Origin of the sequence: Flavobacterium sp. (genome assembly GCF_027484205.1) — a bacterium.
Classification (GTDB): domain Bacteria; phylum Bacteroidota; class Bacteroidia; order Flavobacteriales; family Flavobacteriaceae; genus Flavobacterium.
On the sequence record NZ_JAIXUB010000030.1, the window covers coordinates 1 to 115,258 of the forward strand.

119 protein-coding genes and 1 rRNA gene are annotated in these 115,258 nt (G+C 30.5%); 48 read left to right on the plus strand and 72 right to left on the minus strand.

Features of this window, described 5'->3' with window-relative positions; translation table 11 throughout:
• Nucleotides 1-100 (plus strand): 5S ribosomal RNA (gene rrf, locus Q0049_RS16015); the annotation flags it as partial.
• Between the two features lie 213 nt (nt 101-313).
• Here the strand turns inward: rrf and Q0049_RS16020 are convergent.
• Complete coding sequence (locus tag Q0049_RS16020; RefSeq protein WP_298122052.1) at nt 314-757, minus strand: DUF4268 domain-containing protein; 444 nt, start codon at nt 755-757, stop codon at nt 314-316.
• 66 nt (nt 758-823) lie between these two features.
• Between Q0049_RS16020 and Q0049_RS16025 the strand changes: the two genes are divergently transcribed.
• Complete coding sequence (locus tag Q0049_RS16025) at nt 824-1,462, plus strand: CoA pyrophosphatase (RefSeq protein WP_298122054.1); 639 nt, start codon at nt 824-826, stop codon at nt 1,460-1,462.
• 45 nt (nt 1,463-1,507) lie between these two features.
• Entirely contained in the window at nt 1,508-2,317 is an 810-nt protein-coding gene (locus Q0049_RS16030) for a 1-acyl-sn-glycerol-3-phosphate acyltransferase (RefSeq protein ID WP_298122056.1), read from the plus strand.
• A 32-nt stretch (nt 2,318-2,349) separates the two neighbouring features.
• Here the strand turns inward: Q0049_RS16030 and Q0049_RS16035 are convergent, their stop codons facing one another.
• Complete coding sequence (locus tag Q0049_RS16035; protein WP_298122061.1) at nt 2,350-2,973, minus strand: hypothetical protein; 624 nt, start codon at nt 2,971-2,973, stop codon at nt 2,350-2,352.
• Between the two features lie 4 nt (nt 2,974-2,977).
• The gene (locus tag Q0049_RS16040; RefSeq protein WP_298122063.1) at nt 2,978-3,472 is read right to left on the minus strand and encodes a sigma-70 family RNA polymerase sigma factor; all 495 of its coding nucleotides are present in this window, start codon (nt 3,470-3,472) and stop codon (nt 2,978-2,980) included.
• 466 nt (nt 3,473-3,938) lie between these two features.
• On the opposite strand from Q0049_RS16040, the gene Q0049_RS16045 reads away from it, so the two are divergent.
• Nucleotides 3,939-5,243 (plus strand): NAD(P)/FAD-dependent oxidoreductase, encoded by a 1,305-nt coding sequence (locus Q0049_RS16045; protein ID WP_298122066.1) that lies wholly within the window; start codon nt 3,939-3,941, stop codon nt 5,241-5,243.
• Nucleotides 5,244-5,349: 106 nt separating this feature from the next.
• Here Q0049_RS16045 and Q0049_RS16050 read toward each other — a convergent pair whose 3' ends face one another.
• On the minus strand, nt 5,350-6,411 hold the full coding sequence (locus Q0049_RS16050) for a DUF3810 domain-containing protein (protein ID WP_298122068.1): 1,062 nt from the start codon (nt 6,409-6,411) through the stop codon (nt 5,350-5,352).
• 84 nt (nt 6,412-6,495) lie between these two features.
• On the opposite strand from Q0049_RS16050, the gene Q0049_RS16055 reads away from it, so the two are divergent.
• From Q0049_RS16055 to Q0049_RS16065, 3 genes are all read left to right on the plus strand, one after another.
• The gene (locus tag Q0049_RS16055) at nt 6,496-6,705 is read left to right on the plus strand and encodes a hypothetical protein (protein ID WP_298122070.1); all 210 of its coding nucleotides are present in this window, start codon (nt 6,496-6,498) and stop codon (nt 6,703-6,705) included.
• On the plus strand, nt 6,705-6,998 hold the full coding sequence (locus Q0049_RS16060; protein WP_298122072.1) for a type II toxin-antitoxin system RelE/ParE family toxin: 294 nt from the start codon (nt 6,705-6,707) through the stop codon (nt 6,996-6,998). Before Q0049_RS16055 ends, Q0049_RS16060 begins: the two co-directional genes overlap by 1 nt.
• A gap of 148 nt (nt 6,999-7,146) precedes the next feature.
• Nucleotides 7,147-8,610 (plus strand): aminoacyl-histidine dipeptidase, encoded by a 1,464-nt coding sequence (locus Q0049_RS16065; protein ID WP_298122074.1) that lies wholly within the window; start codon nt 7,147-7,149, stop codon nt 8,608-8,610.
• A gap of 56 nt (nt 8,611-8,666) precedes the next feature.
• On the opposite strand, the gene Q0049_RS16070 is transcribed toward Q0049_RS16065, so the two are convergent.
• Complete coding sequence (locus tag Q0049_RS16070) at nt 8,667-9,533, minus strand: AraC family transcriptional regulator (RefSeq protein WP_298122077.1); 867 nt, start codon at nt 9,531-9,533, stop codon at nt 8,667-8,669.
• A 91-nt stretch (nt 9,534-9,624) separates the two neighbouring features.
• Between Q0049_RS16070 and Q0049_RS16075 the strand changes: the two genes are divergently transcribed.
• A complete protein-coding gene (locus Q0049_RS16075; protein ID WP_298122079.1) occupies nt 9,625-9,987 on the plus strand; it encodes a DUF983 domain-containing protein in 363 nt (120 codons plus the stop codon).
• Between the two features lie 90 nt (nt 9,988-10,077).
• The gene (locus tag Q0049_RS16080) at nt 10,078-12,345 is read left to right on the plus strand and encodes a tetratricopeptide repeat protein (protein ID WP_298122082.1); all 2,268 of its coding nucleotides are present in this window, start codon (nt 10,078-10,080) and stop codon (nt 12,343-12,345) included.
• Nucleotides 12,346-12,413: 68 nt separating this feature from the next.
• Here Q0049_RS16080 and Q0049_RS16085 read toward each other — a convergent pair whose 3' ends face one another.
• The 6 genes from Q0049_RS16085 to Q0049_RS16110 all read right to left on the minus strand — a co-directional run bounded on the left by Q0049_RS16085 (nt 12,414) and on the right by Q0049_RS16110 (nt 17,537).
• Entirely contained in the window at nt 12,414-12,704 is a 291-nt protein-coding gene (locus Q0049_RS16085; RefSeq protein WP_298122085.1) for a hypothetical protein, read from the minus strand.
• A gap of 38 nt (nt 12,705-12,742) precedes the next feature.
• The gene (locus tag Q0049_RS16090; protein WP_298122088.1) at nt 12,743-13,438 is read right to left on the minus strand and encodes a nuclease-related domain-containing protein; all 696 of its coding nucleotides are present in this window, start codon (nt 13,436-13,438) and stop codon (nt 12,743-12,745) included.
• A 122-nt stretch (nt 13,439-13,560) separates the two neighbouring features.
• The gene (locus tag Q0049_RS16095) at nt 13,561-14,109 is read right to left on the minus strand and encodes a PepSY-associated TM helix domain-containing protein (RefSeq protein WP_298122089.1); all 549 of its coding nucleotides are present in this window, start codon (nt 14,107-14,109) and stop codon (nt 13,561-13,563) included.
• Between the two features lie 4 nt (nt 14,110-14,113).
• Complete coding sequence (locus Q0049_RS16100) at nt 14,114-16,321, minus strand: TonB-dependent siderophore receptor (protein WP_298122091.1); 2,208 nt, start codon at nt 16,319-16,321, stop codon at nt 14,114-14,116.
• Between the two features lie 194 nt (nt 16,322-16,515).
• Nucleotides 16,516-17,019 (minus strand): DUF6265 family protein, encoded by a 504-nt coding sequence (locus Q0049_RS16105; protein ID WP_298122094.1) that lies wholly within the window; start codon nt 17,017-17,019, stop codon nt 16,516-16,518.
• Between the two features lie 8 nt (nt 17,020-17,027).
• Complete coding sequence (locus Q0049_RS16110) at nt 17,028-17,537, minus strand: DUF6265 family protein (RefSeq protein ID WP_298122097.1); 510 nt, start codon at nt 17,535-17,537, stop codon at nt 17,028-17,030.
• 101 nt (nt 17,538-17,638) lie between these two features.
• Here Q0049_RS16110 and prfA point away from each other — a divergent pair, with 101 nt between their 5' ends.
• Nucleotides 17,639-18,712, plus strand: coding sequence for a peptide chain release factor 1 (prfA, locus tag Q0049_RS16115; protein ID WP_298122100.1), 1,074 nt, complete (start codon nt 17,639-17,641; stop codon nt 18,710-18,712).
• 83 nt (nt 18,713-18,795) lie between these two features.
• On the opposite strand, the gene Q0049_RS16120 is transcribed toward prfA, so the two are convergent.
• The 12 genes from Q0049_RS16120 to Q0049_RS16175 form a co-directional block, all read right to left on the minus strand.
• Nucleotides 18,796-19,458 (minus strand): DUF6565 domain-containing protein, encoded by a 663-nt coding sequence (locus tag Q0049_RS16120; protein WP_298122103.1) that lies wholly within the window; start codon nt 19,456-19,458, stop codon nt 18,796-18,798.
• Between the two features lie 12 nt (nt 19,459-19,470).
• Complete coding sequence (locus Q0049_RS16125; protein WP_298122106.1) at nt 19,471-20,007, minus strand: hypothetical protein; 537 nt, start codon at nt 20,005-20,007, stop codon at nt 19,471-19,473.
• 17 nt (nt 20,008-20,024) lie between these two features.
• Complete coding sequence (locus Q0049_RS16130; RefSeq protein ID WP_298122109.1) at nt 20,025-20,348, minus strand: hypothetical protein; 324 nt, start codon at nt 20,346-20,348, stop codon at nt 20,025-20,027.
• Entirely contained in the window at nt 20,317-20,733 is a 417-nt protein-coding gene (locus Q0049_RS16135; protein ID WP_298122111.1) for a hypothetical protein, read from the minus strand. Before Q0049_RS16135 ends, Q0049_RS16130 begins: the two co-directional genes overlap by 32 nt.
• Before the next feature lie 10 nt (nt 20,734-20,743).
• Complete coding sequence (locus Q0049_RS16140; protein ID WP_298122113.1) at nt 20,744-21,040, minus strand: YtxH domain-containing protein; 297 nt, start codon at nt 21,038-21,040, stop codon at nt 20,744-20,746.
• Nucleotides 21,041-21,058: 18 nt separating this feature from the next.
• Complete coding sequence (locus Q0049_RS16145; protein ID WP_169523226.1) at nt 21,059-21,211, minus strand: lmo0937 family membrane protein; 153 nt, start codon at nt 21,209-21,211, stop codon at nt 21,059-21,061.
• Nucleotides 21,212-21,250: 39 nt separating this feature from the next.
• Nucleotides 21,251-21,907, minus strand: coding sequence for a porin family protein (locus Q0049_RS16150; protein ID WP_298122117.1), 657 nt, complete (start codon nt 21,905-21,907; stop codon nt 21,251-21,253).
• A 65-nt stretch (nt 21,908-21,972) separates the two neighbouring features.
• Complete coding sequence (locus Q0049_RS16155; protein ID WP_298122119.1) at nt 21,973-22,251, minus strand: hypothetical protein; 279 nt, start codon at nt 22,249-22,251, stop codon at nt 21,973-21,975.
• A gap of 297 nt (nt 22,252-22,548) precedes the next feature.
• Nucleotides 22,549-24,321: a CHASE3 domain-containing protein gene (locus Q0049_RS16160; protein WP_298122121.1), complete on the minus strand. Its 1,773-nt coding sequence runs from the start codon at nt 24,319-24,321 to the stop codon at nt 22,549-22,551.
• 11 nt (nt 24,322-24,332) lie between these two features.
• Nucleotides 24,333-24,779 carry a response regulator gene (locus Q0049_RS16165; protein ID WP_298122123.1) on the minus strand — a complete coding sequence of 149 codons (447 nt, stop codon included), beginning with the start codon at nt 24,777-24,779 and terminating at the stop codon, nt 24,333-24,335.
• Nucleotides 24,780-24,800: 21 nt separating this feature from the next.
• Entirely contained in the window at nt 24,801-25,352 is a 552-nt protein-coding gene (locus tag Q0049_RS16170) for an AraC family transcriptional regulator (RefSeq protein WP_298122126.1), read from the minus strand.
• Between the two features lie 19 nt (nt 25,353-25,371).
• Nucleotides 25,372-26,487 (minus strand): AI-2E family transporter, encoded by a 1,116-nt coding sequence (locus Q0049_RS16175; RefSeq protein WP_298122130.1) that lies wholly within the window; start codon nt 26,485-26,487, stop codon nt 25,372-25,374.
• 143 nt (nt 26,488-26,630) lie between these two features.
• Between Q0049_RS16175 and pyrF the strand changes: the two genes are divergently transcribed.
• Genes pyrF through Q0049_RS16190 form a run of 3 tightly spaced genes read left to right on the plus strand, consistent with a single transcriptional unit; the run spans nt 26,631 to nt 28,736 of the window.
• Nucleotides 26,631-27,449, plus strand: coding sequence for an orotidine-5'-phosphate decarboxylase (gene pyrF, locus Q0049_RS16180; RefSeq protein WP_298122133.1), 819 nt, complete (start codon nt 26,631-26,633; stop codon nt 27,447-27,449).
• A 1-nt stretch (nt 27,450) separates the two neighbouring features.
• The gene (locus Q0049_RS16185) at nt 27,451-27,957 is read left to right on the plus strand and encodes a hypothetical protein (RefSeq protein ID WP_298122136.1); all 507 of its coding nucleotides are present in this window, start codon (nt 27,451-27,453) and stop codon (nt 27,955-27,957) included.
• Nucleotides 27,954-28,736 (plus strand): alpha/beta hydrolase, encoded by a 783-nt coding sequence (locus Q0049_RS16190; protein ID WP_298122139.1) that lies wholly within the window; start codon nt 27,954-27,956, stop codon nt 28,734-28,736. Before Q0049_RS16185 ends, Q0049_RS16190 begins: the two co-directional genes overlap by 4 nt.
• A gap of 158 nt (nt 28,737-28,894) precedes the next feature.
• On the opposite strand, the gene Q0049_RS16195 is transcribed toward Q0049_RS16190, so the two are convergent.
• Nucleotides 28,895-29,611 carry a DUF4197 domain-containing protein gene (locus Q0049_RS16195; RefSeq protein WP_298122142.1) on the minus strand — a complete coding sequence of 239 codons (717 nt, stop codon included), beginning with the start codon at nt 29,609-29,611 and terminating at the stop codon, nt 28,895-28,897.
• 232 nt (nt 29,612-29,843) lie between these two features.
• On the opposite strand from Q0049_RS16195, the gene Q0049_RS16200 reads away from it, so the two are divergent.
• The 4 genes from Q0049_RS16200 to Q0049_RS16215 all read left to right on the plus strand — a co-directional run bounded on the left by Q0049_RS16200 (nt 29,844) and on the right by Q0049_RS16215 (nt 34,608).
• Nucleotides 29,844-33,272, plus strand: coding sequence for a methylmalonyl-CoA mutase family protein (locus Q0049_RS16200; RefSeq protein ID WP_298122144.1), 3,429 nt, complete (start codon nt 29,844-29,846; stop codon nt 33,270-33,272).
• A gap of 53 nt (nt 33,273-33,325) precedes the next feature.
• The gene (locus tag Q0049_RS16205; RefSeq protein ID WP_298122146.1) at nt 33,326-33,805 is read left to right on the plus strand and encodes a GyrI-like domain-containing protein; all 480 of its coding nucleotides are present in this window, start codon (nt 33,326-33,328) and stop codon (nt 33,803-33,805) included.
• Nucleotides 33,806-33,824: 19 nt separating this feature from the next.
• The gene (locus tag Q0049_RS16210; RefSeq protein ID WP_298122149.1) at nt 33,825-34,316 is read left to right on the plus strand and encodes a hypothetical protein; all 492 of its coding nucleotides are present in this window, start codon (nt 33,825-33,827) and stop codon (nt 34,314-34,316) included.
• A gap of 61 nt (nt 34,317-34,377) precedes the next feature.
• Nucleotides 34,378-34,608, plus strand: coding sequence for a hypothetical protein (locus tag Q0049_RS16215; protein WP_298122151.1), 231 nt, complete (start codon nt 34,378-34,380; stop codon nt 34,606-34,608).
• Nucleotides 34,609-34,639: 31 nt separating this feature from the next.
• On the opposite strand, the gene Q0049_RS16220 is transcribed toward Q0049_RS16215, so the two are convergent.
• The 3 genes from Q0049_RS16220 to Q0049_RS16230 are packed head-to-tail and all read right to left on the minus strand — an operon-like array spanning nt 34,640 to nt 35,720.
• Nucleotides 34,640-35,014 (minus strand): YchJ family metal-binding protein, encoded by a 375-nt coding sequence (locus Q0049_RS16220; RefSeq protein ID WP_298122152.1) that lies wholly within the window; start codon nt 35,012-35,014, stop codon nt 34,640-34,642.
• Nucleotides 35,007-35,150, minus strand: a complete 144-nt coding sequence (locus tag Q0049_RS16225) for a hypothetical protein (protein WP_298122154.1) — start codon at nt 35,148-35,150, stop codon at nt 35,007-35,009. The genes Q0049_RS16220 and Q0049_RS16225 overlap by 8 nt, the downstream gene beginning before the upstream one ends.
• Nucleotides 35,151-35,153: 3 nt before the next feature.
• Complete coding sequence (locus Q0049_RS16230; protein ID WP_298122156.1) at nt 35,154-35,720, minus strand: DUF1543 domain-containing protein; 567 nt, start codon at nt 35,718-35,720, stop codon at nt 35,154-35,156.
• Between the two features lie 90 nt (nt 35,721-35,810).
• Between Q0049_RS16230 and Q0049_RS16235 the strand changes: the two genes are divergently transcribed.
• Nucleotides 35,811-36,326 (plus strand): hypothetical protein, encoded by a 516-nt coding sequence (locus Q0049_RS16235; RefSeq protein ID WP_298122159.1) that lies wholly within the window; start codon nt 35,811-35,813, stop codon nt 36,324-36,326.
• A gap of 67 nt (nt 36,327-36,393) precedes the next feature.
• Here the strand turns inward: Q0049_RS16235 and Q0049_RS16240 are convergent, their stop codons facing one another.
• Complete coding sequence (locus tag Q0049_RS16240) at nt 36,394-37,368, minus strand: TerC family protein (protein ID WP_298122162.1); 975 nt, start codon at nt 37,366-37,368, stop codon at nt 36,394-36,396.
• A 219-nt stretch (nt 37,369-37,587) separates the two neighbouring features.
• Here Q0049_RS16240 and Q0049_RS16245 point away from each other — a divergent pair, with 219 nt between their 5' ends.
• The 7 genes from Q0049_RS16245 (at nt 37,588) to Q0049_RS16275 (ending at nt 46,980) form a co-directional block, all read left to right on the plus strand.
• Nucleotides 37,588-39,777: a glutamine synthetase III gene (locus Q0049_RS16245; RefSeq protein ID WP_298122165.1), complete on the plus strand. Its 2,190-nt coding sequence runs from the start codon at nt 37,588-37,590 to the stop codon at nt 39,775-39,777.
• A gap of 114 nt (nt 39,778-39,891) precedes the next feature.
• Nucleotides 39,892-40,767, plus strand: a complete 876-nt coding sequence (locus tag Q0049_RS16250) for an OmpA family protein (RefSeq protein WP_298122167.1) — start codon at nt 39,892-39,894, stop codon at nt 40,765-40,767.
• Nucleotides 40,768-40,770: 3 nt separating this feature from the next.
• Nucleotides 40,771-41,517 (plus strand): OmpA family protein, encoded by a 747-nt coding sequence (locus Q0049_RS16255; protein WP_298122168.1) that lies wholly within the window; start codon nt 40,771-40,773, stop codon nt 41,515-41,517.
• A gap of 144 nt (nt 41,518-41,661) precedes the next feature.
• The gene (locus tag Q0049_RS16260; protein WP_298122170.1) at nt 41,662-42,840 is read left to right on the plus strand and encodes an AIR synthase related protein; all 1,179 of its coding nucleotides are present in this window, start codon (nt 41,662-41,664) and stop codon (nt 42,838-42,840) included.
• Between the two features lie 486 nt (nt 42,841-43,326).
• Complete coding sequence (locus tag Q0049_RS16265; RefSeq protein WP_298122172.1) at nt 43,327-44,979, plus strand: hypothetical protein; 1,653 nt, start codon at nt 43,327-43,329, stop codon at nt 44,977-44,979.
• A gap of 927 nt (nt 44,980-45,906) precedes the next feature.
• Entirely contained in the window at nt 45,907-46,263 is a 357-nt protein-coding gene (locus Q0049_RS16270; protein ID WP_298122175.1) for a hypothetical protein, read from the plus strand.
• 558 nt (nt 46,264-46,821) lie between these two features.
• Complete coding sequence (locus Q0049_RS16275) at nt 46,822-46,980, plus strand: hypothetical protein (RefSeq protein WP_298122178.1); 159 nt, start codon at nt 46,822-46,824, stop codon at nt 46,978-46,980.
• Nucleotides 46,981-47,454: 474 nt separating this feature from the next.
• Here Q0049_RS16275 and rluF read toward each other — a convergent pair whose 3' ends face one another.
• The 5 genes from rluF to Q0049_RS16300 all read right to left on the minus strand — a co-directional run bounded on the left by rluF (nt 47,455) and on the right by Q0049_RS16300 (nt 51,804).
• The gene (gene rluF / locus Q0049_RS16280) at nt 47,455-48,240 is read right to left on the minus strand and encodes a 23S rRNA pseudouridine(2604) synthase RluF (protein ID WP_298122181.1); all 786 of its coding nucleotides are present in this window, start codon (nt 48,238-48,240) and stop codon (nt 47,455-47,457) included.
• A 134-nt stretch (nt 48,241-48,374) separates the two neighbouring features.
• Nucleotides 48,375-49,211 carry an alpha/beta fold hydrolase gene (locus tag Q0049_RS16285; RefSeq protein WP_298122185.1) on the minus strand — a complete coding sequence of 279 codons (837 nt, stop codon included), beginning with the start codon at nt 49,209-49,211 and terminating at the stop codon, nt 48,375-48,377.
• A 132-nt stretch (nt 49,212-49,343) separates the two neighbouring features.
• Nucleotides 49,344-50,123, minus strand: coding sequence for a C4-type zinc ribbon domain-containing protein (locus Q0049_RS16290; protein ID WP_298122188.1), 780 nt, complete (start codon nt 50,121-50,123; stop codon nt 49,344-49,346).
• Nucleotides 50,124-50,126: 3 nt separating this feature from the next.
• Complete coding sequence (locus Q0049_RS16295; RefSeq protein WP_298122191.1) at nt 50,127-51,221, minus strand: Nif3-like dinuclear metal center hexameric protein; 1,095 nt, start codon at nt 51,219-51,221, stop codon at nt 50,127-50,129.
• 19 nt (nt 51,222-51,240) lie between these two features.
• Complete coding sequence (locus Q0049_RS16300; RefSeq protein WP_298122194.1) at nt 51,241-51,804, minus strand: hypothetical protein; 564 nt, start codon at nt 51,802-51,804, stop codon at nt 51,241-51,243.
• 49 nt (nt 51,805-51,853) lie between these two features.
• Between Q0049_RS16300 and lpxK the strand changes: the two genes are divergently transcribed.
• From lpxK to Q0049_RS16315, 3 genes are all read left to right on the plus strand, one after another.
• Nucleotides 51,854-52,861, plus strand: a complete 1,008-nt coding sequence (gene lpxK, locus Q0049_RS16305; protein WP_298122196.1) for a tetraacyldisaccharide 4'-kinase — start codon at nt 51,854-51,856, stop codon at nt 52,859-52,861.
• Nucleotides 52,862-52,960: 99 nt separating this feature from the next.
• Nucleotides 52,961-56,653: a T9SS type A sorting domain-containing protein gene (locus Q0049_RS16310; protein ID WP_298122198.1), complete on the plus strand. Its 3,693-nt coding sequence runs from the start codon at nt 52,961-52,963 to the stop codon at nt 56,651-56,653.
• A 153-nt stretch (nt 56,654-56,806) separates the two neighbouring features.
• Complete coding sequence (locus Q0049_RS16315; RefSeq protein WP_298122201.1) at nt 56,807-57,619, plus strand: purine-nucleoside phosphorylase; 813 nt, start codon at nt 56,807-56,809, stop codon at nt 57,617-57,619.
• 26 nt (nt 57,620-57,645) lie between these two features.
• Here Q0049_RS16315 and Q0049_RS16320 read toward each other — a convergent pair whose 3' ends face one another.
• The 13 genes from Q0049_RS16320 to Q0049_RS16380 form a co-directional block, all read right to left on the minus strand.
• Complete coding sequence (locus Q0049_RS16320; RefSeq protein WP_298122203.1) at nt 57,646-59,814, minus strand: ATP-binding protein; 2,169 nt, start codon at nt 59,812-59,814, stop codon at nt 57,646-57,648.
• Between the two features lie 40 nt (nt 59,815-59,854).
• Entirely contained in the window at nt 59,855-60,847 is a 993-nt protein-coding gene (gap, locus tag Q0049_RS16325) for a type I glyceraldehyde-3-phosphate dehydrogenase (RefSeq protein WP_298122205.1), read from the minus strand.
• Nucleotides 60,840-61,721, minus strand: a complete 882-nt coding sequence (locus Q0049_RS16330) for a cation diffusion facilitator family transporter (protein ID WP_298122207.1) — start codon at nt 61,719-61,721, stop codon at nt 60,840-60,842. The genes gap and Q0049_RS16330 overlap by 8 nt, the downstream gene beginning before the upstream one ends.
• Nucleotide 61,722: 1 nt before the next feature.
• Nucleotides 61,723-62,592 carry a lipoyl synthase gene (gene lipA, locus Q0049_RS16335; RefSeq protein WP_298122210.1) on the minus strand — a complete coding sequence of 290 codons (870 nt, stop codon included), beginning with the start codon at nt 62,590-62,592 and terminating at the stop codon, nt 61,723-61,725.
• Between the two features lie 153 nt (nt 62,593-62,745).
• Nucleotides 62,746-63,564, minus strand: coding sequence for an energy transducer TonB (locus tag Q0049_RS16340; protein ID WP_298122213.1), 819 nt, complete (start codon nt 63,562-63,564; stop codon nt 62,746-62,748).
• Nucleotides 63,565-63,959: 395 nt separating this feature from the next.
• Nucleotides 63,960-64,511 (minus strand): sigma-70 family RNA polymerase sigma factor, encoded by a 552-nt coding sequence (locus Q0049_RS16345; protein ID WP_298122216.1) that lies wholly within the window; start codon nt 64,509-64,511, stop codon nt 63,960-63,962.
• Nucleotides 64,502-65,608, minus strand: a complete 1,107-nt coding sequence (locus Q0049_RS16350) for a glycosyltransferase (RefSeq protein ID WP_298122220.1) — start codon at nt 65,606-65,608, stop codon at nt 64,502-64,504. Before Q0049_RS16350 ends, Q0049_RS16345 begins: the two co-directional genes overlap by 10 nt.
• Nucleotides 65,609-65,665: 57 nt before the next feature.
• Entirely contained in the window at nt 65,666-66,397 is a 732-nt protein-coding gene (locus tag Q0049_RS16355; RefSeq protein WP_298122223.1) for a phytanoyl-CoA dioxygenase family protein, read from the minus strand.
• A complete protein-coding gene (locus Q0049_RS16360; protein ID WP_298122226.1) occupies nt 66,384-66,884 on the minus strand; it encodes a hypothetical protein in 501 nt (166 codons plus the stop codon). The genes Q0049_RS16355 and Q0049_RS16360 overlap by 14 nt, the downstream gene beginning before the upstream one ends.
• 2 nt (nt 66,885-66,886) lie before the next feature.
• Complete coding sequence (gene murB, locus Q0049_RS16365) at nt 66,887-67,900, minus strand: UDP-N-acetylmuramate dehydrogenase (protein ID WP_298122229.1); 1,014 nt, start codon at nt 67,898-67,900, stop codon at nt 66,887-66,889.
• An 89-nt stretch (nt 67,901-67,989) separates the two neighbouring features.
• Nucleotides 67,990-68,664 (minus strand): DUF2461 domain-containing protein, encoded by a 675-nt coding sequence (locus Q0049_RS16370; RefSeq protein WP_298122232.1) that lies wholly within the window; start codon nt 68,662-68,664, stop codon nt 67,990-67,992.
• An 86-nt stretch (nt 68,665-68,750) separates the two neighbouring features.
• Nucleotides 68,751-69,470: a rhodanese-like domain-containing protein gene (locus Q0049_RS16375; protein WP_298122235.1), complete on the minus strand. Its 720-nt coding sequence runs from the start codon at nt 69,468-69,470 to the stop codon at nt 68,751-68,753.
• Nucleotides 69,471-69,525: 55 nt separating this feature from the next.
• On the minus strand, nt 69,526-70,605 hold the full coding sequence (locus tag Q0049_RS16380; RefSeq protein ID WP_298122238.1) for a DNA replication/repair protein RecF: 1,080 nt from the start codon (nt 70,603-70,605) through the stop codon (nt 69,526-69,528).
• Nucleotides 70,606-70,749: 144 nt separating this feature from the next.
• On the opposite strand from Q0049_RS16380, the gene Q0049_RS16385 reads away from it, so the two are divergent.
• From Q0049_RS16385 to Q0049_RS16410, 6 genes are all read left to right on the plus strand, one after another.
• Nucleotides 70,750-71,544: a tetratricopeptide repeat protein gene (locus tag Q0049_RS16385; RefSeq protein ID WP_298122240.1), complete on the plus strand. Its 795-nt coding sequence runs from the start codon at nt 70,750-70,752 to the stop codon at nt 71,542-71,544.
• Nucleotides 71,545-71,619: 75 nt separating this feature from the next.
• Nucleotides 71,620-72,117 (plus strand): 6,7-dimethyl-8-ribityllumazine synthase, encoded by a 498-nt coding sequence (ribH, locus tag Q0049_RS16390; RefSeq protein ID WP_298122242.1) that lies wholly within the window; start codon nt 71,620-71,622, stop codon nt 72,115-72,117.
• Nucleotides 72,118-72,282: 165 nt separating this feature from the next.
• Nucleotides 72,283-74,160 carry a DNA mismatch repair endonuclease MutL gene (gene mutL, locus Q0049_RS16395; protein WP_298122245.1) on the plus strand — a complete coding sequence of 626 codons (1,878 nt, stop codon included), beginning with the start codon at nt 72,283-72,285 and terminating at the stop codon, nt 74,158-74,160.
• The gene (locus Q0049_RS16400) at nt 74,157-74,960 is read left to right on the plus strand and encodes a rhomboid family intramembrane serine protease (RefSeq protein WP_298122248.1); all 804 of its coding nucleotides are present in this window, start codon (nt 74,157-74,159) and stop codon (nt 74,958-74,960) included. Before mutL ends, Q0049_RS16400 begins: the two co-directional genes overlap by 4 nt.
• Nucleotides 74,961-75,827, plus strand: a complete 867-nt coding sequence (locus tag Q0049_RS16405) for a rhomboid family intramembrane serine protease (RefSeq protein ID WP_298122251.1) — start codon at nt 74,961-74,963, stop codon at nt 75,825-75,827.
• An 86-nt stretch (nt 75,828-75,913) separates the two neighbouring features.
• Nucleotides 75,914-76,960 carry an endonuclease/exonuclease/phosphatase family protein gene (locus Q0049_RS16410; RefSeq protein ID WP_298122254.1) on the plus strand — a complete coding sequence of 349 codons (1,047 nt, stop codon included), beginning with the start codon at nt 75,914-75,916 and terminating at the stop codon, nt 76,958-76,960.
• A gap of 3 nt (nt 76,961-76,963) precedes the next feature.
• Here the strand turns inward: Q0049_RS16410 and Q0049_RS16415 are convergent, their stop codons facing one another.
• The 7 genes from Q0049_RS16415 to Q0049_RS16445 form a co-directional block, all read right to left on the minus strand.
• The gene (locus Q0049_RS16415) at nt 76,964-77,578 is read right to left on the minus strand and encodes a WbqC family protein (RefSeq protein WP_298122256.1); all 615 of its coding nucleotides are present in this window, start codon (nt 77,576-77,578) and stop codon (nt 76,964-76,966) included.
• Nucleotides 77,579-77,651: 73 nt separating this feature from the next.
• A complete protein-coding gene (gene lepB / locus Q0049_RS16420; RefSeq protein ID WP_298122259.1) occupies nt 77,652-79,229 on the minus strand; it encodes a signal peptidase I in 1,578 nt (525 codons plus the stop codon).
• A 68-nt stretch (nt 79,230-79,297) separates the two neighbouring features.
• The gene (dapB, locus tag Q0049_RS16425; protein ID WP_298122262.1) at nt 79,298-80,008 is read right to left on the minus strand and encodes a 4-hydroxy-tetrahydrodipicolinate reductase; all 711 of its coding nucleotides are present in this window, start codon (nt 80,006-80,008) and stop codon (nt 79,298-79,300) included.
• A gap of 55 nt (nt 80,009-80,063) precedes the next feature.
• A complete protein-coding gene (locus tag Q0049_RS16430) occupies nt 80,064-80,630 on the minus strand; it encodes a DUF5683 domain-containing protein (RefSeq protein WP_298122265.1) in 567 nt (188 codons plus the stop codon).
• Nucleotides 80,630-81,529 carry a ParB/RepB/Spo0J family partition protein gene (locus tag Q0049_RS16435; RefSeq protein WP_298122269.1) on the minus strand — a complete coding sequence of 300 codons (900 nt, stop codon included), beginning with the start codon at nt 81,527-81,529 and terminating at the stop codon, nt 80,630-80,632. Before Q0049_RS16435 ends, Q0049_RS16430 begins: the two co-directional genes overlap by 1 nt.
• A 3-nt stretch (nt 81,530-81,532) precedes the next feature.
• Nucleotides 81,533-82,300, minus strand: coding sequence for an AAA family ATPase (locus Q0049_RS16440; protein WP_298122272.1), 768 nt, complete (start codon nt 82,298-82,300; stop codon nt 81,533-81,535).
• 204 nt (nt 82,301-82,504) lie between these two features.
• The gene (locus tag Q0049_RS16445) at nt 82,505-83,386 is read right to left on the minus strand and encodes an SDR family oxidoreductase (protein ID WP_298122274.1); all 882 of its coding nucleotides are present in this window, start codon (nt 83,384-83,386) and stop codon (nt 82,505-82,507) included.
• Nucleotides 83,387-83,535: 149 nt separating this feature from the next.
• On the opposite strand from Q0049_RS16445, the gene Q0049_RS16450 reads away from it, so the two are divergent.
• On the plus strand, nt 83,536-83,904 hold the full coding sequence (locus Q0049_RS16450) for a zinc-ribbon domain-containing protein (RefSeq protein ID WP_298122277.1): 369 nt from the start codon (nt 83,536-83,538) through the stop codon (nt 83,902-83,904).
• Between the two features lie 11 nt (nt 83,905-83,915).
• Nucleotides 83,916-84,242, plus strand: a complete 327-nt coding sequence (locus Q0049_RS16455; RefSeq protein ID WP_298122278.1) for a hypothetical protein — start codon at nt 83,916-83,918, stop codon at nt 84,240-84,242.
• A 16-nt stretch (nt 84,243-84,258) separates the two neighbouring features.
• On the opposite strand, the gene Q0049_RS16460 is transcribed toward Q0049_RS16455, so the two are convergent.
• Nucleotides 84,259-85,314, minus strand: a complete 1,056-nt coding sequence (locus Q0049_RS16460) for a hypothetical protein (protein ID WP_298122281.1) — start codon at nt 85,312-85,314, stop codon at nt 84,259-84,261.
• Nucleotides 85,315-85,815: 501 nt separating this feature from the next.
• Between Q0049_RS16460 and Q0049_RS16465 the strand changes: the two genes are divergently transcribed.
• The 3 genes from Q0049_RS16465 (at nt 85,816) to Q0049_RS16475 (ending at nt 88,641) form a co-directional block, all read left to right on the plus strand.
• Nucleotides 85,816-87,207 carry an RtcB family protein gene (locus Q0049_RS16465; protein WP_298122284.1) on the plus strand — a complete coding sequence of 464 codons (1,392 nt, stop codon included), beginning with the start codon at nt 85,816-85,818 and terminating at the stop codon, nt 87,205-87,207.
• Nucleotides 87,208-87,367: 160 nt separating this feature from the next.
• Nucleotides 87,368-88,069, plus strand: a complete 702-nt coding sequence (gene prfH / locus Q0049_RS16470; protein ID WP_298122287.1) for a peptide chain release factor H — start codon at nt 87,368-87,370, stop codon at nt 88,067-88,069.
• A gap of 32 nt (nt 88,070-88,101) precedes the next feature.
• Nucleotides 88,102-88,641 (plus strand): hypothetical protein, encoded by a 540-nt coding sequence (locus Q0049_RS16475; protein WP_298122292.1) that lies wholly within the window; start codon nt 88,102-88,104, stop codon nt 88,639-88,641.
• Between the two features lie 48 nt (nt 88,642-88,689).
• Here Q0049_RS16475 and scpA read toward each other — a convergent pair whose 3' ends face one another.
• The 9 genes from scpA to Q0049_RS16520 form a co-directional block, all read right to left on the minus strand.
• Nucleotides 88,690-90,816 (minus strand): methylmalonyl-CoA mutase, encoded by a 2,127-nt coding sequence (scpA, locus tag Q0049_RS16480; protein ID WP_298122294.1) that lies wholly within the window; start codon nt 90,814-90,816, stop codon nt 88,690-88,692.
• Between the two features lie 11 nt (nt 90,817-90,827).
• Nucleotides 90,828-91,121, minus strand: coding sequence for a type II toxin-antitoxin system RelE/ParE family toxin (locus Q0049_RS16485; protein ID WP_298122297.1), 294 nt, complete (start codon nt 91,119-91,121; stop codon nt 90,828-90,830).
• The gene (locus tag Q0049_RS16490) at nt 91,111-91,344 is read right to left on the minus strand and encodes a hypothetical protein (protein WP_298122300.1); all 234 of its coding nucleotides are present in this window, start codon (nt 91,342-91,344) and stop codon (nt 91,111-91,113) included. The genes Q0049_RS16485 and Q0049_RS16490 overlap by 11 nt, the downstream gene beginning before the upstream one ends.
• 26 nt (nt 91,345-91,370) lie before the next feature.
• Nucleotides 91,371-92,744: a methylmalonyl-CoA mutase subunit beta gene (locus Q0049_RS16495; RefSeq protein ID WP_298122302.1), complete on the minus strand. Its 1,374-nt coding sequence runs from the start codon at nt 92,742-92,744 to the stop codon at nt 91,371-91,373.
• A gap of 313 nt (nt 92,745-93,057) precedes the next feature.
• Nucleotides 93,058-93,411, minus strand: coding sequence for a septum formation initiator family protein (locus Q0049_RS16500; RefSeq protein ID WP_298122308.1), 354 nt, complete (start codon nt 93,409-93,411; stop codon nt 93,058-93,060).
• 17 nt (nt 93,412-93,428) lie between these two features.
• Entirely contained in the window at nt 93,429-94,037 is a 609-nt protein-coding gene (gene udk / locus Q0049_RS16505; RefSeq protein WP_298122310.1) for a uridine kinase, read from the minus strand.
• A gap of 121 nt (nt 94,038-94,158) precedes the next feature.
• Nucleotides 94,159-94,923, minus strand: coding sequence for a TIGR02757 family protein (locus Q0049_RS16510; RefSeq protein WP_298122313.1), 765 nt, complete (start codon nt 94,921-94,923; stop codon nt 94,159-94,161).
• The gene (locus Q0049_RS16515; protein ID WP_298122315.1) at nt 94,916-96,616 is read right to left on the minus strand and encodes a hypothetical protein; all 1,701 of its coding nucleotides are present in this window, start codon (nt 96,614-96,616) and stop codon (nt 94,916-94,918) included. The genes Q0049_RS16510 and Q0049_RS16515 overlap by 8 nt, the downstream gene beginning before the upstream one ends.
• 86 nt (nt 96,617-96,702) lie before the next feature.
• Nucleotides 96,703-97,365, minus strand: a complete 663-nt coding sequence (locus Q0049_RS16520; protein WP_298122318.1) for an ABC transporter ATP-binding protein — start codon at nt 97,363-97,365, stop codon at nt 96,703-96,705.
• Nucleotides 97,366-97,522: 157 nt separating this feature from the next.
• Between Q0049_RS16520 and folE the strand changes: the two genes are divergently transcribed.
• Nucleotides 97,523-98,194, plus strand: a complete 672-nt coding sequence (gene folE, locus Q0049_RS16525) for a GTP cyclohydrolase I FolE (protein WP_298122320.1) — start codon at nt 97,523-97,525, stop codon at nt 98,192-98,194.
• Nucleotides 98,195-98,244: 50 nt separating this feature from the next.
• Entirely contained in the window at nt 98,245-98,568 is a 324-nt protein-coding gene (locus Q0049_RS16530; protein WP_298122323.1) for a hypothetical protein, read from the plus strand.
• Between the two features lie 9 nt (nt 98,569-98,577).
• On the opposite strand, the gene Q0049_RS16535 is transcribed toward Q0049_RS16530, so the two are convergent.
• The 7 genes from Q0049_RS16535 to Q0049_RS16565 all read right to left on the minus strand — a co-directional run bounded on the left by Q0049_RS16535 (nt 98,578) and on the right by Q0049_RS16565 (nt 104,038).
• Nucleotides 98,578-98,892 (minus strand): DUF6787 family protein, encoded by a 315-nt coding sequence (locus Q0049_RS16535; protein ID WP_298122326.1) that lies wholly within the window; start codon nt 98,890-98,892, stop codon nt 98,578-98,580.
• 30 nt (nt 98,893-98,922) lie between these two features.
• The gene (locus Q0049_RS16540; RefSeq protein WP_298122327.1) at nt 98,923-99,351 is read right to left on the minus strand and encodes a DUF6146 family protein; all 429 of its coding nucleotides are present in this window, start codon (nt 99,349-99,351) and stop codon (nt 98,923-98,925) included.
• Nucleotides 99,352-99,470: 119 nt separating this feature from the next.
• Entirely contained in the window at nt 99,471-100,031 is a 561-nt protein-coding gene (locus tag Q0049_RS16545) for a DUF937 domain-containing protein (protein ID WP_298122330.1), read from the minus strand.
• Nucleotides 100,032-100,159: 128 nt separating this feature from the next.
• Nucleotides 100,160-101,113 carry a D-2-hydroxyacid dehydrogenase gene (locus Q0049_RS16550; RefSeq protein ID WP_298122333.1) on the minus strand — a complete coding sequence of 318 codons (954 nt, stop codon included), beginning with the start codon at nt 101,111-101,113 and terminating at the stop codon, nt 100,160-100,162.
• 57 nt (nt 101,114-101,170) lie between these two features.
• Complete coding sequence (locus Q0049_RS16555) at nt 101,171-101,764, minus strand: GNAT family protein (protein ID WP_298122335.1); 594 nt, start codon at nt 101,762-101,764, stop codon at nt 101,171-101,173.
• A 10-nt stretch (nt 101,765-101,774) separates the two neighbouring features.
• The gene (serC, locus tag Q0049_RS16560; protein WP_298122338.1) at nt 101,775-102,845 is read right to left on the minus strand and encodes a 3-phosphoserine/phosphohydroxythreonine transaminase; all 1,071 of its coding nucleotides are present in this window, start codon (nt 102,843-102,845) and stop codon (nt 101,775-101,777) included.
• 134 nt (nt 102,846-102,979) lie between these two features.
• Complete coding sequence (locus Q0049_RS16565; protein ID WP_298122341.1) at nt 102,980-104,038, minus strand: acyl-CoA reductase; 1,059 nt, start codon at nt 104,036-104,038, stop codon at nt 102,980-102,982.
• 115 nt (nt 104,039-104,153) lie between these two features.
• Here Q0049_RS16565 and Q0049_RS16570 point away from each other — a divergent pair, with 115 nt between their 5' ends.
• Both Q0049_RS16570 and Q0049_RS16575 read left to right on the plus strand, forming a co-directional pair.
• The gene (locus Q0049_RS16570) at nt 104,154-104,504 is read left to right on the plus strand and encodes a 4Fe-4S dicluster domain-containing protein (protein WP_298122343.1); all 351 of its coding nucleotides are present in this window, start codon (nt 104,154-104,156) and stop codon (nt 104,502-104,504) included.
• 100 nt (nt 104,505-104,604) lie between these two features.
• Nucleotides 104,605-105,777 (plus strand): hypothetical protein, encoded by a 1,173-nt coding sequence (locus Q0049_RS16575; RefSeq protein ID WP_298122346.1) that lies wholly within the window; start codon nt 104,605-104,607, stop codon nt 105,775-105,777.
• Nucleotides 105,778-105,806: 29 nt separating this feature from the next.
• Here Q0049_RS16575 and Q0049_RS16580 read toward each other — a convergent pair whose 3' ends face one another.
• A complete protein-coding gene (locus Q0049_RS16580) occupies nt 105,807-106,346 on the minus strand; it encodes a hypothetical protein (protein WP_298122348.1) in 540 nt (179 codons plus the stop codon).
• Nucleotides 106,347-106,570: 224 nt separating this feature from the next.
• Between Q0049_RS16580 and ychF the strand changes: the two genes are divergently transcribed.
• From ychF to Q0049_RS16605, 5 genes are all read left to right on the plus strand, one after another.
• Nucleotides 106,571-107,665 (plus strand): redox-regulated ATPase YchF, encoded by a 1,095-nt coding sequence (gene ychF, locus Q0049_RS16585; protein WP_298122351.1) that lies wholly within the window; start codon nt 106,571-106,573, stop codon nt 107,663-107,665.
• Between the two features lie 118 nt (nt 107,666-107,783).
• The gene (locus Q0049_RS16590; protein ID WP_298122354.1) at nt 107,784-108,458 is read left to right on the plus strand and encodes a TIGR02117 family protein; all 675 of its coding nucleotides are present in this window, start codon (nt 107,784-107,786) and stop codon (nt 108,456-108,458) included.
• 163 nt (nt 108,459-108,621) lie between these two features.
• Nucleotides 108,622-110,481, plus strand: a complete 1,860-nt coding sequence (locus Q0049_RS16595) for a DNA topoisomerase IV subunit B (protein WP_298122356.1) — start codon at nt 108,622-108,624, stop codon at nt 110,479-110,481.
• An 87-nt stretch (nt 110,482-110,568) separates the two neighbouring features.
• Complete coding sequence (locus Q0049_RS16600) at nt 110,569-113,283, plus strand: DNA gyrase/topoisomerase IV subunit A (RefSeq protein ID WP_298122359.1); 2,715 nt, start codon at nt 110,569-110,571, stop codon at nt 113,281-113,283.
• 111 nt (nt 113,284-113,394) lie between these two features.
• Nucleotides 113,395-115,068, plus strand: coding sequence for a formate--tetrahydrofolate ligase (locus tag Q0049_RS16605; RefSeq protein ID WP_298122362.1), 1,674 nt, complete (start codon nt 113,395-113,397; stop codon nt 115,066-115,068).
• Between the two features lie 105 nt (nt 115,069-115,173).
• Here Q0049_RS16605 and Q0049_RS16675 read toward each other — a convergent pair whose 3' ends face one another.
• Complete coding sequence (locus tag Q0049_RS16675) at nt 115,174-115,257, minus strand: IS3 family transposase (RefSeq protein ID WP_367178933.1); 84 nt, start codon at nt 115,255-115,257, stop codon at nt 115,174-115,176.
• Between the last annotated feature and the right edge of the window lies 1 nt (nt 115,258).

Sequence of the window (115,258 nt, forward strand, 5' to 3'; positions counted from 1 at the left end):
ATTGCGTCGGGGCTCACCTCTTCCCATTCCGAACAGAGAAGTTAAGCCCGATTGCGCAGATGGTACTGCATAACTGTGGGAGAGTATGTCGCCGCCTTCTTTTTTAAAAACCCTATCCACATGGATAGGGTTTTTTGTTTAAATTATCTTTTGTAAAGTAAAAGAATGAATATAATTTAAGTAAGAAAAAAACTTAAAGTTTATATTATACTAAACGTGTGTGAGTGATAGTATCGGAATCCTTTTCTTTTTTTTTAAAGAAAAGATAATATCAGATAGAACGGCCATTGAGGCACGCATAATAACAAATAGACTAAGTATTTGTTTCTAAATCTTTTATATAATCTTCATATTCAAAAAAGAATGTTTCGAATTGGGTCATTGTTTCACTAAAAAAATCGAATATTTCATTCCAAGTATTTTTATTGTTTAAGCTAACATTTAGTTTTTCAATCCATATTCTACTTATTATCTTACCATTTTCTAAATAATAGTTTCGTTCAAGGATCGCATCGGGCAAATATTCTTCTAATAAAATGGTTTTAAGAGATTCAATTTTTTCAAAATAAATTTTTCTTTTTTCTTCTTCTTTTGGTTCAATATCTAATATAACTTGAGTTTTTTTGTTATCTACATAGAATTTGAATGTTACATCTTTTATCTTTGTATCGTATAAAAGCCATTTTCTTGGATATGCTTCTGCAAATTGTACCCAAAATTCTTTCTTAATTTTTAAACTTTCTTCTTTACTGTACATGTAGGATTAAATTTTGGGTTTGTTATATTTTTTTGGTAAATTTATAAATAATTAGAAGTATTAGCTATGGATTTTGATTTGTTTTTTAAGGCTATTCCAAATGTTGTAAGTTTAGATTTACCTTCAACTATTTCACATATTAAAATGGCACCTTCTGAAAGAGTTAAATTGATTGAGGAAAATGGTTATGATATTAACTCAGTAAGGAAAGCTGCTGTAATGATGTTGTTTTATCCTAAAAATGATATTACTCATTTACTGCTAATAATAAGAAATTCTTATCCAGGCGTTCATTCATCGCAAATAGCATTTCCAGGTGGAAAAGTGGAAGATATTGATTTTGATTTAAAACAAACAGCTTTACGAGAAACTCATGAAGAAATAGGAGTTCATCCTAATGATATTCATGTTATTAGAGATTTTTCATCTATATACATTCCACCAAGTAATTTTTTGGTGTATCCTTTTTTAGGAGTATCTCAAACAGAATTAACGTTTTCACTTCAAGAAGAAGAAGTTGCTGGTATTATTGAATTACCATTATCAACGCTTTTAGACGATTCAATTATTAATATTAAAAATTTGGAAACCTCCTACTCTAAATTAATTGAAGTTCCAGTTTTTCAAATTCAAGAGCATACCGTTTGGGGTGCAACTGCAATGATGTTGAGTGAGTTAAAAGATGTATTGAAAATGGTTTTATAAATTTTAATTTTTGTATGTTTGTCTTTCAATTTTCTACTGAATATTATGGGATTATTTAAACGAAATCCTTTTGGACATATACTTTTTGTCAAGAAATGGCTTATCCGAATTTTCGGTCTGATAACACATAGACGTTATCGAGGTTTTAATGAATTACAAATAGATGGTTCTGAAATTATTAGAAGTTTACCAGACAAAAATGTACTTTTTATATCTAATCACCAAACCTATTTTGCGGATGTAGTAGCTATGTTTCACGTTTTTAATGCAAGCCTTTCGGGCAGAGAAGATAACATCAAAAATGTGGGTTATTTGTGGCAACCAAAGATGAATGTGTATTACGTTGCAGCCAGCGAAACAATGAAAGCGGGATTACTTCCTAGAATTTTAGCTTATGTTGGAGCAATCACAGTCGAAAGAACTTGGAGAGCAGGAGGAAAAGATGTTACCGAAAAAAGAGAAGTAAACCCAAACGATACCGAAAATATCAAGATCGCTCTTGCCGATGGTTGGGTTATTACCTTTCCACAAGGAACTACAAAATCTTTTAAACCCGTAAGAAAAGGAACCGCTCACATCATCAAACAACACAAACCAATTGTTGTACCTATAGTTATTGACGGTTTTCGTCGTTCTTTTGATAAAAAAGGATTACGACTTAAAAAGAAAAATATCCTTCAATCATTTACAATAAAAGAGCCACTCGAAATTGACTATGAAAATGAAACTATCGAGCAAATAGTTGAAAAAGTTGAATACGCTATAGAGCAACATCCTTCATTTTTAAAGGTTATTCCTGCCGAAGAAATTGAAGAACAAGAAAAACTAAATCGCCTACGTCAGTGGGAGTATTAATAAAAAAGTCTCGCTATTAACGAGACTTTTTTTTATAAATCAAATTTCTTTAATTCATTGTAGTTTCTAAATAACTTACGAAGCAAAATTCCATAAATCAATCTGTAGAACAGCCAGAATAAACCAACGAAGATTATAATACAAATAGTACAAAATACAATCATAAAAATCATCGCATTTCCTTTTGAAGTTAATTCATGTAATTTTGGGTCTACTGTAAAAACAAGAATAAAACCAATAATCATACTCACTACCATCATTCCAAGATTATACCAAACATAATATTGAACTGTTTTTCTTGTTTTCAGGATATCCTTCATCAATTGTTTCGTTGATGTTATGGTAGAAATAGCTCTATAATTTTTATAAAACATATAGATAAACACTGCTACAACAGCATAATTAAAAATTGTCAAATATTTAAAATACTCAATTAAATATTCACTATGTGTTTTAATAAAATACTCATCAGAGTTATACATTAAACTAATTCCTGTCCAAAGTAATACTTCTAAAATGCTAATAATCAATATCCACTTCACAATCGAAGACGACTTCTTATGCAACATTTTATAAATATCCACTTCAGATACCTGCTCAAAAGAATTTTCGTTCTTTTTCCAGTCTTTTTTTAATAAATCCAACTCTTCCATCATAACCTTACGGATTTAATATTTTTTTCAATTTTCCCTTGATTCTATTCATTTTAACTCTAGCATTAACCTCACTAATACCCAATGTTTCGGCAATTTCTGTATAATCTTTATCTTCTAAATACATAAAAACCAAAGCCTTTTCAATATCATTCAACTGATGTACCGCTTGATACATCAACTTAATTTGTTCTTCTTCTTCGCTATTATATTCGTCTTGACTAATAAAAAAACTATGCTTTTCATACTCCACAGTAGAAACACTTCGCGTACTCTTTCGGTACAAAGTAATGGCAGTATTTAAAGCAACTCGGTAAGCCCATGTCGAGAATTTGGCATCACCACGAAACTTCGGAAATGCCTTCCATAATTGAATCGTAATCTCCTGAAATAAATCCTTATGCGAATCACTATCAGACGTATACAACCTACAAATCTTGTGGATTATATTCTGATTTTCACGCAATTGCTGCACAAACGTTTGTTCCAAATTCTCGCTCATATATACGTTAGTAAACCTTTACCAGATTTTGTTACAAGATACGTAAATCAATTTCAATTTCAAAAGTCAAGTTTTAATTTCTAAATACTTTCAATCGCAATAAAAACTAATTGTCAATTTTAAAATGTGGCTTATTTTAGATTTCTTTTGAGATTGATTTTTATAGTTGCATTTTGAAATTGTTTTTTGAAGGAGCGAATCACTTGCGCATTTCTACAAACCCTTTTCCTGCTTTCCATTCCAAGTTTTTCTTATGTTGCCTGAGGTCACTCGAAGGCAACATAAGAAAAAGCTTTCCATTGCAATCAGGGCTAAACAGTAATCGTCTTACATGAAATCAGATTTTCAAAGAACTATTTTCAAAATATAAAAATTCGTGTAATTTTCAATCAAAAATAATTCGTGTAAATTAGTGAAATTCGTGTAAAAAGCGTCAAATTTGTATTCAAGAAAAAAGCATTCTACAATGAACATTCCACATTCAGATAAAAAAAGAGTAGTCATCATTGGTGGCGGATTTGCAGGTTTATCTATAGCTAAAAAGCTTAGAAATAAAAACCTACAAGTGGTATTACTCGACAAACATAATTACCACACCTTCCAACCACTTCTATATCAAGTAGCCACAGGCGGATTAGAAGCTGGTTCAATTGCCTATCCAATTCGAAAAGTAATTCAAGAATATAAAGATTTCTATTTTAGACTAACTTCTGTAAAAGAAATCGACACCCAAAATCAAAAAGTAATTTCAGAAATTGGCGATTTAAACTACGATTATTTAGTAATTGCAACCGGTTCTAAAACCAATTATTTTGGAAATAAAGAAATCGAACGCAATTCCATGTCAATGAAAACCATTCCGCAATCATTGAACATCCGTAGTTTGATTCTTGAAAATTTTGAGCAAGCGGTTCTTACAACAAACGAAGCCGATAAAAACGCTCTAATAAATTTCGTTTTAGTAGGCGCAGGACCAACAGGAGTTGAGCTTGCAGGCGCACTAGCCGAAATGAAAAGAGCCATTCTCCAAAAAGATTATCCTGATTTAGATATTTCTAAAATGGAAATCAACCTTATTCAAAGTGGCGATCGAGTTTTAAACACCATGTCTGAAAAATCTTCTGAAGCAGCTGAAAAATTCTTGGTTGATTTAGGTGTAATTGTGCACAAAAATGTTCGAGTAACCAATTACGACGGAAGAACCATCACAACCAACTCCGATTTAACTTTTGAAACGGCAACCGTTATCTGGACTGCAGGAGTTCAAGGTGCTGCGATTCATGGATTGAATTCAAAATCTCTTGTAGAACGTGTAGAACGAATTCGTGTGAACCAATTCAATCAAGTAGTTGGTTACGATAATATTTTTGCCATTGGTGACATTGCTTCTATGGAAAGCGAAAAATATCCGCAAGGTCATCCAATGATGGCACAACCAGCTTTACAACAAGGTGCTTTATTGGGAGAAAATTTGGTAAAATTACTAGCAAACAAACCTATGAAACCCTTCGAATACAACGATAAAGGTTCCATGGCAACTATAGGTAGAAATCTGGCTGTTGTAGATTTACCAAAATACCATTTCAACGGACTTTTCGCTTGGTTTGTTTGGATGTTTGTACACCTTTTTTCACTAATCGGATTCAAAAATAAAGCGGTAGTTTTCTTAAATTGGGTTTACAACTACATTCGTTTTGACCGTGAAGGAAGACTAATAGTAAGACCTTTTAAAAAGAGAAGTTTTGTTACTTTTACTAGCGATGAAGTTTAAATTATATTCCTGCAAGGTTTCCAAAACCTTGTGGGTTTTTATTTTTCACAATTATTTTTAGAATCAGTGTAAATCTGTAAAATCCGTTAAATCTGTGGCTAAATAATTAAAGAGTTTCAGTTTTATAATAGTTAATCAACAAATCCACATATTTACTATAACTTTCCAAGCCATCTTTTTGCTGATTCATTTTTAAAAATTGATCGTAAAAAGCATGAAATCCTTTGTCAATTATGGTGTCATAACTTTTCCAAAATGCTTCACTTTCTTTATAGTTTTCTATAATTCCAGGATTAATTTTGTTCTTATAATAGTCAAATTTAGATTCGTTTTTTATGCCAATGTTATTCAAGCAATAACGTAACGCATATTGATAAGCCGAATATTGAAAATACAAATCGTCGTTTTTTACACTTGCTAAAAATCCTATAAAGTTGCATTCACTTTCACTAGCAAAACCCATTTGATGTGCCATTTCGTGATTAATCGTCATCGGAAAACCAACCATCGGAATTCTATCATTCACTTGAGCTTCATTTGTAAACGGATTTAAATAACCACCAAAACCCATATAAGTCAACAGCAAACTAAACAACGATTTTTTTCTACTCGGAATTTCATATTTGAAAAAAGCATATTGATTTCCCAAATTAGCATAGCCATTTTGAGTCATCATAAAAATCGAATCTTGCGAATACGGAATACTAACTTTCAGATTTTTATCATTCGTAATTTTAAAATGAACTTCATTGGTTTTAGCAATTAATTTCTCAGTAAAACGAAACAAATCTTCATCAGAATATTCACGTTGAATACGCATCTTTTCAAATAACGGAACGCGATAATAATTGAAACCCCAAAGAAAATGAAACAGAAAATAGGCAACCGACAAGACATTAATAACTTTCAATAAATTAGTTTTCCATTGCAATCGCCATGATTTTCTCGTTTTCCAAAGTTGAATCAGTAAGTAAATAATCAATATTCCATAAATAATATCTCCAACAGAAAAAGGAATTTTGCCTAAAAGAGTTCTTGATAATTTAGAAATATATACATACAAACCATTACTGTAAATGTGTTCAACAGCTTCAGGAAAAAAGGCAATGATCTTCAGAAATAAAATCTGAAATAGTAAAAATATTGAAAGTAGATATTTGCTTTTCAAACTATTAAATTTGCCATAAAAATACTTATAAATAAAGAACTCCTAATTCTTTTTTTGTAAATTTGTGAATCAATTTTAATATTTATGACACAAATCACTTTAAATATTCCTGATAACGAGTTGGGTTTCTTTTTGAAACTAATAGAAAAATTTAATTATGAACCTTTAATTAATGACTTTTCTGTTAATCAAGAAATGAAAGATTTGTTAGACGAAAGAAGAAACTCTTCTGAAAAAGAGGATTATCTTGCTTGGGAAGAAGTCAAAAGTCAAATTAGATTTAAATCTAAATAATGAATTATAAAATTGTTATTGAACCGAGAGCATTAAGTGATATTCAAGATGCTGTCGATTACTATGATTATAAGCAAATTGGTTTAGGAGTATATTTTTACACTACTTTAGAGGAACATATCGATGTTTTAAAAATAAATCCTTTGTTTCAAGTTCGATATAAAGATTATCATGGTTATCCAATAAAAAAGTTTCCTTTTATAATTTTCTATTTTGTCGATGAGGAAATCAAGACTGTTTATATAATATCAGTTTTTAATACTTTTTTAAACCCAAATAAATATCCAAAATAACAAGCTAAAATACAACGATCAAAGTAATTAAACTTTGTAACTTTGTGTTTTTAAAAATAAATAATGCAATCCGTAATTTCGTGAAATTTCCGCATTAAATTAATTCGTGAAAATTCGTGCAATTCGTGTCTAAACAAACTAAAATATAATGAGTCAAGAAATTAGAAACCTTGAACCAAAAGCACTTTGGAACAAGTTTGCCGATTTAAACGCTGTGCCACGTCCATCAAAAAAAGAAGAGCGTGTTATTGAGTTTATGAAAAACTTCGGAACCAGTTTAGGATTAGAAACTTTTGAAGATGAAATCCGTAATGTAATCATCCGTAAACCAGCGACTCCAGGAATGGAAAACCGCAAAACCATTGTTCTACAAGGACATTTGGATATGGTACACCAAAAAAATAACGATACTAATTTCGATTTCTTAACGCAAGGAATTGATATGTTCGTTGATGGTGACTGGGTAAAAGCAAAAGGAACAACACTTGGTGCTGATAACGGACTTGGAGTTGCCGCAATTATGGCAATTTTAGAAAGTAAAGACATTCCGCATCCTGCTATTGACGCACTTTTTACTATCGATGAAGAAACAGGAATGACTGGAGCTTTAAACTTAAAAGGTGGCATTTTAAAAGGAGAAATTCTTTTAAATCTTGATACAGAAGAAGACGACGAAATTGATATTGGTTGCGCTGGTGGCGTTGATGTTACCGCAACTAGAAAATATAATGAAGAAGAAACCCCAGAAGGTTCTGTAGGTTACACAATCACTGTAAAAGGTTTGAATGGCGGACATTCAGGAATGGATATTCACAAAGGTTTAGGAAATGCAAATAAAATCATGAACCGACTTTTATTTGATGGTTTTGAGAATTTCGGACTTCAAATTAGTGAAATTTCTGGAGGAAGTTTGCGTAATGCTATTCCAAGAGAAAGTGTTGCTAAAGTGATTGTTGCGGCTATGTATGACGAAGCTTTTGTGTTTGATATGCAAGAAGTTATTGGTGATATTAAAGCCGAATTCAAAACAATGGAACCTAATTTGACTATCGAAATTGTAAAGTCAGATTTGCCTTCAAAAGTGATGGATTTAGGAGTTCAAGAAGGTTTACTTCGTGGAATTTACGCTGCTCACAATGGCGTTTACCGAATGAGTCCAGATATGGAAGATTTGGTAGAAACTTCTAATAATATTGCAAGAGTTATCGTAAAAGATGGCGAAATTTCGATTCAAAATTTAACACGTTCTTCAGTTGAAAGCTCTAAATTTGATTTAGCAAATGCCTTGCGTTCGGCATACGAATTGTTTGGTTGCGAAGTAGAATTTGGCGGAAGCTATCCTGGTTGGACACCAAATGTAAATTCAGAAATATTAGATGTTCTAACTTCTATTTACGAAAAACAAAACGGAGATAAACCAAAAGTTGTAGCTTGCCACGCAGGTTTAGAATGCGGAATTCTCGGAACTAATTATCCAGGAATGGACATGATTTCTTTTGGTCCAACGATTCACGGAGCGCATTCTCCAGATGAAAGAGCAAGTATTTCGTCTTCACAAAAGTTTTGGAAATTCTTGTTGGAGATTTTAGCGAATATTCCAGAGAAAAAGTAATTAGTGAATAGTAATTAGTAAATAGCAAACCTCGTTTAGAAATAGGCGAGGTTTTTTTATAAACTCAAATTCCTTCTAAATTCACTCGGAGAATATTCAGTTTCTTTTTTGAAAAGTTTGGCAAAATAGGAGTAGTTGTCATAATTTAATTCGTCTGCAATTTGACTTATAGATTTATTTTGATTGATTAAAAGTCGTTTAGCTTCAAGAATTACACGTTCGGTAATTAGTTCGGTTGCTGTTTTATTCAAAATTGTTTTGCAAATTCTATTCAAATGTTTCAAAGTAATACTCATTTTAGAAGCATAAAACGATGGCGATTTTTCAGATTTAAAATGCAGATCAATTAATTTTCCAAACTGATTAATTTTATGATTGTAAATGGGCGTTTTGTGATTGTCCTCAGGTAAATATTTTCTAGAAATTTCAATATTGATGATGTCTAATAAATTTAGAATAGCTTCTTTTTGTTTGGATTTATTCGATTCACTTTCCTTTTTCATCAAGTTAAAATAAATCTCTATATCCTGAAGTTCTTTCTCGTTGTAAAACAATTCTGGACTTGATTTCACCGATTGAAAAAAAGAATAATCTTCAATTTTCTTATTTCCAAAATGTAAATTATAGGTTTCTTGCGAATAAAAAACAATGTATCCATCAATATCATCAGATAATTTCCAGTTGTGAATTTGTCCAGGTTGTAATAAAAACAAACTTCCTCGTTTTATATCATATCGATCAAAATCTATTTCATGAATTCCAGTTCCATGAGTAAATAATACCATTAAATAAAAATTATGACGGTGCGGTTTCTCTATGAAACTGTGATTTATTAAATGATTTTTAAAAGTGTTTACATACAATTCACTATTTACAATATTGTAATTAAAATTAGAAATACCATATATTGGAAGTTTATCCATTTTATAAAATGTCTTTTTTGTAGTAGTAATAGCGAATTTACAAAATGTTTTTCAAACAAATATCACTTAGCTTTGTAGAAAATTTCAAAACATGTTATCTACTATATCGCATATCTTCAAAAATCAATGTCCAAATTGTTATAAAGGAAAAGTTTTTGCCGATAAAAGCTTCTTTTTTAGTGTAGGATTTCCAAAAATGAATACGCATTGCAGTCATTGTAATTATAAATTCGAAAAAGAACCTGGTTATTTTTTTGGAGCTATGTTCGTTAATTATGCCATTACTGTTGGACAAGCTTTGATCACTTTTTTTATCTGCTCATTATTTTTCGATAAAATTTTCGATTTCAGAATTCTGCTTATCATTGGATTTGTAATTTTTGCACTTAGTTTTTTTAACATCAGGTTATCACGAATGATTTGGATTTATGCTTTTAAAAATTATTCTAATTAATGACATAGTGAAACTCGCTTAGATTGTGTCTTTACTTTCTTTTTCAGATAGTTGTTTTACTTTATTATATTTGTTAAAATTTAAAGTAAAATGAAGAAAGAATCCAGTAAAGAAGAAGTTTTGAAAAATGATAAATTGTCGTTTTTTCAAAAATACAAATGGGCTTTTATTCCCATGTTTTTTGCAATAGCGCTTTATTTCAATACCTTAAATCATGGTTTTGTTTTAGATGATAATATAATTTTTCAAAGCAAATCAATTACTTCAGGATTCAAGGAACTTCCAACTTTATTAACTGAAAAAACACTTCCTGAAGCTGAAAATATAAAACCATATCGACCTGTTACAAGTTTAAGTTTTGCTTTTGATTATCAGTTTTTTAAAAATGATAATGATCAAAAAATGGCTTCTAACTTACATAAAATGAATGTTTTGTATTATGGACTTGCGTTATTTTTTACATTTATTTTAGTACTTAAATTATTTAAAAATAAAATAACCGCTCTTGCAATTTCACTTCTTTTTGCAGCACATCCAATTCATACTGAAGTTATTGCAAACATAAAATCAAGAGATGAAATTTTAGCCTATCTTTTTGGAACTATAATGTTGATATTGTACATAAAATTCAAAGAGTTACACCTTAAAAAGTATTTGTATTACAGTTTAGCTTTCTACTTTCTTGCAATTTTATCTAAAGAAAGCGCTATTTTGTTATTAGCTATTTTACCAGCAATTGATTACTTTCTAAATTCTGAAAAAGGATTTAAAATGGCTTATTTTTCTAACTTAAAATGGTTTATTTTTCCTGCCATTTTATATTTAGTGCTACAACGAATTATTATTGGAATCAATTTAATGCCTAAAATGTCGGAAATCGATAATATGTTGGTTGGAATTCCAAATTTCTCTGAAAATCTTGCTACTAGAATTTACATAGTAGGATTGTATTTGTATAAAATGCTTGTGCCTCATCCACTTTTTTATGATTATTCATTAAATTATATCAGTAAAAAGACTTTTGCTTCTTTTGAAGTTTGGATCAGTTTAGTAGCAATAACTTCATTAGTTTATTTAATTTTTAAGGGAATTATACAAAAAAATAAAACTGCTTTTGGGTTGTTTTTTATGTTCATCACTTTTGCACTTACGTGTAACTTGTTCATAGCTATTGGAGCTACTTTTGCCGAACGTTTTGCTTTTACACCAAGTTTAGGTTTTGTGATAGCTTTAGTGTTTTTGTTGTATGCATTGATTGATAAATTTAAAATGAAACAAGTTTATCTGTTGTTATTTATTGTTCCAATTTTATCGTTATACAGTTTTAAAACCATTGCTAGAAACGCAAATTGGAAAGACAACGAAACGTTATTTACACATGATTATTTGCAATCTTCAAAAAGTTTAAAAATTCAAAATAATTACGGTGTCATTTTATATTACAAAGCAAAAGCCTCTACTGATTCCATCGAAAGAAAGAAATTGTTTTTAAAATCTATTGAAGTTTTAGATAAAGTTACCAATACTTATGATACTTACATTGAAGCTTACATTCAAAAAGGAGTTTCCTATTTAGAAATTAAAAATTGTGAAAAAGCCTTAATCAATTTTGAAAAAGCTAAAAGTATTGCAGTTTATAATCCTGTGGTTGAAGCCAATTTAGGAATTGGTTACATCAATTGTGGTAAACCTCAAGAAGCTGTAACTATTTTTTCAAAATTATTAAATTACGATAAGTCAAAAGAAAGTTATTACTTGAAGCACATTGGTGTTGCTCATTTTAATATTAAAAATTTAGATTCGGCGGAATATTATTTTAGTCGTTTAAAGAATGATTATCCGAATGATGCTGAAGTTGATGGTTATATTAAACTCGTTTCTGATTATAAAAATGGAGCTAATTCGAGTCCAACGCAATCAACTGCAACAACTCAAAATGTCGATGCAACTCAAAATGCACAGTTTGATGCAGCTTATAAATTATTCATGAATGGTGATAAAAATGGAGCCGAAAAAGCATTGCTAGAATTCATAAAATCCAATCCAAGTCACGCCATGGCTCAAGCAGTTTTAGGTTTGATTGCCGATGAACAACAGAATTTTCCAAAAGCAATACGTTATTACAAAAAATCAATTGCAATAAATCCGAACGACTACAGAATTCATTACAACTTAGGAAATTCGTATTTAAAAAATAAAAATGACGCTGAAGCCATCAAGCAATTTGAAAAATGTATTGCAATTGAACCAAAGTATATCAATTCCTATAAGTCATTAGAATTGTATTACAAGAGTGTGAACAACGCTCAAAAGCAAAATTATTACGCTCAAAAAATTAAAGAATTAGAAGGAAAATAGATTTTTTCAAATGCAAAAGCCACAAAAGGTTTTTTATAATCTTTTGTGGCTTTTTTGTTTTTATTTTTTTAATTCCCAGCGATTGAACTACCAAAAATGCCAACAGCAAGTTCAGCCCAAAGCAAGAAAAGTAGAAGTAAAATAATTCCAGAAATAAGTATTCGATGTAGGGTACTTTTTACTTTTCGTAATATCAATTCAATTACCAAACTCGTTCCAAAAAGCAAAATCCCAGCCATCACAAAATCCATAACCGACCAATTGACTTCATTGGTGAATTGCATCGCTATTAATGGAATTAGTAATAGTAGTAATACAATGGAAAGTAGGATGAGAAAGGTTTTTGGTTTTGGTAACATATTAATATTTCTTGAAATGTCAGTATTAGCAAGTTTAATTAATAAAATCTATTTCTTGTCTTTAGGTTTTGTATATTTTCAATGTGTTTTTCAATTAGTAAAGTGTTTTCACCATTTCTAACTGCTTGTTTGAGTAAATTAGCAATATCCCATTTATTATTATACTTTGCGGGTTGATTATTTTGTAATATTTCATTAAATATATCCATAACATTGGAAGGTTTTGTTATGAATGTGTTAGTAGGTAATTCAATAATATTTTTAAATTGGCAATCGCCGAAAAAAACTATCACTGAAAAAAAAGGTATACCGTCAAAATGATAAAATTTTTTCAAATCTTCAACGTGTTTTTTATTCTGAAATATTGGGTTATAGAATTTATACTTTCGTTTGCCAAATGCTAATGTTTGCGTCCAATTTTTTTGATTTTCAGTTCCAAAAATCCAACCACTATATTCTTTTATTTCAAAAACCACAATTCCAACTTTCGTAGCAACTACTAAATCTATTTGGCTATATTTTTCATTCCCATTGTTCAAATATAAGTCGTGGAAAATCGCTGTTGATTTAATTCCTGATTTTAGAATTTTTAAAACCATTCTTCGTTCAGATTTTGTTCCTCTGTTTTGATTAGTAACTGTTTTTAATAATTCTCTATCTTTAAATTCGAAGTAGACAAAAATACAAACTACTGAAAGCAGAATAAAAACAAGAATTATGAAGTATAAATTCATCTTATCAAGGTTTGGATTCGGTCGAAGTATTGAAAGCTAGCTACAGACTTGTATATTGTAATAATAAATATATACAAATATACCAAAAAAAAAGCTCCAATCTAAATTGGAGCTCTTCAACCTTAAACAAAAATCAATATCAGTAACGGTACTATTAATCCGGCTAATGCTAGTTTCCAGCCACGTTTTTTGAACGTAAATTTTCCTGCGGGAATCATGATGGCACCAGTTAGTGCAATAGTTATTAATGATAATCCAAAAATATCGCTATAATAAATCCACCAATTAGAAGTGCTTTTATGTAATTTCATGGTTTGGCTAATGATAGGTGTTTTCATGAATGTTACAATTTCACCTTTGCCCGTTTTTAAATCAATTTCAACATCATTTTTTTCAAATGATATTTTCAATTCGTCCTCTTTTACTTTATGACGTCTAATTTTATCATCAATACCTAATTTTTTACCCAATTCTTCAGCATATTTTTCGGTGATATCAGTATCTTTTGGAATCGTTACCGAAATAGCTTTTGTTTGAACCGTATATTTTTCAGGATGCCAATGTTCTCTGTGGTTCATCAATATTCCTGAAAAGGCAAAGGAAATAATCAATCCTATGTAAAAATAGCCTAAATCGCGGTGTAAGTTTCTTGCTTTTAATGGTGAAATCATGGTTTTAAAATTTGTATCGTAATGATGTTAGTATTTGTCGTGGCGCAATTGGATTAACGCTATAATTTTCGTGAACAACGTAATTCAATTCGTTTGTAATATTTGATAATTTGCACAATAATGATAATTTTTTCCAAGTATAACCTACAGATAAATCTACAGTTGTATAATCTGAAAGCGGAATTTCTCTGTCATTAATAGTTGTTTCAAACGTAGTAGGATCAACCACAACTTGATTGTTCCAACCTCCAACACGTTTTCCAATATAGTTTCCAATAGCTCCAAAAGAAACACCTTTTAATTTACTAGATTGTAACGTATAGAAAAAACTCAAATTAGCTGTATTTGCAGGTGTTCTTACCAATCTATCTCCAACAATGAAACTTCCATTTGTTCCAGATGTTTTGGTGTATCTCATGTCGTTATAACTGTAACCAGCGATAATGTTTAAACCTTCAATTGGTCTAGCCGTGATGTCAACTTCAATTCCTTTACTTTTAGTTTCTCCACTTAAAACTTTTATTTGTGTATCAGTATTTACAGAACCATCAGCTTTAAACTCGGCAGTTTGTGCTAAATTATCATTGGTTATTTGGTATAAAGCTACGTTGGTGCTAAGCAAACCATTCCAAAATTCATTTTTAATTCCTACTTCATATTGTGCAATAATCGATGGATCTAAAACATCGCCAGAAACGGTTGTTCCTGTATTTGGTGTAAACGAATCAGAGTAACTTGCAAATAATGAAGTGTTTTTTGTAGGTTGAAAAACTAAACCAATTTTTGGAGAGAAAGCGATATCTTTTTGTTTTACACCATCAGTTGTGGTATTTGGCGTTACAGCTAAATTTTTAGTTACTGGTTGTGATTCTTGCCAAGACCAACGTAATCCTGCCAAAACTTTAAACTTATCAGTAATTGAAATTAAATCTTGTGCATAAACTCCAAATCTATTGGTTGTTGTTTCTACAATTCTTGTGTTTTCTGAAGGTGGAATTAAAGCTTCATTTTGACCATTAAAATCATCTGGGTTATAAATATTAACAGTGTCATAAGTTGTAGGACTGAAAGTGTAAGTAAAAGCTTTTGCAAAAGCGTTTTCAAAATCTGCACCTGTAAAAACTTGGTGTTTTATTTTTCCTGTAAAGAAAATTCCTTGTAAACTCAATTGTTGTGATGCAATGGCTTCTTCATTTCTGTATTTTCCAAGTGGACGATTCCAATCGCCATTTGCTGCAGGTTGAATACGTTCAGTGCCTTCCCAACTTCTGTTGTAATCTTGGTAAGAAGCATTAAAACTCAATTTCCAATTTGAATTAAACTCATGTTTCAATAACGCTGAAACAGTTGCTTGTTTGGTTAGTCCATTTGACCAATGTGCGCCCATGAATAAGTCACGAGGTAAATCAATAATTTTTTTACCAATTATTGCAGTTCCAAAATCAGGAGTCCAATCATCGTGCAAATAATCACCTTGTAAAAGTAAATTTGTTTTTTTACTAATTTCAAACAAAACCGATGGATTAAAGTAATAACGTTCTCTTTTTACAACATCTCTAAAACTTTCTGAATTTTCATAAGTTCCGTTAAAACGATAGGCAATTGTTTTACTCAATGGTCCATAAAAATCAACAGCTGGTTTGTAAAAATTATAACTTCCTGCTTGCATAGATATTTCGCCACCTTTTGTAAATGAAGGTGCTTTTGTAACCATATTTAAAATTCCTCCAGGAGCAACATTTCCAAACAATAAAGCCGAACCACCTTTTAATAGTTCTACTTTTTCTAAAGAAGAAACTTCAGGAAATGAACCACTACTTGCTCTAAATCCATTTTTAAAAATATTATTGGCAGACATATCATAACCTCTTGAGAAAAATGACTCTTGTGCGCCACCACGAGCAGAACTAACATAAACACCATTAGCGTTTTTGATTACATCACTCAATCGGATGGATTGTTGTTGTTCAATAATTGTATTTCCAATAACTTGAAAATTTTGAGGTAAATCCATCGGTTTAATTCCGGAACGAATGATGGAAGGATTCTTTTGTTGGATATTAGTAACAATTACTTCTTTAATAATCTTACGATTTTTATTTTTTACGGTATCATTTTCAGCATAAAGATCATCGTAATTAATTGTTTCTTGTGAGAAACTTAGCGCAGTTACTAGGAATGCAATGGACGAAAGGATTTTATATTTACACATTTATTTAGAATAATTAAAAATAATATTGTTTTAACGGTGCAAATATAAATACGTAAAATCATTCTACAAAGTTTATTTAGATTAAATATAAATAATTAACATTTGTTCAAATTTAAATTGTTGATTTACTTAAAAATAGGAATAAAAAAAACTTGCTGTTAGGCAAGTTTTTAATTTTGGTTTTGATAGAAATATTACTTAATTCTCTTCATTAGATAACTTTCTGTGCTGGATTTACCATTAAGTTTTCCAGTAATTTTTGCAGTTAAAATGTTGTTTTTCGCCAACTTATATTCAATTTTTTGAGGAAAATTATGCTTCGGATTTTCAAAAACTAACAAACTATCTTCATCTTTCGTCATTTGGAAAGGAATAGGTGAGTCGTTATTTTCTCCTTTTATGGTTGTTGTATAAATTAAATGTTCGCCATTTTGCATCAATTCAACTTGCTCGTTATGAACAGTATCTTTTTTGTTTTGGATATAATAAGATAAACCAATGAATGTACTATCGTCTAGTCGTTCCCATATTTCTTTAAGTGTTCCTAAACTATCTGTTTTTTCCCATTCTCCAATCATCCAATTGGCTTTTTCGAGTTCTTCATAATCTTTAATGATGTTTCCATTGGCGTCATATTTATTGCACGAAACCAATAGGATTAGAAGTATTGCGATAATTGAGAAATGTATTTTTTTCATCTTTACTATTATTTAGTTTTTTTCATTGGAAACGTTTCGCTCATTTCCTTTCCGTCTTTTTTTCCATAAATAGTCGCAACTAAACTGTCATTTGTAATTTTTGTGTAAACAATTTTTGTTGGAAAATCATGCTTTGGATTCTCAAAGGTTACTTCTTTGTCATTTGATTTAGTCATGTAAAATGAAACCGGTTTTTCTTTATTTTGGTCTTTGACAGACACTTTGTAAAATAAGGAATCTTTCGATTGAAACAAATCTATTTTTTCATAAAAAACGGTGTCTTTTTCAACAATAACAAAACTTTCTCCAATGTATGAACTGTCATTATTTTTATTCCAAATTTCTTTAAAAGTAGCTTCTTTTGTGCTATTTTCCCAGTTTCCCAAAAACCAATTTACTTTATTTAATTGGGTAAATTCTTTTTTTGTTTGATTCCCAAAAACTTCTTCTTGTGAATTTTTTTTAAAAGATGTGAAAGCAATTGCTACAATAAGCGTGGTTAAGAGTGTTTTTCTCATCTTAAATTATAATTTATACAATATTATGAAAAAACTCCCAACCGAACACTGCTAACTGAACACTTTTTTTACTACTTTTGCACTCCAAAATACAGATTACAATGTTAGAAAGACTTCAATATGTAAAACAGCGTTTCGATGAAATTTCAGATTTGATTATTCAACCTGATGTTATTTCGGATCAAAAACGTTATGTGCAATTAAATCAAGAGTATAAAGGACTTAAAGATTTGATGGAAAAGCGCGAAGAATTGATAAATATTACAGGAAATATAGAAGAAGCCAATGAAATTTTAGCTGATGGTTCGGATGCTGAAATGGTTGAAATGGCTAAAATGCAATTGGACGAAGCTAAAGAACGTCTTCCTCAATTAGAAGAAGAAATCAAGTTCATGTTGATTCCAAAAGATGCTGAAGATGCTAAAAACGTAATGGTTGAAATTCGTGCCGGAACTGGTGGCGATGAAGCTTCTATTTTTGCTGGAGATTTATTTAGAATGTACACTAAATATTGTGAAACTCGCGGTTGGAGAACATCTGTAGTTGATATGAACGAAGGAACTTCTGGTGGTTTTAAAGAAATTATTTTTGAAGTTACAGGTGAAGATGTTTATGGAACTTTAAAGTTTGAAGCTGGAGTTCATCGTGTGCAACGTGTTCCTCAAACCGAAACGCAAGGACGTGTGCATACTTCTGCAGCAACGGTTATGGTTTTACCTGAAGCAGAAGAATTTGATGTTCAAATTGATATGAATGATGTTCGTGTGGACTTTTTCTGTTCTTCTGGACCTGGAGGACAATCGGTAAATACCACAAAATCTGCGGTTCGTTTGACACATATTCCAACAGGATTAGTGGCGCAATGTCAAGATCAAAAATCGCAACATAAGAATAAAGATAAAGCTTTAGAAGTTTTACGTTCTCGTTTATATGAACAAGAATTAGCTAAAAAACAAGCTGAAGATGCTGTAAAACGTACTTCACAAGTAAGTTCTGGTGACCGTTCTGCAAAAATTAGAACCTATAATTATTCTCAAGGTCGTGTAACAGATCATAGAATTGGACTAGACGTTTTTGATATGGATGGCGTTATGAACGGGAAAATTCAAAAGTTTGTTGATGAACTTCAATTGGTTAACAACATGGAGAAATTAAAAGAAAGCGAAGTATTTTAATTTCTAAATTAATAAAATTGAAAAAGCAGCAAGTAAAGTTACTATGCTGCTTTTTCGTTTTAAACAAAATTTACCAACCAAAACTATTTTTTTGCGTTAGCATTCTCTTCTGATTTTGCTCCCATACGATTTACAGTATACATTGGAGCAAACTTTAATTTTAATCCTGCAATTTTCATATTGTCTTTGCCTGATAATCCTTCTTTTTCAACAGTATTTTTTCTAGAATCAAGAGCTTCGTAAAGTAATTTGATTTCATCCCAATCTTCTCTTGAATAGGTATCTTTATTTTTTTGAACGGTAGATACAAATTGTTGATATACAGTTAGAATGTTGTCTTTATTTACCCAGTCAAACTTCATGTCATCATAAATAAACTGACTTCCAAATAATTCTTTTTTTCTTGTCAATTCAATATTTTTTGCCTCTATTTCAGCTTTTTTAGTTAAAACACCTTTCTTGAATGCTTCATACTTAAGTCCAACAGCTTCGATTTTTTTGTCAAAATCATTTTTGTCTTCAAGTTTATTGATTTCATCTTTTAAAGATGCCGTTTTAGAGTTGAAATTTTCTTCAATTTCACTCCATTTTGTAACAACATCATCAGATGTTACTGAAGCTAATGAATCTACATATTTAACATAACTATCAGTTAGTTTTTCTACTTTTTCTTGTTGTTCATTTTTACATGATGTAAATAAAACGATAACAGAAAGTATTGCTAATGAATGAATTAGTTTTTTCATTTTTTCTTATTTTTAAAGTTTAAATCCGTAGGCTAATCTCACAGAAACTAATCCTAAACCTTCTTTAATTGTTCCGTTTTTTTCTACAGGAAAATCATTAAAGTGATCGTATCTTAAAGAAATATCTATTTTGCTTGTAGCATAACCAATTGTTGGACTTAATAATAATGATGTTTCGTTGTAATCATTTGTTACTGCAAATGCTGCTCCAACTTCGCCCATCAAGTACAATTGGTCTTTTAAAACAAATGCTTTAAAACCTGCTTTTGCCGGAATATATCCAAGGTCATTATCTTTTCCAGATACGAACATATTGCTAAAACCTGTTGTGAATGTCAATGAATATCTTTTTGATAAATCATACTGTAATCTTGCGTCTGCACCTAAATTGAAATCGTATGGTTTATTAGTTGGTAAACCTGCGTTAATTCCTATTCCTAAACGGAAACCTTGATCATAATTTTCTTTTTCTTGCGCCATTGAAAAGGTTGAAATTAATAATAACGTCAATGTTCCAAAAAGTGTTTTAATGTTAAATGAATTTTTCATGTATTGAATGTTTGATTTTAGTTTATTTTTTTTGATATAAAATTTGTTACTGCATATTGTAGCGTATAGCCTGCAAGTTTTTTGAAAATATTTGTGGATTCACCAACTAATAATTTTCTTGAAATGTATCCTGAAGCAATACTTGTGACTGAATTAATTAAATTAGTTTTAGTTTCCGGTGTATTGAAATCTTTCAAAGTTCTATTTAAAAGATTTACGGGTTTTACAGTTTCAATTAATGAATCAAATTGATTTTTAACGTCTTGAAATTCTTCTTTTTGTTTTTGTTCAAGAAGAGCAATAGCGTTATTAAGTTTTTGAGTTGGAGTCAGCACTTTCATGGTTTGAATATTTGTTGTTTTCTAAAACTTCATCTAAATCTATTTTATTCAATAGTTTGATGATAATCATATTACTTAAAGGTGTTTTCATTAGCTTTTGTCTATTGTAGTGAACTAGAATGCCAACAATTAGATAAAAAGTGGAAACAATTAGAAACCCTAAATAATAATCATTGAGCAATTTTCCAATGAAAAGACCGACTCCAATATTTACAAAAAGAGTAAACATTGCAAAAATTATAAAAACCACAATACTTGAAGTCAATGTAGAAAGAACGTCTGCCGATTTTTCTACCGCATTTAACTTGATAAGATCAATACTTGTGTTTGTGTATTTTTCTACCTTGTCAAAAAGTAAATCTTTATTTTTTGCAAATGTTTCCATATTTTGTTATTTATAAAATAGACTTATTGATGTCTTTTAAATTATCCAAATTTGCTTTTTCCTCTTTAATTTTTAGTTCAGCTTCAGCAATTAAATCTTCAGCTTCGTCTTTGAAGCCATCAACTGATTTTGAAATTTTTTCAGATAATTTTGAAAGTGAATCTTTAAAGTTTTCTTTTAAATCACTTCCTTTATCTGCAATTTTTTTTCTTGTATCGCTTCCTTTTGCTGGAGCAAATAAAACTCCTAAGGCAGCACCAACTGCAACACCACCAAGGACACCTAATAATACATTGTTATTTTTCATGATTTCTTTTTTTTAAATTTATATTCCTTTTCCTTTAATCAATCTTAAAAGAATTGCTATTACTGCGATTACTAATAAGATGTGTATAATGTTTCCTGCACTGTAAACAAAAAAGCCAAGTGCCCAAAGTATGACAAGAATTACTGCGATTGTATATAGTAGATTTTGCATGATAAAAGTTTTTTAAGTTTATAAAATGATTGTTACTAATTAGAAATTGATTGTTGCATAAACACTCAGTGAACTATTTTTTCCTTCAGGAAACGTATAAGTTTGACCTAAAACAGTTCGTTCTTTACCAATGGTTTGAAGTCCATAGTTGTATCTTGCTCCAATTCCAAAACCATCAAAATCAATTCCTAATCCTGCAGCTAATCCATAATCAAACTTGTTTAAATCTTCGTTATCAATTTCTTCTTCAAAATCAAATGTTCCACCATTAGTCTCATTAGTAATTTTAGCATCAACTAAATAAGCAAAATATGGTCCGAAGTGAATGTTGAAATTATCTGTAATATTTGCCCTAAGCAATAAAGGAGTTTCGATGTAATTCAATCTGAATTTTCCTGTTCCTGTTGCAAATGCATTGTCATAAGTAACTTCTGCACCTTTTGTTGAATAAAGCAATTCGGGTTGTAATGACAAACTAGATGATATTGGTAATTCTAAAAATATACCTGCGTTAAAACCTACTAATGCGTTTTCATCATCAACATCTTCTGTGTACATGTTTGACAAATTTATACCACCTTTAAAACCAAAAGTTGCTCCCGTTTTTGTTGATGATTCACTTTCTTGAGCATTTGTTGAAAATGATGTTCCTAATGCTAAAATTACTACTGTTGCGATTTTCTTTAAATTTTTCATAATTATTTTTTTTTAATTCTTACTTGATTAATAATTGTAACTTCTTTTTCTTTTTTAATATATTTTTATCTGTATTTTTCAATAATTTTTGAACTTACTACATCATTAGTTGACATTAGTTTGATTGTTCTTTTAGCACTTTCTTCTGTATTAGTGTAGCCACTTGCAACACCATAAGAAGATTTAACTTCCCAAAAGAAAACTGGTTGTTTTGCATTATTTACAATTTCAATTCTTTTTTTCTCAGAAATTTTTAATGGTTCTTTTTCTTTACCTTTTTCTATATTATTTGCAAATGCGAATGAAGAAAGGATTAATGCTGTACTTAAAATAATTTTTTTCATGATTATAAATTTTAATTTTTTTGTTTCTAATTTGATGTTACAAAGTTCAGATGAATGTCATTGTTGTTTGTTACATCATTTTTTTTACTTGTTATAGAATTTCAATGTTGCATTTTTTTTGCTTGATAAAAACTTCACTTTTTTTATTGCTTTTCTACGTTACAAAGATGCGATGCTTGGTTAGGTTGCATGTTACATGATTTTTTCAAGTTGTTATAGAATTTCAATTTGTATTAAATATGGGCATAAAAAAACCGCTTCTTTGAGAAAGCGGTTTTAAAAATGAGTTTGTTTATTTTAGGAGAATGGTAAATAGATTGTAAATTTAGCTCCAACGTTTTGTTCGCCTTCAGCAAAAATAAAACCTTTGTGATTATCCATAATTTTTTTGCAAATGGCTAAACCAATTCCGGTTCCGCTGTATTCGTCTTTATTGTGAAGTCTATTAAATAGTAAAAATATTTTTTTTGAATATTGTGAATCAAACCCAATTCCATTGTCTGAAAATATAATTTTGTAATATTTAGATTGATCATTTACAGGAATTTCAATTTCATCAGATGCTTTGACTTCACTTACTTTTATATCAATTATTGGAGCAATGTTTTCTTTGCTATATTTCAATGAGTTATTAATTAAATTTGTAAATAACTGTTGGATTTGAAATGGAATTACATTCAAATGTGGTAATGATTCGCTTGTTATTATTGCGTTTTTGTCTTCAATAATTTGGGTTAATTCATGTTTAGCATTTTCTAATAATTCGTTCAAACATGTTGGTTCAAAAACTTTTTCGGATTTATTAGTTCTAGAAAATTGTAATAAATCATCAATCAAGAGTCGCATTCGTTCTGAAGAATCTTGAATTTTTAGTAGATATTGCTGACCACTTTCCGAAACGGAATTCAAATCTTTATCAATTAATCTAGAAATAAAGGTTTGGATTTTTCTCAATGGTTCTTGTAAATCATGACTTGCTACATAGTTAAATGCTTGAAGTTCTTTATTATTAGCTTCAAGTTCTATGTTACGTTCTTCAATAGATTTATTAGCCACAACTTCATCTGTAACATCACTTGTTGTTCCAATAAGGATTTTTTCTCCAGATTTATTAGTTACAGTTTTGCCATTTCCTCTCAAGTATCTCAATTGTCCATCAGCACGAATAATTCTATACGTAAACGGAATTAGTTTATCTTGGTTGACCATATTGGAAGAAACATCTTGAACATACTGTAAATCTTCAGGATGAATGTATTTTAAAAAGTCTTCGAGCGATGCTTTGAAAGAATAAGGTTTGACTCCAAGTAATCGGTATTCATTTTCCGAAAAAGTATATTCGTTAGTTTCTAAATTCAAAAACCATGTACCGTATTCTCCTATTTGTTCGGCTAGATTATTGGATTCATTATTTAATGCTAATTGTTCATTGTTTAGTCGGGTTTCCTCTAAATCTCTGCTAATTTTCACAAAAGCTAAACTTATTATAGCAATAGTTGTAAATAGTGTTATGTAAATAACTGTTGGAGTTGAATCTGTTAAGGAATCATTTTTTTCATCTCTAACAATTAATAGCTTTTTTTCAAGTAAAAGCATTTCATTAATTACATTAGATAAGCGCTCCATCACTTTTTTTCCTTGAAGAAGGTTACTTTTTATATTATTTCTTGATAATGTTTTATAATTTTTTAAAGCATAATCAACTATTTTAAATTTTTCTGTTATTAATTTTTCTGCTTTTTTTATAAGATAAAGTTGTTTAGGATTATCCTTTGTTAGTTCTTTTAAATTTTTAATATTATGCTTGATAATTGATTTTGAAAATTTAATTTGAGAAGGTAGTTTATCGTTATTAGTCAATAAAAAATTTCTTCTTTCAATTTCTAAATCTTTGATATTTGTATATAATTGCTCAATTTCAACAGTAACTTTATAAGAATGCGCTACCATGTCTGATGATTTTGTAATAGATTCCACATGACGATAAGTCAATGCCGATACAAAGAGCATAATAAAAATAGCAAGAACAAATACTATTCTTAAAAAAAGAGGAGATTTATGTACAGACAAGATTTTCATAACTACATTCTAAGTAAAAAGTTGTCTTTGTTTAATCCCGATGTGTGGTATTGCCAGTTGATCGTAACGACATCAGATAGCACTTTTTTTAGAGTATTAAAATCATTTGGTTTTTTAATATAAATATTAGCACCATTAATAAATGTTTCCTCAATATGTTCTTCTGAAGATGAGGTAGAATAAATAGCTATAGCAATATCATCAAAACGTTTGTCAGCTTTTATTTCGTGAAGACATTCAATACCATTTTTTTTAGGCATATTCAAATCTAAAAAAAGAACATTAGGCAAAATAGCGTTTTCTTTTTTTAAATAATTCATCAACTCAACACCATCATTATAAGTTTGCACTTTTGTATTTATTTTTAGTTCATCAAAAGCATCAGTAAAAAACATTCTATCGTCTTCATCATCATCTGCAAGGATAATATGGATATAATCTTTTTCCATTGTCAATTAATTTTAGTTTGGTTATAAGTTTTTTTCTCTTCGTTTAGTAATTATTCGCTGAAAAGCCGAAGGTGTTATTCCGGTTGTATTTTTGAATTGTGTACTCAAATGAGCAACACTAGAATAATTTAATCGAAATGCGATTTCGGTTAAAGATAACTTATTATTAAGAATAAGTTGTTTGGCAAATTCAATTTTCTGAATAATAACATAATTCTCAATAGAAGTATAAGTAATATCAGAAAATAAATTAGATAAATAGCCATAACTATGATTCAGTTTTTCAGCTAAATAGACCGATACTTTTACATTAGGAACTTCTTCGCCATAAACCATTTCATGAATAACATCTTTAATTTTTTGAACTTGTGCACTCTTTTGATTTTCAATAATGGTAATTCCATAAGAGGCAAATTCATTTCTTAATTCTTCAATCTTTTCCTCAGGAACATTTTCATAAAATTCAATTTCACCAAAACCATGAATAGCAAATTGGTATCCAAAATTAGATAATTTATCCTCAAGAATTTTTTTGGTTAACTGATTGTAATCAAATTTTAAAAATGCTTTCATAAAATTGTTTTTTTAAGAATTAAGCCTTGTTTTTTCTAATTTCTTGCCATTTTTTTAACCTAAGACGAGCGATACTTTTTATTTGGTCTTCACTTGGTTCACCGAGCACAAATCCGTAGGGTTCAAGACTTGGAATTGCATCAAATAAAATCTTCAAACTTGCCACTATAGGTAATGCTAAAATCATTCCTGATGTTCCCCAAAGCATTGAAAAAGCAATGATGGAAATAATGGCTACTAAGGCATTTATACTTACTTTCGAACCTGTAATTTTTGGCGTAATAAAATTTCCTTCGATAAATTGGATGAAGGCAAACAATCCGATCACGGCTACAGAGTACATCGCTGAATCTTTTGTTACAAGGGCAATGGTTGCAGGAATTAAAGAACCAATGATTATTCCAACATAAGGAATTAGTAGAAGTAAAGCTGCTAAAAATCCATAAAAGAAAGGATTTTCTATTCCTAAAATCAATAACCCGAGACTATTTAAAAGACCAACAATTCCCATTACGGTAAACAAACCAACTAGATAATTTTGCTGTACTTTATATAATTTTTGAATTAACAATTTCACTTTTGTATTGTCATCACCTTTGCAAAACACTTTGTAAACAAAAATTTGAAAAAACTTTCTATAAAACAAAAAGAAAAACATATAAAGAGGAATCAAAATAATATCACTCAAAATACCTCCAGATGCTCCTAAAAAGCTAATTATATTTGAAAAATTTTCTTTTAAAGTTTTTCCAAAATCAAAATTACCACTGGTAAAATCTTTTCTATTGATGCCAAAATCATTTTCAATTTGTGAAATGTGTTTGTTATAAATTTGTTCTAATCTAACTGCGTACATATCACTTTTGCTTACAATTTCTGAAATTTGAATTCCAATGAATGTAAACAAAAGTCCAATTACAACAATCATAACTAAAATAGCTGTCAAGGCAGAAAAGACTCTCTTAAATCTGAGTTTTCGTTCTAAAAATTTCACTAAAGGAAAAATAGAAATACTCAAAATAATAGCAAATAATATTGGAATTAGTAAGGATTGAAGTACATACAATACAAATACTAATAAAACAATAAAGAGCAAATTATTTGCATAAGTAGGAGAATTTGTTTGTTTATTCATGTTTTTAATGGCTAATTTATGGATTTATTCTTTACAAAAATAGATTTTAGATTCGTACTGTGGTTATAAAATTTTCAAATAAATTTATATAATTATAAAAAAATGGGTTTGTTGTTGTAATTTTGGCAAACAACTAAATTACAATGACAACACAACAATTAATTGAACAAATTCAACTTAAAAAATCTTTTTTGTGCATAGGACTAGACGTTGATTTGACTAAAATCCCACACTTTTTATTAGAACTTGAAGATCCCATTTTTGAATTCAATAAAGCGATAATTGATGCTACACATGATTTGTGTGTTTCATATAAACCAAATACTGCTTTTTATGAAGCTTATGGTATAAAAGGTTGGCAATCATTGCAAAAAACGATTAATTATATCAACAAAAATTATCCTGATATTTTTACAATTGCCGATGCTAAACGTGGTGATATTGGAAATACATCAACTATGTATGCCAAAGCTTTTTTTGAAGATTTAAATTTCGATTCGGTTACTGTTGCTCCATACATGGGAAAAGATTCTGTAGAGCCATTTCTTGCTTTTGAAAACAAACATACTATAATGTTAGCATTGACCTCTAACGAAGGTGCTTTTGATTTTCAAACAAAAAATTGTGAAGGAACAGAATTGTATAAAACAGTAATTGAAACATCAAAATCTTGGAAAAACGCGGATAATCTAATGTATGTTGTAGGAGCAACTAAAGCAGAATATTTTACAGAAATTAGAAAAATAATTCCAAATAGTTTTCTTTTAGTGCCAGGAGTTGGCGCACAAGGAGGAAGTTTGCAAGAGGTTTGTAAATATGGAATGAGCGAAAACATTGGTTTGTTAATCAATTCCTCAAGAGCCATAATTTATGCATCAAATAGAAACGATTTCGCGCAAAAAGCAAGAGAAGAAGCTTTAAAAATGCAAATTGAAATGGAAGATATTTTAAAAAATAGATAGTATGACCAAACGTGATTTTTTTAGAATTTTGATTAAAATATTTGGATTGTATTCTTTGGTTTTATCAATTTTTACTGTGATTCCACAAAATATTTCAAATATATTATATCAGTTTGATATCATGATTTTGTTAATTATCTTGGCTTCAACATTGATTTCTGTAGGATTGTTTTTGATTTTACTTTTTAAAACAGATTTTATAATTGACAAACTAAAATTAGATAAAGGTTTTGATGATATTCAAATAAATTTTGGAAATTTAACTAATGAATCGATATTAAAATTAGCAATTTTTATTATCGGAGGATTTTTAATAATTGATTATACACCTTCGTTATTGTTTGATTTAGTTAATGCATTTAAAAATAAAGCAACTTTTTCGACGATTGAAGGAAGTTCAATTGATTATTTTCAAATTTTTGTTAGTTTGATAAACATAGTAATTGGATATTTATTCATCACTAATTATAAAAGTATTTCTAAATTTTTAGATAAAAAACAATCTTGATTTCCTATACAATATATAACAATGAAGATTCTGACCAATGGGTAACTTTTGTGCATGGCGCAGGTGGAAGTTCTTCAATTTGGTATAAGCAAATAAGAGAATTTCAGAAGTATTTTAATGTATTGTTATTGGATTTAAGAGGTCATGGCGATTCAACATCTCAAATAAAAAAAGCATTTAAGCAAAAGTACACTTTCAAGTCAATTGCCAATGATGTTTTAGAAGTGTTAGATTATCTGCAAATTAAGACTTCTCACTTTGTTGGAATTTCATTAGGAACTATTATCATTCGACAATTAGCAGAAATGCATCCCGATAGAGTAAAAAGTATGATTATGGGTGGTGCAATTTTGAAAATGAATTTCCGTTCTCAAATACTTATGCGATTAGGAAATATATTTAAATACGTTTTACCATATTTGATTTTGTATAAGTTTTTTGCGTTTGTGATAATGCCAAATAAAAATCATAAGCAATCGAGGCTATTATTCATCAATGAAGCCAAAAAATTGTACCAAAAAGAGTTTGTTAGATGGTTCAAACTCACTGCCGAAATAAATCCTGTTTTAAAATGGTTCCGTCAGCAAGAACTCAATATTCCAACGTTTTATGTAATGGGCGAAGAAGATTATATGTTTTTGCCATCTGTGAGAAAAGTGGTTGAAAAACACTATAAAACATCCAAACTATTTGTTATTGAGAAATGTGGTCATGTTGTAAACGTCGAACAATCAACTATTTTTAATAAGGAAGTGATTATGTTTATTCAAAATCACTAATAAAAAAAATGCCAATGCTTTTTCAAACACTGGCAATTCTTTAAACTAACCTAACCAAACAAAATAATAAATCTCAAATTTATTACACTGCAAATGTCAGAAATATTTAGTAGTCAATATGTTAAGAGAATGTTATTCTTGTGTTATTGATTATTAAATTATTTTTTATCCTGTAAAGCAAAAACTTTTTTTAATAAATCAGAAGTTCTTGAATTTAAGTCGGTTCTAATATTTTTTTCTTCAACAGCAACCATTTTGAAAACGCCTTCCATTGCTTTATTTGTTGTGTAATCTGTTAAATCAGGATTAACTTTTTTTACCAAAGGGATTGCGTTATATTTATTGATAATATTTGTCCAAACTTTATCAGCTCCAACTTTTGAAAACGAATTTTTAATAACAGGGTTAAATTTTGCATACAAAGCAGTTGACGTTGAACTTTGTAGATAAGTTGTTGCAGCACTTTCATTTCCCATTAAAATATTTTTAGCGTCATTAAAAGTCATTCCTTTTATGGCATCAACAAATATTGGAGTAGCTTCTTTTACAGCGTCTTCAGCAGTTCTATTAATAGCTTTTAAACCTTCATCCGCAAGGCTTCCTAGTCCAATTTTTCTTAATCCTGTATCCACTTTTTGTAATTCTTCTGGTAAGAGAATTTTAACCATTTGATTTTTATAAAAACCATCAGTGGCAGTCAATTTTGAAACTTGTTTTGTAATTCCATTGTTCAAGGCTTCTTTTAAACCTCCAGCAATATCTAAAGAACCATTTGTTTGATCTAAAATACCTGGTAATTGATTCGCAATTTGTTGCATTTCAGAACAACTTGATATTATCAATCCAGTAAATAAAAGTAAAATCGTTTTTTTCATAAATATTTTGTTTTCTTTTTTCTAAACAAATATAATGCCTCAAAATTATTACACCTTTAAAAATAAGTTAATAATCAAATTTTTTTTATCTGTGTCTTGATTTTTAACTAGTTAAATAGAATTAAGTCGACAAATTTCTACAGTTTCTTTTTTAATATTTTCTGATTAATAAAATCGTATAAAAATTATTAAATTCGTAAATTGCGCTCTTAAAATTGATTAAAAATTACCAATGGAAGCACAAACTCCTTATATTCCTAAAAATAAAGTAAGAATTGTAACTGCTGCGTCACTTTTTGACGGACACGATGCTGCTATCAATATCATGCGTAGAATTATCCAAGCAACAGGTGTTGAGGTTATTCATCTTGGTCATGATAGAAGCGTTGAGGAAGTTGTAAATACTGCTATTCAAGAAGATGCAAATGCTATTGCGATGACTTCTTATCAAGGTGGACATAATGAATATTTCAAATATATGCACGATTTGCTAAAAGAAAAAGGAGCAGGTCATATCAAAATATTTGGTGGCGGTGGCGGTGTAATTCTTCCTTCTGAAATTTCTGAATTGCACGAATACGGAATCGAAAGAATTTATTCTCCAGATGATGGTCGCGCTATGGGTTTACAAGGAATGATTAACGATTTGGTACAACGTTCAGATTATCCTGTAGGTGATAAATTGAATGGAGAAATCAATCATTTGGAAGAAAAAAATCCAACTGCAATTGCACGTGTAATTTCTTCTGCTGAAAATTTTCCTGAAGTTGCTAAAGAAACATTAGATAAAATTCATACTAAAAATCAAACTTCAAAAATTCCTGTTTTAGGAATTACAGGAACTGGTGGCGCAGGAAAATCGTCATTAGTTGATGAATTAGTGAGAAGGTTTTTAATTGATTTTCCTGAAAAAACAATTGGATTGATTTCGGTTGATCCATCAAAACGTAAAACTGGTGGTGCACTTTTAGGCGATAGAATTCGTATGAATGCAATCAATAATCCTAGAGTTTACATGCGTTCGTTGGCAACGCGTCAATCGAATTTAGCTTTGTCAAAATATGTAAACGAGGCAATTGAAGTTCTAAAAGCAGCTAAATATGATATTATTATTCTTGAAACTTCTGGAATTGGACAATCGGATACCGAAATTATAGAACATTCTGATGTTTCTTTATATGTAATGACGCCAGAATTTGGTGCGGCAACGCAATTGGAAAAAATCGATATGTTGGATTTTGCTGATTTAGTAGCATTAAATAAATTTGACAAACGAGGTGCATTAGATGCTATTCGTGATGTAAAAAAACAATACCAACGCAATCACAATCTTTGGGATGCTGATGTTGAAACAATGCCGATTTTTGGCACAATTGCATCACAATTCAACGATCCTGGAATGAATACACTTTACAAATCCATAATGGATAAAGTGGTAGAAAAAACAGGTGCCTATTTAAAATCTACGTTCCAAATCACTCGTGAAATGAGCGAGAAAATATTCGTGATTCCACCACACAGAACACGATATTTATCTGAAATTGCCGAAAATAATAGAAAATACGACGAAACGGCTTTAATACAAGTTGAAGTTGCCCAAAAATTATACGGAATTTATAAAACCATTGAAACCGTTTCAAATGTCAAACTTAGCCTGTCGAAGTTTGGTATTGAAAATGAAGGGCTTCGACAAGCTCAGCCTGACAAAGATGAGTTTTTGAAATTACTAGTTGCTGAATTCGACAGAGTAAAAATGAACCTTGATCCATACAATTGGGAAATCATTTTAACTTGGGAAGAGAAAGTAAACAAATACAAAAATCCTATTTATAGTTTTAAAGTTCGTGATAAAATCATTGAAATTAAAACACATAGCGAAAGTTTATCGCATTCTCAAATTCCAAAAGTGGCGTTACCAAAATACCAAGCTTGGGGCGATATTTTAAAATGGAATTTACAAGAAAATGTTCCTGGTGAATTTCCATTTACATCTGGATTATATCCTTTCAAACGTGAAGGCGAAGATCCATCAAGAATGTTTGCTGGCGAAGGTGGACCAGAAAGAACCAATAAACGTTTTCATTATGTTTCTGCTGGATTACCTGCAAAACGTCTTTCGACCGCTTTTGATTCGGTTACTTTATACGGAAATGATCCACACGTTCGTCCGGATATTTATGGAAAAATCGGTAATGCTGGAGTTTCAATTTGTTGTTTAGACGATGCTAAAAAACTATATTCAGGTTTCGATTTAAGTCATCCGTTAACTTCGGTTTCGATGACAATCAATGGTCCAGCTCCAATGTTGTTGGGATTTTTTATGAATGCTGCTATTGACCAAAATTGTGAAAAATACATTATTGAAAATAATCTTCAAACAGAAGTTGAAGAACGAATTAACGAAATTTACAAGAAAAAAGGAACTACAAGACCAAAGTATCAAGGAACTTTACCTGAAGGAAATAACGGTTTAGGTTTGATGCTTTTAGGTGTAACTGGTGATCAAGTTTTACCTTTAGATGTCTATAACGATATCAAAATTAAAACCTTAGCACAAGTTCGTGGAACGGTTCAAGCCGATATTTTAAAAGAAGATCAAGCACAAAATACGTGTATTTTTTCAACAGAATTTGCTTTGAGATTGATGGGTGACGTTCAAGAATATTTCATCAAGCAGAATGTTCGTAATTTCTATTCGGTTTCAATTTCGGGATATCATATTGCTGAAGCTGGTGCAAATCCAATTTCGCAACTAGCATTTACATTGGCAAATGGTTTCACTTACGTGGAATACTATTTAAGTCGTGGTATGAACATCAACGATTTTGGTCCAAATTTATCGTTTTTCTTCTCTAACGGAATTGATCCAGAATATGCAGTGATTGGTCGTGTGGCTCGTAAAATTTGGGCGAAAGCCATGAAAAATAAATATGGCGCTAATGAAAGAGCACAAATGTTGAAATACCACATTCAAACATCAGGTCGTTCTTTGCATGCACAAGAAATTGATTTCAATGATATTCGTACAACATTGCAAGCATTGTATGCGATTTATGATAACTGTAACTCGTTACATACCAATGCGTATGACGAAGCGATTACAACACCAACGGAAGAATCTGTTCGTAGAGCAATGGCAATTCAGTTGATTATTAATAAAGAATTAGGTTTGGCAAAAAACGAAAATCCAATTCAAGGTTCGTTCATTATTGAAGAATTAACCGATTTAGTAGAAGAAGCTGTTTTACAAGAATTTGACAGAATTACAGAACGTGGCGGTGTTCTTGGTGCAATGGAAACGATGTACCAACGTTCAAAAATTCAAGAGGAAAGTTTGTATTATGAAACCTTGAAACATACAGGAGAATTTCCAATTATTGGAGTGAATACGTTCTTGAGTTCAAAAGGTTCTCCAACAGTCATTCCTGCAGAAGTGATTCGTGCTACCGAAGAAGAAAAACAATATCAAATTGATATGTTGACTAATCTTCACAAAACGAATGAAAATAAAGTGGCAGAACAAATCAACATCATTCAAGAAGCAGCCATCAACAACCAAAATATTTTCGAAAAATTAATGGATGCCACAAAAGTGTGTTCATTAGGACAAATTACAAGTGCGTTGTTTGAAGTTGGTGGACAATACAGAAGAAATATGTAATAACTTATTAAACCTCAAAAGTTTTTAAAACCTTTGAGGTTTGTATTTTAACAATGAATCCAACCATAAAAACCTTTCCAACCACAAAATTCATAGGTAAAAACCTTTCCTTTACCTATGCAGATTATCGTGCTTTTGAATTATGGAGCAGTTTTATGCCAAGACGAAGAGAAATTCAAAATGTAATTGGTTCCGAATTGTATAATATCCAAATCAATCCAGAGAATTTCGATTTTCAACCCAATACACCTTTTACAAAATGGGCAGTTGTTGCTGTTTCATCATTTGATAATATTCCTGATGGAATGGAAACCTTGGAAATTCAAGAAGGTTTGTATGCCGTTTTTAATTACAAAGGTAATCAAGCCAATGTTGCAGTATTTTTCAATTCAATTTATACAGAATGGTTGCCTAATTCTGATTATGTACTCGGCAGTCATCCGCAATTTGAAATTTTAGGAGAAAAATACAAGAATAACGATCCAAACTCGGAAGAAGAAATTTGGATACCAATTAAATTAAGAGATTTATAAAATTAAAAGTTTAATAATTATGAAAAAATTACTTTTGTTTTTTGTTTCAATGAACTTATTTATTACAGGTTGTTCTTCTGATAGTGATTCTCAAAATATTGATTCTGAAATTATTGCAAATGGAATTGAATTTGTGCCAACAAAATTAAAAGTCTCAAACGGAGTTGCCTTAGTGGAAGGAGAAGCGGCATTAGATTTTTCGTTAACAAAAGGTTCGTCAGGAAGTTCAAATTATGAGGCGTTAACTTTCAAAATTAATTATCCATTAACATCAAGTAGTGCTCCAAATGGTATTTATGAATTTGGAATTGGAGAAACTGGAACCATGCTTTTCGCACAAGGAAGTTATACAAAAGGTTCGACAACTTATATTTTGGCAGGATATCCTGTAAAAGTTACTGCTTTAGGAAATGATAAATTTAAATTAGAATTTCAAAATATTGAAGCAGTTAATCCAAGTGATTTTTCTCAAATTATTATTTCAGGATATTGTGAAGGTGAATTTCAGTAACATAATTATAGTTTAAATAAAATTAATATATTGTATGCCTATTAACCAAAAACTATAAACAATGAAAAATTTCGGTGGTTTTCTTGCATTACTTGGTATTGCTGCAATTGTAATGAATTATTTAGATAGAGTTCCAAGATTATTAATGTGGATTTATAATTGGGGCGACAATGTTGCTTGGGGAATAAAAATTGGTCTAGTAGTAGTTGGTGGAGCACTTTACTTTTTAGGACCAAAAGAAGATGAAGTTGTTGAAGAAGCACCTGAATCATCGGATGTAAAAGAAGAATAAATAAAAAACCGAAGTTAATGCTTCGGTTTTTTTATAAAAAAATTCCATCAGTATAATACCAATTTCCATTTTCAAATATAAAATTTGAATGTTCATGATGGATTTGTGCTTTTAATTGATAATCTAAATAGTAGGCTTTAAAAGTAACTGTAGTTTCTGTCGTTGTAAGAACTTCTAATTTAATCCATTGATTGTTTTTACTCCAATTTAAAATATCAGATTTTTTATGAAATTTCCTTGTGGAAATGTGAGTTGTTGCAACTAGATAATCTGCATTTTGAGTGGTGTATGCTGAATATCTTGAACGCATTAAAGCTTCTGCAGTTTTTGGTTTTTCAACTCCTTTTAAAAAAGGTTCACAGCAGTTTTGAAAACTATTATGGTTTCCACAATAGCAATTAGTCATTATTATTCTCGTTAAATTTTCGCACCATAGCTTTTAGTTTTTCTTCACGAGCCATTTTTTTTGCTTTGGCTTTATCTTGAGCTTTATGGAGTTTATCGTTATGCGATTTAATATTTCGTTCGTTATTTCTTCCCATAATTTATTGAATTTTATCAATTTTTAAATACCCAATATGTAAATCATCTTCTTTTAAGTCAGTCTCTTTTTTTGTGATTGAAATATCAAAATTATCTTTAAAAATGGGTGCTAAAATTTCTTTTACATTAAAAGCGTCATCAATATCAATTCCAAATTTATCATCAATGTGAGATGTTGCTCCTTTAAAAGTACAATGTTTATAGAAAGTAGTTGCTTTTGCTTTTTTTGAAGCTTCGGCTAATGTTTCTCCCACAGCTATAACTTTATAGTGATATTCTTCAAATTCATTTTCTTTATAACCGCCAAGATTGATGAAGAATAAATTATTTGAAGAAGTAATTGCTTTTCCTTTTGGAAGAATTTCAATTTGGTAATTATCAACTACGGTTATTTCTCGCCAAGCATCAATGTGAATTCTACCTTTTGCCTCAGGCCAAAATTGTTTCATATTTGGAATCAATTCTTTCAAAGAGGTTCCAATTCCAAAAAAAATATCATGTTGCTCCGTATATCTGCCTTCAGGACGACATCCAAGCATGATCACATATAATTTATAGGTGTTTTTCATTTTCCAAAGGTACAATTATTTGTTAAAATAAAAGTTTGGCACAACAATTGAAAAGGATTAAATATCATTAATCATTAAAACCAAAATATTATGAGAAAGATTACTTTATTGTTTGCTTTTATCAGTATGATAACGCTACAAAGTTGCACAGTTAATGAAAATAACGATACTGTTGATAACGATACAATCAGCGAAGTATATGAATTAAGGAATATTAATTTGAATAGTATTAATAATAATCATTATTATTTTTATGATGAGTTTAATCCAAATATAGTTGCATCTGATGTTGTTTTGATTTACAGAATGTCTGACTTAATCAATTCTAGCACACCAGTTTGGCAACAAATTCCAAAAACACTTTACCTTGATGAAGGTGAATTAGATTATGATTTTGACTTCAGTAAACAAGATTTTACAATATATGCTAATGCAACATATAATTTATCTTTAACACCAGAATATGTTAATAATGAAACTTTTAGATTAGTTATTATTCCTGGATATGCTTCAAATAGAAGTTTAAAGATGGTAGATTTCTCAGATTATAATGCTGTAATAAACGCATTTAACATTGATGATTCTAAAGTTACAGTTTTAAAATAAAATAGATTTTTGGTTAGTCTATAGTTTGTTTGTTTGGTAAAGAGGTTGTGAAAGCGACCTCTTTTTTTTATTCATCATCTCTAGAAGGTTTATGCGCTTCAACATCTTTTGCTTTGTGTAATGAATATAAAACTCCAACTAATAATGCCAGTGCTATAAATCCTAATGAAGCCCATTCTGGAATGTGAATATAATCATGAGCAATCATTTTTACTCCAACAAAAGTCAAAATTGCAATTAAACTATATTCTAAATAACTGAATTTTTCCAGCATGTTTGCCAAGAAAAAATACATGGATCGCAACCCAAGAATTGCAAAAATATTGGAACTAAAAACTATAAACGGGTCAGAAGTTATGGCTAAAATAGCAGGAACACTATCTACAGCAAACAAAACATCCATAACTTCAATTACTATTAAAGCTACAAATAAAGGTGTTGCTGCTTTTTTCCCTTTGTGATTTAGAATGAAAAACTTCTCTTTATCATGTTCAGATGTTATTGGAATTATTTTTCCTAATGTTTTATAAACAAAAGAATCTTTTGGCTCAAAATCATCTTCTTCTTTTGAAAAGTACATCTTTATTGCGGTGAAGATTAAGAATGCACCAAATAAATACGTTGTCCAAGTAAATTTATTAATGATGATAACTCCAAACGAAATCATTAAACCTCTAAAAATGATAGCACCAAGAATTCCCCAAAACAATACACGATGTTGGTATTTTTGAGGTATTTTGAAGGAAGCAAAAATTACAGCAATAACAAAGATATTGTCAACACTCAAGGAAAGTTCGATTAAATATCCTGTAATGAATTTTAATGCTGCGTCAGTTTGAGATAATGCTGTTGAATTATTGATATAATCTGTACCGTATAACCAATAAATAACTCCAGAAAACAGAAACGAAAGCGTTACCCATATTCCAGTCCATTTACTAGCTTCTTTTGAACTTATTATATGTGGAGTTTTATTAAAAACACCTAAATCTAACGCAAGAATAACAAATACTAAAGCAAAAAATAATATCCAAACAGTCATAATCAATTATGAATTAAAATTTACGAATTAAAACTAAGATAGTTTCAATTTTCACAAAGGTAATCTTTTTATAGATTTATTAAAAATTCATATTTCATAATTTTAAATTCACAATTTTCAAAATAACCCCTAAAAAAATAGGGTATAATTATTTTTTAATCAAAATATTATTATATTTGCATCAAATTAATAGGGTATAACTTTTAAAAACTTAATTTTATGTCAACTTTACGTTTTCAAGCATTAAAAGATGCATCAGGCAGAAAGCCAGTAAAATTTGAAGAAGCTGGAAAAAAATCAGCTCTTTTTGGTTCAAATGTGTTTAACGACAAAGCAATGAAGCAGTATTTAACTTCAGATGCTTACAAAGGTGTTAAAGATGCTGTCCAACACGGAACTAAAATTGACAGAAAATTAGCAGATTATATTGCAATGGGTATGAAAGAATGGGCACTTTCTAAAGGTGTTACTCATTATACACATTGGTTTCAACCTTTAACAGGAACAACTGCTGAAAAACATGATGCTTTTTTTGAGACTTCTTATGACGGTTCAGATCCAGTTGAAAAATTTGGTGGTGGACAATTAGTACAACAAGAACCAGATGCTTCGTCTTTCCCAAATGGAGGAATTAGAAATACATTCGAAGCTCGTGGATATACAGCTTGGGATCCAACTTCTCCTGCATTTATTTTTGGAACAACTTTATGTATTCCTACAGTTTTTATTTCTTACACTGGTGAAGCTTTAGATTATAAAACACCACTTTTACGTGCTTTAAATGCTGTTGATGAAGCAGCTACAGAAGTTTGTAAATATTTTGATAAAAACGTTAAAAAAGTAACAGCAACTTTAGGTTGGGAACAAGAGTATTTTCTTGTAGATGCTGCTTTAGCAAATTCTCGTCCAGATATTGTTATGACAGGTAGAACATTACTTGGTCATACTTCTGCAAAAGGACAACAATTAGACGACCATTATTTTGGTTCAATTCCTTCTCGTGCATTAAATTATATGAGAGAATTGGAGGAAGAATGTATGTTACTTGGAATTCCAGTAAAAACGCGTCATAATGAGGTTGCTCCAAATCAATTTGAGTTAGCTCCAATTTTTGAAGAAACTAATTTAGCGGTTGATCACAACTCTTTATTAATGGACGTAATGTCAAAAGTAGGTGAGCGTCACGATTTTAAAGTACTTTTCCATGAAAAACCTTTCAAAGGAGTAAATGGTTCAGGTAAACATAACAACTGGTCGTTAGCTACAGATACTGGTGTAAATTTATTGTCACCAAGTAAAACGCCGATGAGTAATTTACAATTCTTATCGTTTTTCATCAACACAATTAAAGCGGTTAATGAATATGAAGAATTAATGAGAGCATCAATCGCAACAGCAAGTAATGACCACAGATTGGGAGCAAATGAAGCGCCACCAGCTATTATTTCGGTATTCATTGGTGAGCAATTGACAAAAGTTTTGGCTGAATTAGAAGGTGTTTCTAAAGGAAAACTTTCTCCAGAAGAAAAAACCGATTTAAAACTGAATGTTGTTGGTAAAATTCCAGATGTAATGTTAGATAATACGGATAGAAATAGAACTTCTCCGTTTGCATTTACAGGAAATAAATTTGAGTTTAGAGCTGTTGGTTCATCTGCAAATTGCGCTAATGCCATGACTACGTTGAATTCGATAGTTGCAAAACAATTGAAAGATTTCAAGAAAGAAGTAGATGCCTTAATTGAGAAAAAAGATTTAAAGAAAGATGAAGCTATTTTCAATGTATTAAGAGAATATATTAAAGAAACTAAAAACATCCTTTTTGAAGGAGATGGATATAGTGATGCTTGGGAAAAAGAAGCTAAAAAACGAGGTTTGAGTAATCACAAAACAACTCCAGCTGCTTTGAAAGCTAAAGTTTCTCAAAAAGCATTAGATTTATTCAAAGAATTAAATGTAATGAATCATGTTGAGGTAGAAGCGCGTTACGAAATTGAATTAGAAGAATATACTAAAAAAATCCAAATTGAAGGAAGAGTTTTAGGAGATATTGCTCGTAATCATGTAATTCCAACAGCTATTCGTTATCAAAATACTTTAATTGAAAATGTTCGTGGATTGAAAGAAATCTTCGGAAAAGACTTTGAGAAAATTGCAAAAGAACAAATCACTTTAATCAAAGAAATTTCAGAGCATATTGAAGGAATCAACACACAAGTTGAAGCGATGACTGAAGCTCGTAAAAAAGCAAATGCATTAACTGATGCTCAAAAAATGGCTGAATCTTATTGCGATAAAGTAAAACCTTATTTTGAAGTAATTCGTGAGCATTGCGACAAATTAGAACTTTTAGTTGATAATGAAACTTGGACATTGACTAAATATAGAGAATTGTTGTTTACAAGATAGTTTTTAAAGTACTTCGACATACTCAGTGATATACAAAACCTGTTATTAAATTAGCAGGTTTTTTTTGTGGAATAACTTTTGCTATCTAAAATTAATTTTATGTAAATTCGTTAAATGAATAGGAAGAAATTATTTTTTGCGATTATATTTTTAGGAGTTTTAGTTTTTGCTAATGCTCAGGAAAAATTTGTGGTTTATTTCGATAATAATAAATATGATTTAAGTAAAACAGAGCAGGCTAAGTTTGATAAATGGATTTTAGAAAATAAAACATCTAAAATTCTTTCCATTACTGGTTCAACAGATGAGGTTGGTTCTTCAGGTTATAATGACACACTATCTCAAAAAAGAGTGAATACAATTTATTCATTTGTTAATGGTAAAATAAAAATTAGAAATGATTTTAAAACTATTAGCTTGGGTGAAAAAGGCGCAACTTCAAAAAATAAAGCCGAGAATCGAAAAGCAATAATTCACTACATACTTGAAAAAGATTTAGCAAAAGAAAATGAAATTTTAGGAATCACTCAAGTCAAAGCCGAATCTCAAATTATCCAAGAAGAAGAGATTATTCCAATTGAAGAAGAAGCTATGCATTTTCCTGAAGGTGCAACTTTGCAAGACAAAATTGAACTTTCTACTAAAGGAACTTTGATTCGTTTAAATGACATAAATTTTCATATCAATACGTTTGCAATCATGCCTAAATCTAAAACTACAATCATGGATTTAGTTAGGATTTTAGATAAATATCCAAAAATAAAAATTGAAATTCAAGGTCATATTTGTTGCGTCGATAAAGATGTGAAAAACCTATCTCTTGATAGAGCAAAACAAGTCAAAAGAATTTTAGTTTATGAAGGAATCAATGAAAGGAGAATAAAAGTCAAAGGATTTGGCGTTTCAAAACCTAAATATGAAATTCCTGAAAAAAGCGAATTTGAAGCTGCTCAAAACAGAAGAGTAGAAATTATGATTTTAGATAAATAGATTATGAAAAAGTTTATTGTTTTAGTTCTTTTATTTTCGAGTTCTCTTTTTTCACAAGAGAAAATTGAAGTTTTTTTTGATTTTAACGAGGACATTCCAAATGTAACATCAACAGAGTTTTTTAACATTTGGATGAATGAAAATCGAGATGTTGAAGTTGTAAAAATATCAGGATATTGTGATAGTATAGACAATAGTAAATACAATAAAGATTTAGCTTCTCGAAGGATTAAGTCAGTTTTAGAAAATTTGAAAATAAGTAAAATTGCAATTAATCCAAAAGTTATAATTGATAATAACGGAAAGGATTTTAAACAATCAAAGAATCAAGCAGAGAATAGGAAAGTAGTTATTTACTTCAACAGAAATAAACTTTCAAATAGTATAAGTAAATCAAATAAAGGCGATTTAATTAAACTAAGAGCATTAAATTTTTATAATAATTCTGATGTAATTGTCCCAAAATCACAACCAGTTTTGAAAGAACTATTGGATATAATGAAATCTAAACCAAAATTAAAAATTGAAATCCAAGGTCATATTTGTTGTAAATTACCAAATCAAGAGGATACAGTTTCTGAAGCAAGAGCTAAAGCCGTTTATGATTATTTAATCAAAAATAAAATTGATAAAAGCAGGATGACTTACAAAGGTTATGGAGTATCAAGTCCTATTTATAAAATTCCTGAGAAAAACGATTTTGAAGCAGACGAAAATAGAAGGGTTGAAATTTTAATTGTTGAAAATTAATAAATATTGTCTTTATAGTTTTAAATTAAATAGAAAACCATTGCGATGAAAAATCATAATTTATTTCTTTATTCGTGATTCAAATTACTATCTTTGCTCAACAACTTTACCCTGAGATTCTCGAAGGGAACAACACACTAAAAAATGAGTTCTGATACGAATCAACGCTATGCAATGCGCGGAGTTTCAGCTTCTAAAGAAGATGTTCATGCTGCCATTAAAAATATTGATAAAGGTTTATTTCCAAAAGCTTTTTGCAAAATTGTACCTGATTATTTAACAAACGACGAAGCGTATTGTTTGATTATGCATGCCGATGGTGCTGGAACAAAATCATCTTTGGCATATATGTATTGGAAAGAAACTGGCGACATTTCAGTTTGGAAAGGCATTGCACAAGATGCTTTGATTATGAATATCGACGATTTACTTTGTGTTGGTGCTACCGATAATATTTTACTTTCATCAACTATTGGCAGAAATAAAAATCTGATTCCTGCTGAGGTTATTTCAGCAATTATCAACGGAACAGAAGAATTAATTCAAGAATTAAAATCATTTGGTGTCACGATTCATTCCACTGGCGGTGAAACGGCTGACGTAGGCGATTTAGTTCGAACTATTATTGTTGATTCAACAGTTACAGCTCGAATGAAGCGTAGTAATGTAATTGATAATGCCAATATAAAATCTGGTGATGTTATTGTTGGTTTAGCTTCTTTTGGTCAAGCCAAATACGAAAAAAGTTATAATGGCGGAATGGGAAGCAATGGATTGACTTCTGCGCGTCATGATGTTTTTGCTAATTATTTAGCAGAAAAATTCCCTGAAAGTTTTGATAGTTCTGTACCACAAGAGTTGGTATATTCTGGAAATGTAAAATTGACAGATGTAGTTGAAAATGCGCCAATTGATGCTGGAAAATTAGTGCTTTCACCTACAAGGACGTATGCACCAATTATAAAATCTATTTTAGACAAATATTCTCATAACGACATTCACGGAATGGTTCACTGTTCTGGTGGTGCACAAACAAAAGTGTTACATTTTGTTGATAATGTTCACGTTATAAAAGATAATTTATTTCCGGTTCCACCACTTTTCAAATTGATTCAAGAACAATCAAAAACCGATTGGAAAGAAATGTACCAAGTTTTCAATTGTGGTCACCGCATGGAATTGTATGTTCCACAGGAAATTGCGAATGATATTATTGAAATTTCAAAATCATTTGGCGTTGCCGCACAAATTGTAGGTAGAGTCGAAACTTCTGAAACTAAAAAGCTAACAATTCAATCAGAATACGGAGTTTTTGAGTATTAAAACTTTATTTATTTTGATATTTTTTTTCATTTGTAGAAATAGTTCTACATAAAAATAATTGATAATTTTTTAAAATTTTAACAAAAAAAAGTATGGTTTTTTGATTGTCAAGGCTTTACTTATTTTAATAATTTGTCATTTGTAGAAATAGTTCTGTTAAAAAAAATGATAGAAAATTCTTATAAATTTAACTAAAAACTTTGATTCACATTAATTTTAAATGATATATTTGGAATAGTTATAACTAAAGAAAACGTTCATACATTAACGAAAAAAATAAATAGCGTTCTGCTTTTAAAATCTCTTTTTCTGAAATAGCGAAAATTTCATAAGTACAAGATAAGTTAAATCGGATACATCTACAATTTGTGTAGGCGTTCCTTTTTGCCTTGTACTTGGGTTTTCACGAGACTCTGAAACGAGTATTTAGGTTCTGCTTACGTTTTTTATTTTTTTTAACTATTAATTTATATTATTTTAACACACATGAAAATCAAGTTTAGTTATTTATTAAAAGCCCTATTTATCTTTATCTCATTATTTTTTTTAGGTTGTGAAACCCAAGAGCAAGTTCTATCGAGTTCAGAAAATTTCAAAAAATATCAAATTAATTTTGACGAATTCAATATTGACAAAAATGCAAAATCTGCTCTAGATCAAATTAAAGAGGAACAAATACAAAATAGGCAAGCAAAAAGTGGAGATGCACAACAAAAAATCATGTATAATAAAGAATTTGACTTTTACATTGATACAGAAAAAATTGTTGTCGTTGAAAATAGCAATTACAGACAATACACTTTTCCAATTTATAGAACAAGAGAAAATGTAAAACTTGAAAACCTAGTTATTAAATCTAAAAATAACGAACCTTTTAAAGCATACACAATCAAATATACACTTACCGCTTTAGAAAAAGAAATCATTTCTAATGGTGGTTATGTAGATGTTAGTGATGACACAGAAATAAGCACATTAAGCAAATTTGCACAATTAGAAGATGGTACTTGTTGGGAAACTGTTACTGTAACAAGTCAAGCAACAGGATGGGATGATGAAACATGGCAACAAGTTCCGTGTCCTGGTTCACTTAGCGGTGGAGGCGGATCTGGTTATATTCCAAATTTTAATACAGGAAATGGAGGAATTGGAAGTTTTCCAATTGGAGATACTAGTGGAAATGGTGGAGGATTTCAAACCTCTGGTGGAGGAAGCTATTCAAACATAAATTATATTGTTGCAACTCCCACAGCTTCTTTAGAGCAAACTCAAATTAAGAACTTCATGAACTCATTAACTGACGAGCAACATGATTTTTTATATCCAGAAATTGATTTAAACAATTTATCTCAAAATGATAACTCAACAGCTGATAGTGTTATTGAATATTTGAATGAAAATGATTTTTCTGAGGAGAGTCAAGATTATGTGGAAGAATGGATAGATTACGTTATTGCAAATTATACTGAAGACAATATAGAAGATTTAATAAATGTTCTAGATTTTATGGCAGACGGAACAATAGATGGTTTAACATTGCCAACGCCTGTTGGTGAAAGTATAACAGATATGGCAGATTTTTTAGATTGTATCGACTTAACCCAAGGTGGTTCGATAACCATTTCAGCTGATCAACCTAAAGCAGGTGCTCATAATTTATATACTTCTTCAGGTGGTGTAGGACACACTTTTATAACTATTAAACAAGGAACTAAAGTAAAATCATTTGGATTTTATCCTGTTAGCGGTCCAATGTCGCTTTCACCCAATAGTTTAACTATCAACCCTGGAGATTTTGTTAATGTACCTGGAGTATTTAAAAGCAATCAAAATACTGCATTTGATGTAAGTATTACTACCACAATAAATTCTATACAAATGTCTGAAATTGTTAATGGTGTTATTGGTATTGCAGAATCTAATCCATCATATAATTTGGGAAGTATGAATTGTACTGATATAGGTATAATTATTTTTGAATCTACAGGAATCAGTATTCCTGATGCTGAATCAACAAATCCATTATGGCAGGGACAAACTCCGGGAACTTTAGGACAAATTTTAAGAGCTATGCCTTTACCTACTGGTACAACTAGAAATACAACTGGCGGAAACTCACCTTCAAATAATTGTGATTGATATGGAAAATGTAAATAAATTTAAAGTTTTAACATTGTTGTGTTTTCTTCTAATCGTTTTTCCTGGTGATAAAATTTCTATTGTTAATTTTTTTGGCATATTAGCATTATTATTAGATGGATTAGGAAGTTTACAAAGTTTTAATGATGATTATCCAATAACAATCGAAATATTTTTAGCAATATCAATTTGTTTCTCATTAATTTTAATTTTCAAAAAAAATAAATTTATAACTTTATTATGTTTTATTACACAATATTCTTTTTTATTACATTCTTTTAAAATGGATTATTTGCGTTATTGGTATTTTTCAGTTCCATTTTTTTTATATTTTTTGTTGAGTTTAACTGTTATTTTTTTAGTTTTCAAAAACGTGATGAAGTGTATTAATATTTTTTTTAAAAGATTGTAATTAAATTTTATATTATGAAAAAAAAAATGCTTCAATAATATTATTTCTAATATCCAATCTAATTTTTTTTCAAAATTGAAAAAATAGTCTGTACACAACCGATTTAACGAAAATTAATGAAAAAGAAACTGTTTACATCTATTTTAAACAAAGTAAACTAGAAAGTTGTACCGAAAAGGTAAATAACAGAAAAACAGTAAATCCAAATTTTATACAGATTTATACTGTTAGAACTGATTTACACAACTCTATTAAATTCTTCTATTCAGATTATATTGATGTAGAACATTACGAAAAAGATGAAAAATCTGATATTAAAATTGTAAAAAAATCATTTTTGAGAAAAAATAAAGAGAATATAATCGATATTAATTTTTTTATTGTTAATGGATATAGAGAGTCATTTCGTCATTTAACTAGAAAAAAGATCTATTTAATTGATCAATCTGAAATAAAAAATAAAAAGATAATCTTAAAAGAAGTTCAAATGAATATTCTAAAAAGTGAATAAGATTATGAAAAAAATAACTTTATTAACAATACTTTTTTTTGCATTTAGTTGTAGCAATTCAAAGAATGAAATTAAATTCATAAACAATTCAGAGGTTGTTATTGATAGCGTAAAAATTTTTGGAAACAAAAAATGTAACCCAATAATTTTTTATGGAATTAAACCTAATTCTATTTTCAAAGAAAAATTAATAAACTGTGATTCCTTAGATAATGATGGCTCTTTTTTGGTAAAAATTTTTTATGATAAAAAGAATATAAGTAAACACTTTGGTTACTATACTAATGGATATCCTGTATTTAAAGAAATTATTTTTGATTATAATAAAAATGATATAATAAATATCAAAGAGTTTCACTAAAGTAAATTTATGAAAACATTTAAATTTTTAATTCCAACAATAATATCAATTTTATTAGTTATTACATTGATATCAGATTATAAAGTTCTTAATCTAAATTTAGGAAATTTTTGGTTGAATATTAATTCTATTTATATAATTGTGTTTGGTTTAATTATTTCATATTTAGCATTCTTAACTAAATTATTTATGAAAGTTTGCATAATATTGGCTTTTATTTTTACAGCTTTTTTAATGTTATTTATTATTGATTCAATAACAAATATCAGTAATCAATCTTTACTTTTATATTTATCAATATTATCAATCTCATTGTCTATCATTAGTTTTTTAAGCCATTTTAAATTACCTAAATAAATCGCTTTTTGCTTTAAAAGAAGTAGAAATTATAAAAGTCAATTTTTTGATTAAAAAAAATAATTATGAAGTATTTTTTCCTTTTTACCACTAGTGAAGTTATAAGAACATTGATGTATATTATTTTTATAATTATTGTTTTAAGTTTTTTGAAAGTTTGTTTAAAATTTTTAAAAAAGAAATAATTTAAATATTAAAAATATGGAAAATAAAGTCTATGAAACAGAAACAGTTTGGAATGCAGATTATATTTTAAACTCATTATGGCAAATTTTGAATTTAGTTTTTATAGTTGTAATAATATACTACATTATTAAGCTCTATAGAAAAATTAGTAAATATTTAGATTGGAATTCTTAAGTCATTCCTTAATTTTAAACAATGCTGGTTAAAATCAGCATTGTTTTTTCTTATGAATGTTTGTGCTGCTTAAATAATCAATAAATAGAAAACAGCTAGCGAAATTTATTGTTTACTGTTACTTAAATTAAATTATCATGAAAGAAACATTAAAAATTATAGGTTATTTGATTCCAACAATTTTTCTTATTTTATTACTTTACTTTTTAATTAATTTTTATTTGATTTTTAAAAAATATTTTCAAGTAAAAAGTAAATATTATGAAATTAAATTAAAAAATTTAGAGAATAAAAATGGAAAAGATTCTTAATGATTTAGATTTTGGTTTATTGATATGGCAATTAATGATGATAACAGTATTTGTTATAGTTGTTTTTAGTTTAATTAAACTGTACAAAAAACTGATCAATTATCTTGATAGAAAATAAATTATTACTTAACACTGATTAATTGTAAAATTAGTCAGTGTTATTCTATTTTCTTCTAAAATCTTTTCTTGGAGTAAAACTTCTTGGAGTTACTTTTGGTAAACTAGCTTCTTCCGTTTTGCTTGAAGGTTCAATCAGTTCGTTGAGTTGTTTTATTTCGGCATCAGTCAATTCTCTGTATATTCCTATTGGAACATCTAAAGAAATATTAATAATTCGAGTTCTTTTTAAAGCCGTAACTTCATAGTCAAGATATTCGCACATTCTACGAATTTGGCGGTTCAATCCTTGAGTAAGAACAATTCTGAAAACATATTTACTAACTTGTTCTACTTTACATTTTCTGGTAACGGTTTCTAAAATAGGAATTCCGTTTGCCATTCTATCAATAAATCTATCTGTAATTGGTCGGTTTACCGTAACGATATATTCTTTTTCGTGATTGTTTCTTGCTCTTAAAATTTTGTTTACAATATCGCCATCATTGGTCATAAATATCAACCCTTCACTGGCTTTATCTAATCGTCCAATTGGAAAAATTCGCTCGTGATAATTGATATAATCTACAATATTATCTCTCACTTCAAGATTAGTTGTGCATTCAATTCCTGGAGGTTTGTTGAACGCTAAATAAACTCGTTTTTGAGTATTTTCTCTAACCAATTTTCCATCAACACGCACTTCATCAGAAGGTGAAATTTTAGTTCCCATTTCAGGAACTACACCATTAATTGTGACTCTTCCTTGATCAATCAATTTGTCTGCTTCACGTCGAGAGCAAAATCCGGTTTCCGATAAAAACTTGTTAATACGAGTTAGATTTTCTTCCATTATGCAAAGATAGATTATTTTTTCAGTTTGCAGTTTTAGATATCATTTTTCACATTACCATTGATATTGAAATTGCCATTGAAATTGCCATTGCCATTGAAGTTGCTATTGATATTGAAATTGCCATTGAATCATCACTGAATAAAATCTACAATAGTTTGGTATAAATAGGCATCATGCATGCTGTGCCCAAGTCCTTTAGTTTCTACAAATTCAGCTGCTTTCCATGCATTTGAAATCTTTTTTCCTTCTTCAAAAAGTACTACAGTATCATGAACATCATGCGCAATTAATCCAGAAATTTTAGAATCTTTCATGAATTTAGCAGCCGAAAAATCTTCAATTGTTACCTTAAATCGTTGTTTTGTATAATCAATTAAGGATTGATGAACACGTTTATTTAAACTTAGCATTTTAATATAATTATCTAAAATTACTTTAAAATCTGAAGGTGCACCAAGTAAAACAATTTTTTCAAAATTATGGTTGTAATGTGCTTGAAAATAAGCAATTGCATTTCCACCAATAGAATGTCCAATTACAATTTTAGGATTGTATTTTTGGACAATTTTATCTATATATTCGGCATAAGTAGGAACATTAAACTCTTTTCCACTACTCATGCCATGAGCTGGACCATCAATTGCAATGATAGTTTTACCAGTTTTTTTAAGATGATTTAAAAGTTTTTTCCATCGCGAAGCATTACTTTCCCATCCATGAATTAAAAGAATTACATCTTCATTTCCATTCCATTTATAAGTTTGAAACTGATGTTGGTTGTGAATATGTGTTTCTTGTTCCGCTTTTTGTAATGTTTTAGGAACAGCATTAGGTTTGATTTTACCTTTTCGAGGTTCGCTGAAAAGTTTGTAAGCAAGTGCAAATGCTTTTTTTGGAGCAATGTAGCTAAGTAAGTTAATATAACATCCAACGCTTTTTACAATAAGAAATTGAAATACTTTTTTCATATGTGTTGATAATATTTTTTAGTGATCACATATGGTATCACCTTTTTATCAATGGATTTTGTTTTCAACAAATAAGTTTTTAGTGGCGATTTCATAAAAAAAAATCCCGACATTAAATCGGGATTTGAGATATTACATTTTTGCAAATATTTTTTCCATTTTTTCTTTTTCTTCATCTGCTAATGAAGCATCAACTAAAATTCTTCCTGAATGTTCATCAGTGATGATTTTTTTTCTTGAAGCAATTTCAACTTGTGTTTGTGGAGGAATTGTAAAAAATGATCCTGCTGAAGCACCACGCTCAATTGAAACAACTGCTAATCCATTTCTTACACTTGAACGAATTCTTTTGTAAGCGGCAAGTAATCTTTCTTCAATTTGTCCTTCATATTCAGCTGATTTTTCTGTTAAGAAAGATTCTTCTTTTTGAGTTTCAGCCATGATATCATTCAACTCCGATTTTTTATGCTTTAAGTGAGTTGTTTTTTGCTCTAATTTTTCTTTAGAATTTGAAACAACTTCTTTTTTGTGTTCAATAGAAGCTTTCAATTCTTTAATTTGCTTTTCAGCTAATTGAATTTCTAATTCTTGAAATTCAACTTCTTTAGTTAAAGCGTTGAATTCTCTGTTATTACGAACATCTTTTTGTTGTTCAGTATATTTTTTGATTGCTGCTTGATGATTCTCAATAGCATTCTTTTTAGCTTTGATATTATCTTCAATAGTTACTAAGTCGTTTTGAAGTTTTTCTAAACGAGTAGTCAAACCTGCTACTTCATCTTCAAGATCTTCCACTTCTAAAGGCAATTCACCTCTAACATTTCTGATTTCGTCAATTCTAGTATCGATTATTTGTAAATCGTAAAGCGCTCTTAATTTTTCCTCAACGCTCAATTCTTTTGTAGTAGCCATATTTTATAAGTACTTAACTGGATTTGTATTTTCTTCTGATAAAACGATTGCAAAATTAGTAATTTTTTCTTTAAGAAAATCAACAATATAATTTTTTGTATATCTTTCGCTTTCAAAGTGACCAATATCGGCTAAAACTATCTGATTTTCAGCTTCATAAAAGTTGTGATATTTCAAATCAGATGTTAAAAAAACATCAACATTGGCTTGAATTGCGTTTTTTATCGCAAAACTTCCTGAACCACCAAGAACTGCAACCTTCTGAACTTGTTTTCCAAGCAGTTCCGAATGACGAATTCCACCACATTGCATTGTATTTTTTACAAATTTTAAAAAGTCAGTTTCGGACATTGGATTTTCAAGTTCTCCTATCATTCCTAATCCAATATTTTGATGTGAATTTTGTAAATCATAAATTTCATAGGCAACTTCTTCATAAACATGATTAGAAAAAAGAGCTTTCAGTATTTTGCTTTGCAAATGTTTTTCAAAAGTAACTTCGATTTTAATTTCTTGTGCTTCAACAAATTCAAATCGTTCTCCAATTTCAGGATTGCTGTTTTCATTTCCCATGTAAGTTCCAATTCCTTGTGAGTTGAAACTACAATCTTCATAGTTGCCTATTTTTCCCGCACCAGCATTAAATAAAGCATTTCGAACTTTTTCTACATTTTCAGGAACAGTGTAAGTTACCAATTTTTGAATGAAATTTTGTTTAGGAACTAAAATTTTAGTGTTTTTTAATCCTAAAGCATCACAGAAAATTTTGTTGACACCATTTTGATGGTTATCTAAGGCAGTGTGAACAGCATAAATAGCAATATCATTTTTTATTGCTTTTAAAACCGAACGTTCTACATAATTTTTACCAGTAATTTTTTTTAAACCACTAAAAAGAATAGGATGGAAGCAAACAACCAAATTACATTTCTTAGCTATTGCCTCATCAATCACATTTTCTAATGCATCATGACAAACTAAAATTCCTGTAGCTTCATCGTTTTGATTTCCAACTAATAAACCTACATTGTCAAAATCTTCAGCATAAGCTAAAGGAGCCATTTCTTCAAGTATGGTAAGTATTTCTTTTATTTTCATTTTGTGTCAAAATCTAAAATTAAGTTTCCCATTCATTAATTGTCTCTACTATTGTCCACACTCCATTTATGTTTTCAAATAATAAGAATCGGCTACTATTATGTTCTATATTTCTATAAAAAGCTACTTTTATGAGACAATATTTTTGAGCAAAATACATTGGTTTTCCAACAATCATTAAGCGTTGGTAGTTTACATTGTTTTTTGTTGAAACTTTTTGAAACTCTTCTAATGATAAGCAATTATTGACTTTGCTTTTTAAATGGGCATTTTCGGTTGCAAAAATGGTATTGTATTCTGCTAACCAATTTTCTTCTGATTTATCATTAATTTGTTTCTTTATTTCAGAAGCATTTTTTTTCAATAAATCATTTTTTGAAATTGCTTCTAAAACTTCTTCATTATTAGGAGCTTTATTGCAGTAGAAACTAAGAAACTGTAATCTGTTTTTGACAATTACTTTTTCGTTAGCATAATACTTCGATAAAATAACTTTTAGAATGGAAGTATTATGATTTTCTTGCGAAAAACCTATCTGAAAGCAAAATATAAAAGCGATTAATAATTTAAAATCAAATCTCATTTTTTAAAATTAATTTCAATCCAAAGATAAAAAATTATACTTTCGTGCTATGATTATTTTAAGGTATTTACTTTTTCCTTTTTCTATTTTATACGGATGGATAACTTCTATAAGAAATTTTCTTTATGATAAAGGATTTTTAAAATCGTATTCATTTGATATTCCTATAATTGCTGTTGGAAATTTAAGTGTTGGCGGAACAGGAAAAACACCTCAAATTGAATATTTAATTCGTTTGCTTTCGCCAAATTATAAGATTGCAACTTTAAGTCGTGGTTACAAAAGGAAGTCAAAAGGGTTTGTTTTAGCTGATGAAAAATCAAATGCAGAAATTCTTGGTGATGAACCATTTCAAATGCATCAAAAATTTTCAAATGTAAAAGTAGCTGTAGATGCTGATAGAAAAAATGGTATTGAGCAATTATTAAGTTCAGAAGATAAACCTCAAATTATTTTGTTAGATGATGCCTTTCAACACAGAAAAGTTAAGGCTGGATTTTATATTTTACTTACTTCTTTTGATGATTTGTATTATGAAGATTTTATGCTCCCAACAGGAAATCTTCGTGAGAGTAGAAATGGTGCTAAAAGAGCAAATGTAATTATCATTACAAAATGCCCAAAAGATTTATCTGAAATAACAAAAGAAAAAATCAGACAAAGTATTAATTTGAATATTTCTATATTTTTTAGTTTTATTGATTATGATGATAAAGTTTACGGTGAAAATGATTCAATAAATGTCAGTGAAATAAAGTTAAAAGATAAATTATTAGTAGCAGGAATTGCAAAACCAGAACCTTTTTTTGATTTTATAAAATCTGAAAATGATTTAAAGTTAATTTATCCAGATCATCATCATTTTTCAATTAATGATGTTAATGAAATTAAAGTAAAATCAAAGGATAAAGTTATTATAACCACAGAAAAAGATTATGTTAGATTGAAAGATATGAACATTAAAAATCTTTATTACCTGCCTATTAAAAGTAATTTTACTTCAAATGACTCTGCGTTTAATAGTTTGTTGCATAACTATATTTCTACAATTTGTTAATTGTTTTAACTTTTGTTTAGTTTTTTATTAGTTAATATGTTAATGATTTGGTAAAACAAAAATCATTGTTTAAATTTACCGCAACAAATAACTATTTATATGATGAAAAAAATTACTAAACTTTTATCGGATAAAAAAATCATGGCACTCTTTACCTTGTTTTTATCTGTATTGTCCTATGGGCAATGTGTGAATCCCAATCAATTTGGTAGTGTTGTTTCCAATAATTCTGGAACACCCCAAATTATTACAACTTGTGCCTACTCATCTGAGTATAACAATGTTACGGGTCTTGTTGTTGGTGAAAACTACATTTTTACAGCTCAATTAGGTTTTGACACCACTGGTCCTCATAGATATGTGTCAATTACTGATGTTAATAACGTTTCAATCGCTCATGGACCATCACCTTTAGTTGTTAATGCAATTACAGCTTCTGCAATCCGTCTTCACGTAAGTGATAATGCTACATGTGGTCAAACAAGTACTTGTCATACAACTACAGTTCAATTTTTAGCTGATTGTCCAGCGCCTATTACACTGGGAGCAAATTCAATTACAACATCAGGTGCAAATGTAACATGGACACCAGTTGGAACTGAAACTTTGTGGGATATAGAATATGGTATTCAAGGATTTACACTTGGTACAGGTACTTTAATTACAAATGTTTCTGCAACTAATTATACATTGTCTGGTTTAAATTCAGGAACTAATTATCAGTTTTATGTAAGAGCAAAATGTTCAACTGAAGACAGTTTATGGTCAACTCCATTCTCATTCCCAACGGTTTGTGCTTCAGTAACTGAGTTTTATGAAAATTTTGATACAACAACAGCTTCTTTTGGTGGAGCATTACCAATTTGTTGGGCAAAAGGTGGAAGTGCTGCAAATGTTTATTTGCAAAATGGAAGTGGAATTCCAATGAGTGCTCCAAATAGAATGTACATGTTTGCAAATGGTGATACACCAATTGAAACTTATGCAAGCATGCCTTTAATTTCAAATTTACAAGCTAATACACATAGATTAAGATTTTCAGCTTATGCTACAACAGCAGATAGAACTCTTTATTTAGGATATTTAACAGATCCGAATGATGTTGGTACTTTTCAATATCTTGACGAATTTGTTATGCCAACAGGCGGTGTTGCAGCAGCAACTCAATTTATTTTAACTCCAGGTGCATTGCCTGTAGGTGTTCAAAGACTTGTTTTTAGAAATATTGCATCACCAGCTGAAACATCTACAATTTATATTGATGATGTAAGATGGGAGCCAATTCCTACTTGTACAGAACCATCAAATGTTGTAACAACTAATGTTTTAGCTACAACTACAACTGTTGAATGGAATGCACCAAGTACAGCACCAGCTAATGGTTATGAATATTATTTATCAACTTCAAATACAGTTCCTACTGCAGCTACAGTTGCTACAGGTTCAGTAGGAGCAGGAATTACTACAGTTGGATTAACTTCTTTAACTCCTGTAACTCAATATTACATTTGGGTAAGATCTGTTTGTTCAACATCATCTAAAAGTGTTTGGACATTAACTTCAACATTTACTACGCCTTGTGCTTCATATGTTCCTTATTATTTAGAAGATTTTTCAACATTTACATTTGCAGTTCAACCTAATTGTTGGAAAAGATTTAGTGATGGTGATTTAGCAACAGGTCCAACAGGAACTGATAACTCTGGAAGTTGGGTTCCAACAAACATGATGAATGGAACTGGTAACACTGCTGCAAGAATTAATTTATACAGCACATTCCCGAAAGGATGGTTAGTTTCTCCAATTTTTGATTTATCAGCTGGTGGATATCAAGTTAAATATAATGTTGGAACAACTGACTATTTTAATACTAATCCAATTGAAACTCCAGGGGTTATGGGTTCAGATGATGTTGTACAATTTTTAATGTCAACAGATGGAGGAGTAACATGGGCTCCACTTGAAACTTATGATAGTTCAAATACTCCAGGAAATACTGTTGCAACTGAAATTTATGATATTCCAGCAGTTACATCTAACGCGGTTAAATTTGCATATTATGCAAATGCTGGATCTGCTGCTGATACTACTGATTATGATTTCTTTATTGATAATTTTATTGTTCAAACAATTCCAACAACAGTTCCTGCATGTGCTAGTAATGTTGTTGCAACAATAAATGCTAGTTGTGGAAACTTCCCAACAGTTTTATCATGGAGTGCTACTTCAGGTTCAGATGGTTATAAATTAAGTATTGGAACAACTCCAGGCGGAACTGATATTTTAAATTCTCAAGTTTTAACTGCATTAAACTATTCTTTTACAGGTTCAATAAATACTACATATTATTATAAAGTTGTACCATATAACAATAATGGAGATGCTGTAGCATGTGCTGAGCAATCATTTACTACTTCAGCAACAGGTTGTTACTGTACTTCAGTTCCTTCATCTAATGATGGAAATGGTATAACAAACGTTCAACTTGGTACTACAAATTTCCCAACTACTGACGTTGTTTATTTTGATCATTCTGCTACAACAGTTACTATGAGTCAAGGTGTTAGTAATAATGTTCAAATTACATTTGCAACAGGATATACTTATGATACAAACATTTGGATAGATTTTAATAATGATTTTGATTTCAATGATGCTGGTGAATTAGTTCAAACAGGAATTGCATCAACAAATGCTAATCCAACAACTTTAAATGCATCATTTGTAATGCCTGCTACAGCTGCTTTAGGTGTTCATAAAATGAGAATTGGTACTTCTGACTTTGGTCAAGTTCCACCAAATACATGTTATTCTGGTGCTTATGGTGTAACATTAGATTTTTCAGTTAATATTATTGTTGCTGGTTGTACTCCTGCAGCAGTTGCTTCTTCTACTATAACTCCAAACTGTGCTAGTTCTCAATTTTCAGTTGCTGTAGATGTAACTTCTTTAGGAAGTGGTTCACCATCAATTTCTGATGGAACTACGACTATACCTGTAACTGCAACTGGTGTTGTAAATGTTGGTCCTTATGCTAATGGAACTTCAGTTGTATTGACATTACTTCATGGTTCAGATTCAGTTTGTAATGTGTCTTTAGGTACATTTACATATTCTTGTCCTCCTGCAAATGATAATTGTGCTGGAGCAATTGCTTTAACTGCTGGTGGTACTTTTGCTACTAATCCTTTAGTAGTTTCAAATAGTGCTGCAACTAATTCAAATCCTCCAACACCAGGTTGTGCATTTTTCCAAGGTGGTGATGTTTGGTATTCTGTTGTAGTTCCTGCTTCTGGTAATATTACAGTTGAAACTAACCCTAATGGAACAAGTCCAATTACAGATACAGGTTTAGCTGTGTATAGTGGAGCATGTGCAAGTTTAACTTTAGTTCAATGTGATGATGATTCTTCTACTAGTGGTAATTTCTCAAAAATTTCATTAACAGGTAGAACTCCGGGTGAAGTATTGTATGTTAATGTATGGGAATATGGTAATGATGCAGTTGGAACTTTCCAAGTTTCTGCTTATGATGCATCATTAGGAAATGGATCGTTTGATTCTTCAAACTTTACATTCTATCCAAACCCAGTGAAAGATGTATTGAATTTATCATATTCACAAAACATCAACAAAGTTCAAGTAATAAATATTTTAGGTCAAGAGGTTAAAACAGAAACAATGGATACTAATCAAGTTCAAGTTGATATGTCTAACCTTCCTATAGGAACTTATTTAGTTAAAATAACTTCAGGTAATGATGTTAAAACTATAAAAGTTGTTAAAGAATAATAATATTTACTTTTAAATATCATAACCGTCTCGTTTTAAATGAGGCGGTTTTTTTATGCATTATTTAGTTAGATTTTAAATTGAATTCATGATGTTATTCGAGATTATTTATCACTATTTTTGTACTCTATTTCAGTTTAAATAATCATAATTATGTGGGAACAAGTTCAAGAAACAGTTAATTATATAAAAGATAAAACAGGTTTTAAACCAGAATATGGTGTGATTTTAGGATCAGGATTAGGAAGTTTTACAGATGATATTCAAATTGAATTTACATTGCCTTATTCTGAAATTCCTAATTTTCCTGTTTCAACTGTGCAAGGTCATAAAGGAGCATTAGTTTTTGGAACTATTGGAGAAAAAAAAGTGATGGCAATGCAAGGACGTTTTCATTTTTATGAAGGTTATGACATGAAACAGGTTACTTTTCCCGTGAGAGTAATGCGATATTTAGGAATTACTAAATTGATTGTTTCAAATGCCTCTGGTGGTGTAAATCCAAACTATAAAGTCGGTTCAATTGTATTAATCAAGGATCATATTAATATGATGCCAGAACATCCATTAAGAGGTAAAAACGATGAACGTTTTGGTCCAAGATTTGTAAATATGAGTGAACCTTATAGTTTAAAGATGATTACTAAGGCAAAGGAAATAGCTAAAGAATCAAATATTGAAGTTCACGATGGAGTATATATGGGATTGCAAGGACCAACATTTGAAACATTAGCAGAATATAAAATGGTAAAAAATATTGGAGCAGATTGCGTTGGAATGTCAACAGTTCCAGAAGTAATCGTTGCAAGACATATGGATTTAGAAACGTTTGGGCTTTCAGTAATTACAGATATGGGCGATGAAGAAAATATTGAGGAAGTAAATCATGAAGAGGTTTTAAAAGCAGCTCAAAAAGCAGAACCAAGTGTTCGATTATTAATTAGAGAATTGATAAAAAGATATTAAAAAAAAGACGCTTTAATTAGCGTTTTTTATGCTAAATTATCAGCTATAACTTCATAAAATTTTTCAGGTTCGAAAGGTTTTGTAATTACATCATTCATACCATAAGACAATAGCATTTCTCTGTTTTCATTTAATGAGATAGCTGTCAAAGCAATGATTGGTGTTGTGATATTAAATTCTCTAATTTGTTGCGTAGCAATGGTTCCATTGATTCCAGGTAAATGAACATCCATAAGTATTAAGTCAAAATCATTTTCAAGTTTTAAAATCGATACAGATTCTTCGCCATTATCAACTATTTGACAAATCATACCTTTGTTTTCTAACATTTTTTTTGTTATCATTTGGTTGATTTTATTATCTTCAACCAAAAGAATTTTTTTATTAACTATTGCTTTTTCATCAAATGTATTTTCTTTTTTTGTAACAACTATAGTTTCACCTACTTCAAAAGGTAAATTAAATGAAAAAGTTGTTCCTAGTCCAACTTTACTATTCAAATAAATTGAACCACCAAGTAATTCAATTAATCTTTTAACAATTGCTAAACCAAGACCAGTTCCGCCATATTTTCTATTAATTTCAATTGAACCTTGAGAAAAACTATCAAAAATGGTATCTTGTTTATCCTCTGGAATTCCAATTCCGTTATCGGCAACTTTAAATGAAATTAACAAATTTCTATCTTCAACATTTTCAAGTTTAGCAGTTAATTTAACATATCCATTCTTTGTAAATTTTAGAGAGTTGTTTACTAAATTTAAAAAGATTTGGGATAACTTAGTTGGATCACAAATTAGATTTTCAGGAATTGAAGAATCTATGTCTAAAATAAAAGTATTATTATTTTCTTGAGAAATTTCTCTAAATGAATTTTGAATACTAATAAGTAAAGATTTTAAATTGCAATTGATCTTTTCTATTGGTACATTTTCCGACTCAATTCTATTAATTTCTAATATATCATTAATGAAATGCAGAAGATAATTTCCGGAAAATTTTAGGGAATTTAAGTAATTAATTTGGCTGTCTTTTGGATTTTCTTCAATCAATAAATGGGTAATACCGTTTATTGCGTTCAATGGAGTTCGCAATTCATGACTTACCGTTGATAGAAATTCCGCTCTAGCTTTCGAAGCTTTTTCAGCATTTTCTTTAGCTGTTTCTAATTCAATATTTTTTTCTTTTAAAAGTATGTTCGATTGAGTTCTAAGTATATTATTTTTATATAATGATAAACTTAATAGCGATAGAATAGAAATCAAAGCAATGGCTAAAATGCTAATTAATTTTGCGAAAGTATTAGCTTTTTGTTGGCTTTTATTTTCTTTGTCAATTTGCTCAATTAACTTTAACTTTTCTGATTCTTTGAATGATGCAAAATCTTCAACACCAATTTTTCTATTATTTATGAGAGTTAAACTGTCTTTTAACTGAAGATATTGTTTTAATAAATAGTGCGATTTCTCAATATTAGCAATTCTTTCATAGACATTACTTAAAGCTAAAATAATTTTAGATCTTTGCTCTAAGTCATCTTTATTGCTAACTAAAGCTCGGTTAAAGTAGTTAGTTGCAAGATTGTATCTTTTCTTAGAATATTCAATTTTACCTATATGATACAATGCTTCGGCTTTTGTTTTATAGGTATCATTAGGATCTTTTTTATTGATTATTGATTCAAACAGCGGAATAGCTAAATCGATACGTTTTTTTTCTTTAAAAATAATAGCTTTTTGAAGCTTAATCATTTCGTCAGCACTTGAAATATTTAGTTTTTTGTAAATTGCATTAGCAGTATCAAAATTATTTTCAGCACTTTCAAAATTATTTTTTTTAATATAGCAAACGCCTAAATTATAATGTGTTATTGCTTGTTGAGAAGTAGATGGTAAAGTAGAATAAATTGCAACACTTTTTACGAAAACATCAATAGCATCATCATATTTTTTAAGGTCTAAAAAAACGCTTCCTATATTTGAATAACTATCAGCAATAGCTTTTTGGATTTTAGATTTTTTTGCAAAATCCAAAGCTTTTTGGGAGTAATCGAGACAATTTCTATAATTATTATTACTTTTATTAAACTTGACTAAATCAATATAATAATTAACACTGTCAATTTTTGTTACACTATTTTTTTGAGAATAGAGTAACATTGGCAATAGAAAAATAATCAGTAAAAGTTGCCTCATACCTAAAATTTAATTGATTTTGATGACTAAAATAAAGAAATTATTTTTGAATTAACATTATTAAATCAATTATTCTCGATGAATAACCAATTTCATTGTCATACCAACCAACAACTTTAACCATTTTATCAATTACAGAAGTTAGTTGTGCGTCAAATAAACACGAATTTCGATTACCAATTATGTCCACAGAAACAATGGAATCTTCAGTGTAGTCTAAAATTCCTTTTAAATTTGTTTCAGAAGCTTTTAAAAATGCTTTGTTTATTTCATCAATTGTTACAGCTCTTTTTACATTAAAAGTTATATCAGTTAATGAACCATCTGGAACAGGAACTCTTATGCCACAACCGCCAATTTTTCCTACCATTTCAGGAAATATTTTGGTTAGTGCTTTAGCTGCACCAGTTGTTGTTGGCACAATTGATTGGCTTGCTCCACGAGCTCTGCGTAAATCTTTATGTGGTTGATCGTGTAGGCTTTGATCAGTTGTATAAGAGTGAACAGTTGTTATGTATGCTTGCTCAATTCCACATAAGTCATTAATCACTTTCATCATTGGCGCTGCATTATTTGTAGTACAGCTTGCGTTGGAAACAATTTTTTCGCTTCCATCAAGGATGTTTTCGTTAACACCAAGAACAACAGTTTTTATTTCAGGAACTTCTGAAGGTGCTGAAAGAATTACTTTTTTTGCACCAGAAATGATGTGAGAATTGATTTCTTCAAAGGTTTTATATTTTCCAGTAGATTCAATTATAATATCAATTCCATTCCAATTCAAATTTGAAATTTCTTTCTCATGATAAAATGGATACGATTTTCCATCAACAATTATAGCGTTTTCATCAAACGAAACTAGATAAGGTAAAACTCCATGAATGCTATCATATTTTATTAAGTGTGCCATGGTTCTATTATCTGTAATATCGTTTATGGCAACGACTTCAATTGATGGGTGATTGATAAGTAATCTAAAAAGATTTCTTCCAATTCTTCCAAAACCATTTATAGCAATTTTTGTTTTACTCATTGGGTTCTATGTGTATCAAAACGTGACCAAGTTGCTGAATTTCTTCACGTAAAGTGTCTTTTAAACGATGTGAAATATCATGACCTTCTTTTACACTAATAGTAGAATCTACAATAGCATGAAGATCAACATGGTATTTCATTCCAGCTTTTCTTATAAAGCACTTTTCAGTGTCAATTACACCTTCAACTTGGTGCGAAACTTTTCTTATTTCTTCAACTAAATCATCATATAAATGCTCATCCATTATTTCACCTAAAGCAGGTCTAAAAATTAAATAGCTGTTGTATAAAATAAAACCTGAAGCAAAAAGTGCAGCCCAATCGTCAGCCGATTCGTAACCTTTTCCTAAAAAAAGTGCAATTGAAATTCCAATAAAAGCGGCTACAGATGTTATTGCGTCGCTTCTATGATGCCAAGCATCTGCTTTAAGTGAGGAACTATTTGTTTCAATACTTTTTTTCATCACTTTTTGAAAAGATATTTCTTTCCAAACTATTATTAATCCTAATACAATTAAAGTCCATGATTTTGGCAATTCGTGTGGTGTGCCAATATTCAAAACACTTTCGTATGCTATGATTGTTGCAGAAGTTATTAAAAAACCAACAACAATGAAGGTAATTAATGGTTCTGCACGTCCATGACCATAAGGATGGTTTTCATCAGCAGGTCTGTTAGAATATTTGATTCCGAAAAGTACTAAAAATGAAGAAAAAATATCGGTAGTTGATTCAATTGCATCAGCAATTAATGCATAAGAATTACCGAAAAAACCTGCTAATCCTTTAATTACAGCTAATGAAGCATTTCCTATTAAACTAAAATAGGTTGCATTGATTGCCGTTTGTTGGTTAGCTAAATCTTTTGACATTTTATAAAATATGCTTTTCTGCGTGATAAGAAGAACGAACTAAAGCGCCACTTTCTACATGAAGAAATCCCATTTCTTTACCAATTTTTTCGTATTTTTCAAATTGTTCTGGTGTAATGAATTCTTTTACAGGTAAGTGCTTTTTACTTGGTTGTAAATATTGTCCAATTGTTATAATGTCAACATTTTGGTTGCGAATGTCTTGCATAGTTTCAATAACCTCTGCTTCTGTTTCGCCCAAACCTAACATGATTCCCGATTTAGTTCTACGAATTCCTTTTTCTTTCAAATATCTTAAAACTTCTAAGCTTTTGTCATATTTTGCCTGAATTCGAACTTCTCTGGTTAATCGACGAACGGTTTCCATGTTGTGAGAAACCACTTCTGGATTCGCTTCAATAATTCTATCAATATTTCTAGTATTTCCTTGAAAATCTGGAATTAAAGTTTCTAAAGTTGTATTAGGATTCATCCTGCGGATGGCTTGAACAGTTTCTAACCAAATGATTGATCCCATATCTTTCAAGTCATCTCTATCAACGCTAGTAATCACAGCATGTTTGATGTTCATTATTTTTATTGAACGCGCCACTTTTTCTGGTTCGTCCCAATCAACATTTTCTGGACGACCGGTTTTTACGCCACAAAATCCGCAGGAACGTGTACAAATATTACCAAGAATCATAAAAGTAGCTGTTCCTTCACCCCAACATTCACCCATATTAGGGCAACTTCCTGAAGTACAGATAGTATTCAATTTATACTTGTCAACTAATCCACGAAGTTCAGTATATTTTTGACCAATAGGCAATTTTACTTTTAGCCATTTCGGTTTTCCAATAGGAAGATTGTTTTCAGTAGCCGTTTCCATATTCATTTTTTTGAATTGCAAAGATAGTTAAAGTTGAAATAGAAAATTAAATTTTAGAATCAAGAATTTCGATGAAATGATTAAAAAAAACCTGCCTTATTATGAAAATAAGACAGGCACATTTATTAACTTATGGCAAGTCAATTTTACTTTTTAATTCATTTGAACTTTTATAGGTAATGAATATTGAGTTCTTACAGGTTGACCATTTAAAATTCCTGCAACCCATTTTGTTTTTATAGATTTTAAAACTCTAATTGCTTCTTTCTCTAGACCATAACCAGGATTTTTTAAGACTTTTATATCCGTCATTGTTCCGTCTTTTTCAATTACAAATGATAAAAGAACTGTTACTACTTTTTCTTCATTGATTTCTGGAACTTCAAATTTTTCACCTACTTGTTTTCTAAATTTATTAATTCCTCCAGGAAAATCTGGTTGTACATCTAAAACTGCTGTCATAACAGGATCTTTTGAAGGTTCTGGTGAGTCAACAATTCCGGAACCTTGACTTCCTGTATTGGTTGGAAATGGATTTGTACCTGTTCCACCTTCATTTCCTGTTGGTTGATTATCTTTTGGAAGTTCTTTATTTGTTGGAATATCTTCTGTTGCCTCATGCGTTTCCGAAGCAACATAGTTTTGATTATTTGGAACTTTTTCAACTGGAGCTGAATTATTTGAAATTGGCTCAATTGGTTTTGGTTCGTCAACAATTGGTTCAGAATAATTATCTACTTTAATTATTGTATCAATAATAGGCGGAATAGGGCATTCAACTTGTTTAGCTCCAAAAGAACTAAATAACATACCAATTCCTGATACAAAACCAATAAATAGAGTTCCTGAGAAGAATGCTAGAATGGTTGTTTTGGTGCTGTCTTGACGTAATTTATACGCACCATACTCTTGGTTTTTACCTTCAAATACAAGGTCTAACCACTTTTTTTCAAAGATACTTAAGTTTGACATAATTTATAGTTTTAATTGTTAAGTATCGATGTTACATAAGCTTTTAGTTTTTGGATTTCAGATATTAAATTTCAGATTTCAAAAACTTTGTAAAATTATTGTAATCTGTTTTTACTTTTAATAACGCAAACATTATTCCAATATTGTGTGATTTTTGTAAGAAAATTTTATTAAGTGTAAATTATTGTTTGAATATTGAAGTTAATAGTGTGTTTTTGTGAATTTGAAACTCTATTCAATACAAATACTACCTAACCCTGATCTCGTCATTGTTGGAGCTCTTGTCTTGTGATAACAAGTCAAAGCGACTGACGAGAGCAGGAAAATGGAAACCAAGAATTTACTTGTGATTCGTTCCTTCTTTCGACTCCCGAAGTTTCGTGACAGGATGACAATTATCGTTTTGTTTGAATGATTTCTGCCAGAAGTTTTTTAGCGCGTAGCAATTTGATTTTGACGTTGCTCAAAGGTTCTTCTAGTTGTTCGGCAATTTCTTGATAACTCATTTCTTGAAAGTATCTAAGTTGGATAACTTCTTGATAATGAGGTTTTAATTCTTTTATGAATTGTAAAAGTTGCGATAAGTTTTGTTCAGTAATCAACTCGTCTTCAGCAGTTGGAGAACTATCAGCAACATTGTAAGCTTGTTGGTCTTCTTCGTCGGTGATTTCTACAAATAAAGTAGATTTTTTTTTGCGAAGTAAATCAATGTGAACGTTTTTTGCAATGGCAATTAACCATGTATTAAACTGAAATTCAGGATTGTAAGTAGTTAATTTGTCAAATGCTTTTGAGAATGTTTCTATGGTAATATCTTCGGCATCGGTTTCATTTTCAGTACGTTTTAGCATAAAACCATACACCTCGTTCCAGTAGTGGTCGAGTAGGTAAGTGAAGGCAACTTGATCGCCTTTTTTAGCTTTTTCTATGTACGGATTTATTTCCACTGAACGGGTTTTGAAAATGTATTAGTAATGAATACGTTGAGTTGTGTGAATATCAAAATGATTTCAATAATTGGAAACCAATACATTACGTCTTTTTCTTTGAGTTTTCCAGCTGCAAATCCAAGTGATATCCACGCAAATAGATAACGGAAACCAATCAAACTTAGTACAATAATCCATTGAAATTGAAATGCTAAAAGGATTATAGGTAAAATTATGAACAATAATTGGGATGCATAAAAAATAGCCAATTGTGTTCTGTCTGATGCTTTGTAATGTTGAGCTGTGGCAACGTGTCTTCTTTTTTGTGTAAACCAAGCTGAAAAAGTGGTTTTAGGTTTTGAGAAAGTAAAACTTTCTGGTGTGTAGCAAATGGCTGTATTTTTTGCATTTGCTGCTTGATTGATGAACAAATCATCATCGCCTGAACGAATTTTCATGTGATCTATAAAGCCGCGAACTTTGAAAAACTCCTCACGTTTATATGCCATATTTCGACCAACTCCCATATATGGTTTTCCTAATTTTGCCCAAGAAAAATATTGTGTTGCTGTTAATAAGGTTTCAAAACGGATGATTTTATTCAGAAACGAATTTTTAATTTTTTCGTAAGCGCCATAACCTAAAACAATAGTTTTTTGTTGGGTAAATTGGGCTGACATTTCTTTAATCCAATCGTTTGATTTTGGGTAACAATCAGCATCTGTGAAAAGTAGGTATTCGTTTTTAGCAGCTTTTATTCCTAGTGTTAGCGCAAATTTTTTGTTTCCCCAAAAGGCTTCATTATTTTCTACTTTTACTAATTTGATATTAGAATATTGTTTTTCAAATGCTTCAAAAACCTCTAAAGTTTCATCGCTGGAAGCATCGTCGATAAGAACAATTTCATAATCTTGATAATTTTGTTCTGCCAATAAGGGAATGAAATTTTTTACATTTTCTTCTTCGTTTTTGGCACAAACTATTACAGAAATTGGAACTCTTTTTGGTGTAGAAACTTGTGGTTTAGCAAAAGAAAATTTACCAAAAAACACTACATAATATAGGAACTGAACAACTACAACAGCAATGAATAAACAAAGTAAAGTTAGTAACATAATGGCTTTTTTGTTTTGTTTAAAAACGATTGCAAAAGTATGAAATTCAATTTTGAATTACGAATTATGTTTTGTGAAATTTTCAATCTGGGAAAATTCTGACCATTGTAGATTTTTGGGTAACTTTTTATTTGAAAATTCTATATGGATGACACGTCTATTTTTTTCATTTGTAGTTTTATTTGAAGCATAAAACAGTAACGGTTTCATTAACATTATTCCGCCTGAATTTACATTACAAAAAACTTCTATTTCTTTTTCAAATTCTATTGAATCGATTCTACAAATTGATTTTAGGTGAGATTTTTTTAAAACTTTTAAAGCACCATTTTTCTCGTTTGTGTCGTCCAAATGAATTCGTATTGTGAATATGTTCTCCAATATTTCTTTAGAAGGTTGAACTGAAAATTGATTGTGCTTTGTGGTCCAGTTTGAAAAATTTTCATCTTCAATTTTTTTATCAACTGATATGGTTAAATCTTGATGATAGGAAACAAACCAATTCGATTTTTCTGGTTTATCGAAAAATATTGATTTTATAATAAAATAGTCTTTACCACCAATACTTTCTATTATTTCTTTTAGACTTTCGTTAAAAAGTAATTTCTTGATTTCTGGAAATTCTTTTACAAATTGTCTAATTGCAAATAGATCATTTGTTTTTCTAAAAATAGGATTTGAAGTGTCTAAGTTGTTGATAAAATTTGAAATTGTATTAATTTCATCTTTACTATAAATATTATTTACAACATGAAAGCCTTGTTCATGAAATTCATTAATTAGCTTCATAATTCATTAATAATCTAATAGATTCAAAATAATCAGTTTCGAATGTTATGACTCTTATTTCATAAATTAAAAAATTGAAATCATATTCAGTTTCTATTTTCCCATTTGAAAGAATCATGTCAATAATAAATTCATTCCCAATAATTTTATTCATTTTTCCATAAAATAATTCATTTTCTGAATCATCTTGGAATTCAAATAAACCATACTTGTTTTCAGACCATTTAAGAATATCAAAAGCTGAATCTAATTTTAAATCTTTTGGTTTTTCTAAATTAAGTTTTTTGAGCTTAAGAACAATTACAAGTTTATCATCATTTGAAATGGCTTTTCTCTTTTTTATGAATTTCTTATTGTAAATCTTATAACCATCAACAGTATAATCTATAGGGATGTGTTTAGCTAAAATCCAATTTTCATTTTCAAAAATTAAAATTCCAGTTTCTTTTTTCTTCCAACCTTTTAGTTTAAATTTTTCTATTAACATAATTAAATTACATTAACTTCTGCCTCAATTGCAATTCCGTACTTATCGAAAACAGTTTTTTGAACGTATTTTGATAAGTTTAAAATATCTTGACCTGTTGCGTTTCCATAATTTACTAAAACAAGTGCTTGATTTTTATGAACTCCAGCATCGTCTTTTCGATATCCTTTTAATCCAGCGTGTTCTATAAGCCAACCAGCAGGAACTTTAACTTCAGTTGGTGAAACTTCAAAGAATTTTACTTCTGGAAATTTTTGTTGTACTTTTTCAAATAATTCCTTTGGGATAATCGGATTTTTAAAGAAACTTCCGCTATTTCCAAGCTCTTTTGGATCAGGTAATTTACTTTGACGAATGGCAATCACAGCATTAGAAACGTCTTTTAAGGTTGGAGTTGTAACGTTATGTTTTTCCAATTCTTTTGTTATGTCGCCATACGACGTATTGATTCTGTGATTGCGTTTTGTGAGTTTGAAAACCACAGAAGTTATCACAAATTTATCTTTTGCTTCTTGTTTGAAAATACTTTCTCTGTAGCCAAAATTGCAATCTTCTTTTGTGAAGGATTTCATTTCTTGTGATAGAATATTCATAGCTTCACACGAAACAAATGTATCTTTAATTTCAGTTCCGTAAGCACCAATATTTTGAACTGGAGTTGTACCAACATTACCAGGAATCAACGACATATTTTCTAATCCACCAAAATTTTGATTGATGGTCCAAAGCACAAATTCATGCCAATTTTCTCCTGCTTGACTTTCAACCCAAACACAATCTTCGTCTTCTTTGATGATTTTTTTTCCTTTCAAATCAACATGAATCACCAAAGCATCAATATCTTGAGTCAATAACATATTGCTTCCGCCACCAAGAATGAATTTTTTATCGGAAGCATGATTTTTTAAAACCGATTGCAATTCGTCAAGATTATGAACGGCTACAAATTGTTTTGCTTTAGCTTCAATACCAAAAGTGTTGTATTTTTTTAAGGAGAAATTATTGTGGATTTGCATGAAAAATTACGAATTTGAAATTACGAATTACGATTCTAAAATTGAAATTAAAAATTAGTAATTCATAATTTTTAATTTTTAATTGATTTCTATTCTTCGGTTTCTAAAGCACGTCTCAAAAAGTCGTTCATCGGTTTTAGTGCTATTAATTTTTGAGATACTACTTTACTAAAATCTGGTTTTGTAAAAAGTTTTTCGTCAATTTTTTGAGAAGCAGTAAAACTTTTTAGTTTTAAAAATTCAATCGCTGGATGATTTGGATCAAAATCTTTTGGAGCTTTTTTCAAGGTGTTGTTTTCATCTCTAGTTAGTTCTTTGAACTCATTTTTAAATGTTTTATCAGCAATAATAGCCTCTAAATCATCGTGAAAAAATTCTATTTCCTTACGAATTAATTTTAATTCATTTGGTTCTGGACACCAAACGCCACCTGCGATGAAGCAACTTCCTTTTTCAAAATGAATATAATATCCTGGACTGTTTTTTCGGTTTTTATTTTGTGTAAACCAAACACCCATATTGGTTTTGTATGGCGATTTATCTTTAGAAAAACGAATATCACGATTGATACGAAACGTACAATTTTTAACTTCTAATGGTTCTAATGTTGGATCCAAAAGTTTCATTTCAGACAAAATTGATGCTATAAAACTATGATAGTCTTTTTTGTAACTTTCATAACGTTTTTTGTTGGCATGCATCCACTCAGTGTTGTTGTTTGCAATTAAATCCTCTAAAAATTGTAGTGCTTCTTTTGTTATCATTTTTTAAGTTTATGAGTTTAGTAGTTTATAAGTTTAAAAAGTTTTGAGAATTGCCTCTAACTTAGATCTTCAAACTGCCAACTATTTTACAACTGTTTTCTCAAATCTTCTTCTGATAAAAAACCTAAATGCCTCCAAGTTTCTTTACCATTTTCATAAATTAAAATTACGGGTAATTCATCAAGTTTCATAATTTCTAACAAAGTTTTGTTTTCATCAGCATCTAATCTAATTAATGAAATTTTACCTTTTAATTCGTCTTGCATTTTGGTTAAATAAGGCGCCATTTTTTTGCATGGTGCACACCATTTTGCCGAAAAATTAATGATTACTTTTTTATCAGAATTAATTAATTTTTCAAATTCTGAGACCGATAATCCTTTTGGAATTGCAGTTGCATTTGAAGTTTTCTTTCCTTGCCATTTCATAATTCCTCCATCTAAATTGTAGATTTCTTTGAATCCAAGTTCAGATAATTTATTTGCTGCTTGACCGCTTCGTCCACCAACTTTACAATATACAAAAACAGGTTTTGACTTATCTAATTTTTCAACAGTTGAAATAAAATCGCTTCCATTCCAATTCACATTTGTAGCATTTTCAAGATGTTCAACAGCATATTCCTCTGGAGTTCGTACATCTAATAATTGTGGATTTTTTATCGCTAATAATTTTGTTTCATAATCAATTCCTGCTAAGGTTTTAATAGGTTGACTTGATTCAGTAGTTCCAACAGATTTATTTGTTTGTCCTTGACAACTTACAAATAGTATGGATGATATAAATATGAATAGAAATTTTCTCATAATGTTTTTTTTGAAGCAAAATTAAAGAAGTAAAAATAGAACAATATAACAAATGTTACAAACTAAATATTTTATAACTCTGATGGGTTGTTTTTACAATGTTTTCAGTACGTTCTGGATGTGTGTCAGAGATGAATAATTGTCCAAATTCCTCTTGGTTAACCATTGATACAATTTTACTCACCCGAGTTTCATCTAATTTGTCAAAAATATCATCAAATAATAAAATAGGTTTTTCGCCACTTTGCTTTTTTACAAATTCAAATTGAGCGAGTTTCAAGGCAATTAAAAACGATTTTTGCTGACCTTGTGAACCGAATTTTTTGATTGGAAAACCATCAATTTGAAAAGCTAAATCATCTTTGTGAATTCCAACCGAGGTATATTGTAAAGCTCGGTCTTTCGCCAAATTTTGTTCTAATAACTGCAACGTCGAACCATCAAATAAATGACTTTCATAGACTAATTGAACTGTTTCAGCCAAACCTGAAATGGCTTGATGGTGTTTGTTAAAAATAGGCAAAAAATCATTGATAAATTGTTTTCTTTTTTCAAAAATTTTCTGACCTAAATCATTCAATTGTTCGTTGTAAATGGATAATGTATCTGTTTCAAAAACATGATTTAGTGCGAAATATTTTAGTAAAGCATTTCGTTGACTAATAATTTTTTGATATTGAATCAATTCTTGCAAATAGGAGGAATCCAATTGCGAAATAACACTATCGATAAATTTTCTTCTAGTTTCACTTCCTTCAATAATCAAATCATTATCTGCAGGCGAAATGATTACTAGCGGAATAAATCCAATATGGTCAGAAAATTTCTCGTAAGTTTTTCCGTTTCTTTTCAGGATTTTCTTCTGACCTTTTTTAAAACTGCTTACAATTTGTTCATTTCGTTCTGATTTTTCAAATTCGCCATCAATCACAAAAAATTCTTCATTATGTTTAATATTTTGAACCGCTAAGGGATTAAAATAACTTTTACCATAAGCTAAATGATAAATTGCATCAAGCACATTGGTCTTTCCAATGCCGTTTTTACCAACAAAACAATTGATTTTAGAATCAAATTCGAATGTTGCTTCCGAAAAATTTTTATAATTGAATAAAGAAATTTTTTTTAAAAACATTTGTGATGGCTTACTATTGCTAGAAAAAGAGAAAAAAATAGTTCCCTTTTTTTTGGTGGGTGCAAATTATTGAAAAATATCGACAAAAATCGCTTTTAATTATCAATAAAAATTTTATTTTTGCGCACACTAAATTAAATTTAAATGGCAACTTATAATAAGAGAGGTTACAAAACACCAAAAGAAAAAGAAGAGAAAGTAGATACTAATTTTATTGAAGAAAATGTAGATGTTGATGCTAAAGATAGTGCAACGGCAAAAGCGTTTGACGCATTAGATGAAACAGCATCGAAAACAGAAGATTTTGTTGCTAGAAATCAAAAATACATCTTAGGTGCTTTGGCAGCTATTGCAATTGTAACTATTGGATACTTATTATATCAAAGATTTGTTGTTGAACCAAATCAACAAGATGCTGCAGATGAATTATTTGTTACACAACAAAATTTCCAAAAAGCGGTTGATGCAACTGATGCAAAAGCTCAAGATTCATTATTCAATTTAGTTATTAAAGGTTCAGAAGGAAAACAAGGTGCAGCTGAAATTGCTAACCAATTCTCTGGAACTGATGCAGGAAATTTAGCTCACTATTATGCAGGTATTTCTTATTTGAATTTGAAAAAATATGATGATGCAATTAAATCTTTAGAGCAATTTTCTTCAAAAGATACTTTCTTAAGTGCTTTTGCTCTTGGCGCAATTGGTGATGCTTATTCACAAAAGAACGATGCTAAACAAGCTTTAGAATTCTACGTGAAAGCAGCAGGAATGAATCCAAATGAATTAACATCTCCAAGATATTTATTAAAAGCAGGTCAAACTTCTTTATCATTAGGAAATAAAGCGGATGCTTTAAAATATTTCACTGAAATTAAAGAAAAATATGAATCTGCTCCAGAAGCTCAATCAATTGATGCTTTGATTGGAATGGCTCAATAAATTAGTATTCAGTATTCAGTGTTCAGTTAGCAGATGTTACTGAACACTGTAAACTGAACGCTGAACACTAATAATATGGCTACAGCTAATAAAAACTTATCAAATTACGATAAAAATACAATCCCAAACGCGAAAGATTTTCGGTTTGGGATTGTTGTTTCTGAATGGAATGACCACATCACTGAAGGACTTTATAAAGGAGTAATTGATGCACTTTTAGATTGTGGTGCAATACAAGAAAATATCATTCGTTGGAATGTTCCTGGAAGTTTTGAATTGGTTTATGGAGCACAACGCATGATTGTTACGCAAGAAGTTGATGTTGTAATTACGATTGGTTGTGTAATCAAAGGTGAAACAATGCATTTTGAATTTGTTTGCGAAGGTGTAACACAAGGAATTAAAGATTTAAATGTTCAAACCGACGTTCCAGTAATATTTTGTTTGCTAACAGATAATAACGAGCAACAGTCAATCGATAGAAGTGGTGGAATTCACGGAAATAAAGGAACAGAAGCTGCGATTGCTGCTATAAAAATGGCAGATTTAAGAAAGAAATCGGAAAATAAATAATTCAATTTTTAAGTTTTAAAATATAAAATTTAAACCTGCTTTTCTTTAAAGTAGGTTTTTTCTTTTTTAGTAAGTTCTTAACTATAATAAACAATAGATTTTCCTTAAATTTGCTAACTTTGGTTTTTAACCATGAACAATAAACTCCAAACCATAAACGAATAAATGTCAAGCATAATTCAATTACTTCCCGATCATGTTGCTAACCAAATTGCTGCTGGTGAAGTGGTGCAACGTCCTGCTTCAGTAGTGAAAGAATTACTAGAAAATGCTGTTGATGCTGGTGCAACTGATATAAAATTAATTATAAAAGATGCCGGAAAATCTTTGGTTCAAGTAATTGACAACGGTAAAGGAATGAGTGTAACCGATTCAAGATTGTGTTTTGAACGTCATGCAACCTCAAAAATAAGACAAGCAGAAGATTTATTTTCGTTGCATACAAAAGGTTTTCGAGGTGAAGCCTTAGCATCGATTGCTGCCATTGCTCATGTTGAAATGAAAACCAAACAAGAGCAAGACGAATTAGGAACACACATCATTATAGAAGGTAGTAAGTTCGTTTCACAAGAACCATCAGTTTTGCCTAAAGGAACTTCATTTGCGGTAAAGAATTTATTTTTTAATATTCCGGCAAGACGTAATTTTCTAAAATCGGAAACGGTTGAATTTCGTCATATTGTTGATGAATTTCAGCGGGTAGCCTTAGCACATCCAAACATTTATTTCACAATGTATCACAACGGAAGTGAAATGTTTAATCTTCCAAATTCCAATTTTCGTCAGCGAATTGTGAATATTTTTTCGGGTAAAACCAATGAAAAATTAGTTCCAATTCAAGAAGAAACCGAAATTGTAACCATCGAAGGATTTGTTGGAAAACCTGAGTTTGCTAAGAAAAATCGTGGTGAACAATTCTTTTTTGTAAATGATAGATTTATAAAAAGTGGTTATTTACATCATGCCGTGATGGCCGCTTATGAAGGTTTGTTGCCTAATGGTTCGCAGCCAACGTATTTTATCTATTTAAATGTTCCTCCAAATACAATTGATATCAATATTCATCCAACAAAAACGGAAATAAAGTTTGATGACGAACATGCTTTGTATGCCATTTTACGTTCTACAATTAAGCACAGTTTAGGACAGTTTAATGTGGCGCCTGTTTTAGATTTTGATAGAGATCCTAATTTAGACACACCTTATCAATATCAGAATAAGACTGCGGAATATCCAACAATTCAAGTTGATAGTACCTTCAATCCATTTGCAAATGAATCAAGTGATAGCGAACTAACAAAGCAAAATAAACAATTTTCTGGCAGCTCATCTTCTTATAAAAAACAAGAAGTCGCAGGTTCTAATTGGGAAAGTTTGTATGTTGGATTAAAAAATGATACTTCAGAAGTGGAAACTTTTTCATTTGAAAGTGAAGAAGTGACAGCATCTTTATTTGACGAGAAAGAAGAAGAGCAAACCGTTAATAGAACGTATCAAATTCATAAAAAATACATTGTTAGTCCTATTAAATCAGGAATGGTCATTATGGATCAAGGTCGTGCACATCAACGTATTTTGTATGAGCAATTTCTAACGAATATGACGGTTCAGCAAGCGTCAAGTCAGCAGTTGTTGTTTCCTTTACAAATGTATTTTTCAAATAATGAACTGAAATTAATTGCCGAATTACAACCTTCTTTAGAGAACACTGGATTTGTTTTTGAAGCTTTTGATTCAGATTCTGTCCATATTTCTGGAATTCCTGTGAATACTACAGAAAGTGAAATTTCAATGGTTTTAGAGCAATTACTTTCCGATTTGCAAGACGGAATACCGGATAGTAGTTTCAGTCAAAACGATACAATTGCTAAATCTATGGCTAAAAGTTTAGCTGTAAAAACGGGAACCTATTTAACAGAAAAAGAGCAGGAAAGTTTGGTTAACAATCTTTTTGCTTGTAAAGAACCAAATGTTTCGCCTTTTCAAAAACCTACTTTCATAACGATGCGTGTGGAAGATATTGATAAACGATTTGCCCTATGATGAATATCACGCCTGTTGTAAAACAACTTTTGATAATTAATATTATCTTTTTTATTGGAAGTCAATTAGTTCCAATAGCAGATACTTATTTTGCTTTGTATTATTTTGAAAATCCAATGTTCAAGTTTTGGCAGCCATTAACTCATATGTTCATGCATGGTGGAATTTCTCATATTTTCTTTAACATGTTTGCATTGTACTCCTTTGGAAGTGCTTTAGAGCATTTTTGGGGTGGAAAAAAATTCTTGTTTTTTTATATTTCTTGCGGATTAGGTGCAGCGTTATTGCATACTTTAGTAAATTATTTACAAATTCAATCTTTGATGAATTCAGTTTCAGAATTAAATTTCACTAATTCAGAAATCAAAGTTTTGTTGAATTCAGATTTAAGGAATGTTTTTGATGAAAGTGGGAAAATGATTGCTAGTAATTTCCAAGCAATACTTGAAAGGGTAAATTGCATGCAAGAACAATATAATGTTATTGAACAAGCTAATTTAATTTCAAGAAGTACTGCCGTTGGCGCTTCTGGAGCTGTTTACGGCCTTTTAGTTGCATTTGCTTTTATGTTTCCAAATGCTCAATTAGGAATTATGTTTATTCCAATTCCAATAAAAGCTATGTATTTTGTTCCTGGAATTTTAGCAATTGATCTAGTTTTAGGTTTAAAAGGAAGTTCTATTTTTGGAGCTGGAAGTACTGGAATTGCACATTTTGCACATCTTGGTGGTGCATTAACAGGTTTTATAATGATGTGGTATTGGAAAAAAAATCAGTTTAACCATAAACGTTGGAATTAAATGAGTAGGATATTTGATGATATTAGATTGCAATATAAAATTGGCGACATAACAAATAAAATAATTTATTGGAATGTTGGATTATTTCTGTTGTCAATACCTCTTTTTTTTATTTTTAAAGAATATCGTTTTGCCTATCCAAATTGGTTGGCTCTATCATCAAATCCAAATGATTTTTTGATATTTCCTTGGACATTTTTTACATATGCTTTTCTTCATTCAGGTTTTTGGCATTTGTTTTTTAATATGGTGATGCTCAATTTCTCAGGAAGATTGTTTTTGACATTTTTTACACAAAAGCAGTTTTTAGGGTTGTATTTTTTAAGTTCAATTTTTGCAGGTTTGGCATTTGCAATTGCCTATTATTTTATGGGAATCAGCAACGTAATTGTTGGAGCTTCAGCCGCAGTTTTATCTATTTTAGTTGCCACAACTACCTATCAACCTTTGATGTATGTTCGCTTATTGTTAATTGGAAATGTAAAGCTTTGGCATATAACAGCTGTATTACTTATTTTAGACGTAATGCAAATTTTGATAGAAAATACTGGTGGACATATTGCCCATCTTGCTGGAGCACTTTTCGGATTTTTATACATAAAACTTTTGCAAAACGGAACCGATTTAAGTAATATAGTAACCAACATTATCAATTTTTTTGTTAATTTGTTTCAACCGAAGAAGGCAACACCATTCAAAAAAGTGCATGTAAATTCAAAAAAAACTAATACTTCTTCGCAAAGTAAAATCGTAGTAAAAGACAAAACACAACAACAAATTGATGAAATTTTAGATAAAATTAGTCAATCAGGTTATGATAGTTTGACCGCTGAAGAAAAAGAATTTTTGTTTAAAGCAGGTAAATAGTATTTAGTGATCAGTGTTCAGTTTGCAGAGAATAGTTAACAGTTTTCAGTTTGCAAATAATAAAATTAACTTTGCGGCAATGTAATATGAAGAAACTCTCATGGTTTAATAAAGTAATGTATTTTTTCAATATAGTGTTGACTGTATTGACTTTTCTTGCTTATGTTTTACCATTCCTTGCTCCAAAATTATTTCCTTTTTTATCGGTTTTAACTTTGGTTTTGCCTTTGTTCTTAATTGTTAATGCGTTGTTTTTTGTTTATTGGATGTTACAAATGAAACGCCAAATGGTTCTTTCGGGCATTGTTCTAGTTTTGGGAATTACATTTGTAAATAAGTTTTATAAGTTTTCATCTCATGATATTCCAAAAGAAGAAAGTGATATTGTAGTAATGAGTTACAATGTTCGATTGTTTAATTTATTTCAATGGATTGAACGCGAATCGGTTAAAGAGGATATCAAAGCTTTTATAAACGATCAAAATCCAGATGTACTTTGCATTCAAGAATATTCTGAAACCGCAAATGTTGATTTGAGAATTTACAAGCATAAGTTTATTTTTATGCAAGGAAATAAAATTAGAACAGGTCAAGCCATTTTTTCTAAGTTTCCCATTGTGAATAAGGGAAATATAGAGTTTCCTGAATCGGATAATTTGATTGTTTATGCCGATGTTCGTAAAGGAAATGATACGATTAGAGTATATAATATGCACTTGCAATCTATAAAAATTTCTCCAGATGTAACAGAATTAGAAAGCAATGTCGAAACAATAAATCAAAAAAAATCGGAAGCCGTTTTTAAAAGAATTGGTCAAGCTTTTACTAAGCAACAAGTGCAAGCAGAGATTTTAATGAAGCACAAAAAAGAGTGTCATTATCCAATGATTATTTGTGGTGATATGAACAATAGCGCTTTTTCTTATGTTTATAGAAGTATAAAAGGTAATCTAAATGATTGTTTTGAAGAAGCAGGAAAAGGATTTGGGGAAACCTATAACTTCAAATATTATCCGGCAAGAATTGATTACATTTTTGCAGATAAATCTATGAAAGTAAAAAGCTTTCAAAATTATCCACAATTTAAAAACTCCGATCATTATCCAATAGTAGCTCGTTTGAAAATGGAGTAGTTACTACAACAATTTTTGGCTTTTTAAATAATCTAAAGCATATCTACCTTCATTGAAAAGCAAATCTAAAATGCTTAAATTATTGATAAATCCGTGCTTATCTCCAAAAACTTGTGTGTAAGAATCAAATGAATTGTTGTCTTTTTTTCCGTTAATCAATTGGCGATAATCAGTCTTATCAATAACTTCATGAAAATATTCTGAAGTTTCATCATAGGGAAAATCTAGTTTTAAACATTTAGAAGCAAATTCCATCGTTTCAAAATTCAAATCCATCAAAAAGGTATGTTTCTTTTGAAAAATAGGAGCCAAGTCGTCTTCAAAATATTCAAAAAAAGGAGACGTTCTGTAGGCTGCTTCAAGTGATTTGAAGTGCTGTTTTTGCCAATCAAAAGCGGCTTCAATTTTTACATCTTTTGTTTTTTGATGAGCTTCTTTAGTATGTTTTATGGGAATATTTAATAACTGAATGCCATTTGGACTGTAAATGTGCATTCGGTTTCTATTAGTTTGTTTTTGAAAATTATCATCCATTTCAAATGTCACTTTTTCTGCTTTAGCGATAGCAACAAATTGCGAAATTGAAGGAAAATAGGATGGATGTATGAGTATGTTCATCGAGTTACGAGTTTCAGGTTACGAGTTTCAGGTAAAGAACTTTAAACTCGTAACCCGAAACCCGTAACATTTTTTATTCTTTTTTTGCTTTTCTTTTTTTCCAAAAATATTCTCCTACAAAATATAACGCTAACAAGGCTAAGAAATATTTGAAATACGATTGTGGTTGTCCTTCACCATTTACAGTAGTGAAAAGTCTTTCCCAACGAATTTTATTCAAACCACTTCCATTTGAATCCCAACTCATCCAAATAAAAATTGGTTTTCCAACAATGTGGTCTTCAGGTGTGTAACCAAAATATCTTGCATCTAATGAATTATGACGGTTGTCTCCCATCATCCAATAATAATTTTGTTTGAATGTGTAAGAACTTACTTTTTTGTCATTTATATAAATATCATTTCCAACAACTTTCAGTTTATTTCCTTCATATTCTGAAATGATAATTTTATAAAATGGCAAGGTGTTTAAGTTTAAAGCAACTGTTTTTCCTGCTTCAGGAATATAAATTGGACCATAATTATCACCACTCCAAGCAAATTTGTTTTCATCTGCACCATCATGATGTTTGCATGGGAAAATTCCGTTTTCGCGACCTTTTCGGATATTTCTTTTTACAGAAGTAATTCCTGAAACGGTTTTTAATTTTTCAGCATTTTCAAACGTTAATGCTCTAATGGTTAATGAATCTCTTTCGGGTGTTTCAAAACCATATCCATCAGTAATATTTAAATCTTTAAATACCGATTCAAAATCTGTTGTTGAATTAGGATCAATCGTAATTTTATAAGAATATTGAGGTCTCGCTCTTTCTGGTAAAATCAATTCTTTTCCATTGATGAATACAATTCCGTCTTTAATTTGTAAACTATCACCAGGAATACCAACGCAACGTTTTACATAATTGGTTTTTTTGTCAATGGGTTTGTCATAGCGTTTATCGGCTGGAATGTACATGTTAAATAGTGTATCTCTTGGCCAATTGAAAACAACAATGTCATTATTTTTAATTTTTTCAAAACCAGGAAATCTAAAGTAAGGAAGTTGTGGTTTTGCTAAATACGACAACGTATGAACAAGAGGAATGGAATCATGAACCATCGGCGCAGCAATTGGCGTCATTGGTGTTCTTGCTCCATAATTTTGTTTACTAACAAATAGAAAATCTCCAATTAATAATGATTTTTCTAATGAAGAGGAAGGAATTACAAAAGGTTGAATGAAATATCCATGAACAAATGTAGCCACGATTATAGCGAACAAAAGTGAACTAACAGTATCTGCAGTTGCGTTTGTAGGTTTTAAACTTCTATCTGTAATATATTGAACATCTTGCGTGTAATTGATATAATAGATGTAAAAACCTAAAGTTACAACTCCTAAAAAGGTATCTGAAGTTTTATTTTTTCCAAAACTTCTCAACGTTTCAACCCACACAATTGGAAACATTAATAAGTTTATTACTGGAATAAATAACAACAATGTCCACCAAGTTGGTCGGTTGATGATTTTCATCAAAACTATTGAATTGTATACCGGAATAAAAGCTTCCCATGATTTTCTTCCAGCTTTTTCATACAATTTCCAAGTTCCTAATCCGTGAATTAGTTGAACAATTAGGAAAAAAACAAACCATTGATATGTTGTCATTTTATATTAGATTTTAGATTTTAGATTTTAGATTTCTTGAGAAATTTATTCTAAAATGATTTATAAATTTATATAGTTTTTAATTCTAAAACATCTTTCATTGTAAAAACACCTTTTTTTCCGATTATCCATTCCGCAGCGATTACAGAACCAAGGGCAAATCCATCACGATTGTGAGCTGTATGCTTTATTTCTATTGTATCTACTTCAGATTTGTAAAAAATGGAGTGTGTTCCTGGAACGTTTTCTATTCTTTTTACATCGATAAATACTTCTTCAGAATTTGGATTCTCTATTGACCAATTGTTTTTATTATCGGTATTTTTTATAATTCCATTAGCTAATGAAATAGCTGTTCCACTTGGTTTATCTAATTTTTGTGTGTGATGAATTTCTTCCATCGAAACATTATATTGATTGAATTTTGACATCATTTTTGCCAAATAATCGTTCAATTCAAAAAATAAATTTACTCCCAAGCTAAAGTTGGATCCATAAATAAAAGCTCCTTGTTTTTCTTTGCAAAGTGCGACCATTTCGTCATAATGTTCTAACCAACCAGTTGTTCCAGAAATTACTGGAATTCCATTGTTTAAACATTCAGAAATATTTTCAACAGCACAATCAGGAATACTAAAATCTATAGCGACATCAGCATTTTGTAATCCTTCAAAAGTAGTTGAACTTGATTTTTTTAAAACAATTTCGTGACCTCTTTCTAAAGCAATTCGTTCAATTACTTTACCCATTTTTCCGTATCCAAGAAGTGCTATTTTCATAAGGTATTGGTTGCGAATTTGTTGAAAGTGTTACAAAAGATATAGTTAAATAAATCTAAAAATTAAAGTTCACAGAAACAGCAAGATTATGTTTTCTGTCAAATTCATTTATTTCAAATTCAGGTTTAATGGAAAGATTTTCGTTGACATTAAATTGCATTAAGTGCGCATCAATATTAGCATCTACAATATTTAAAATATAAATTCCTGCCGTTACTAACATCGATAAATCTCTATTTTTTTGGTGAAATTTTTGAGCAGAAATTAAACGACTATCATCAAGATATTGAAAATTATCATCAGTGTAACCAAGTAGTCTTCTTTTATAAGCATCGCGATATTCATGGTATTTTTTATTATTCCAAACATAAGAATAAATACCTGTTCCCATGGCACCATAAACTATTGGAATTTTCCAATATTTTTTATTGTATGCTTGACCTAAACCAGGAAGAATAGCAGAATAAAATGCTGCTTTTGAAGGCGCTAACGGATTTATTTTAGTTGTCTTTGTAGAATCTTTTGCAACTACTACATCAGTTACTTTCAACTCATTTTGAGCTAAAAGTGAAGTTGTCCCTACAAGGAAAACTACAATTGCTATGTAGATAGACTTAATCACTAACCGTTAATAAGTTTAATAATTCTATTAAAATCTTCTTCTGAATGAAATGGAATTGCAATTTTTCCTTTTCCTTTTGCATCCACTTTTACATCTACTTTTGCTCCAAAAAAGTTAGTAAAAGCTTTCTTTTGTTCATCAGCAATAGTAAAAGAACTTCCTTTTTGTGCTTTTGCAGTTGCAGGTTTTAATCCGTCTTGATGTTTTTTAACCAACGCTTCAGTATCACGAACAGAAAGATTTTGACTTACTATTTTTTGATAAATATCTGATTGAACATCTAAATCTTCAATTCCGATAATAGCTCTTCCATGTCCCATTGAAATAAATCCATCACGAATTCCTGTTTGGATAATTGGATCTAATTTTAAAAGACGTAAATAATTGGTAATTGTAGAACGTTTTTTTCCTACACGTTCACTCATTTGCTCTTGTGTCAATTGGATTTCATCAATCAAACGTTGGTAAGAAAGTGCAATTTCAATTGGATCTAAATCATGACGTTGAATGTTTTCTACTAATGCCATCACTAATGATTCATTGTCATTAGCAATTCTGATGTAAGCTGGAACAGTTGTAAGTCCAACTAATTTTGAAGCACGCAAACGACGTTCTCCAGAAATTAATTGGTATTTATTGAAATCTAATTTTCTAACGGTAATAGGTTGAATTACACCAAGTTCTTTGATAGAGGATGCTAATTCTTGTAACGCTTCTTCATTGAAATTTGTACGCGGTTGAAACGGATTTATTTCAATAGAATCAATATCAACTTCCAGAATATTACCAACAACTTTGTCAGCATTTTTATCGTCAATTGATTTAATATCGTTCTCAGGATCTTTTAACAAAGCAGACAATCCTCTTCCTAAAGCTTGTTTTTTTAGTGCCTTCGCCATAAATTAGTTACTGTTTTTTTTAATAATTTCTTCTGCTAAACTGATGTAATTTGTTGCTCCTTTGCTTGTTGCATCAAAAGCAATAATACTTTCACCAAAACTTGGAGCTTCGCTTAGCTTTACATTTCGTTGAATTATAGTTTTAAAAACCATATCATTAAAATGTTTTTGAACTTCTTCAACTACTTGATTTGAAAGGCGTAAACGCGAATCATACATTGTTAAAAGCAATCCTTCAATATCTAAACTTGGATTATGAATTTTTTGAACACTTTTTATGGTATTCAATAATTTACCTAAACCTTCTAGAGCAAAATATTCACACTGAATAGGAATTACTACAGAATCTGCAGCAGTCAATGCATTTAGCGTTAATAAACCTAATGATGGCGCACAATCAATTAGAATATAATCATACTCTTCTTTGATTTTTTCCAATGCTTGTTTCAGCATATACTCACGATTTTCTTTGTCAACCAATTCGATTTCGATGGCAACAAGATCAATGTGTGCAGGAATTACATCAACATTTGGCGAAGTCGATTTTATTATCGCTTCCTGTGGCGTATTGCTGTGTTCAAGTATTTGGTAAGTTCCAATTTCTACACTTTCTACATCAATACCTAGTCCTGAACTCGCATTAGCTTGCGGATCAGCATCAATTAATAACACTTTTTTTTCTAATACACCTAGTGATGCAGCTAAGTTAACCGAAGTTGTCGTTTTTCCTACACCACCTTTTTGGTTGGCAATTGCAATGATTTTACCCATTTATTTGTTTCAAATTTTGAGGTGTAAAAATACAATTATTTATGGGTTTTGAAAATGTTATTTGTTAACAATGTTGTAAAATTTGAAAAAAGAGAATAGAAAAAACAGAAAAGAATTTAGAATTCAGTTGAATAAAAAAAGTCAGAAAGAAATTTTCTATCTGACTTATAATTTATAAAGTTTTCAACTGACAACAGAAGACTATTATTTACTTCCTTTATTTTTAATCATAGTTTCAAGCATATCCCACATTTCTTGCGGAATTTTTTCTAAAATATTGAATTGGCCTGCACCTTGAAGCCATTCGCCACCATCAATTGTAACCACTTCACCATTGATATAGGCAGAAAAATCAGAAACTAAATACGCTGCTAAATTGGCTAATTCTTGATGATCTCCAACTCTTCTTAATGGTACTTTTTTAGCCATATCAAATTTTTCAGCTAAATCGCCAGGTAATAATCTGTCCCAAGCACCTTTTGTAGGAAATGGTCCTGGTGCAATGGCGTTCATTCTTATTCCATATTTTGCCCATTCTACAGCTAAACTTCTTGTCATTGCTAAAACTCCAGCTTTAGCCGTAGCACTAGGAACTACATAACCTGAACCTGTCCAAGCATAAGTAGTTACAATATTTAATACATTACAATTGGTTTGTTTGTTTTCAATCCAATGTTTTCCAAAAGCAAGTGTACAATTTTTTGAACCTTTTAAAACAATGTCAATAATAGTGTCAAAAGCATTTGCTGAAAGTCTTTCAGTAGGAGAAATGAAGTTTCCTGCCGCATTGTTTAATAGTACATCTACTTTACCAAAAGTTTTTAAAACTTCAGCAAGCATAGCTTCTACTTGGTCATAATGGCGAACATCACATTGAATAGGTAAACATGTTCCACTAGTTGCTGTTTCTAATTCTGAAGCTGTAGTTTTAAGTTTTTCTATATCTCTTGAAGTGATGGCAACATTAGCTCCAAGTTCTAGAAAATATTTTGTCATGGCTTTACCCAAGCCACTTCCGCCACCAGTTACTACAATTGTTTTGCCTTTAAGCGCATCATCACGAAGCATTTTTGCTGAAAAATCCATAGTTTTAATTTGTTTAGATTTTCAAATGTAGTAAAATAAATTATTATGCGTGCATAGTAAATGTAAAAAATAATGTTTTCTCTTTTTTATTTTTAATAAATTGGAAAAATTGAAATAAAATTCAATATTTGGAGAAACAATTGATTCTTATGATTTTTATATTTGGAATTAAACGCAATTTATTAGTTAGAGATTTATTAGAAACCTGTGAATGTCCTAATTGTCATAAGGATAACAACATGATGGTGACTAAATATGGCAGCTATTTTCATGTTTTTTTTGTTCCAATTATTCCCGTAGGCAGTTCATTAGAAGTACAATGTTTGTATTGCCAAAAGATGTATGACGGACAATATCTAAGTCCAACACTTTTAGAAGCGGTTCAAAAAAAGTCAATTTTAAATGAAACCAAACGTCCTATATGGCATTCTTTGGGATGTTTTGTAATTTTAGGTTTGATTTTTTTAATTGTAATATTGTTCTTTGTAGCTTTATTTAAAGTTAAATATGATAATTAAGTAAAGATAGTATGATAGGTTCGGTAGAAAAGTTAGTAGAAAGCGATAAAATAAGAAATGCTAATTGTCCTGAGTGTCAAGCACCAAATTCTTTGACAGCTTCAGTTTATTCTAAAATATTTATTTTAAAATTGTTTCCATTTGTATATGGAAAAACCGCTAAAGTAGATTGTTCAGCGTGTAAAAGAGCTTTTCCAAATTACAAATATTTACCCTTACCTATCCAAGGAAAAGTCGATGATATGATGAGTGACATTCATCACAAATGGTATGGTTATATTGGCTATGTCGTATTTGGAGCCATAATCATTTTTGGATTGCTAAATCCTAGGAAATAGACAAACTAATCTTAATTTATTTTACTAATTCAAATTTTATTAATTCCTCCTTTGGACACATTAAAATGTTTGGATTTATTTTTGGATGATTAACAAATAGTTGCAACTCATCTGTATTAGATTTTTTAGTAAATTTTATATAGTATTCATTTTCAGAATAATTGAAGTGGTAAATATTGTTGTATTTTGTGTCTTTAAAATACGTTTTGTTAGGTGAATTCAAGTCATAGTTGTAATCTTTGATTTTCAGAGTATAACCATCGCCAAGTTTAATATTGTCTATAAGTCGATTGAAAAACCTTCCCTCACTAGCACCAACCATATCACTTAATGAAAACGATTCAGGAAAAAAGATTGATTCAAATCCGTAGAAATCTACAAACTTTTGATGCACACTTTTTTTAAACTCAATAGCATATTTTGTTGTTTTTTCTATTTCATTAGTTTCAATTTTAAACGATTTGGTTCCGTCAAAGTTGTAGCAACTTAAAGATTTATCATTGTTTAAAATTATGATTCCTACATTTTGTTCAAAATTGTCAACTGGACATTGGATAATTTCAAAATTTTTATATTGAAATTTCCCATTGATAGCAAGACTTAAAGTTTTATCATTTTTAAAAAATAATTGTTTTTCATCATTAGTGTAAGCAAAAATCAAATCATAACTCTTCTTAGATTTAAAATCATAAAAAGTTCTGTTGTACATCAATTTGTATTTCAGTTTTAAAGGAATTTTTTCCTTACTGTAAGGATTTGTTAGAGTGTTGTTTTTTGAATTAAAAATAAAAAGTTCATTACTAATTACTACAAATGAATTTTCTTTAGAATAAGGAATGTTTACATATTTTCCATTGTACAAATCATAACAATGAATTTTATCAAATACAACAAAGGAAAACTCATTGATAATTTCTACTTCTTTGTATTTTGGTTCAACAATTTGCTCTTGCTTGTCATTTGCTAAACCATATAAATTGTTTGAAAAATAAGGCAAATAAGTACAATAATTTTGTGCACTACCTAATTGACTTAGAACAACTATTAAAAGTAAAACGATATGTTTTTTCATAAAATAATTTTTAGGTAAAAATAAATGTTTTTTTTAAACTAGTGGTAGTTTTTATTAGATGAAGTAGTTACTATTTTTTAGTATTAATAAATTGAAAAACCCAATGAATATGTGCCTTTGTGTGATTTAATTTATTTTTTTTTCTCAAAAATTTGGAAAATCAAAAAATAAAATTAAATATTTGCACTCGAAAAAAATAATAACCATTTAAAACGAAGAAAAATGTTTTTATTCAAATCATTCTCACAAAGCTTCACACCGGTAGGAACTGGTGCAGCATTTCTTCGTGGCTTATTTCAATCATAGAAATTTACATTTATAACAATATGAAAAAGCCCGAAGATATTTAGTTTCGGGCTTTTTTGTATTTATTCTAGACACTTCACAAAATTTTCCCGAACAAAGTTCATTTACTCTTTCCAAAAATGGAATGAGATGCTTTGCCGTTATTTTTTGCTTTCGCAGAGATAATTGCACTATAACTAACAATGTTAAAAATTTATGGGAAATAAATTAACTGGAAGAGACCTAATAAAATTAGGCTTTCCAAAAAACAATAGTATCAATATTGCTTTAGGACAAATAAGCAGATACAGAAAAAGAGAAAAAAAAGACAGTATCATTAACGAAGCCAAAGATGTGCTTTTACATCCTGAGAACTATAAAAACAACGGAACTTGGGGCAAAGTAGCCGAAGGATTGGTCAACCCAGTTCAAGTGCGAATGCATCAATTGCAAACCACGCGAGCACCATTTTCAATATTTGGGGAAAACGAAATCGATGAACAAGCCAAGTTTCAATTGTATGATGCGTTAAAGTTGCCAATATCCGTTGCTGGAGCGTTGATGCCAGATGCTCATTCGGGTTACGGATTGCCAATTGGCGGAGTTTTAGCCACAGAAAATGCGGTAATTCCGTATGGCGTTGGAGTTGATATTGGTTGCCGAATGAGTTTATCAATTTTCGATTTGCCGGCATCTTTTATCAAAGGGAAAGACCATCAGTTGCAAGCCATTTTGAAAGAGCACACCAAGTTCGGAATGAACGAAACGCACGCCATAAAATCCGATCACGAGATTTTCTCAAGGTCAGAATTTCAGGATATTCCGTTGCTAAAAAGTTTGCAGACCAAAGCTTACAATCAGCTAGGAACATCTGGTGGCGGAAACCATTTTGTAGAATTCGGAATTGTGCAATTAGACAAACCATTACCCGAGTGGAAGTTAGAAGCAGGAAGTTATTTCTGCGTTTTATCACACAGTGGTTCACGCGGAATGGGCGCCAATATTGCAAAACATTACACGTATTTGGCAACAAAACAATGTCCGTTGCCTAAAAATGTGCAGCATTTGGCGTGGCTCGATTTGAACACACACGACGGTCAGGAATATTGGTTGGCAATGAATTTAGCTGGCGATTATGCCAAAGCCTGTCACGATAACATTCACAAACGAATCGCTAAAGCTATCGGAAAACGCATTGTGGTAACCATAGAAAACCATCACAATTTTGCGTGGAAAGAGCAAGTCAACGGCAAAGAATGCATCGTTCACAGAAAAGGCGCAACGCCAGCGCACGAAGGAACACTCGGAATCATTCCCGGTTCAATGACTGCACCAGGTTTCATCGTTATGGGAAAAGGAAATCCCGAATCGCTAAATTCAGCATCACACGGCGCAGGAAGATTGTTTTCAAGAGCCAAATGCAAAGCCAATTTTACGCCAAGTCAGATAAAAAAAGTCTTGGCAGACAATGAAGTACAACTCATCGGAGGCAATGTAGACGAAGCACCAATGGCATACAAAGACATCAATAAAGTCATGGCTTTGCAAACTGAATTGGTTACTGTTTTAGGAACATTCACACCAAAAATCGTGCGAATGGATAAATAAAAGTTAAGTGGTTTTTTTATTAGAAGCGAAACAATTGGGCTATATGAGTAATCCATTTTCCTGCTTTTCGTTGCAATCTCGCCAATAAAAATGGCGAGGATTTTCACTACAATCAGGGCTAAAAGAAAAACCATTTTAACTTTTGAAACTATTAAAAAAAATGGACAAAATAATTCAAATAACAGCAGGTCGCGGACCAGCAGAATGCACTTGGGTTGCGGCTCAAGTGCTCAAAAAAGTGTTGGAGGAAGCACAAGAAAATCAATTGGAAGTCAAAGTGCTACAACGAGAATCTGGAAAAGAAAACGGAACAGTTGCTTCGGCTTTATTAATGCTAAAAGGAACATCAGTTGCTGAATTTGTAACATCATGGACTGGAACCATTCAGTGGATTGGACAAAGTACGTTTAGAAAAATGCACAAACGCAAAAACTGGTTTATCGGAGTTTTTGAAATTGAGAGTTTGCAAATAAAAACCATCTCAGAGAAAGACATTCAATACCAAGCAATGCGAAGTTCTGGTGCTGGCGGACAACATGTAAATAAAGTGAGTTCGGCAATTAGAGCAACACATCTTCCAACAGGAATAAGTGTGGTTTCAATGGATTCCCGTTCGCAACACCAAAATAAAAAATTGGCAACCGAACGTTTAATAGAAAAATTCAAGGTTTCCGAATTGGAACAAATAAAGCAGCAAGTCAGTAACCAATGGGAAAACCAATTGAATGTACAACGCGGCAATCCAACACGAATATTCAAAGGATCTGATTTTAAAAAAGAGAAAGTAGTGAAAAGCTACAAATCAGAACGACAAACCGCAAAAGCGGAATTAACAAAAAATATCAAACAGATTAGCGACTAATTACTATTCACTAATCACTAATTACTAATAAAATGAAAACAGTAGATAAATATCTTTTTCAAGCCTTGGATAACTATCCGTATTGGTTGGAAGGAACAATAGAATCCTTAGATTACGCTTTGTCGTACAACGATAAAAACGTAATGGCTTTGTGTTTGTATGGTAGAATTCAAACTGAACAATTGCAAGATTATGAAGAAGCAAAACGTTATTTTCAAGAAGCATTGGCTATCGATATTCATGCGGTTGCAGTTTATCCGTATTATTTGGATGCCTTACTTTTAAACGAAGATTATGACGAAGCATCTAAGCTAATTGATTTTGCTTTAACCATAAAAGGAAGTAACAAAGTGACATTATTGCTCAAGAAAAATAATTTGTTAGAACAACAAAAAGAGTTCAAGAAAGCATTGAAATTACTAAAAGAGATTAAACTTTTAATGAAGGCAAACGACAATTCATACGAAGTAGAAGAAACCGAAAAGCGACTAAAAGCTAAGTTAGAATTGCTGAAACCAAAGAAAAAAGCAAAATCTAAAAAAGATTGTGACAAGAAAAAGAAGAAGAATTGATTTTAAACCTAACAGATTTATAAAACCTGTTAGGTTTTTTCCATTTATCTAGTCTTCAAGTAAAACCTCCAAAATACTAATAGCAGCTTCACTAATTTTAGTTCCAGGACCAAAAACGGCAACTGCTCCAGCATCAAAAAGGAATTGGTAATCTTGCGCAGGAATTACGCCACCAACAATGACCATAATATCTTCACGTCCGTATTTTTTAAGTTCTTCAATAACTTGTGGCACCAAAGTTTTGTGTCCAGCAGCAAGAGAAGAAACTCCAAGAATGTGAACGTCGTTTTCTACGGCTTGTTTCGCAGCTTCATGTGGCGTTTGAAATAATGGCCCAATATCCACGTCAAAACCTACATCGGCATAACCTGTGGCAACTACTTTCGCACCACGATCGTGTCCGTCTTGTCCCATTTTGGCAATCATAATTCTAGGACGACGACCTTCTTTTTTAGCGAAGGCATCGGCTAGTTGTTTTGCTTTTTCAAAACTTTCGTCGTTTTTTATTTCTTTACTATACACGCCGCTAAAACTTCTAATTTGTGCTTTATATCTTCCGAAAACAGCTTCCAAAGCATCACTTATTTCTCCTAAAGTAGCTCTGTTTCTTGCTGCTTCTACTGCCAAATCTAATAAATTTCCATTAGAGTTTTTAGCACAATAGGTTAATTTTGCTAAACATTCGGCAACTTTAGTGTTATCGCGAGTGGCTTTTATTTGTGTCAAACGCTCAATTTGTTGCTTGCGCACCATATCGTTATCAACATCCAAAATCTGTAATGGATCTTCTTTTTCTAGTCTAAATTTGTTAACACCAACAATAATATCTTGACTACTATCAATTCTGGCTTGTTTTCGAGCTGCAGCTTCTTCAATACGCAATTTCGGAATTCCAGCTTCGATTGCTTTGGTCATTCCGCCTAATTCTTCTACTTCTTCAATAAGTTTCCAAGCGTTTTGTGCAATTTCGTTGGTCAAACTTTCTACATAATAACTTCCTGCCCAAGGATCAACGGTTTTGCAAATTTTAGTTTCTTCTTGTAAAAAGATTTGGGTATTTCTGGCAATTCTTGCAGAGAAATCGGTTGGCAAAGCAATCGCTTCGTCCAATGCGTTTGTATGTAAGGATTGTGTTCCTCCAAAAGCTGCTGCTGCTGCTTCAATACAAGTTCTAGCAACATTATTAAAAGGATCTTGCTCGGTTAAACTCCAACCCGAAGTTTGGCAATGCGTTCTTAAAGCCAATGATTTTTCGTCTTTTGGATTGAATTGTTTTAGCAATTTTGCCCACAACATTCTTCCAGCACGCATTTTGGCAATTTCCATAAAATGATTCATTCCAATTGCCCAGAAAAAAGATAGGCGAGGAGCGAACTCATCTATTTTCATTCCGGTTGCTAAACCTGTACGGATATATTCTAAACCATCAGCTAAAGTGTAAGCCAACTCAATATCGGCGGTTGCTCCAGCTTCTTGCATGTGATAACCAGAAATAGAAATCGAGTTGAATTTCGGCATCTTTTTACTCGTATATTCAAAAATATCAGCAATGATTTTCATCGAAGGCGTTGGTGGATAGATGTAGGTATTTCGAACCATAAACTCTTTCAAAATATCGTTTTGTATTGTTCCTGAAAGTAATTCTGGTGCAACGCCTTGTTCTTCGGCTGCAACAATATAAAATGCCATAATTGGTAAAACCGCACCATTCATAGTCATGGAAACCGACATTTCACCAAGAGGAATTTGGTCGAAAAGAATTTTCATATCTTCCACCGAATCGATAGCAACACCAGCTTTTCCAACATCACCAAAAACACGTTCATGGTCAGAATCGTAACCTCTATGTGTGGCTAGATCAAACGCTACAGAAAGTCCTTTTTGTCCTGCAGCAAGATTTCTTCTGTAAAAAGCATTACTTTCTTCAGCAGTTGAAAATCCTGCATATTGACGAATGGTCCAAGGACGACGAACGTACATGGTAGCATAAGGTCCACGAAGATTTGGTGCAAAACCTGCTCCAAAACCAATATGTTCCAAATTTTCAATGTCTTCTTTAGAATACGTTGGTTTTACTTCAATGCCTTCGGCGGTTTGGAAAAGTTCCGAGTTTCGAGTTTTGGGTTTCGAGTTCTCGGATTTTTCTAATGTTATATGTTGTATATTTTTTCTCATAGTTTCTAAAACTATTTAGGATATTTTTTTATGTCTTTTGATGTATGAAAACAAGAAAGAATTTTAATTATTTCACTATTTTTATCATAAACATAGAATAATAAAAAAGGAAAAACTTTTAATGGAATTGCTCTATAATTCTTATGTCTTATTTGATAATCAGGATTTATTTCTAGTTTTTTATAAGTTTCAGATAATTCATTGTAAAATCTTAAAGCAAGTTTTAAATTAATTTCAGCATAATATGCTACTGCATTTTCAATTTCTTTTTGTGCTTTTTTAGAAACAATAACTCTAAAACCCATATTTCTTTTTTAGTAGATTTAACGATTCTGTAGATGTAATATATTCTGATTCAGGTTCGTTTAATCTGTTATCTAAAAGTTCTATTTGTTCTTCAGAAAGGTTATAACTAATATCATTTTTTGCCAAAATGATTACTTCAACTTCATCTGCGATAAAATCGTCAGGTAAAGTAATGTTTACTTTTTGATTTTTCACTTTTACAAATTGTCTTATCGCTTCCATAGGTTCTTTTTTGTTAAAGTTATCAATTATTCCGATGCTAATCGCTCTTGCTCTAATTTCTCTGCCAATCTTTTTTCAATGATAGGTGTGATTAGTGTTTTGCGTGGATTTTGTTTTACAAAAGGATACAATTCCAAATCATTTTTCATGCTATCGTTTTTGTTTGGATATTTGTTGGTTCCTAATAATATTTCTTTGCCGTTGTCGAATAATTCTTGCTCTTTATTAGCACTTTCACTAATTTTTCGTTGAATAGTACCTTCGATTAATTGAGTGATTAAACCGCCATTTTTTTCAATGTCTTTGAATAATTCTAATGCTTTTTCTGCTAATTGTTGCGTTAGATTTTCAATATAATAAGCACCATCGGCAGGATTATTCACTTTATCAAAATAACTTTCGTGCTTTAAAACCAAAAGTTGGTTTCTCGAAATTCTATCGCCAAATTCGTTGTCTTTATGATACAATGCATCGTAAGGCAAATTCGCTACAACATTCGCTCCACCAAGGATTGCACTCATACATTCGGTTGTAGTTCGAAGCATGTTTACGTTATAATCGTATATAGTTTTGTTTCTACGAGTTGGCGTTGCAATAATATTACAATCAAAATTATGATGGTATTCTTTGGCTAAAGTATTGAATAAAATACGTAAAGCTCTTAGTTTTGCAATTTCGAAAAAGTAGTTAGTGCCAATAGCAACTTCAATAGTTATAGGATGTTTTAATGCCGGAATTCTATTGAAATATTCATTGGCGTGAGCCAAAGTGTAAGCTAATTGCTGCACCATATTCGCACCAGCATTTTGGTAAATTCCGGAACTAATATTTAAGTAATTGATTACTGATGAACTTGCAATTTTATTTAGTTTTTCAAAATCACTTTCAAGGTTTTCAAACCAATTTCCGTCTTTAGTAAGTTGCCCAATTGGATCAATTTGTATAACGAATTTTGCCTGATTTTTAGCTGCATAATCACTTACTTTAGTTGCGAAATCGATTGAAAGAAATGGCAAATAAAAATAGTAAGTTGTTTTTTCTAAAGGAAGATTTTGCATCAAATCTGCAATAGAAATGGTGTCGTTTTCTATGGTAAAACGAATGCTTTCTGCTCCACGATCTAGACTGTCTAACGCACGTTCATTAGATTTTTTTACATCGTGTACGAATATGTTTTGAAGAATTTCAAAAGCTTTTTCTGGAGAATTTATTGAAATTTTAGAATCTATTTCTTCCACTTCATCATTGTGATAAAATGGTTTTACTTTAATGCCTTCTGGACTTTCCCAAACGAGAGTTTCGTTATAGTCGGCGCCTTTGAGTTCGTATTGAATTTGTTGTTTCCATTGCTTAGAACTAACGCTTTCAAAATCTGTAAAAAGTGGTTTATTTGTGCTCACAAGTATTTTGCTTTTTGATACTTCAAATTTAGTCAAAAATTATCTTTTTTTGGAGATTTAAATTTGATTTTTTGCAAAATAGGTATATACTTTTTGTTGAAGAAATTTTGCCTTAATAAAAAGCACTTCGACAAGCTCAGTGTGACAATTCGTTTCTAATTGGTATTTTTAAAAGATAAATTTCTTTGTCAATGTAAACTCTAGTTTAAAGTTCACAATCTAGCCCTGATTGAAGAGAAAATAGCTTTGCCGAAGTTTTAAACATTAGTAAAGCTATTGCAACGTAAAGCAGGAATTGCCATTTTCGAAATGCCTACTGTTTCGCTCCTTCTAAACTGTCTTTAATTCTATCTTCTTCGATATCAATTATGTAGATGTCTTCGCTGTCTTTTTTCATGAAATATTTTTCACGAGCGTATTTTTCTGTTTGACCAGGATTATTTAAATTTTTTATACTTTGTTCGTCCTTAGCAATTTCTTCTTGGTAGTATTTTTTATTGTCTTCTAATTCGTTTATTTCTTTATCTAAAATTCGACTATCCATGTAGGAATAATTATCAAGAAAGAGCATCCAAATAATGAAAAATATGGAAACCAAAGTGTATTTGCTTCCTAAAAATATAAGAAACGGATAGCTACTAATAAGGTTTTGGAACCAATTTTTCATTTGTTTTTGGTGTAAAATTAGGTCAAGCGTTGGTTGATAACGGCACGAACTACATCAATGGCAACGGTATTATATTTGTCGTTTGGAATGATGATGTCTGCATATGCTTTTGTTGGTTCGATGAACTGTTGGTGCATTGGTTTAAGCGTTGTTTGGTAACGGTTTAAAACTTCTTCCATGTCACGACCACGCTCGGCAATATCACGTTTTAAACGTCGAATTAAGCGTTCGTCAGAATCAGCGTGAACAAAAACTTTTACGTCAAACATCTCGCGAAGTTCAGGATTTGTTAGGATAAGAATTCCTTCAACAATCATTACTTTTCTAGGATGTGTAGAAATAGTATCGTCTGTTCTGTTGTGCGTTACAAAAGAATAAACGGGTTGATTGATGGTTTTTCCGGCTTTTAAATCTTTTAAATGTTCTACTAAAAGTTCAAAATCGATGGCACGTGGATGGTCAAAATTGATGTTGCTTCTTTCTTCATAACTCATGCCTACGTTTTGTTTGTAGTAAGAGTCTTGAGAAATAATTCCGACTTCAGTTTCTGGAAGTTCGTTCATAATTTGGTGAACAACAGTTGTTTTTCCTGAACCTGTTCCGCCTGCAATTCCGATGATAAGCATAGTAGTATTGTTGTGTTATTATTTGTACAAAAATAGCATAAAAAAGTCAACATCAAAAATCAATTTCAATTTCAAAAGTCAATTTTAAAGCTTCCTACTTCCATCTTCACGCTTCTAACTTTTAAAATTTTTCAAAAACACCTAAACCAAATAATGCAAAATCATATTTTACGGGATCATTTGGGTCTAATTTTCTGAGGTTAGTGTCTAATTCTGAAAGTGCTTTTGCGTCGTTTTGTTTTCTAGATAGTAATTCTAATTTTCGAGCTACATTTCCTGAATGAACATCTAGTGGACATGATAAAGCTGATGTTGGAATGGTTTTCCAAATGCCAAAATCTACTCCTTTTTTATCGTTTCGAACCATCCAACGAAGGAACATGTTGATTCTTTTGGCTGCCGAATTATTTAAAGGATCAGAAATGTGTTTTTGGGTGCGATTTTGATGATTGATTTCGAAAAATACTTTCTTAAATTCGGAGATACTTTTTTGCATGGAATCTTTCTCAATATTATTTGCGAAAACGGCTTCCAAACCATTATGATTGGTATAGATATTTTGTAATCCTTTGACAAATGTAATCATATCAACACCATTGAAGGTTCGATGTACAAAATTCTCTAATTTTTCTAGTTGATAATCTTGATGATTTAAGATAAAATCGTATGGTGAATTTCCCATTAAATCCATCATTTTTTTTGCATTATTGATAATCATTTTACGGTTTCCCCAAGCAATTGTTGCCGATAAAAATCCTGCAATTTCAATATCTTCTTTCAAAGAAAATTGATGCGGAATTTGTATTGGATCACTTTCAATAAACTTCGGATTGTTGTATAATTCTACTTTCTCGTCTAGGAATGATTTTAGTTCGGAATTAGTCATTTTTGTTGATTTTTTTGGCATAAAATCCGTCTTTTAAATCGTTGCTTCTTTGTTGTGGAATGATGTAAAAATATTTCTTGAAATAGGTAATTTGATCTTTGTTTACGCAAGGAAGTGATCCGTTTCCGCTTGCCCAAAAGAAATCGTTTTGGATAGGTGAGTTGTATTTAAAATTACCCAATTGAATCACTTCAAATGATGTATTGTTTTTAGTGTTTTCGTGAGGAAAAATGATATTTTCTGTTGAAAAATTACTGAGTTCCATCATAAATTTATAATTTGAAAAACGATTTAAATTGACAGGAAGAAATAAAATTAGTAGCGTTGGAACTAACGAAAGCAATAAGACAATATTAACTATTCGTTTATTTTGAAACAAACAAATGAAACAAAATAGTGAAAAGAACAAAATAAAATTCATGAAAAATCGATATTGTGGCGAGGTTGCAAAAAGGATGATTAATTGCAAAAGCATCAAAATATAAAGTATCCAAACTGGTTTTTTGTTTTGAAATTTAAAGATAAAAAAGGGTGTAATTAGAATTAGTAAAATAATCAATTTATTGAACAATCCATTTAGTTTTGGGAGAGATAACCATCTTAAGAATAAATCGAAAGCCGACATAGAATTGTATTGTTGCAAATCGACAAAGTATCCGTAATATTTTAATTGGTCGTAATAAAAATTTTCAATACTATCAGGAATCGCATAATCCATAGTTAATGATGAAAATAATTTGGATGGGAAAATTGGCGAACCACAAATAATCATGTTTTTCGTTATAAAAAGTATCAAAACAATAGTTGCAAGTATAAAGGATTTTGATAGGTTTTTAGAAAGATTTTTGAAGTTTTGAATCAATAAAATTATTGGAATTAATGCAAAAGTTAAAGTTGTATTTTTAATGTAAAGCGTAAAAAGTATTAAGATTACAATCAAATTGAATATTTCAACAGTACAATTTTTGAAATTTTCTAAAAAGTAAAAAAAGATGATGAACGATAAAACATAAACTGGAATATCAGGAGATGGTGCGCTAATAAATTGAAAAAGAAAAATACTTGCAATTGGAAATAATCCTATTAAAAGGTAGTTTGTATTTTTATTTTGATAAAATGCTTGAAGTTTTTGAAAAGAAAAAACAGTTCCCAAAAGCATTATAAAACCACTTAAATCATTGAAATTTGGATATAAAAATGAAAAATTAAAAACACTTTGGGTTACATGCCAACCACTCGTTTGACCAAGAAAAAAATGCAAATTCACAATTCCTTTTACAAAACCGTATTCGTTAATCCATTTGATGGTTTGAATGTAATATGATTCATTATCGATTACATAAGGAATGGAACTGCATTGCGCAACAATCATTAAAGTTATTGTAAATAAAAAGAATTGCAACGTTTTTGATAATGATTTTAATTCGTTGCAAAAGACTTTATACTTTTCAATAATCTCTTTATGGAATTTAAAAAAAAGTAGAAGATTTAGAATCAAGAGAACTCCATGAAATTCAATATTTATTCTGCCAAAAATTGCCCAAATGCTCGCAAGAATAGTAACAGAAAACAATCCTAAAATGGAAGTAATGACGAAGTTTTTATTTTTCAATCCAATACATCTATCAAAACCAAAACCAATATTGATTGTGGTAAAGAGAATGTAAATCCATGATAGAAGTATTAGAAGCATTTATTTTTTTAAGAGTTTAAAAGTTTAAGAGTTTAAAAGTTTAAGAGTTTAAAGGTTAGATACAAAACTTTAAACCTGAAACTCTTTTAAATACTAATTTGTCCATCAACCATTACTAATTTCCGGTCTGCCATGTTGGCTAATTCTTCGTTGTGGGTTACAATTACGAAGGTTTGTCCAAATTCATCACGAAGTTTGAAAAACAATTGATGTAAATTTTCTGCTGAAGCCGTATCTAAATTTCCTGAAGGTTCATCGGCAAAAATCACAGCAGGTTTGTTGATTAAAGCTCTTGCAACTGCTACTCTTTGTTGTTCACCGCCAGAAAGTTCGTTGGGTTTGTGATCGATTCTGTGTGATAATCCTAAATAATCAAGTAATCTTTTGGCTTCTTTTTCGGTTTCTTTTTTTTCTTTTCCACCAATAAATGCTGGAATACAAACATTTTCTAAAGCTGTAAATTCGGGTAACAATTGATGAAACTGAAAAATGAATCCCAAATGTTGGTTCCTGAATTTAGATAACAATTTATCGTTCATTTTTAAAATATCTTCATCATTTATTGTTAATGATGTGCCATTTTCAACACTTGGTTTGTCTAACGTTCCGAGTATTTGCAATAGTGTAGTTTTTCCTGCGCCAGATGCACCTACAATGGATACAATTTCACCTTTTTTTATATGTAAATCAACTCCTTTTAAGACTTGTAAAGTATCGTAAAACTTATGAATATTTTTGGCTGTGATCATGCTTCAATTTTTCACAAAGTAACAAAGTATTTTATAAAAAATGAGTGATATAGATTTTTTTTATCGTTGAATAAATAATAAATAAAAGTTAAAGAAAACTTTTTGTTTAAAATTATTGTAAATTTGTTAAACAAAATAATTTAAAAATAAATTAGCCATGAACACATTAATTGAAAAAGAAATTTACGAATTGATTGGCGATAATCATCAGATGACATCGGCAGAAACACCATTACGTCTTGATGCATTTGACAAATCTGATGCTGACAAAATGCAAACCATTGAAAAGCATTTTCATATTATTATGGAAGAAATGGGATTAGACATGACAGACGATAGTCTTCAAGGCACACCTCACAGAGTTGCTAAAATGTTTATCCAAGAAATATTTTCTGGATTAAATCCGGCGAATAAACCAAAAATATCAGTTTTTGATAACAGTTATAATTATGACAAAATGTTGGTGGAAGCTAACATTAGTTTCAATTCAACTTGCGAACATCATTTTCTGCCAATTGTTGGTAAAGCACACATTGGTTATGTATCAAGCGGAAAAGTTATCGGTCTATCTAAATTAAACAGAATTGTAGATTATTATTCCCGTCGTCCACAGGTACAAGAGCGTTTGATTATGCAGATTTACAACGAATTAAAAACGGTTTTAGAAACTGATAATGTAATTGTTGTTATGGAAGCAACACATTTGTGTGTGTCAAGTCGTGGAATCAAAGATGAATCGAGTTATACTTCAACCATTCAATATGGTGGAATTTTTAATGAAAAAGAAAATAGAAACGACTTTTTCAACATGATTAATCAGCCTAAATAGTTTGGCATTAGATTTGTAATATCATTTCCAAATTATAAATTTAATTAGAAATGATATTACAATCGGATGCATTGACCAACTTAAGTAACAAACAAAGAAACTTATTTTTAGGTATTTTTCTTGATGTAGTTGGAATGTTAACCTATTTAGTTCCGTTTTTCGGAGAATTTGCAGATACTATTTGGGCACCACTAGCTGCTTTTATGTTATCTTACATGTACAAAGGTTCTATTGGTAAAGTGGGTGGAATAATAGAATTTCTGGAAGAAATTTTACCTTTTAGTGATTTTATTCCAACATTTACATTGACATGGATTTACACTTATGTAATTAAAAAACAAGACGATACTCAAACATTAAAGGAACTTCATTAGTTCCTTTTTTTATTTTTCAAAAAAATCGGCAATGAATCCTAATTTCATGCTTCTGAGCATTTTCTTTTCAAAAGCCCAAAAGAATTTGAATTGACCAAATAGAAATCCAAAACTTACCAGAAGAACTTGGTAAACAGGAAAAATCATTACAATATATAACGGATAATAAAGCCACAAGGAAATTGTTTCTTTTGTAATTCCGAAAAGTGCTAAAATAGGTTTTGCAATAAAAGCTGAAGTAGAACCTGTAACTGCAAATACAACAATTATGACAACTACTTGCCAATTTGATGTTATGTTCCAACGTTCTTTAAAACTTCCCATTTTTTTTGATAAAGTGCAAATTTACTCAATTTATGGACGTGGAACAAATCCGGCGAGTTGTTGTTTGTATGTTATTTGAAAATAAATGAAATAGTTGTAAATGAGATAATTTACCTCGTAACCATACTTCGTATTAAAGTCATAATTTATTTGCATTTCATACAAAGTTGGATTGTATTGTTGCGGTTGCGTTACTCTTCTATTCCATTCAGTCACATAAATTTGATTTCTATTTTGCATGTAACTTTCAGAATAATATCCTCTTGGTTTCGCAAACGAATTTAGCCATGAACTAAATCCTCCATCAATTATAATTACTTCATATTCAAGTTCTTTATTAGCAATTTTAATGGTGTCAGAAGTTTTTGAATTTATTTCTTTATTATCAGAAATAGGTTTTGATGGCGAACAACCAATGATAAATAATAGTATTGCTAAGATGAAAATTAGATTTTTCATTTGACTATTTTTTATAAAGTTACTAAAATTCAATACATTATAAGTTAATTTAGAATTGTTTTAACAAAAAAAAACACCTTAACTAGGTTAAAGTGTTTCTATATTATAATGGTTGGAAATTATTTTCCTCCAAAAAGTTTTCCTAATAAACCTCCAAGACCACCAGATTTTTTAGTTACAGCAGAAATTGCATCGCTCATTCCTACTTGTCCGTCACCATCTTGATCTAAACCAAATTGGCTTCCATATTTAGAAACAGCATCCATTAATCCACCACCATTTCCGCCAGAAATTGAGCTAATTAAATCTGAAATATTAAATCCAGGTTGATTTGGATCTTGAGCTTTGTTAATTAATCCACCTAATATTTGAGGAATTAAACCACCAGCAACGCTACCAGCAGCTTCTGATGATAATCCAAATTTTTCACCAAGATTTCCAGTTACTTTCCCGGTTAATTCTTGAACCACTGGATTGTTCATGTCAATTGGAGTTTTACCAGAAAGTAATCCAGCTAAATCACCAATATTTCCACTTGCAACCATATCTTTTAAACCTGAAAGTATTGAACCTCCAGCTTCTTCCATGACGGCTTCATTATGTTCATTTGGCACCGCAGGATTATTTACTACTGCATCACCACCAAATTGTTTTACTAATTCTGTAAGTTGTTCAAACATAGTTTTTTGTTTTTAGTTTTAACAAAGGTATAAAAGTTTAAAAACAAATGTTAAAAACGTCAAATTTATTCTACAAAAAATCCAAATCTAAGTTTTATTTCAGATTTGGATTCTATTTTAAAAGTCAATTATTTCTTTAATAAACCTATAATTTGTTCGGCTAATTCTGTTCCAATTCTATCTTGGGCTTCTAAAGTTGCAGCACCGATGTGTGGTGTTAACGAAATTCTTGGATGCATCAAAATTTGGATTTCCGGTGTTGGTTCTTTTTCAAAAACATCTAAACCTGCAAAAAGAATTTTATCGCTTTCTAAAGCTTCGATTAAAGCAACCTCATTAATTACGCCACCACGAGCGCAATTTACGATTCCTACATTGTCTTTCATTTGAGCAATTTCATCAGCATCAATTACATAACCTTCTTGCGCAGGAACGTGAAGTGTAATAAAATCAGAATGTTTGAATAAATCTTCTAATGGTTCTGTAACAATATCTACATTGATGAATTGACCTGTGTAAAAATCAACTCTGATTTCAGCATTACTTAAAAATTTATCGGCAGCAATGACTTTCATTCCAAGTCCAAGAGCCATTTTTGCAACCGCTTGACCAATTCTTCCAAAACCAATAATTCCCAATGTTTTACCACGAAGTTCAATTCCGTTTGCATAAGCTTTTTTCAAACCTTCAAAATTAGTGTCACCTTCTAAAGGCATATTTCTATTAGAATCGTGTAAGAAACGAACACCTGTAAATAAATGTGCAAACACTAATTCTGCCACACTTTCAGAAGAAGATGCTGGCGTGTTGATGACATGAATTCCTTTAGAACGAGCATATTCTACATCAATATTGTCCATTCCAACGCCACCACGACCAATGATTTTTAAATTTGGACAAGCATCAATAATATCTTTACGAACTTTGGTTGCGCTTCTTACTAAAATCACATCAACATTATTTGTATTGATGAAATTGGCAACTTGTTCCTGAGCTACTTTGGTAGTAATTACTTCAAATCCACCTTTTTCTAAAGCTTTAATTCCGCTTTTTGAAATTCCGTCGTTAGCTAATACTTTCATTTTTGAGTTTATGAGTTTAAAAGTTTATGAGTTTAAAAGTTAAAACTCATTTATAATTTATATTCTATTTTTTAAATTTTGTTTGACTGAATCAAACCATTCATTTTTCAGAATGCTTAAAACTATTGCGTCAATTCTGTCTCCTTTAGCATTGGTGCTGAAGTTTCTTAAAACTCCTTCTTCGATACAACCAATGCTTTTCATTGCATTGATACTTCTTTTGTTCAAATTATTGGCTCTAAAACCCACACGTTCTAAATTCATTTTTTCAAAGGCAAACTCTAAAAGTAGATATTTACAGTTTTTATTTAATTTGGTTCCTTGAAACTCTTTTCCATACCATGTAAAACCTATTTCTAAATGTTTAGCTTCAAGGTTTATATTGTAAAAACGTGTGCTTCCAGCAATTTTATTACTTATTTTGTCAAAAACTAGAAACGGATATTCTACTAATTTATCTTTTTGAGACAACGCCTTTTCAATATATTTTTTCAAGTTTTCAGGACTGTCTGGTCCATTTGCATTAAAACTCCAAAGTTCGGATTCATCAATAGAAAATGCAACTAATTTTTCATAGTCAGAAGTTTGTAATGGTTGCAAACGCACTACATCATTTTCTAAAATATATATTTCTTTGAAATTGAAATTCATACATGAAACCTTAAACTTGAAACTCTAAATTTTTCATCACGTCAACCAATACTTGAACACTTTCTAATGGTAAAGCATTGTACATTGAAGCACGATAACCTCCAACAGAACGATGTCCTGGCAATCCAGAAATTCCTGCTTCTTTCCACATTTTGTCAAAAATAGGAGCGTGATTTTCATCATTTAATAAAAATGTTACGTTCATTATACTTCTATCTTCAACGGCTGCAGTTCCTTTAAATAATGGATTTCTATCGATTTCAGCGTATAATAAATTGGCTTTAGCTTCATTAACTTTTTCAATTGCAGCAATTCCGCCTAGGTTTTTTAACCACTGTAATGTTAAAAGCGATGCATAAACTGGAAAAACAGGTGGCGTATTGTACATACTTTCTGCTTTAATATGTTTTTCATAATCCAGCATACTTGGAATGTATTTTCCAGATTTTCCTAAAATTTCTTCTTTTACAACTACTAATGTTGTTCCAGCTGGACCCATATTTTTTTGCGCTCCAGCATAAATTAAGTCAAATTTAGAAAAGTCTAAAGTTCTTGAAAAAATATCCGAACTCATATCGCAAACTACAGGAACATTTGTCGTAGGAAACGATTTCATTTGCGTTCCAAAAATTGTATTGTTACTCGTACAATGAAAATAGGAAGCATCTTCTGGAATAGAATAATCTTTAGGAATGTGATTGTAATTTTGCTCCTTTGATGAACCAACAATTAAAGTTTCTCCAAAATGTTTGGCTTCTTTTATAGCATTATTTGCCCATGTCCCAGTATCTAAGTAGGCAGCTTTTCCATCAGTTTTCATTAAATTGTATGGAACCATCAAAAATTCTAAACTTGCTCCACCAGCTAAAAATAAAGCTTGATATCCTTTTCCTTCTAATCCTAAAAGTTCTAAAACTAAAGCTCTTGCTTCGTCCATAACGGCAACAAAATCTTTACTTCTGTGGGATATTTCTAAAATAGATAAATCGGAATTATTAAAATTTAAAATAGCTTGTGCTGATTTTTCAAAGACTTCTTGAGGAAGAATACATGGTCCGGCGCTGTAGTTGTGTTTTTTCATTGTTAAGATAATGCAAATTTTAAGGTGCAAATTTCGTAAATAGCATATGAAAAAGCAGTTAGAATTCTACAATAATCAGTGCTTGTTATTAACGAAATCGTTATAGTTTATAAGAATTTTTGAGAATAATGCAATCAAATTTGTTGAAGAAATGATAAAGTATCAACGTTATCTGCATAATCCCAAAGATTTGGTTTTTGGGTTTGTCCAAATCGAATAGAACCTGAAATTAAGTCTTTAGAAACAATGCATTGAATTTGGTCAGCATCATTTTCTAATCGCGATTTTATCTCATCCAAATTTTCATAATTTTCATAAAAAACGGAAGAAATAGGTGAGGAGTAACTGGTGTCTTCTTTAATTGTTAGAAATTCATTATCTAATAATTTGAAATTACTCATTAAGAATACGGCTTTGTTATAATCGTAATTATTAGAATATTTTTCATAAAAAATTACATCCTTATATTCATAAATTGCTTTGAAGAAGTTTTCAAAATTATAATCTTTTGGTACAAATAATTTGGAAACATTACGACAACCTAAGCCAAAGTATCTAAAAATATCTTCACCTAAATTCACTAAATCTTCATGTGATTCATTTCCCGTTAAAATAGCTACTGAGTTTCTGTTTTTACGAATAATACTAGGCTTGTCTTTAAAATAAAATTCGAAATATCGTGCTGTATTGTTACTTCCAGTTGCAATAACAGCATCAAAGTTCTCTAATTTTCCATCAGTAAATGTGATGTAATCTCCAATTTCTGGATTTACAGAAATTAGATAATTCGAAAGAAAAGGCAATAATTTTTGATCGTTGGAAGATGTTTTTACCAAAACTTTATGACCCGAAACTATTACCGATAAAAAATCATGAAATCCAACTAACGGAATGTTTCCTGCAAGGATTAATCCAACGGTTTTTGGTTGCACATTTGAAAAATCATAATTCGATAACCAATTGTTTAAATTTTCTTCAGTCAAAGCTTCTGCCCAAGAATTTATAGCAAAGTAAACTTGTTCTGGTGTGAACCAACCGTTGTGAGATTGTGATAATTCAATTAAATTTATAAAATCATCATAAAACAAATTGTTATTTAAAACAGCCTCATTTTTGATACTATTATCCAATGAAAACTGGCTTAAAAACTTTCCTAATTCTACAAAAGCGTTAATTTTTTCTTTTTGTAACATTTGTAACTTGTTTATGAATGGTTTTGATTGTAATTTTGTGCAAAATTAAAACAAATCATTTAGGATTAAGGATTTTTTAAATCTAATATCTAAAATTTAATATCTAAAATTAAAAATGGCAATTATAATAACAGACGAATGTATCAATTGTGGCGCATGTGAGCCAGAATGTCCAAATACTGCAATCTATGAAGGTGCAGATGATTGGAGATATAAAGACGGAACAAAACTAAAAGGTAAAATTATTCTTCCAGATGGAACTGAAGTAGATGCAGAAGCAGCTCAAACTCCAATTTCAGATGATATTTACTACATTGTTCCAGGAAAATGTACAGAATGTAAGGGATTTCATGAAGAACCACAATGTGCGGCAGTTTGCCCAGTTGATTGTTGTATTCCTGATGATAATCATGTAGAAAGCGAAGAAACACTTTTAAACAGACAGTCGTTTTTGCATAATGAATAAAAAATTTTCCTCACTATTCAGTGGGGATTTTTTTTACATAAAATTAAATTTTTGACTGTTTACTCATACTTTTTGTTAAATTTGTTCAAACTGATTTAATATGAAAAAAGTTTTTGCTTTACTTTTTTTGATTTTAATATCCAAAACCTACTCTCAAAATACTGAGATTACAATTACTTTAAAAGACGAAGAAACGAAACAAAATATAGAAGGCGCATCCGTTTTTGTTGTTAAAGGAAAACAATATCATTTGAGTAATTCCGATGGAAAAGTAAGTTTTTCTGTTAAAGGAATTTCAAATATTCAAATTTCACATACTGGTTATAATCTGCTTACAGTCAGATCTTCAACTTTAAAAGAAACTGATAATATAGTTTATCTCAAAGCAAAGTTGGCGGTTTTAGAAGAACTTGTTGTAACTAAACAACATCCTCAAAAAATTCTTGCAAGTTTAATAGAAAATTCCTCCAACAAACTTTCCATTCCTGCTCGACTGAAAGTGTATTCAAGAGAGTTTTTCAAATTGAATGGTGAGTATAAAAATTATAATGATGGATTGATGAATTTTCAACTTACGGGTAAACCTAAAAAATTTGAAACCAAAATTTTAGTGGAGCAAAATCGGTCTTTTGGTTTAGAAGGAATGACAGATAATGTTAGCGATGAGCTTTTAGGCTATAATTTGAATAATATAATGGAGAACTATTATAATTTTAAATATTTACTCTTATTACTTGAGCCAAAAGCAAAAAAAGATTTTGATTTTTTTATTAATGCAAGCGCTACAAATGATGATTACTATACTTTAAAAGCAATTCCTTTTCCAAGTTCTAAAGGATTATTAGATGATTTTGCCATTACTTATGACCGAAAGAAAAAGATTATTGTTGAGGTTTCTGCTATTGTTTCTCCAATGACAATTGCGAGAGTTGTGGATAAAACAAGTAGTAATGCAAAAAATATTTATAAATCAATTTTTAATGCCAAGTATCGTATAGATGATAATAATTATTATTTATCAAGTTCTAAAGAGGAAATTGGCTTTGAGCAAGTTAAGAAAGGAAGAGCTTCTGATATTGAAGTGAGAAGTTATCTTGTGACTACCAATTTTAGTAATCAAAATTTCTCATTCAAAGAAACTGAAGTCTTTTTGGATAAAACATTATTCAATAAAAAGAATAAAATTCTAACGGACTATTGGCACACATCAGGACTTGTTCCAACAGACGAGGAAGAGGAAATTATTCAAAATCTTGAAGAAAGGCATAAATAAAAAAAAGCTCTATTTCTAGAGCTTTTATCTTATTTGATAATTTCAAATTTTTCTTTTTTCATGGTATCAGTTTTAGAATCATAAGTTTCTAAAATGAAATTTCCATTATCATCATAATAGCCAACAGCTACTTTATTTTTACTAACGTACACATAGTTATTATTCGATGTTTTACGAAGAATTCCTTTGTTTTTATTATTAACAGAATTTAAAGTATAACCTTGTTTATCAGTTTGAATTTGATATTTTTCTCCATCTAATAAATAATATGCAGAACGATCTACATCAACCGATTTTACTTCTCCATCAACACTTAATTTAGTTGTAGTTACAACATTTACAGGATTATCTACTTGTGGAACATTAATTGTATTCGGACTTTCTTGCCCCAATTCAATTTTTTGAACTTCGCGAGTTTCTTCTGTTTTTACTAATTTTTTTTCTCCTTCAGAATCTTTTATTGTTGTAGTTACTGTGGTAGTTTCCGATTTTACATTTTTTGGAGCTTGAGCAAAACCATTTATTGTAAATGCCATTGCCATAAGTAAGGTTGAAATTTTAGTTTTCATAATAGTGTATTTTTAGATTATTATTGATAAGTCAAAATTACTTCTACTTGAAAACTATTATGTTACACAATTTTTATAATAGATTACATATTTACACTATTCTCTAGTCAATGATTATCAATATTCTTAAATTATACATTATATTTGCACACTTTTAAAATAAAACCTTAAGATGAAACGCTTTTGCGTTACATATCACAAATAAAAAATAATATCAAAAAGATATGAAAGCAGGAATTGTAGGATTACCAAACGTAGGAAAATCAACTTTATTTAATTGTTTATCAAATGCAAAAGCGCAAAGTGCTAACTTTCCGTTTTGTACTATCGAGCCAAATATTGGTGTGGTAAACGTTCCAGATCCACGAATTGTTCGTTTGGAGGAATTGGTAAAACCAGAGCGCGTTCAAATGGCAACTGTTGATATTGTTGATATTGCAGGATTGGTAAAAGGAGCAAGTAAAGGTGAAGGTTTAGGAAATCAATTTCTTGGAAATATTAGAGAATGTAACGCAATTATTCACGTTTTACGTTGTTTTGATAACGATAATATTGTGCACGTTGACGGAAACGTAAATCCAATTCGTGATAAAGAAACTATCGATATCGAATTGCAATTAAAAGATTTAGAAACGGTTGAAAAACGTTTAGAAAAAGTAAATCGTGCTGCAAAAACTGGAAACAAAGAAGCGCAAGCAGAAAAAGCACTTTTAGATAGAATCCGTGAAACATTATTGCAAGCAAAATCAGCAAGAACGGTTGTTCCTCAAAATCAAGATGAAGAAGAATTAATGCAAGATTTTCAATTAATTACTAATAAACCAGTTCTTTATGTTTGTAATGTAGACGAAGCATCAGCAGTTAACGGAAACAAGTATGTAGATCAAGTACGTGAATTAGTAAAAGACGAAGATGCTGAGGTTATCATTCTTTCAGTTGGAGCAGAAGCTGATATTACCGAATTAGAAAGTTACGAAGAAAGACAAGTTTTTCTTGAAGATATGGGATTGACTGAACCAGGTTCGGCAGTTTTAATTCGTGCAGCTTACAAATTGTTAAAATTACAAACGTATTTCACAGCTGGAGTTAAAGAAGTTCGCGCTTGGACAATTAACATTGGTGATACAGCTCCAAAAGCAGCAGGAGTAATTCACACCGATTTTGAAAAAGGATTCATTCGTGCTGAGGTTATTGCTTATGAAGATTTCTCAAACTTTGGTTCAGAAGCGAAAGTAAAAGAAGCAGGAAAACTAAGAGTAGAAGGTAAAGAATACATCGTTAAAGATGGTGATGTGATGCATTTTAGATTTAATGTTTAGTTTTTAGAAAATAGAGAATAGAATATAGAAAATAGACTAGCCGCAAAAGAGATTTTGCGGTTTTTTTTGGCACAACATTTGGATACGCAAACCGTAATTATCCAATCCACAAAAAAACATGAAAAAAACCTTAACAATTCTGAAAAAGTTTTCATATGCAATTCTTTCATTTTTATTAATTTATTTAGCATCAGCTTTTTTATTGTCAAAAATCACAATCAATTCCGATGCAGATAATCAATCTAAAGATGTTTCTATTTATATAAAAACCAATGGAGTTCATACCGATATCATCGTTCCTATTAAAGACGAAATCAAAAACTGGAGTTCGCAAATCAAGTTCGAAAACACAAAATCGAAAGATTCAACTGCGGAGTATCTCGCTTTTGGTTGGGGTGATAAAGGTTTTTATTTAGATACACCAGAATGGTCAGATTTGAAAGCAAGTACTGCTTTTAAAGCTGCATTTGCAATGGGAAACTCTGCAATGCACACCACTTTTTATAAATCAATTAAAGAGAATAAAGAATGTGTTAAAATAAATATTTCGCAAGAAAATTATCAAAAATTAATAACTTATATAGAAGACAGCTTTCAATTTGATGTCAATCAAAATCCGATTTTCATACCTGCCACAACCTACGGTAAAAATGATAGTTTTTACGAAGCGAAAGGAAAGTATAATTTGTTTCATACCTGTAATTCTTGGGCGAATAATGGTTTGAAATTTTCCAATCAAAAAGCAGCCTTTTGGACAGTTACTGATTCGGGAATTTTTTGTCATTATCAATAAAGTTCTTTCCTCTTGTTTCTTTTTTCTATTCTCTCAACTTCGTACTTTGTATTTCGTAAATCGTACCTCAAATTGTCAAAAACATTCTTAATAACTTTGATAAATATCATTTCAAAAATGATTCGAAATACACTATATTAGCTGAAAATCGATACATTTTAAAATGGCTCAAGAAACACAATATAACGAAGACAATATACGCTCACTCGATTGGAAAGAACACATCCGAATGCGTCCCGGTATGTACATTGGGAAACTCGGTGATGGTTCGTCTCCAGATGACGGAATTTATATTTTACTAAAAGAAGTAATCGACAACTGCATCGACGAATTCGTTATGGGTGCAGGAAAAGTAATCGAAGTAACCATCAAAGATAAATTAGTAACCGTTCGCGATTATGGTCGTGGAATTCCATTAGGTAAAGTCGTTGATGTGGTTTCCAAAATGAATACTGGTGGAAAATACGATTCTAAAGCGTTCAAAAAATCCGTTGGTTTGAATGGAGTTGGTACCAAAGCCGTGAATGCTTTGTCCAATTATTTCCGTGTGGAATCGGTTCGTGATAACCAACAAAAAGCTGCCGAATTTTCCGAAGGAAATCTTCAGTTAGAAGAAGAAATCACTGAATCGACAAAACGTAAAGGAACAAAAGTGGCCTTTATTGCCGACGAAGCTATTTTCAAGAATTATAAGTATCGTAACGAGTATATTATCAAAATGCTCAAAAACTATTGTTATCTAAATCGCGGATTAACAATATATTATAATGGAGAAAAATACCTCTCAGAATTTGGTTTAAAAGATTTGTTAGAAGAAACCATTACTGAAGAAGACATGCAATATCCAATCATTCACTTAGAAGGTGATGATATCGAAATTGCGTTAACACACAGTAAATCACAATATTCAGAAGAATACCATTCGTTTGTTAACGGTCAAAATACAACTCAAGGTGGAACTCACTTAAACGCATTTCGTGAAGCGATTGTAAAAACCATTCGTGAATATTACAACAAAGGTTTTGAAGCTTCCGATATTCGTAAATCAATCGTTTCTGCGGTTTCTATTAAGGTTGAAGAACCAGTTTTCGAATCGCAAACCAAAACCAAATTGGGTTCCAATGATGTTGGTCCAAATGGCCCGACGGTTCGTACGTTTATTCACGATTTTATTACAACCAAATTAGACAATTTTTTACATAAAAATCCAGAAGTTGCCGATTCGCTTTTGCGTAAGATTTTACAAGCCGAACGCGAACGTAAAGAACTTTCAGGAATTAGAAAATTAGCCAAAGACAGAGCTAAAAAAGCAAGTTTGCACAATAAAAAATTGCGCGATTGTCGTGTACATTTAACCGATGCTAAAAATCCAAGAAGTTTAGAAAGTACACTATTCATTACCGAAGGAGATTCGGCTTCGGGTTCGATTACCAAAAGTCGTGATGTTAATACACAAGCGGTTTTTAGTTTACGTGGTAAACCGTTGAATTCTTATGGAATGTCGAAGAAAATTGTGTACGAAAACGAAGAATTCAATTTGCTTCAAGCAGCTTTAGATATTGAAGAAAGCATCGAAGATTTACGTTACAACAACATCGTAATTGCCACCGATGCCGATGTCGATGGAATGCACATTCGTTTGTTATTGATTACATTTTTCCTTCAGTTTTTCCCAGAAATGATTAAAGAAGGACATTTGTATATTTTGCAAACGCCGTTATTTCGTGTGCGAAACAAAAAAGAAACTATCTATTGCTATTCCGACCAAGAACGTATTGATGCCATAGAAAAATTAAAGCCAAAGCCTGAAATCACGCGATTCAAAGGATTAGGAGAAATTTCACCTGATGAGTTCAAACATTTTATTGGAGAAAGTATTCGATTAGATCCAGTAATGTTAGACAAGGCCACGTCAATTGAGACGTTGTTAGAATTCTACATGGGTAAAAACACACCTGATAGACAAAACTTTATCATTAATAATTTGAAAGTGGAATTGGATAAGGAATTGGTAGAGAAGTAAGTTGGCAGTGTTCAGTATTTGAAAATTAAATAAAATGTAAAATTTAAAGTTTAGTAGGAAACAACTTTTAAACTTTTAAACCTTCATATGAAAGACGAAGAAGAAGATAACATTAACGAGGAAGAAACTAACGACGAGTTAGACGAATCAACCAACGACGAAAGTATAGACGAAGGCTTTGAGGACATCGTTTCTACAGGCGGAAATCACTTTTATGAAAACGACGAGAATCCAGAAGATACCATCACCAAAGTTACAGGAATGTACAAAGATTGGTTTTTGGATTACGCTTCCTACGTAATTCTTGAGCGTGCAGTACCAGCGATCGAAGATGGTTTCAAGCCAGTGCAACGTCGTATTATGCACTCATTAAAAGAGTTGGATGATGGTCGTTACAACAAAGTTGCCAATGTTGTGGGTCACACCATGCAGTATCATCCTCACGGAGATGCGAGTATTGGTGATGCGATGGTGCAAATTGGTCAGAAAGAGTTGTTGATTGACTGTCAAGGAAACTGGGGAAATATTCTAACAGGCGATAGCGCTGCGGCTTCGAGATATATTGAGGCACGTTTATCAAAATTCGCTTTGGAAGTTTTGTATTCTCCAAAAATCACCGATTGGGGTGTTTCTTACGATGGTCGTCGTGCTGAACCGAATAATCTTCCGGTGAAGTTTCCGTTGCTTTTAGCGCAAGGTGCAGAAGGAATTGCGGTTGGACTTTCTACTAAAGTGTTGCCTCACAATTTCAACGAATTGATTGATGCTTCGATTAAAATTTTAAAAGGAAAACCTTTTACATTATATCCAGATTTTCAAACGGCAGGAATTGCTGATGTTTCTAATTATAACGATGGACTTCGTGGCGGACGTGTTCGTGTTCGTGCCAAAATATCGCAATTGGACAAACAAACATTGGTGATTACACAAATTCCGTTTTCAACCAATACGTCAACTTTGATTGACAGTATTTTGAAAGCCAACGAGAAAGGTAAAATCAAAATCAAGAAAATTGAAGACAATACCGCTGCCGAAGTTGAGATTCTAATTCATTTATTTCCAGGAGTTTCTCCAGATAAAACGATTGATGCTTTGTATGCTTTCACGGCTTGCGAAACTTCGGTAGCACCTTTAGGTTGTGTGATTGAAGATAACAAACCGTTGTTCATTGGAGTTTCGGACATGTTAAAAATTTCGACAGAACGAACGGTTGAATTATTAAAGAAAGAGCTTGAAATTCAATTAGAAGAACTTAAAAATAAATGGCATTTCTCGACTTTAGAAAAGATTTTCATTCGAGAAGAAATGTATATTGATTTCAAATTGTATTCTGATAGAGAATCGCTTTATGAATACATGTACAAACGATTTGAGCCATTCAAAAAATCATTTGTACGTGAAATTGAAGACGAAGATTTGCAAAAATTAACCCAAATTCCGATGATTCGTATTACGCGTTTCGATTCGGATAAAGCGGATGATTTTATTGCCAAATTAGAAGACGAAATGAAAGAAGTGCAACATCATTTAGATAATCTGATTGATTTTGCTATAGATTATTTTGCCAAATTAAAAGAGAAATACGGAAAAGGTCGCGAACGTCAAACCGAGTTACGAAGTTTTGAAAATATTGAAGCTACGAAAGTGGTTTTGAGAAATACAAAATTATATGTAAACAAAGAAGAAGGTTTCTTTGGAACAGGTTTGAAAAAAGACGAGTACGTTGCTGATTGTTCTGATATTGATGATGTTATCGTTTTCTTACGTGATGGAAAAATGATGATTTCTAAAGTTGACGACAAAAAATTCGTAGGAAAAGATATTATTCATATTGATGTTTTTGATAAAAATGACAAGCGAACTATTTACAATATGATTTACCGTGATGGTAAAAATGGTTCTACATTTATTAAACGTTTCAATGTTTCTGGTGTGACTCGTGATAAATTTTACGATTTAACACAGGAAAAACCAGGTTCGCAAGTATTGTATTTTTCTGCAAATCCAAATGGTGAAGCTGAGGTTGTAACGATTTTGTTGCGTCAAGTTGGAAGTGTGAAAAAACTAAAATGGGATGTCGATTTTACCGATATTGCTATAAAAGGTCGTGCTTCTCGCGGAAATACAGTAACGAAATATCCAATCAAGAAAATCGAATTGAAAGAGAAAGGAATTTCAACTTTACGTCCGAGAAAAGTTTGGTTTGACGATACCGTTCAGCGTTTAAATGTTGATGGAAGAGGTGACTTGTTAGGCGAATTTAGACCAAATGACCGTTTGTTAATCATCAATCAAGCTGGGAAATTGAAAACCATAATTCCAGAATTGACGACGCATTTTGATGAAGATATGATTGTGTTAGAAAAATGGAATCCTAAGAAACCAATTTCTTGTATTTATTATGATGGTGAGAAAGAACGTTATTTTGTAAAACGTTTCTTGGTTGAAAACGAAAATAAAGAAGAGATTTTCATTACCGAACACGAAAAATCACAGTTAGAAATTGTTTCTACTGATTGGCGTCCAGTTGCTGAAATCATTTATGCTAAAGTAAAAGGCGTTCAAAAGGAAAATCAAACGATAGATTTAGAACAATTTATTGCTGTAAAAGGAATTAAAGCATTAGGAAACCAATTAACTACAGATAAGTTGAAGCAAGTCAGTCTTTTAGAGTCATTGCCTTATGAAGAACCTGTAGAAGAAGCACCACAGGAAATGGAAGTTTCAGTAGAAGATAACGTTTCTGAAGATATCCAAACAGAATTAGATGACGACGGACAAATTACGTTGTCATTAGAATAAACTCAACCTGCAAGGTTTCATTAGCCTTGTAGGTTTTTTTTATTTCATTTTTATCATTTATAATTTCAAAACAACTCAACTAATTTTACTTCAAATTTTACTAAAAAAATAATGTCAACATTTCCATCCGATATTGAGATTGCTCAAAATGCAACCTTACAACACATTAGAAAAATTGCTGAAAAAATAAATATTCAAGAAGACGATTTAGAATATTACGGAAAGTATAAAGCCAAATTGCCTCTCGAATTACAATCAGAAAATCCAAAAGGAAAACTGATTTTGGTTTCTGCGATGTCGCCTACTAAATATGGCGAAGGTAAAACCACTATGACAATTGGTTTAACAGACGGTTTGAACTACATTGGTAAAAAAGCAATTGGTGTTTTGCGCGAACCCTCACTTGGACCGGTTTTTGGTTTGAAAGGTGGCGCAGCTGGTGGCGGATATGCCCAAGTTGTTCCGATGGAAGATATTAATTTGCATTTTACAGGCGATTTTTCGGCAATTGAAAAAGCGAATAACTTACTTTCCGCAGTAATTGATAACAATCTTCAAAATCCGAAGTTTTCTTTGAATTTAGATCCAAAATCGATTGCTTGGAAACGTGTGATGGACATGAATGATCGTTCGCTACGCCAAATCATTATTGGAGTTGGAGCTAAAGCTAACGGAACGATGCGAGAAGATGGTTTTAATATTACACCAGCTTCTGAAGTGATGGCGATTCTTTGTTTATCGAAAGATTTAGAAGATTTAAAATTTAGATTAGGAAATATTTTTGTTGGAAAAACTTTTGAAGGTAAAGCTATTTTTGCTCGTGATTTGAAAGTAGTAGGAGCAATGGCAGTTTTACTAAAAGATGCTTTGAAACCTAATTTAGTGCAAACTTTAGAAGGAAATCCTGCGATTCTTCACGGTGGACCATTTGCTAGTATTGCACAAGGAACAAATACGGTAATTGCCACTAAAATGGGACTTTCTCTTGGTGATTATGTTGTTACCGAAGCAGGTTTTGGTGCTGATTTAGGTGCTGAAAAATTCTTTCATATAAAATGTGGACAAAGTGGTTTGAAACCTGATGCTGTTGTTTTAGTAGCGACTTTAAAGGCAATTAAACATCACGCTGGAATGGGCGATTATGAATTGAAAGTTCCAAAAGTTTCCGCTATTGAAAATGGTTTTTGTAATTTAGAAAAACACATCGAAAACATTCAGAAATTTGGATTAAATCCTGTGGTTTGTATCAATGCTTTTCCTGAGGATACTGCAGAAGAATATGATAAACTGAAAGCATTGTGTTTAGCAAAAGGCGTTACTGCAATAGTAAGTACAGCTTTTGTTGATGGAGGAAAAGGATCGGCAGTATTGGCTGAAAAAGTGGTGGAAGAAATCAATAAAAATACTGCAAATTACAAACCTTTATACGCAACGACAGATTCTATTGAGCATAAAATAAATACGATTGCAAAAGAAATATACGGAGCAAGTTCCGTAGAGTTTTCTCCAAAATCGAAGTCACAATTGAAGATGATTAACGATTTAGGTTTTAATGAATTTCAAATTTGTATGGCTAAAACACCTGCAAGTTTTTCGGATAATGAAAAGATAATAGGTCGTCCGACGGATTTTACTATAACAGTTAGAGAGTTTGAAATTGCTAGTGGTGCAAGATTTATAGTTCCGTTACTTGGTGATGTTATGCGAATGCCTGGTTTGCCTGCCGTTCCAAATGCAGAACGTATTGATATTGATAATAATGGCAAAATATCGGGATTGTCTTAGAAATTTTAAATAAAAATCAATACAAATGCTACTTAACCCTGATGGAAATGAAAATAAAAAAATGGTCACTGTAGACTGCACCCAAAAGTTTAGACAAATTTATAATTAATTTTGATAATAATGAGTTCGATATTTTATCGGACTCATTTTGTTTAAATTTGATTTTATTCTTTCGTTGTTATAATAGATA

What these genes read in the sequence shown, in the direction of transcription:
- Q0049_RS16020 (WP_298122052.1), bottom strand. Translation starts at nt 757, where the DNA reads ATGTACAGTAAAGAAGAAAGTTTAAAAATTAAGAAAGAATTTTGGGTA.
- Q0049_RS16025 (WP_298122054.1), top strand. Translation starts at nt 824, where the DNA reads ATGGATTTTGATTTGTTTTTTAAGGCTATTCCAAATGTTGTAAGTTTA.
- Q0049_RS16030 (WP_298122056.1), top strand. Translation starts at nt 1,508, where the DNA reads ATGGGATTATTTAAACGAAATCCTTTTGGACATATACTTTTTGTCAAG.
- Q0049_RS16035 (WP_298122061.1), bottom strand. Translation starts at nt 2,973, where the DNA reads ATGATGGAAGAGTTGGATTTATTAAAAAAAGACTGGAAAAAGAACGAA.
- Q0049_RS16040 (WP_298122063.1), bottom strand. Translation starts at nt 3,472, where the DNA reads ATGAGCGAGAATTTGGAACAAACGTTTGTGCAGCAATTGCGTGAAAAT.
- Q0049_RS16045 (WP_298122066.1), top strand. Translation starts at nt 3,939, where the DNA reads ATGAACATTCCACATTCAGATAAAAAAAGAGTAGTCATCATTGGTGGC.
- Q0049_RS16055 (WP_298122070.1), top strand. Translation starts at nt 6,496, where the DNA reads ATGACACAAATCACTTTAAATATTCCTGATAACGAGTTGGGTTTCTTT.
- Q0049_RS16060 (WP_298122072.1), top strand. Translation starts at nt 6,705, where the DNA reads ATGAATTATAAAATTGTTATTGAACCGAGAGCATTAAGTGATATTCAA.
- Q0049_RS16065 (WP_298122074.1), top strand. Translation starts at nt 7,147, where the DNA reads ATGAGTCAAGAAATTAGAAACCTTGAACCAAAAGCACTTTGGAACAAG.
- Q0049_RS16070 (WP_298122077.1), bottom strand. Translation starts at nt 9,533, where the DNA reads ATGGATAAACTTCCAATATATGGTATTTCTAATTTTAATTACAATATT.
- Q0049_RS16075 (WP_298122079.1), top strand. Translation starts at nt 9,625, where the DNA reads ATGTTATCTACTATATCGCATATCTTCAAAAATCAATGTCCAAATTGT.
- Q0049_RS16080 (WP_298122082.1), top strand. Translation starts at nt 10,078, where the DNA reads ATGAAGAAAGAATCCAGTAAAGAAGAAGTTTTGAAAAATGATAAATTG.
- Q0049_RS16085 (WP_298122085.1), bottom strand. Translation starts at nt 12,704, where the DNA reads ATGTTACCAAAACCAAAAACCTTTCTCATCCTACTTTCCATTGTATTA.
- Q0049_RS16090 (WP_298122088.1), bottom strand. Translation starts at nt 13,438, where the DNA reads ATGAATTTATACTTCATAATTCTTGTTTTTATTCTGCTTTCAGTAGTT.
- Q0049_RS16095 (WP_298122089.1), bottom strand. Translation starts at nt 14,109, where the DNA reads ATGATTTCACCATTAAAAGCAAGAAACTTACACCGCGATTTAGGCTAT.
- Q0049_RS16100 (WP_298122091.1), bottom strand. Translation starts at nt 16,321, where the DNA reads ATGTGTAAATATAAAATCCTTTCGTCCATTGCATTCCTAGTAACTGCG.
- Q0049_RS16105 (WP_298122094.1), bottom strand. Translation starts at nt 17,019, where the DNA reads ATGAAAAAAATACATTTCTCAATTATCGCAATACTTCTAATCCTATTG.
- Q0049_RS16110 (WP_298122097.1), bottom strand. Translation starts at nt 17,537, where the DNA reads ATGAGAAAAACACTCTTAACCACGCTTATTGTAGCAATTGCTTTCACA.
- prfA (WP_298122100.1), top strand. Translation starts at nt 17,639, where the DNA reads ATGTTAGAAAGACTTCAATATGTAAAACAGCGTTTCGATGAAATTTCA.
- Q0049_RS16120 (WP_298122103.1), bottom strand. Translation starts at nt 19,458, where the DNA reads ATGAAAAAACTAATTCATTCATTAGCAATACTTTCTGTTATCGTTTTA.
- Q0049_RS16125 (WP_298122106.1), bottom strand. Translation starts at nt 20,007, where the DNA reads ATGAAAAATTCATTTAACATTAAAACACTTTTTGGAACATTGACGTTA.
- Q0049_RS16130 (WP_298122109.1), bottom strand. Translation starts at nt 20,348, where the DNA reads ATGAAAGTGCTGACTCCAACTCAAAAACTTAATAACGCTATTGCTCTT.
- Q0049_RS16135 (WP_298122111.1), bottom strand. Translation starts at nt 20,733, where the DNA reads ATGGAAACATTTGCAAAAAATAAAGATTTACTTTTTGACAAGGTAGAA.
- Q0049_RS16140 (WP_298122113.1), bottom strand. Translation starts at nt 21,040, where the DNA reads ATGAAAAATAACAATGTATTATTAGGTGTCCTTGGTGGTGTTGCAGTT.
- Q0049_RS16145 (WP_169523226.1), bottom strand. Translation starts at nt 21,211, where the DNA reads ATGCAAAATCTACTATATACAATCGCAGTAATTCTTGTCATACTTTGG.
- Q0049_RS16150 (WP_298122117.1), bottom strand. Translation starts at nt 21,907, where the DNA reads ATGAAAAATTTAAAGAAAATCGCAACAGTAGTAATTTTAGCATTAGGA.
- Q0049_RS16155 (WP_298122119.1), bottom strand. Translation starts at nt 22,251, where the DNA reads ATGAAAAAAATTATTTTAAGTACAGCATTAATCCTTTCTTCATTCGCA.
- Q0049_RS16165 (WP_298122123.1), bottom strand. Translation starts at nt 24,779, where the DNA reads ATGGAAAAAGATTATATCCATATTATCCTTGCAGATGATGATGAAGAC.
- Q0049_RS16170 (WP_298122126.1), bottom strand. Translation starts at nt 25,352, where the DNA reads ATGAAAGCATTTTTAAAATTTGATTACAATCAGTTAACCAAAAAAATT.
- Q0049_RS16175 (WP_298122130.1), bottom strand. Translation starts at nt 26,487, where the DNA reads ATGAATAAACAAACAAATTCTCCTACTTATGCAAATAATTTGCTCTTT.
- pyrF (WP_298122133.1), top strand. Translation starts at nt 26,631, where the DNA reads ATGACAACACAACAATTAATTGAACAAATTCAACTTAAAAAATCTTTT.
- Q0049_RS16185 (WP_298122136.1), top strand. Translation starts at nt 27,451, where the DNA reads ATGACCAAACGTGATTTTTTTAGAATTTTGATTAAAATATTTGGATTG.
- Q0049_RS16195 (WP_298122142.1), bottom strand. Translation starts at nt 29,611, where the DNA reads ATGAAAAAAACGATTTTACTTTTATTTACTGGATTGATAATATCAAGT.
- Q0049_RS16200 (WP_298122144.1), top strand. Translation starts at nt 29,844, where the DNA reads ATGGAAGCACAAACTCCTTATATTCCTAAAAATAAAGTAAGAATTGTA.
- Q0049_RS16205 (WP_298122146.1), top strand. Translation starts at nt 33,326, where the DNA reads ATGAATCCAACCATAAAAACCTTTCCAACCACAAAATTCATAGGTAAA.
- Q0049_RS16210 (WP_298122149.1), top strand. Translation starts at nt 33,825, where the DNA reads ATGAAAAAATTACTTTTGTTTTTTGTTTCAATGAACTTATTTATTACA.
- Q0049_RS16215 (WP_298122151.1), top strand. Translation starts at nt 34,378, where the DNA reads ATGAAAAATTTCGGTGGTTTTCTTGCATTACTTGGTATTGCTGCAATT.
- Q0049_RS16220 (WP_298122152.1), bottom strand. Translation starts at nt 35,014, where the DNA reads ATGACTAATTGCTATTGTGGAAACCATAATAGTTTTCAAAACTGCTGT.
- Q0049_RS16225 (WP_298122154.1), bottom strand. Translation starts at nt 35,150, where the DNA reads ATGGGAAGAAATAACGAACGAAATATTAAATCGCATAACGATAAACTC.
- Q0049_RS16230 (WP_298122156.1), bottom strand. Translation starts at nt 35,720, where the DNA reads ATGAAAAACACCTATAAATTATATGTGATCATGCTTGGATGTCGTCCT.
- Q0049_RS16235 (WP_298122159.1), top strand. Translation starts at nt 35,811, where the DNA reads ATGAGAAAGATTACTTTATTGTTTGCTTTTATCAGTATGATAACGCTA.
- Q0049_RS16240 (WP_298122162.1), bottom strand. Translation starts at nt 37,368, where the DNA reads ATGACTGTTTGGATATTATTTTTTGCTTTAGTATTTGTTATTCTTGCG.
- Q0049_RS16245 (WP_298122165.1), top strand. Translation starts at nt 37,588, where the DNA reads ATGTCAACTTTACGTTTTCAAGCATTAAAAGATGCATCAGGCAGAAAG.
- Q0049_RS16250 (WP_298122167.1), top strand. Translation starts at nt 39,892, where the DNA reads ATGAATAGGAAGAAATTATTTTTTGCGATTATATTTTTAGGAGTTTTA.
- Q0049_RS16255 (WP_298122168.1), top strand. Translation starts at nt 40,771, where the DNA reads ATGAAAAAGTTTATTGTTTTAGTTCTTTTATTTTCGAGTTCTCTTTTT.
- Q0049_RS16260 (WP_298122170.1), top strand. Translation starts at nt 41,662, where the DNA reads ATGAGTTCTGATACGAATCAACGCTATGCAATGCGCGGAGTTTCAGCT.
- Q0049_RS16265 (WP_298122172.1), top strand. Translation starts at nt 43,327, where the DNA reads ATGAAAATCAAGTTTAGTTATTTATTAAAAGCCCTATTTATCTTTATC.
- Q0049_RS16270 (WP_298122175.1), top strand. Translation starts at nt 45,907, where the DNA reads ATGAAAAAAATAACTTTATTAACAATACTTTTTTTTGCATTTAGTTGT.
- Q0049_RS16275 (WP_298122178.1), top strand. Translation starts at nt 46,822, where the DNA reads ATGGAAAATAAAGTCTATGAAACAGAAACAGTTTGGAATGCAGATTAT.
- rluF (WP_298122181.1), bottom strand. Translation starts at nt 48,240, where the DNA reads ATGGAAGAAAATCTAACTCGTATTAACAAGTTTTTATCGGAAACCGGA.
- Q0049_RS16285 (WP_298122185.1), bottom strand. Translation starts at nt 49,211, where the DNA reads ATGAAAAAAGTATTTCAATTTCTTATTGTAAAAAGCGTTGGATGTTAT.
- Q0049_RS16290 (WP_298122188.1), bottom strand. Translation starts at nt 50,123, where the DNA reads ATGGCTACTACAAAAGAATTGAGCGTTGAGGAAAAATTAAGAGCGCTT.
- Q0049_RS16295 (WP_298122191.1), bottom strand. Translation starts at nt 51,221, where the DNA reads ATGAAAATAAAAGAAATACTTACCATACTTGAAGAAATGGCTCCTTTA.
- Q0049_RS16300 (WP_298122194.1), bottom strand. Translation starts at nt 51,804, where the DNA reads ATGAGATTTGATTTTAAATTATTAATCGCTTTTATATTTTGCTTTCAG.
- lpxK (WP_298122196.1), top strand. Translation starts at nt 51,854, where the DNA reads ATGATTATTTTAAGGTATTTACTTTTTCCTTTTTCTATTTTATACGGA.
- Q0049_RS16310 (WP_298122198.1), top strand. Translation starts at nt 52,961, where the DNA reads ATGATGAAAAAAATTACTAAACTTTTATCGGATAAAAAAATCATGGCA.
- Q0049_RS16315 (WP_298122201.1), top strand. Translation starts at nt 56,807, where the DNA reads ATGTGGGAACAAGTTCAAGAAACAGTTAATTATATAAAAGATAAAACA.
- Q0049_RS16320 (WP_298122203.1), bottom strand. Translation starts at nt 59,814, where the DNA reads ATGAGGCAACTTTTACTGATTATTTTTCTATTGCCAATGTTACTCTAT.
- gap (WP_298122205.1), bottom strand. Translation starts at nt 60,847, where the DNA reads ATGAGTAAAACAAAAATTGCTATAAATGGTTTTGGAAGAATTGGAAGA.
- Q0049_RS16330 (WP_298122207.1), bottom strand. Translation starts at nt 61,721, where the DNA reads ATGTCAAAAGATTTAGCTAACCAACAAACGGCAATCAATGCAACCTAT.
- lipA (WP_298122210.1), bottom strand. Translation starts at nt 62,592, where the DNA reads ATGGAAACGGCTACTGAAAACAATCTTCCTATTGGAAAACCGAAATGG.
- Q0049_RS16340 (WP_298122213.1), bottom strand. Translation starts at nt 63,564, where the DNA reads ATGTCAAACTTAAGTATCTTTGAAAAAAAGTGGTTAGACCTTGTATTT.
- Q0049_RS16350 (WP_298122220.1), bottom strand. Translation starts at nt 65,608, where the DNA reads ATGTTACTAACTTTACTTTGTTTATTCATTGCTGTTGTAGTTGTTCAG.
- Q0049_RS16355 (WP_298122223.1), bottom strand. Translation starts at nt 66,397, where the DNA reads ATGAAGCTAATTAATGAATTTCATGAACAAGGCTTTCATGTTGTAAAT.
- Q0049_RS16360 (WP_298122226.1), bottom strand. Translation starts at nt 66,884, where the DNA reads ATGTTAATAGAAAAATTTAAACTAAAAGGTTGGAAGAAAAAAGAAACT.
- murB (WP_298122229.1), bottom strand. Translation starts at nt 67,900, where the DNA reads ATGCAAATCCACAATAATTTCTCCTTAAAAAAATACAACACTTTTGGT.
- Q0049_RS16370 (WP_298122232.1), bottom strand. Translation starts at nt 68,664, where the DNA reads ATGATAACAAAAGAAGCACTACAATTTTTAGAGGATTTAATTGCAAAC.
- Q0049_RS16375 (WP_298122235.1), bottom strand. Translation starts at nt 69,470, where the DNA reads ATGAGAAAATTTCTATTCATATTTATATCATCCATACTATTTGTAAGT.
- Q0049_RS16380 (WP_298122238.1), bottom strand. Translation starts at nt 70,605, where the DNA reads ATGTTTTTAAAAAAAATTTCTTTATTCAATTATAAAAATTTTTCGGAA.
- Q0049_RS16385 (WP_298122240.1), top strand. Translation starts at nt 70,750, where the DNA reads ATGGCAACTTATAATAAGAGAGGTTACAAAACACCAAAAGAAAAAGAA.
- ribH (WP_298122242.1), top strand. Translation starts at nt 71,620, where the DNA reads ATGGCTACAGCTAATAAAAACTTATCAAATTACGATAAAAATACAATC.
- mutL (WP_298122245.1), top strand. Translation starts at nt 72,283, where the DNA reads ATGTCAAGCATAATTCAATTACTTCCCGATCATGTTGCTAACCAAATT.
- Q0049_RS16400 (WP_298122248.1), top strand. Translation starts at nt 74,157, where the DNA reads ATGATGAATATCACGCCTGTTGTAAAACAACTTTTGATAATTAATATT.
- Q0049_RS16405 (WP_298122251.1), top strand. Translation starts at nt 74,961, where the DNA reads ATGAGTAGGATATTTGATGATATTAGATTGCAATATAAAATTGGCGAC.
- Q0049_RS16410 (WP_298122254.1), top strand. Translation starts at nt 75,914, where the DNA reads ATGAAGAAACTCTCATGGTTTAATAAAGTAATGTATTTTTTCAATATA.
- Q0049_RS16415 (WP_298122256.1), bottom strand. Translation starts at nt 77,578, where the DNA reads ATGAACATACTCATACATCCATCCTATTTTCCTTCAATTTCGCAATTT.
- lepB (WP_298122259.1), bottom strand. Translation starts at nt 79,229, where the DNA reads ATGACAACATATCAATGGTTTGTTTTTTTCCTAATTGTTCAACTAATT.
- dapB (WP_298122262.1), bottom strand. Translation starts at nt 80,008, where the DNA reads ATGAAAATAGCACTTCTTGGATACGGAAAAATGGGTAAAGTAATTGAA.
- Q0049_RS16435 (WP_298122269.1), bottom strand. Translation starts at nt 81,529, where the DNA reads ATGGCGAAGGCACTAAAAAAACAAGCTTTAGGAAGAGGATTGTCTGCT.
- Q0049_RS16440 (WP_298122272.1), bottom strand. Translation starts at nt 82,300, where the DNA reads ATGGGTAAAATCATTGCAATTGCCAACCAAAAAGGTGGTGTAGGAAAA.
- Q0049_RS16445 (WP_298122274.1), bottom strand. Translation starts at nt 83,386, where the DNA reads ATGGATTTTTCAGCAAAAATGCTTCGTGATGATGCGCTTAAAGGCAAA.
- Q0049_RS16450 (WP_298122277.1), top strand. Translation starts at nt 83,536, where the DNA reads ATGATTTTTATATTTGGAATTAAACGCAATTTATTAGTTAGAGATTTA.
- Q0049_RS16455 (WP_298122278.1), top strand. Translation starts at nt 83,916, where the DNA reads ATGATAGGTTCGGTAGAAAAGTTAGTAGAAAGCGATAAAATAAGAAAT.
- Q0049_RS16460 (WP_298122281.1), bottom strand. Translation starts at nt 85,314, where the DNA reads ATGAAAAAACATATCGTTTTACTTTTAATAGTTGTTCTAAGTCAATTA.
- Q0049_RS16465 (WP_298122284.1), top strand. Translation starts at nt 85,816, where the DNA reads ATGGGAAATAAATTAACTGGAAGAGACCTAATAAAATTAGGCTTTCCA.
- prfH (WP_298122287.1), top strand. Translation starts at nt 87,368, where the DNA reads ATGGACAAAATAATTCAAATAACAGCAGGTCGCGGACCAGCAGAATGC.
- Q0049_RS16475 (WP_298122292.1), top strand. Translation starts at nt 88,102, where the DNA reads ATGAAAACAGTAGATAAATATCTTTTTCAAGCCTTGGATAACTATCCG.
- scpA (WP_298122294.1), bottom strand. Translation starts at nt 90,816, where the DNA reads ATGAGAAAAAATATACAACATATAACATTAGAAAAATCCGAGAACTCG.
- Q0049_RS16485 (WP_298122297.1), bottom strand. Translation starts at nt 91,121, where the DNA reads ATGGGTTTTAGAGTTATTGTTTCTAAAAAAGCACAAAAAGAAATTGAA.
- Q0049_RS16490 (WP_298122300.1), bottom strand. Translation starts at nt 91,344, where the DNA reads ATGGAAGCGATAAGACAATTTGTAAAAGTGAAAAATCAAAAAGTAAAC.
- Q0049_RS16500 (WP_298122308.1), bottom strand. Translation starts at nt 93,411, where the DNA reads ATGAAAAATTGGTTCCAAAACCTTATTAGTAGCTATCCGTTTCTTATA.
- udk (WP_298122310.1), bottom strand. Translation starts at nt 94,037, where the DNA reads ATGCTTATCATCGGAATTGCAGGCGGAACAGGTTCAGGAAAAACAACT.
- Q0049_RS16510 (WP_298122313.1), bottom strand. Translation starts at nt 94,923, where the DNA reads ATGACTAATTCCGAACTAAAATCATTCCTAGACGAGAAAGTAGAATTA.
- Q0049_RS16515 (WP_298122315.1), bottom strand. Translation starts at nt 96,616, where the DNA reads ATGCTTCTAATACTTCTATCATGGATTTACATTCTCTTTACCACAATC.
- Q0049_RS16520 (WP_298122318.1), bottom strand. Translation starts at nt 97,365, where the DNA reads ATGATCACAGCCAAAAATATTCATAAGTTTTACGATACTTTACAAGTC.
- folE (WP_298122320.1), top strand. Translation starts at nt 97,523, where the DNA reads ATGAACACATTAATTGAAAAAGAAATTTACGAATTGATTGGCGATAAT.
- Q0049_RS16530 (WP_298122323.1), top strand. Translation starts at nt 98,245, where the DNA reads ATGATATTACAATCGGATGCATTGACCAACTTAAGTAACAAACAAAGA.
- Q0049_RS16535 (WP_298122326.1), bottom strand. Translation starts at nt 98,892, where the DNA reads ATGGGAAGTTTTAAAGAACGTTGGAACATAACATCAAATTGGCAAGTA.
- Q0049_RS16540 (WP_298122327.1), bottom strand. Translation starts at nt 99,351, where the DNA reads ATGAAAAATCTAATTTTCATCTTAGCAATACTATTATTTATCATTGGT.
- Q0049_RS16545 (WP_298122330.1), bottom strand. Translation starts at nt 100,031, where the DNA reads ATGTTTGAACAACTTACAGAATTAGTAAAACAATTTGGTGGTGATGCA.
- Q0049_RS16550 (WP_298122333.1), bottom strand. Translation starts at nt 101,113, where the DNA reads ATGAAAGTATTAGCTAACGACGGAATTTCAAAAAGCGGAATTAAAGCT.
- Q0049_RS16555 (WP_298122335.1), bottom strand. Translation starts at nt 101,764, where the DNA reads ATGAATTTCAATTTCAAAGAAATATATATTTTAGAAAATGATGTAGTG.
- serC (WP_298122338.1), bottom strand. Translation starts at nt 102,845, where the DNA reads ATGAAAAAACACAACTACAGCGCCGGACCATGTATTCTTCCTCAAGAA.
- Q0049_RS16565 (WP_298122341.1), bottom strand. Translation starts at nt 104,038, where the DNA reads ATGTTACAAAAAGAAAAAATTAACGCTTTTGTAGAATTAGGAAAGTTT.
- Q0049_RS16570 (WP_298122343.1), top strand. Translation starts at nt 104,154, where the DNA reads ATGGCAATTATAATAACAGACGAATGTATCAATTGTGGCGCATGTGAG.
- Q0049_RS16575 (WP_298122346.1), top strand. Translation starts at nt 104,605, where the DNA reads ATGAAAAAAGTTTTTGCTTTACTTTTTTTGATTTTAATATCCAAAACC.
- Q0049_RS16580 (WP_298122348.1), bottom strand. Translation starts at nt 106,346, where the DNA reads ATGAAAACTAAAATTTCAACCTTACTTATGGCAATGGCATTTACAATA.
- ychF (WP_298122351.1), top strand. Translation starts at nt 106,571, where the DNA reads ATGAAAGCAGGAATTGTAGGATTACCAAACGTAGGAAAATCAACTTTA.
- Q0049_RS16590 (WP_298122354.1), top strand. Translation starts at nt 107,784, where the DNA reads ATGAAAAAAACCTTAACAATTCTGAAAAAGTTTTCATATGCAATTCTT.
- Q0049_RS16595 (WP_298122356.1), top strand. Translation starts at nt 108,622, where the DNA reads ATGGCTCAAGAAACACAATATAACGAAGACAATATACGCTCACTCGAT.
- Q0049_RS16600 (WP_298122359.1), top strand. Translation starts at nt 110,569, where the DNA reads ATGAAAGACGAAGAAGAAGATAACATTAACGAGGAAGAAACTAACGAC.
- Q0049_RS16605 (WP_298122362.1), top strand. Translation starts at nt 113,395, where the DNA reads ATGTCAACATTTCCATCCGATATTGAGATTGCTCAAAATGCAACCTTA.